Raw genomic sequence first — 89,022 nt, forward strand, 5'->3', positions numbered from 1 at the left:
GGGCAGCTTTCGTATCGTGCAGGCGTTCCTCGAACCCCTGGTGAACTTTATCCGTTACCTGCCGGTAACCTCGTTCGTGCCGCTGTTCATTCTGTGGATCGGCATCGGCCTGGAGCAGCGGGTGGCGGTGATTATTTTCGGCACCTTCTTCCAGCAGCTGGTGATGATTGCCGACGTCTCCAAAGGCGTGTCCAAGGACCTGGTGAACGCCAGCTACACCCTCGGCGCCACGCGCCGTGATGTGGTGTTCCATGTACTCGGCCCGGCATCCCTGCCCGGCGTGCTCGACACCCTGCGCGTGACCATGGGCTGGGCCTGGACGTACCTCGTAGTTGCCGAACTGGTGGCTGCTTCCAGCGGCTTGGGTTACATCAGCCTGAAGGCCATGCGCGGTTTTCAGGTGGACGTGATTTTTCTCGCGATTGCCATCATCGGCCTGCTGGGCCTGATCACCGACCAACTCTTCCGTCTGCTCCGCCTGAGGATTGCCGCATGGGCACAATAGCCTCCACCAAGCCCTACATCATGCCGGCCCTCACCGAGTACGCGGCCGTGGAAAGCCGCCTGAAAGTCGAGGGTGTGAGCCTGCGCTATCAGTCGCCAAGTGGTGAGACGTTTACCGCGCTGGATAACGTGTCGTTCGAAGTACCGGATCAGCAATTTGCAGTCATCGTCGGCCCGTCGGGCTGCGGTAAATCCAGTTTGCTGTACCTCACGGCGGGTCTGTCCGAGCCGAGTGATGGCGCCATTTATGTCGGCGGAAAAAAGGTCGAAGGGCCCGGCGCCGATCGCGGCATGGTGTTCCAGAGCTACACGCTGTTTCCCTGGCTGACGGTGCGTCAGAACATCGAGTTCGGCCTCAAACGTCGCGGCCTGCCAGGCGATGAGATCAACACCATCGTCGAGTTTTATCTCAACGAAGTGGGCCTTGCCAAGTTCGCCCAGCATTACCCCAAGCAGCTCTCCGGCGGCATGATGCAGCGCGTGGCCATTGCCCGGGCGCTGGCCAACGACCCGCAGATTTTGCTGATGGACGAACCCTTCGGCGCCCTCGACAGCCAGACCCGGCTGCAGATGCAGCAGCTGTTGTTGCAGGTGTGGGGCAATGCGAAGAAGACCGTAGTGTTCGTCACCACGATATCGACGAAGCCATTTTGCTGGCCGACCGCATCTACGTGATGGGCGCGCGGCCGGGGCGGATCAAGGAAGTGTTGGACGTGCCGATTGATCGGCCGCGCTCCATGGACGTGGTGATGGAGCCGGAGTTTATCCGGATGAAGCGGCGGATTCTGGAGCTGCTGCACGATGACCTCGCTGAGGTTCACTAACACCACTCTTCCCACCCCGACACCGTCATTCCAGCGCAGGCTGGAATCCAGAATTTTGCAGGAATACGTCGGTGGTTCTGTAATCACCGCACCTGGATCCCGGCCTACGCCGGGATGACGGTGGTTTTGGTATAGACCGAGGCCATCCATGTCCGACTCAAGTTACGACTACATCATCGTCGGCGCCGGCTCGGCCGGTTGCGTATTGGCCAACCGCCTGAGCGCCGACCCCGCCGTGCGTGTCTGCCTGCTTGAAGCCGGTGGCAGCGATGCCAGCCCACGGGTGCAAACCCCGGCCGGCACCATCACCTTGTACAAGAGCAAAATCTTCAGTTGGAATTTCTTCTCCACGCCGCAGAAAGAACTCAACAATCGCCGCTTGCACACGCCACGGGGCAAGGCCTTGGGCGGCTCCAGTTCCATGAACTCGATGATCTATATCCGTGGCGACGCCTCGGACTATGACCGTTGGGCCGAGCAGGGTTGCGCCGGCTGGAGCTGGGCCGACGTGCTGCCGCTGTTCAAGAAATCCGAAGGCAACCTGCTCGGGCAAAACCCGGCACTGCACGGCACGCTGGGCGAGTTGCTGGTGGACCGTGCCCGTGATCCCAACCCGCTATCGGCGCTGTTTGTAAAAGCGGCCGCGCGGGTCGGCATCAAGACCAACGAAGACTTCAACGGCGGCGATCTGGAAGGCGCCGGCATCTACAACCTCACCCAGAAAAACGCCAAGCGTCTGTCGGCTTACCGCGCCTTCGTCGCGCCGATCAGTGATCGACCGAACCTGACGGTGCTGACTGGCTGCAACGTGCAATCGCTGCAGTTCGAAGGTACTCAAGTGCGTGGCTTGAACCTGCTCAAGGACGGCCAGCCGGTCACCTTGAAGTGCAGTCGCGAAGTGATTTTGTGTGCGGGCTCACTCGGCTCGCCGCAGATTCTGCTGAACTCCGGCATCGGCCCGCGCGCCGAGCTGGAAGCCGCTGGTGTGCCGGTGGTGTGCGATTCGCCGGGCGTCGGCAAGAACCTGCAAGACCACCTCGACGGCCTGATCACCGTGCGCTCGGCCAGCCCGCTGACCCTCGGGTTTTCCTGGGGCTCACTGGGCAGCATTCTGGCTTCGCCGTTCAAATACCTGCTGCAGAAAAAAGGCTGGCTCACCACCAACTACGTGGAGGCCGGCGGCTTCGCCCGCACGCCGTTAGCGGATGCATTGCCGGATGTGCAGTTTCACTTTGTGCCGGGCTATCGCAGCCACCGTGGGCGGTTGTTCGAGTGGGGCCATGGCTACGCCGTGCACACCTGCGTGCTGCGGCCGAAATCGATTGGCGAACTGCGCTTGAGCCCGCAGCGGGAACTGGAGATCGACTACAACTTCTCGCCGATATGGACGACGCCAAGGTGCTGATCGAAGGCCTCAAGCTGGCGCGCAAGGTGCTGGCCGACAGCAGCTTCGACGGCTTGCGCGGCAAGGAAATGTTGCCCGGCGCCGAGGTGCAGAGCGATGAGCAGTTGATGGCCTATATCCGCGAATACGCCGCCACCGTGTTCCACCCGGTGGGCACCTGCAAGATGGGTGTGGATGCCATGAGCGTGGTGACGCCGCAGCTGGAGGTGATTGGTGTGCAGGGGCTGCGGTGGCCGATGCGTCGATCATGCCGACGCTGATCAGCGGCAACACCAATGCGCCGTGCATCATGATTGGCGAGAAGGCGGCGCAGATGATTGTGGCGGGGAAGGTGACGAAGCTCGCCACCCAAGACACCGTCATTCCCGCGTAGGCGGGAATCCAGTGGTCCGGCAATCCGGGGCGGTGATTGCCGAATCACCGACGTTCTCCTGCAAAATTCTGGATCCCGGCCTGCGCCGGGATGACGGAGGTTTTGACTGAAAGCTGGGTTTAATCCAGCTTCACAACCTTCGCCAGAATCACCTTCGGTCCTTTCATCTTCTTGATGATGATGCGCAGGCCTTCTACGTCGAGCACTTCTTCCTCTTCCGGCATGCGGTTGAGGGTTTCGTAGATCAGCCCGGCCAGAGTTTCCGCTTCGATATGGTCCAGGTCCACGCCCAGCAGGCGCTCGACTTTGAACAAAGGCGTGTCGCCTCGCACCAGCAGTTTGCCGGGCTGGTAGGCGAGGATGCCGCGCTCGGCTTTGCGGTGTTCGTCCTGAATATCGCCGACCAGCGCTTCCAGTACGTCTTCCATAGTCAGGTAGCCGATCACCTTGCCATCAGCTTCTTCCACCAGGGCGAAGTGCGAGCCGCCTTTGCGGAATTCTTCCAGCAGGGTGGATAGCGGCATATGCCGGGTTACGCGCTCCACGGGCATCATCAGGTCACTGATTTTCAGCGACGAGGGCAGCATTTCCAGCAACGACAGGTGCAGCAGCAAATCCTTGATATGCAGCACGCCGACGAATTCTTCGGTCTCTTCGTTGTACACCGGGTAGCGGCTGTACTTGTGGCGGCGGAATACGGCGAACACTTCGTGCAGCGCGGCATTCAGGTTCAGGTACACCAGGTCTTCACGGGAGTTGGCCCAGTCGACCACTTCCAGCTCGCCCATTTCCACGGCCGAGGCCAGTACGCGCATGTCCTGGTCGCTCGGGTCGCTGGCGCGGCTGGAGTGCAGGATCAGTTTCAGTTCGTCGCGGCTGTAGTGGTGTTCGTGGTGCGGGCCGGGCTCACCTTGGCCGGCGATACGCAGAATGGCGTTGGCGCTGGCGTTGAGGATAAAGATGGCCGGGTACATGGCCCAGTAGAAGAGGTACAGCGGCGCGGCGGTCCACAGCGACAGCAGTTCCGGCTGGCGAATCGCCCAGGATTTGGGGGCCAGCTCACCCACCACGATATGCAGGTAGGAAATGATAAAGAACGCGGTGAAGAACGCGATGCCGTGCACCAGTTGCGGCGAGTCGACGCCCAGGCTGTGCAGCAGCGGGGTCAGCAGTTCGGCGAACGCCGGCTCACCGACCCAGCCCAGGCCCAGCGATGCCAGGGTAATACCCAGCTGGCAGGCAGACAGGTAAGCGTCGAGTTGGTTATGCACGGTGCGCAGAATATGGCCGCGCCAGCCGTTTTTGGCGGCGATGGCGTCAACGCGGGTGGCGCGCAGTTTGACGATGGCGAATTCGGCGGCAACGAAGAAACCGTTGAGCAGAACCAGCAGAAGTGCGAAGAGGATAAGGCCGAAGTCGGCGAAATACGTGGCGGCGTCGTAACTAGGGGAAGGGTCCATAGGGGTGGTTCAGAGTGTCCAATGTGTCAGTTAGTGGTCGTGCGTCAGGCACGGCCGAATCAGCAGACTAGCCGCTCGCGAGGCGCTTGCCCAGCGTTGAGCGGTGGCCGGGTTAGCGTCTGACCACCTGGGCCGGCGCAAAGTGGCAAGTAAATGTGCTGCCTTTGCCCGGCACGCTGCTGATATCCAGGCGTGCGCGGTGGCGCAGCAGTACGTGCTTGACGATGGCCAGGCCCAGCCCGGTGCCGCCGGTATTTGAGGCGCGGCTGGAGTCCACCCGGTAGAAACGTTCGGTCAGGCGCGGCAGGTGCTTGGCGTCGATGCCGATGCCGCTGTCCTGCACCGACAGGTGCGCGCCGTGTTCGTCAGCCCACCAGCGCACACGAATTTCGCCGTTGTCGGGCGTGTACTTCACCGCGTTGAACACCAGGTTGGAAAACGCACTGCGCAGCTCCGCTTCGCTGCCTTTCAGACGAATGCTGTTGTCGGTTTCCAGGGTGATGCGGTGGCGGTCGTTGGACAGCGCCTGGGCATCGCCCTTGATCGAGAGCAGCAGCAGGTCGACGGCGATCGGCTGGTTGTCGGAGGGGTAGTCCGTGGCTTCGAGTTTGGCCAGCAGCAACAGGTCGTTAAGCAGGTTCTGCATCCGCCCGCCTTGCTGCTGCATTTGTTGCAGCGCACGCAGCCAGCGGGGGTTCACGTTTTCGACGTTATCCAGCAGGGTTTCCAGGTAGCCGGAAATAACCGTCAGCGGCGTGCGCAGCTCGTGGGACACGTTGGCGATAAAGTCCTTACGCATCTGCTCCAGCTGGTGCATGCGGGTGATGTCGCGCACCAGCATCAGGTGCTCGCCGTTGCCGTACTGGGTGATATGGAACTGCAGGTGCATGCGGTCGTTGACCGGCGAAATCAGCTCCAGCGGCTCGGTGTGGGTGGGCAGTTCGAAATAGTCTTTGAAGCGCGGGTGGCGCACCAGGTTGGTCACCGGCTGGCCGCTGTCTTGCGGGGTTTTCAGACCCAGCAGGGTTTCCGCAGCGCGGTTCCACCATTCCAGGTTGCCGTCGCTGTCGAGCATGACCACGGCATCGTTCAGCGCGGCGGTGGACTCCTGCACACGGTCGATCACCGCTTGCAGACGGCCGCGCACGCGTTGGTCGCGGCGTTGCAGGTGGTAGATGCTGTCGAACACCTCGCCCCACAGGCCGTAGCCATCAGGCGGCGGCTGGTCGGTCTGGTGGTGCTTGAGCCAGTTGTGCAGGCGCAGCAATTGGGCGAGGGTCCAGCCCAGGTAGGCGCCAAGGCCCACCACCAGGCTCCAGGCATATTCACCACTGATCAGGCCCACCAGCAGGCAGCCGGCGATCAGCAGTAACAAGCGGCGGATAACTACGCCACGCCAGTCTTGATTCACTCTGGGTTTTTTCCCGAACTAGCTTTTGGTGGAGAAACGATACCCGGTGCCGCGCACGGTTTGTACCAGGTTCTCGTACACCTCGCCCAAGGCCTTGCGCAGGCGGCGGATATGCACGTCGACGGTACGCTCTTCCACATACACGTTGCCGCCCCACACCTGGTCCAGCAACTGGCCACGGGTGTAGGCGCGTTCCTGGTGGGTCATGAAGAATTGCAGCAGGCGGTATTCGGTGGGGCCCATGTCGGCGGGTTTGCCGTCGATGGTGACGCGGTGGCTGATCGGGTCGAGCAGTAGGCCGCCGACTTCGATTGGGGTATCGGTGTCGCCGGTGCCGGCGCGGCGCAGCACAGCTTTGAGGCGCGCCACCAGCTCACGGGGGGAGAACGGCTTGGTGATGTAATCGTCGGCGCCCACTTCCAGGCCCTGGATCTTGTTGTCCTCTTCACCTTTGGCAGTGAGCATGATGATCGGGATATTCCCGGTCAGCTCATCACGCTTGAGGCGACGGGCCAGCTCGATGCCGGAGGTGCCAGGCAGCATCCAGTCGAGCAGGATCAGGTCGGGCTTGCGATCGACGATGATGGCGTGGGCTTGCTGGGTGTTTTCTGCTTCCAGGCACTCGTACCCAGCCATTTCCAGCGCGACGGCGATCATTTCGCGAATCGGCGCTTCGTCATCAACGATCAGGATGTTCTTGCCAACCATGGAGCAAACCTCGGGTCGTTTAATCTGTCTTGCGCCGCATTAGATAACGGAATTATTGCAGCTGTGTGACAGAACGTTGCGCCACCGTCAGCGCGCGGCGAAGTCCACGGCGATACCGACCAGAATCGCCAACCCCGCCCAATGGTTATGCAGGAACGCCGCAAGACACACCTGCGGCTCGCGCTGGCGGGTACTCCAGAACTCCCAGGCAAAGCAGCCGGCGGCCACGAACAGGCCCAGCAGAAACCAGATGCCCATCGTAAAACGGGCGCCGGCCAGGGCCAGGCAGAGCAGGGCGATGCCTTGCAGGGTGAGGATGATCACCCGGTCGGCGTCGCCAAACAGGATGGCGGTGGATTTAACGCCGATCTTCAGATCGTCTTCGCGGTCGGCCATGGCGTAGTAGGTGTCGTAGCCCACGGTCCAGACGATATTGGCGATAAACAGCAGCCACGCGGCGGTCGGCACTTCACCGGTTTGCGCGGTAAAAGCCATCGGCATGCCCCAGGAAAACGCCGCGCCCAACACCACCTGCGGGTAGAAGGTAAAACGCTTCATAAACGGGTAGGTGGCGGCAATCGCCAGGGCGCCGAACGACATCAAAATGGTGGTGAGGTTGGTGAACAGCACCAGGATAAAACTCAACGCCACCAGCACCGCGAACAGAATCAGCGCTTCTTTGGGCGTGACCTTGCCAGTAGCCAGCGGCCGGCCTTTGGTGCGCGCCACATGGCCGTCGAAGTTACGGTCGGCGTAATCGTTGATCACGCAGCCGGCAGAGCGCATCAGAATTACCCCGAGCACGAAGATCAGCAGATTGCCCAGCGAGGGCACGCCCTTGGCGGCAATCCACAATGCCCACAGCGTCGGCCACAGCAGCAGGTAAATGCCGATGGGGCGTTCCAGGCGCATCAACTGGATAAAGTCGAAGGCGCGCGGGTGAAGGTAGTTGAGCGATTGCAGCAGGCGGGTGTACATCGAGCGCAGCTCCTGGTCAGCGGTGAGAAGGCAACGGCACGCCAGCGGCGGTCCACAGCGGCGGCAGAAACACTTCGGCCACCAGCACGCTCAAGCCGTCGCGGCTAAAGCACGAACGCCGTGCCCACAACTCTGCAGCGCTGACATCGGCCGGCAGCCAGTGCTGAGGATAACGGCACACCTGCATGGGGCCACGGCTGAAGGCCTGGTCGCTGAACAACAACTCGCCAAGCGAGCGGCTGCCCAGTTCGTCCATATGCAGGTCCGAGTCGATCAACTGGCTGCGCGTGGCCACGCTGCGGGCAAACACCCAGGGCTGGCCATGACCGCGCAAAAACACTTCGCGCACCCAGCCGACGCTGCCTTCACGAGCATTCAGCGCCTCGCACTCGTCGCTGCGTAGGGTTTGCCAGCTTTCGTTCAGGGGCGTGACGCTAAAGGCATCGTTGGACAGGGCAATCAGGCGGCGGGTCAGCGAGCCGTCATCGAACAACCAGTCGAGCACCGTTTCAGACGGCGCGGGTTGCAGTTGAGCGGCGGTGAGCCAGGCGGCGGTATCGGCGAAAGAGGCGTGCGGCACGGCAGAGACATCGGCGGCAAACGGGGCGGCGAGCTTAGCATGTTTGCCGTTTCAGGCCCCCCGGCTGGCCTTTACTTTGCCTCGTAGGTGGCGGTCCAGCGCGCCGGCTCCAACTGCTGGTCGCTCAGCGCCTGTTGCACTTCACGGGCCTTGAACATGCGCCGCAGCGCGCGGTTGAACGGGCCGGTCAATTGCACATCGGCCTGTTTGCTGAAGGCCAGGTGGTAATTGCGCCCGTTGTCGCCCATTACGTATCGCACCTGGTCTTGCAGCCCGTTGCGTTGCAGCAGGCTCATCGCCACGTCGCGGTTCATGTACACGGCATCCAGTTCACCGGCGAGCATTCGGCGTACGTTGGCGAGGTCGTCCTGGCTAAGTTGGATGGTCAGCCCCAGCATTGACTTGACCCGCTCCAGCGCCTCGGAGCTGCTCGACGGGCCGAACACGCCGATGCGATAGCCGTTCAAACTCTTCAGCCCTACGTAGCTGCGCGTATCGCTACTGCGAACCAGATAGCCCCACTCGGTGTGCAGCAGCGGCAGGCTGAAGCTCAGCCATTGCGCACGGTCGCGCTCCCAGCTGACCACAAACAGGCCGTCCAGCTTGCCCGCTTCCACCTCGGCCTTGGAATCTTTCCAGGCTTGCACCTTGAAACTGCATTCGATCTGCGCCTCGCGGCACGCCTGCCGAACGATATCGGTAACCGCCCCGCTGGGCTGGCCGTCTTTCACGGCAACGAAGGGCACGAACTCGGCCGCGGCGAACGACAACGTCGCCGCGCTCAAGCCTTTGTCTACCCAGCCCAGGAGCAATGCCAGCACAACTAACTTCTGCCACATACCACGCCCTCCTTGTGAAATGACGAAAAGGGCGGGAGAGCAATAAGCATTCCAAATGCTGTCGAGCTAGACAGGAATATGATTATTTGCGGTGATAAAAGGGATGCTGAATTTGTCAGGAATGCGCTGGAGACGACTGATATAGAGGCCTTCCGTTGGCGGGAAGGAAAAGCACCGCGCGCGATTTGAAGCTGCCGTGGCTGGCAGCTTTTTTCGTCGCTTGGCTGTTTTAGGGTGAAGGTGCACCGAAACGGATGCGCGCGGCGTTGTCATGCGCCTATCCGGGCGCCGGCCTGGCGCCGCGCGCGGTTTGTGGCTAACGTCGGCACGGTGCGCTCGACTAACAACAGCCTCCCGGGGAGCGATCCATGATCACCGTCCACCACCTGAACAACTCGCGCTCGCAGCGCATTCTCTGGCTGCTTGAAGAACTCGGCGTCGAGTACGAGATCAAGCGCTACCAGCGCGATCCCAAAACCATGCTGGCGCCGCCCGAGTTGCGTGCCGTGCATCCGTTGGGCAAGTCGCCGGTGATTACCGATGGTGACCTGACCCTGGCCGAGTCCGGGGCGATTATTCAGTACCTGGCAGAGCAGTACGGTCAGGCGCTGCTACCCGCCGCCGGTACGCCCGAGCGCCTGCGGTGCAATTACTGGCTGCATTTCGCCGAAGGCTCGGCCATGCCGCCGCTGTTGCTCAAGCTGGTGTTCGACACGCTGGAGCGCGCGCCCATGCCGTTCTTTATCAAGCCGATTGCCCGTGGCATCTCCAGCAAGATGAAAGGCACCTATATCAACCCGCAGCTGCGCCAGACCCTGGATTACCTCGAAGGTGAGCTGAGCAAGAGTGAGTGGTTTGCCGGTGACAGTTTCAGCGTCGCCGATATCCAGATGAGCTTTCCGCTGGAGGCGGCCGCCTCGCGCGCCGGGCTTGACGCCAGTCGGCCCAGGCTCAAAGCCTTTCTCGACCGTATCCATGCGCGCCCCGCGTATCAACGTGCACTGGAACGTGGCGGCGAGTACGCGTATGCCTGAAAGCGTCATTCAGGCACCCAGCCAAAGGTTTGAGGTGCCCGATGGCGCTTGATTACTGGCGCTTCGATCAGTACAAAGCCGGGGGAGCCTAGCGGCATTTTCAACCATCGACCGCTGTGCCCAGTAGCCTGAAGAGCAGCCTGAAGAATTGAGGTAGTAGCAAAATGAAGAAGTGGCAATGTGTGGTCTGTGGCCTGATTTACGACGAGAGCATGGGTTGGCCGGATGAAGGCATCGCCGCCGGCACCCTGTGGCAAGACGTCCCGGAAGACTGGCTGTGCCCGGACTGCGGCGTCGGCAAGCTGGATTTCGAGATGATCGAAATCGCTTGATTCGCGCTTGAGTGTTTTGGAAGCGGCGACCCTCGGGTCGCCGTTGTCGTTTCTGCAGCCTGCTCTACACGCCAAACCATGGGCTGGCTGACGCCTTGGGTTATTGGCCTTGCCAGGCAATTGCGGTAGGGTCGCTGGCACATTTGGCCCCAGGGGTGAACCGTGATGCGCAAATGGCAATGTGTGGTGTGTGGCTTTATCTACGACGAAGCGCTGGGCTGGCCGGACGACGGCATCGCCCCCGGCACGCGCTGGGAAGATGTGCCAGAAGACTGGCTGTGCCCGGACTGCGGCGTCGGCAAACTGGATTTCGAGATGATCGAAATCAACTGAGCCCATTCGCGAATTTCCCTTTCTTCGGCAGCGCTGTGTGGCGCCTGTCTTTGTACGTTTTCAGGAGTGAGTCATGTCTGCACCCGTGGTGATCATCGGCACCGGCCTCGCCGGCTATAACGTGGCCAAGGAATTTCGCAAACTCGATGCCCAGACCCCGCTGCTGCTGATAACCGCCGATGACGGGCGCTCCTATTCCAAGCCGATGCTGTCCACCGGTTTTGGCAAAAACAAAGACGCCGACGGCCTGAGCATGGCCGAGCCCGGCGCCATGGCCGACCAGCTCAAGGCCGAGATTCGCACCCATACCCGCATCACCGGTATCGACCCGGGCCACAAGCGCCTGTGGATCGGCGAAGAAGCTGTGGAATACCGCGATCTGGTGCTGGCCTGGGGCGCTGAAACTATTCGCGTACCGGTGGAAGGCGACGGCGCCGATGCGGTGTTCCCGATCAACGACTTGGAGGACTACGCGCGCTTTCGTACGGCCGCCAATGGCAAGAAACGCGTGCTGGTGCTGGGTGCCGGGCTGATCGGTTGTGAGTTCGCCAATGACCTCAGCGCCGGTGGCTACAGCGTCGAGCTGGTTGCCCCGTGCGAGCAGGTGATGCCGGGGCTGCTGCATCCCGCCGCCGCCGCCGCCGTACAGGCCGGTCTGGAAGGTTTGGGCGCGCGTTTCCACCTGGGCCCGGTGTTGGCCAGCTTGCAGCGCAGCGCTGATGGGCTGGAGGCGCATTTGTCAGACGGCGTTGTGGTGCCGTGCGATGTGGTGGTGTCTGCCGTGGGGTTGCGTCCGCGCACCGATCTGGCCTCCGCTGCCGGCCTGACCATCAACCGTGGTGTGGTGGTGGACCGCCAGCTGCGTACGTCCCACGCCAATATCTTCGCCCTCGGCGACTGCGCGGAAGTGGATGGCCTCAATCTGCTTTACGTAATGCCGTTGATGACCTGCGCCCGTGCCCTGGCGCAAACCCTGGCCGGCAACCCGACTGCCGTTACCTACGGCGCGATGCCGGTGCAGGTCAAAACCCCGGCGTGCCCGGTGGTGGTCTCGCCGCCGCCGCGTGGCACCAGCGGTGAGTGGCAGGTGGAAGGCAGCGGCGCTGACATCAAGGCGCTGTGCCGTGACGCCGAAGGCCGCCTGCTGGGCTACGCCCTGACCGGTACGGCCGTGCAGGATAAGTTGGCGCTGAATAAGGAGCTTCCCGCGCTTTTGGCGTGAATGGCGTCCGTTCTGTCGGATAAATCACGAAGTTGCCCGGTAAAACTGCCGGACACGACTGGCGCGCCTCTCGGGAGCGTGCCATTCTCCCCCGGGTCTGCCGCAGCGCAGAGCTGTTGCGGCGTCTTATAGCGCTGCTGGTTGGCAGCACGGACACAAAAACAAAAAACCGTCTAAGGGGCTTTTTTATGCGTAAACCGGAACTTGCCGCGGCTATCGCGGAGCATGCTGATCTGACCAAAGATCAAGCCAATCGTGTACTCAATGCTGTATTGGAAGAAATCACTTCCGCCCTGAACCGCAAGGACAGCGTAACGCTGGTGGGCTTCGGCACTTTCGTACAGCGTCACCGTGGTGCCCGTACCGGGAAAAACCCACAAACCGGCGAGCCGGTAAAAATCAAAGCCAGCAACACCGTCGCGTTCAAACCAGGCAAATCCCTGAAAGACGCTGTGAACTGAGCCGCGTACGCCCGGGGCTGAAATTGGCTCCGGGCGAACTTCCCCGCAAAGTGTCAGACAATCCCGCCGTTAGCTGCACAATCGCTGCAAATCCCCGCCAAAACCCAGCAAAAGGCTAGCTGTAGTCAGCCATGCAAACGGCTACAATGCGCCGCTATTCCAACCAGCCGTTCCCATTATTAGGTGAGGCCAGCGCGCATGAAATTTCGTTTTCTCCTCTGGATGCTGGGCCGCATGATGGCCAAGGCCAGCCAGACCAATCCCGCGTTTCAGCAGCAACTCGAAGGCCGTGATTTGGTGTTCCAACTGCACACTCTGGATGGCAAGGTGGCCCGCCACTTCATCGTCAAAAACCAGCGCCTGACCAGCAAACGTGGCACCGCCACCCAGCCGGACTTCGCCTTGGGCTTCAAAGATGCCGACTACGGTTTCGCCACCATGAGTGCCAAGAACAAGCAGTTGGCGTTTATGCAGGGCATTCAGAACAAAGACATTCAGATCCAGGGCAACCCCGCGCTGGTGATCTGGTTCCAGGGCCTGACCAAACACATCATGCCGAAGAAGAAAAAAGCGGCTGATAAAAAGGCTGCCTGAGTCTCGCTATGCCGCACGGCTGCTGGTTTGCCTGCGGCGCTTCCGCTAGGCTGGGATGAGTCTTTATGGAATCCCAGCCATGCGCGCCCCTCTCGTTCTTTCCCTGGTTCTGCTGACCTCACAGGCGTTCGCCGAACCAAGCAAACCCGCCGCTTTCACCCAGGTTTTCGAACTCGCCGGCATTCGCTTGCTTTGTGAGCAGAGCGGCCCGCTGGTGCAGCAAGGGTTGTCCGAGGCCCAGCAGAAGAAAGTGGAAACGGCCTTTAGCGCCGATACCCTGTGTTCCGACCTGGCCAAACGTCTGGCACCCAAACTCACGGCCGAGCAGGTCGAGCAGGCCGCCACGCTGCTGGACAGCCCGTTGGCCCAGCGCTTTACCGTGGCCGAGCGCGGCGTGGGTGAGGGCGATGGCGGCAATGGCCTGGCCAAGTACCGCGAACAACTGGCCAGCAAGCCGCCGCGTGGTGAGCGGGTCGCGTTGGTGCGCCGTCTGGACAAGGCCGCGCACACCACGGAACTGGCCACGCTGCTGCGTTACGAAGTGGGCAAAACCCAAGCCCTGCTGGCGCTGCGTGCCAAAGGGCAGAACCTCAGCGAAGAGAAACTGAGCAGCGCCACGGCCAACCAAGTGGAGCCGCTGCGTGCGTCCAGTGCCCAGGCGGTGGAGTCGTTCATGCTGTATGCCTACCGGCAGATGCCCAGCGGCGAGTTGACCGACTATGCGGCGCTGTACGAACAGCAGCCGGTAAGCCAGCTGCTGACGGCGGCGTTGAAGGAGTTGCCTGCGGTATTTGCCGATCGGCGCGCGGCTTTGAAATAACCTTCAGAAGATCAAAGGCATCGAGGCTGAAGCCTCTCCCACAGTGGATCGCGAAATCCTGTGGGAGAGGCTTCAGCCTCGATGCTTTTTGATGGGTGCAGCAGAGCTTACGCGTGGAACTGCGACGCCAGTTCACGCAGCGCCGTTTCCGCTTCCAGCACCTTGTTGATCGCATCGTTGGCTTTCTCGCGAGAGAGGCCGAGGCGGTCGAACAGGGCTTGCGGAATCTCGGTCTGCGGGCCGGAGCCGATGCCGCGGTTACGCAGCAGACGCACCGCCAGGCACACCAGGTTCGGGTAGGCCGAGTGCGCGCCTTCGTAGTCCGGGTCGTGCTGGAAGCGCAGTGCGGTGGCCAGCTCGTCCGGCATGTCCCAGAAGCGCATCAGCCACGAGCCGATCTGTTCGCGGGTGATCCCCAACAGATGCTGCTCGATGTAGCTGTGGTCCAGATGCGGGTTCACTTCCAGATGACGGCAAATCAACGAGAAGTGCGGCGGGAACACATGCGCCAGCACCAAGTAGCCGAAGTTGTGCAGCAGGCCGGCCAGGTACGTCAGGCCAGCTTCCGGACGTTGGGCGCGTGGCATGGCGCGGGTCAGGCCTTCGATGACGGCGGCGGTGTAAATCGCTTGGTGCCAGTACGGCGTGGCCTGTTGCGGTTGGTCTTTAGGCAGGGCCAGGGTTTTACCCAGCGCCAGGCCCAGGGCCAGGTTGATGACCAGATCGAAGCCCAGCACGCGCACGATGGCGTCTTCGACTGAGCGAATCTTGCCCGGTGCGGCGTAGTACGGCGATGCCGCCCAGCTCACCACTTGCGCGGCCAGGGCCGGGTCGGTTTCCACTACGCCAGTGATGTCATCCACGGTGGCATCGGGGTCGACGCGCAGCTTGATGATCTTCTGCGCGGTTTCTGGCAGCGGCGGAATTTCGATGGTTTCTTCGAGGCGTTGCTGAATGCGGCGCGCGGTGAACGCTTGCACGGCCTGGGTGATTTCCGCGCGGTCGTCGTCCGGGCGGTCGAGGTTCGGTCGGATGCTGCTCAGTGGCTCGCCGAAGCGCGCGGCGCTGGCTTTGCCGAGCAGGGTTTTGTAGGCATCACGCGGGATTTCCAGCAGCACACCGGCCTGGCCGGATTCGATCACCAGGGTCGGCGCCAACAGCAGTTGTTCGTCATACAAGCACGGCGAGCTGGTCAGCGGCGGCAGGGCCGGCAACAGGGTCAGGCTGTGCTTGGAGAGCATGCGTTCCTGGCGCTCGGGTTTGACGGCGGCGAGTTTGCGGCCAGTCAGTTCGGCGAGGCGGTTGAGGTCGAGCAGTTGGCTGTGCGGGTAGAGCACCAGCAGGGCGCCGATGGCGTCATCCAGCAGTACCGCCTGAACGCGCTGGGCGAGGGCCAATTTGGGTTGTTCGTAGCACACCTGGTAGGGAACGCTGAGCTTGTCGAGTAACTGAAGAATCACCATCGGCGGTTGTGGCGAGGTGTCGGTGGCGAGGGCTACTTCCGTCATGAGCGTGCGTCCGGTGCGAAGGTTTGGCCCGAGTATAACCAGCCAAGATTATGACTGACCGGTCACCCGACAGGCGTTTGTGAGATACGTCACACTTGTCCGTATTGTTGGCCATGGCGCAACCAGCGCTCTAGCAACGGGCTTACGTGCTGAGGCCAGCGCGCCAGCAGCGCCTGGGCCGCGTCACGCACGGCGGGCAGCAGGTCGGCGTCGCGCATCAGGTCGGCGACCTTGAATTGCAGCAGACCGGTTTGCCGGGTGCCGAGCATCTCGCCGGGCCCACGCAGCTCCAGGTCTTTTTCCGCGATCACAAAGCCATCGCTGGTCTCGCGCATGATGCCCAGGCGCTCACGGCCCAGTTGCGACAGCGGCGGGTGATAGAGCAGCACGCAATGGCTGGCGGCGCTGCCCCGGCCTACCCGGCCGCGCAACTGGTGCAGTTGCGCGAGGCCCAGGCGCTCGGGGTTTTCGATAATCATCAGGCTGGAATTGGGCACGTCGACGCCCACTTCGATGACCGTGGTCGCGACCAACAACTGCAGCGCACCCTCTTTGAATTGTTGCATGACGGCAGCTTTTTCCGCCGGTTTCATACGGCCGTGAATCAGGCCGACATTCAGCCCACCAAGCGCCGCCGACAAATCTTCATAGGTGGTTTCGGCAGCCTGGCAGGTGAGCTCTTCGGACTCTTCAATCAGCGTACACACCCAATACGCCTGCCGCCCTTCATGGCAAGCCGAACGCACCCGCTCGATCACTTCAAAGCGGCGGCTGTCGGCAACCAGCACGGTATTCACCGGGGTGCGGCCGGGAGGCAGTTCGTCGAGGATCGAGGTGTCGAGATCGGCGTAGGCGCTCATGGCCAGGGTTCGCGGAATGGGCGTGGCGGTCATGATCAACTGGTGCGGGCACATGCGCCCGTCCACGCCCTTCTTGCGCAGCGCCAGACGCTGTTGCACGCCAAACCGATGTTGTTCGTCGATCACCACCAGGGCCAGGCGCTTGAACTGCACTTCGTCCTGAAACAACGCGTGGGTGCCGACCACCATCGGGGCGCCGGCGGCAATCTGCTCCAGAGCGGAAGCGCGTGCCTTGCCCTTGAGTTTGCCGGCGAGCCAGGCGACGTCGAAACCGAGCGGCTTGAGCCAGCGCGTGAAGTTGATGAAGTGCTGCTCGGCGAGAATCTCGGTCGGCGCCATCAACGCCACCTGGTAGCCCGCTTCCAATGCCTGCAACGCGGCGAGGGCGGCAACCACGGTTTTACCGGCGCCCACGTCGCCCTGTACCAGGCGCAACATCGGTTCCGGCTGGGTCAGGTCATAGGCGATTTCGGCGCCCACTCGTTGCTGTGCACCGGTCGGGGCAAAGCCCAGGTTTTTCAGAAACTTGGCCGGCAGCTTTTTCGCCTTCGGCAGTTGCGGTGCCTCCTGCGCGCGCAGGCTTTCGCGCAGGCGTTGCAACGAAAGCTGATGGGTCAGTAACTCTTCGAAGGCCAGTCGGTGCTGGGCCCAGTGGCGGCCTTCGGCGAGCTCCTCCAGGTCCGCATCGGGCGGTGGTCGGTGCAGGTAGCGGATGGCTTCGTCGAGCGGGCTCAGGTGGTAGTCGCGGGCCAGTTCTTCCGGCAGCCAATCGGGCAGGCTGTGCGGGCCGAGACGGGCCAGGGCCTGCTCGCTGAGCTGGCGCAGGCGCTGCTGGGTGAGGCCTTCAGTGGTCGGGTAGATCGGCGTCAGGGTTTGTTCGACGCCGCTGTCGCTATCGGCCGTCAGGGCGCGGTATTCCGGGTGATAGATTTCCAGGCCAGAAGCGCCGGGGCGGGCTTCGCCGTAGCAACGCAATTGGGTGCCACGCTTGAGGCCGTCTTTCTGCGCCTGGCTGAAGTGGTAGAACCGCAGGCTCAGCGTGCCGCTGCCGTCTTGCAAGCGCACCAACAGGCTGCGGCGTTTGCCCATCAGCACGTCGGCACCGGCCACCACGCCTTCAACCACCGCATCCTGGCCCGGGCGCAACGCGCCAATCGGCACCACACGGGTGCGATCCTGGTAGCGCAGCGGCAGGTGGAACAGCACGTCCTGGAGGTTTTCCAGGCCCACGCGGGCGAGCTTTTCTTCCAGCGCCGCGCCCACGCCTTTCAGCGCGGTTACCGGCACCGCCGCCAATTCAGTCATGAGCGCTACGCCTTAAGCGATTTGCGGCAGTGGGTTGGCCACCGAGCACAGGCGGATGGAGTCGGACAGCACGTCGATCGCCTTCGGGCGCGGGAAGCTCGCACGCCAGGCGATGGCCACGGTGCGAAATGGCACCGGCGGCGTCAGCGGACGCACGTCGAACACGCCGGGGGCGTAGTGATGGCTGTCCACGGCCGAGAACGGCAGGATCGAAATGCCCATACCGGAGGCGACCATATGGCGAATGGTTTCCAGCGAACTCGATTCCACCGTGGTGTGCTTGGCGTGGTCGTCGCCGCCCTTGCGCAGGGTGGGGCAGGCTTCCAGCACCTGATCGCGGAAGCAGTGACCTTCGCCGAGCAGTAGCAAGCTCTTGTCGTTGAGCAGTTCGGCGTCGATGGTTTTCTTGGCGGTCCAGGCGTGGCCGGCTGGCAGCAGCACGTAGAACGGCTCGTCGTACAGCACTTTGGTGAGCACGTCGGCCTCCTGGAACGGCAGGGCGATGATGATCGCGTCGAGCTCGCCGTTGCGCAGCTTGTCGCGCAGCACGTGGGTGAAGTTTTCTTCGATATACAGCGGCATCTGCGGCGCGACGCGGTGCAGTTGCGGAATCAGATGGGGGAACAGGTACGGGCCAACGGTGTAGATGGCGCCGACCTTCAGCGGTGCAGCCAGCTGGTTTTTACCGGCCTGGGCCAGCTCGCGAATGCCTTGAGCCTGTTCCAGCACTTTCTGCGCCTGGGTGACGATGCCTTCACCGACTGGCGTGAGGCGTACCGCGCTTTTGCTGCGTTCAAAAATCAGGATGCCCAGCTCGTCTTCGAGCTTTTTGACGCCGACCGAGAGGGTGGGTTGGCTGACATGGCAACGCTCGGCCGCTCGCCCGAAATGCTGCTCTTGTGCCAGGGTGACGATGTAGCGCAGTTCGGTGAGGGTCATAGTGTTATTCCATTGATTTGCGCCAAAGCATAGCGGTTGTATTCAATGGAACCAACCCGCAGTGCACGACCGCGGGCTGGCTGACACACCGACAGGTCTTGCCTGCCGGTCTGACATTACTTGTTGAGCGTGAAGTTCAGCGGGTAAAGGACGGGAATCTGTCCACCGGTCAACAAGCTCGCCGGTGGCGCCGGCACCGGGCTGGTGCGGCGGATCTGGCGCAACACATCGCTGTTGAACGCGGCACGGGCGCCGGATTCAGTGATGGTGGCATCCAGAATCTTGCCTTTGCCATCGACCACAAACGTCACGACCACGCTGACGATACCGGTACGGCTGCGGCGCTCGTTCGCGGGGTAGTGCAGTTTAGGGTCCATATGGGCTTTCACCTTGCCCAGCCAGTTGGCCTTCTCGTCAGCCTGCGCACCCGGATTACCCGGCGGCAGCGGCGCCGCTTTGGCATCTGTGGGTGCCGGGCTTGGCGGCGCAGGTGGCGCGGGCTGAGTCGCTTCTTCAACCGGTTTTTCAATCGGTTTGGGCGGCTCGATTGGCTTGGGTTTCGGTTTGGGCTTTGGCTTGGGTTTGGGCTTTTCCAGCACCAGCTCAGGCTTGGGCGCGATCACCACTTCCGGTTCGGGCTCGGGCTGAGGCTCGACGATTTGCGCCGGAGCCGGTGGCGGTTGCACCACTTCCGGCATCGGCGGCAGCTCAATCATCATCGCCGGCGGCGGCATTTCCACCGGGATCGCTTCGGCATGCCAGTACAAAGCCCACAGGCCAATACCGATATGCAGGGCGAGCACCAGCAGCCAACTTACCGTCCACCGCGACGCTTTACGCAGCGTTAGGGTCATTTCTGCCCGACCGCCTCAAGGCCCACGAGGCCCACTTTGAGGTAACCGGCCGAACGCAGGCTGTTCATGGCTTCCATCAGATCGGCGTAGTCCACACCCTTGTCGGCGCGGAAGAAGATCGTGGTGTCCTTCTTGCCTTTGGTCTGTTGGTCCAGAGCCTGGCCCAGTTGCTCTTTGGTGACTTGTTGATCGCCCAGGTAGAGGTTCTTGTCCTCTTTGACGGTCAGGTACACCGGCTTGTCGGGTCGGCGTTGCGGCTCGGCACTGGAGGCCGGCAGGTCGACTTTAATGTCTACCGTTGCCAGGGGCGCTGCCACCATAAAGATGATCAGCAGCACCAGCATCACGTCGATAAAGGGCGTTACGTTGATCTCGTGGGATTCAACCAGATCATCGCCGCCGTCGTTGAGGTGCAGGCCCATGTCAGCTCACTTTGACCGCGTGTGGCTGGCTGCGATGTTCAGCCGGCAGGTGGTCCAGATCACGGCTGACCAGCAGCAGTACCTGGGCCGAGGCGTCCGCCACCTGGGCTTTGTAGCCGGTGATGGAACGGGCGAAGACGTTGTAGATGACTACGGCAGGAATGGCCGCAACCAGACCCATAGCGGTCGCCAGCAGGGCTTCGGCAATACCGGGCGCCACAACGGCGAGGTTGGTGGTTTGCGATTTAGCGATGCCGATAAAGCTGTTCATGATGCCCCACACGGTACCGAACAGGCCGACGAAGGGCGCGGTGGAACCGATGGTGGCGAGCACGCCGGTGCCTTGGCTCATCTCGCGACCGCAGGCGGCCACCAGGCGCTCGAGGCGAAAGCTCACGCGTTCCTTGATGCCTTCTTTCTCGCGGGCGTTGGCCGACAGGCGCATTTCTTCCAGCGCGTCGTGCACCAACACATGGGACAGGCTGCCTTCTTTGTTGGCCTTGTCAGAAGCTTCCTTCAGCGAGCGGCTCTGTTTCAGCAGGGCCAGTTCAGTGCGCAGGCGACGCTTGGCACCGAGCAGCTCCAGGCCTTTGGCGATCCAGATGGTCCAGGTAATGACCGAGGCCAGGGCCAGACCGATCATCACCGCTTTTACGATATGGTCGGCGTTCTGATACATGCCCCACGGGGACAGGTCGCTGGCAAAGTTTTCCTGGTCTTCGGCAATCAGCTCGTCGGCTTTTTGCAGGGTGTCCAGGGCCTGGGCTACTTCTTCTGGCGTGGCGCCGTTGGCTTCCAGGGTTTCCTTGGTGGCGGTGCTGATCTGCTCGGGGGTGGCGTCCGGGCCGAGGCTGGCGATCTTCTCGCGCAGGGCCGCGGCGGCAGGCGTTTCGCCCTGCGGGGCTGGCACGGCGGCGGTGGATGCGGCTGGAGCAGTGGCTGCCGGAGCGGCGGCTGGCGCGGTGGTTTCTTCAGCGAAGCTGCTGACGGGCAACAGCAAGCTGAGCAGCAGCGCGGCAGAGGCGAGCAGCGCGCGGGGCTGCATTACGGAGGACTGAGCGCGGTAGGCGTTGAAATTCATGCTGGCCGGACCTGAGATGGGAAGAGCGGTGACCGGGACCAAAAGCGATCCCTGGCGCAAAAGGGCGGGTAGTATTGCAAACTATTCTTGTTTGTGAAAGTGATACTGTAACGTCCGCGCTGCCGCACAACCCTTTCCCCTTTATCTGGCGGCCTGCCTAGAATGCCGCTTTTGCCCTGAGGTACATACATGTCCACAGCTCCCACCCTGATGATCGCCGGTTGCGGCGATGTAGGAAGCCGCCTCGGCGAACAGCTGCATGCGGTGGGTTGGCAGGTGTATGGCTTGCGGCGTTCAGTCGCGGCGCTGCCGGCTGGCATTGCTCCGGTAGCCGGCGATTTGACCGACACGGCCTGCCCGGCGCAGTGGCCACAAGGCCCGTTGGACTACCTGGTTTATGCCGCCGCCGCCACCGAGCACGACGAAGCCGGCTACCGCCGCGCCTATTACGACGGCCTGGCCAATACCCTCAGCTGGCTCAAGCAACGCGGACAGTCGCCCAAGCGGGTGATCTTCGTTTCCAGCAGCGGCGTTTATGCCCAGGACGGCGGCGTGTGGGTGGACGAGCAGTCGCCCGCCGAAGCGACCAGCTATTCCGGTCGCATCATGCTCGAGGCCGAGCGCCTGGCGCTGGACAGCGGCTTTCCCGCCACCATCGTGCGCCTAACCGGCATTTACGGCCCGGGCCGTGAGTGGCTGCTCAAGCAGGTGCGCATGGGCTACCGCGTGGTCAGCGAGCCGCCGTTGTATGCCAACCGTCTGCATGCCGATGACTGTGCCGGCCTGATCGCATTCCTGTTGCAAGCCGACGCCGCCGGCACCGCGCTGGATGACCTGTATATCGGCGTGGACGATGCGCCAGAGCCGCTGCATGAGGTGGTTGGCTGGTTGCGCGACTATATGGGTGTTACCGACTGGGCCGAGGAGTCCACGGTGCGCCGCTCCGGCAGCAAGCGCTGCAGCAACGCCCGCGCCCGCGCTTTGGGCTGGACGCCCCGCTACCCCAGCTTCCGCGAAGGCTACGCTGCGGTATTGGCAGGCGACTGAGCATGGACGCCAACCGGCTATTGGTGCAGTCGTGGCTGTCGGGGGTCGAGCTGTTTCAGGCCGACTTCTCCGGGCAGCCGTTTGGTCGCCATAGCCACGATGCCTTTGCCATTGGCGCGATTCTGCAGGGCGTGGGTGGCTACCAATGCCGTGGCGAGCGGCATGCGTTGGCGGCCGGCACCTTGTCGTTGATGAACCCGGAAGAGCCGCACACCGGCCATGCGATTTCGTCGCGACTCGTCTACCACATGCTGTACGTGGAAGAGGCGCGCTTGCCGGCACTACTCGGCCGCAAGCAGTTGCCCCGCGGATTCAATCAGCTCAATCCCGCCGATGACGGCGCCGTGGCGCAGCTGATGGCCGGCTTGGCGCAGGAGTTCGAGCGGCACGATGCGCTGGCGCTGGAAAGCCAACTGCTGGCGCTGTTGGAGCTGGTGTTTATCCGGCACGGCGGCATGCGCCCGTTGCCTACTGCGGCCCGTGACGGCGGTAGCACGGCGCGGCTGCGGGAATATCTGGAAGCGCATTACCAGGAAGCGGTGAGCCTTGAGCAATTGGCAGCCGTCGGCGAGCGTCATCCGCGTCACCTGATCGAGGCCTTTCGCCGTGCCTATGGCGTGCCGCCGCACACCTACCTGCTGCAACGGCGGGTGCGGGAAGCCAAACGCTTGTTGCTTAGCGACGAGCCCTTGAGCGAGGTTGCCCTGCAGTTGGGTTTTTACGACCAGGCGCATTTCAACGGCACCTTCAAGCGCTTCACCGGCGTAACGCCCGGGCGCTTCCGCCACGCCGCGCGCACCTGAGTTTTTTCCAATACCTGGCCCATAACCGCCCTACAGACTGGCCGCCGAATTCACTCGGAGGTCGTTATGGTTGCGCTGTTTTTGCTGGTGGCCAGCACCCACTTCGCGGCGTTGTTATCGCCAGGCCCGGACTTCTTTTTGCTGCTGCGCACCGCCTTGCTGCAAGGGCGCCGGCAAGCGGACGGCTGCGCCTTTGGTATTGCGGCAGCCAATGTGCTGGTGATGCTGCTGGTGCTGTTGGCGCAAAGCCTGTTGCCGGCGGAAGGCGGTTGGGTGTGGCGTGCGCTGCAGGGCGTGGGCGGTGCGTATTTTGTGTGGTTGGGGGTGCAGGCGTTTGTGGGTCGCCGGCAGCTGGCACTTCCCGAGGCAAGCGAGGCAATGGCTGGCCGTTGGTGGCTGGGTGTTGGCCAAGGTTTGGCGGCCAGCGTGATCAATCCCAAGTGCCCGATTTTCTACGCCGGCCTGTTCGGCGTGCTGCGCAGCGCGGCGATGCCGGGCTGGGGGTTGGCGCTGTGTATGGCGTGGATGGGCACAGTGGTGTTGGTGTGGGATCTGACGTTGGTGCGGTTGCTGAGCATCGAGCGCTGGCGGTTGTGGTTGCAGCGGCGGGTGGTGGTGTTGGATCGGGTGTGTGGCGGGTTGTTGCTGGTGTTGGGTATCTATCTGCTGGCAGCGGCGATGTAGAGCATTCAAAAACATCGAGGCTAAAGCCTCTCCCACAGGGTTAGGTGAGCCCTTGTGGGAGAGGCTTCAGCCTCGAGTTTTTGATCTTTGTTTGTTTAGTCTTTTTCCAACACCCAGGTGGTGACACCCGGTAGGTACTCAGGCATTTCATCCGCCTGGGCCTGGTTCACCGCCTGGAAAATCTCCAGCCGTTCGCCTTCGCGCTTGAATAGCCAGACATTGCCCTTGTTGCCCAACTGCAGCCACAGACTGTCGTTCTCGCCGCTCATGGCGGCGCAGTCGCCGGCCAGGCACAGGGCGTAACGGTCGGCGCCGGGCAGGCCCTCCACTTGACCATCGGGGTGGAATAGCACCAGGCCTTTTACGCCGGGGCCCTTGGTGATTTTCCAAGTGCCGCCGAGGTAGGCCGAGTACAGAGCTTGTTCGAAGCTGCTGCCCGGCGGCGCGCCGAGTGGCAGTTTGAGGGTGGAGCGTTGAAAACGCTGCTCGGGGCCGCTTTTGCTTTCGGCCTGGCGCATCAGGTTGTTTTCGACGTTCAGTTGTTCGTGGTAGTCGCCGTAAAAGTCGACGCGCCATTGGCCGTCGGGTTCGCCGACCAACTGGCCTTCGTCCAGCTCAAAGCCATTGCTGACTTTGGCCGTCTTGCGCGAGCCATCAATGGTCCACTCAAGGTTCGGCCCGTAGGCCAGCAACGCCTCCCGCAGATTGCCGCCCTGGGAAGCGGCATCGATGGCGGCCTGGTTGATCCAGGTGCCGTTCGGGTCTTTGCTTGCGGGGCTGCTGCAGCCGCCGAGGAGGGCAGTGATCAACAGCAGGGCAAGGGCGTTGCGCATGGCCGGCTCCTTCCTTGGAACGTCAGTTATTCAATAACCAGGATGGCGTCCATTTCAACTTGGGCACCACGTGGTAGAGCGGCGACGCCGATGGCGGCGCGGGCAGGGTAAGGCTGTTCGAAGTAACGGCCCATCACTTCGTTGACCTTGGCGAAGTGCGAGAGGTCGGTGAGGAAGATGTTCAGTTTGACGATGTCTTTGAACGAGCCACCGGCCGCTTGGGCAACGGCTTTTAGGTTTTCGAACACTTGCACGGTCTGGGCTTCGAAGCCTTCAACCAGTTCCATGGTTTTCGGGTCCAGGGGGATCTGGCCGGACATGTACACGGTGTTGCCCGCTTTGATCGCCTGGGAGTAAGTGCCGATGGCGGCTGGGGCGTGCTCGGAAGTGATGACGCTCTTGCTCATGAAAAAGCTCCTTGAGGTGTAGTCCTGCCCTGTAAAAGCAGGCCGTCGTTACGAAAGGGGGTCAGGCGCGGACGCGGGAGATATGCACCACGCCTTTGAGGGCTCGCAGCTTTTTGATTACGCGGGCCAGGTGCACGCGGTCATGCACGCTGACCACCAGCTGAACCACGCTGATGCGGCCGTCGCGCTCGTCCATGCTGATTTTTTCGATGTTGCCGTCGGCGGCGTTCACGCTGCTAGCCAGCAAAGCGATCAGGCCGCGCTGGTGTTCCAGCTCGATACGCAGTTCGACGTTGAACTCGCCGACCACGTCCTTGGCCCAGGACAGCTGAATGCATTTTTCCGGGTTCTGGCGGATGTCGCTGATGTTCTTGCAGCTTTCCAGGTGCACCACCATGCCTTTGCCGGCCGAGAGGTGGCCGACGATGGGGTCGCCGGGAATCGGCGTGCAGCACTTGGCGTAGCTGAGCACCAGGCCCTCGGTACCGCGAATCGCCAGCGGCCCTTCGGCGCTTGGCAGTTGCTCGCTTTCGCTGGCCAGCAGGCGCCGCGCGACCACGTAGGCCATGCGGTTGCCAAGGCCGATGTCTTCGAGCAGGTCTTCGATGACTTCCAGGCGGTACTCGCCGAGAACGCCTTGTACCTGCTCGGCAGGAATTTTTTCCAGGTGGCTGTTGAGGCCGGCCAGCACTTTGTTCAGCAGGCGCTCGCCCAGGCTGATGGATTCCGAACGGCGCTGCAGTTTCAGCGCGTGGCGGATATGGGTGCGGGCCTTGCCGGTGACCACGAAGTTGAGCCAGGCCGGGTTCGGCCGCGCGCCTGGCGCAGTGACGATTTCGACCGTCGCGCCGCTTTGCAGCGGTTCGGACAGCGGCGCCAGGCGCCGGTTGATGCGACACGCGATGCAGGAATTGCCCACATCGGTGTGCACGGCATACGCGAAGTCGACGGCCGTAGAGCCCTTGGGCATCTCCATGATCCGGCCTTTGGGGGTGAAGACGTAGACCTCGTCAGGGAACAGGTCGATCTTCACGCTCTCGATGAATTCCAGCGAGTTGCCGGCGCGCTGCTGCATTTCCAACACGCCTTTGACCCACTGCCGCGCGCGGGCGTGGGTGCCCTTGGGTTGGGTGTCGTCGTTGGACTTGTACAGCCAGTGAGCGGCGATGCCGTTGTTGGCCATCTCTTCCATTTCGCGGGTGCGGATCTGGATTTCGATGGGCACGCCGTGCATGCCGAACAGAGTGGTGTGCAGCGACTGGTAGCCGTTGGCCTTGGGAATCGCGATGTAGTCTTTGAAGCGGCCGGGCAGTGGTTTGTACAGGTTATGGACGGCGCCGAGCACGCGGTAGCAGGTGTCGACCTTGTCGACGATGATGCGGAAAGCGTAGACGTCCATGATTTCGTTGAACGCCCGGCGCTTGCCGCGCATCTTCTGGTAGATGCCGTACAGGTGCTTTTCGCGGCCGACCACTTCGCCTTCCATGCCTTCGCGTTCGAGGCAGTGGGTGAGCGATTCTTCGATCTTGTTGACGATTTCCTTGCGGTTGCCGCGGGCGCGTTTCACCGCCTGGCGAATGCGCTCGGAGCGCATCGGGTGCATCGCTTTAAAGCCAAGTTCTTCGAATTCCACGCGCATGCTGTGCATGCCCAGCCGGTTGGCGATGGGGGCGTAGATTTCCAGGGTTTCCTTGGCGATGCGCCGGCGTTTTTCGCCGGCCAGCACTTCGAGGGTGCGCATGTTGTGCAGGCGGTCGGCGAGCTTGACCAGAATCACGCGGATATCACGCGCCATGGCCATGGCCATTTTCTGGAAGTTTTCCGCTTGGGCTTCGGCTTTGGTTTCGAAGTTCATCTGGGTCAGCTTGCTGACCCCGTCCACCAGTTCGGCGACGGTTTCGCCAAATTGCGCAGTGAGCGCCTCTTTAGCAATGCCGGTGTCTTCGATGACGTCATGCAGCATCGCGGCCATCAGGCTCTGATGGTCCATGTGCATGTCGGCGAGAATATTGGCCACCGCGAGCGGGTGGGTTACGTAGGCTTCACCGCTGCGCCGGCGTTGGCCGTCGTGGGCTTGCTCTGCGTAGAAGTAGGCGCGGCGAACCAGGTTGACCTGTTCGCCGCCCAGGTAGGTCGAAAGCCTGTCGGCGAGGGCGTCTATGCTCGGCATGGATGGGCTCCTTGCCAAGCGTAAATTCGCGCCTTAGGACTTCGACCGGGCATAGATTTAAAGGGCCTCGTTGGCCTCTTCCTCGAATGTGGCGAAGAGAGGTTCGTCGTCGACGATTTCTTCTTCAGCGATAACGGCGTAGTCGATCAGGCCGGCAGCGATTTCGCGCAGGGCAACTACGGTAGGTTTGTCGTTTTCCCAGGCCACCTTCGGCTCTTTGCCGCCGGTGGCGAGTTGGCGGGAACGCTTGGTAGCGAGCATGACCAGCTCGAAGCGGTTATCAACGTTGTCCAGGCAGTCTTCAACGGTAACGCGGGCCATGGTATTCCTCGTAGCGACGTACGCTTGTAAATAAAGAGAAGTGCAGAAAATCTTTAGCCCGGATGGGCGAACGAACTGTGCAGTCTAAAAAATAACCAGCCTTTATGGAAGCTTAGATTTCAGCGCTCCGCTTGACGGCTGGTTTTCTCATTACGCCAGCAGCTCGGTCAGCAAGGTGCTGTGGCGCTGTTGTTGTACCGACTGGCGCAGGTTATTGGCACGGAAGATCGCTTTAAGGTCTTCCAGCGCCGCCGCGAAGTCGTCATTGATCACCAGGTGATCGTATTCAACATAGTGGCTCATTTCGCTGACCGCCTCGCGCATGCGCGTTTCGATGATCTCGTCGCTGTCTTGGCCGCGATGTTCAGGCGCTGGCGCAGGGCTTCCTGGCTCGGCGGCAGAATGAAGATCGAGCGCGCCTCCGGCAGCAGGCGGCGTACTTGCTGGGCGCCTTGCCAGTCGATTTCCAGAATCAGGTCGAAGCCTTCGGCCAGGGTTTTTTCCAGCCAGCGCTGCGACGTGCCGTAGAGGTTGCCGAAGACCTCGGCGTGCTCGAGGAAGTCGTTGTGCTCAAGCATTTGCAGAAAGCTTTCACGGCTGACGAAGTGGTAATTCAGCCCGTCGCTTTCGCCGGGCGCATGGCGCGAGTGGTGTGCGAAACCGAGACGCGAATCTGCGGCTGAGCTTCAACCAGCGCGTTGACCAAGCTGGTTTTGCCAGCGCCCGAAGGCGCGGAAATGATGTAGAGGGTGCCGGTGGTGGCGTGCATGAGGGGGTCCGCCTACTCGATGTTCTGTACTTGTTCGCGCATTTGTTCGATCAGCACTTTGAGGTTAACCGCCGCTTGCGTGCTGCGGGTATCAAAGGCTTTGGAGCCGAGGGTGTTGGCTTCGCGGTTGAGTTCCTGCATCAGAAAATCCAGGCGCCGGCCGGCAGCGCCGCCGGCTTTCAATACGCGGCGCACTTCGCTGACGGGGTGACCAGGCGGTCGAGCTCTTCAGCCACATCGCTTTTCTGGGCCAGCAGTACCAGCTCCTGTTCCAGGCGATGGGGGTCGAGCTCGGCCTGCATTTCAGCGGTGCGGTCGAGAATGCGCTGGCGTTGGCCGGCAAGCATTTGCGGCACCAGCTCGCGCAGGGCGGCGACTTCTTCGCCGATATTGTCCAGACGGTCGTTGAGCAGTTTGGCCAGTTCGGTGCCTTCGCGGCCGCGACCGGCTTTCAACTCATTCAAGGCATCGTTAAAGAGAGCCAGGGCGGCGCTGTTCAAGGCTTGCGGGTCGGCGGCATCGGCCACCAGTACGCCGGGCCAGGCCAACACTTCCAGCGGGTTCAGCGGTGCCGGGGAGCTGATCAGGCTCGCCACGCTTTCGGCGGCGGCAACCAGTTGCGCGGCACGGTCGCGGTCCACTTGCAGCGGCTTGCCAGCGGTTTCTTCGGTGTAACGCAGGGTGCATTCCACTTTGCCGCGCGACAGGCCCTGCGCAGTGCATCGCGCACGCCGCCTTCCAGGTCGCGGAAGGACTCCGGCAGACGCAGGTGCGGTCCAGGTAGCGGTGGTTGACCGAGCGCAGTTCCAGCTCAGCGTGCCGTTGGCAGTGGCCCGCTCGACTCGGCGAAGGCGGTCATGCTGTGCACCATGGAAAGACCTCGCAAAATGGGACGATGTAACCGAGTCGGGCAAAAGCGGCTTGGGTAAGCGGCATTTTCACACACCTATAAAGGCGCAGGATTGTAGCGCAGTGCGGGGTTAGCTCCCAATTTGGCGTGTGAGTGGCGCGCGGCCCCCCTATAATGCCGAGCAGATTTCCCGTCCCGAATAGGTATTCCTGATGAAACGTCCGAGTGGCCGTGCCGCTGACCAGCTGCGCTCGATCCGCATCACCCGCAACTACACCAAACACGCCGAGGGCTCGGTGCTGGTGGAGTTTGGTGACACCAAGTGATCTGCACCGTAAGTGTGGAAAATGGCGTGCCGCGTTTCCTCAAAGGCCAGGCCAAGGTTGGCTGACCGCCGAATACGGCATGCTGCCGCGCGCCACCGGCGACCGTAACCAGCGTGAAGCCAGCCGTGGCAAGCAAGGCGGCCGCACTCTGGAAATTCAGCGCCTGATCGGCCGTTCGCTGCGCGCCGCCCTGGATATGTCCAAGCTTGGCGAGTAACCCTGTACGTCGACTGCGATGTGATCCAGGCCGACGGCGGCACCCGCACCGCGTCCATCACTGGTCCATGGTCGCCGTAATTGATGCGCTGAAAGTGATCAGAAGCGCGGCGGCCTGAAAGGTGGCGACCCGCTCAAGCAAATGATTGCTGCCGTTTCGTGGGCATGTACCAGGGCGAGCCAGTACTGGACCTCGATTACCTGAAGACTCGGCGGCCGAAACCGACCTCAACGTGGTGATGACCAGCCAAGGCGGCTTTATCGAGTGCAGGGCACCGCTGAAGGCGCGCCTTTCCACCAGAAAGACCTGACCGCCATGCTGGCCTGGCGCAGAAAGGCATGACCGAACTCTTCGAAATTCAGCGCGTCGCGCTGGCTGACTAACTACTGCCGTCTGGGAGAGCCGCATGACTGACGACCTGGAACCTGTACCGACCGCCGACAAAGAAGCGCGTCAGTGGGCAATGTTTTGTCACTTTGCGGCATTTCTGGGCATGGTGTTCCCGTTTGGGAATCTGTTTGGGGCCTCTGATTGTCTGGCAGTTGAAGAAGGACACCGATCCTTTTGTCGACGATCAGGGCAAAGAGGCGCTGAACTTTCAAATCACCGTGGCTATCGCACTGTTGGTCAGCTTTTTGCTGGTTTTTCGGGTGGTGGGTATTGTGCTGATCTGGCTGGTGGGCATTGCCGCGTTGGTGCTGACCATCATCGCCGGCATCAAGGCTAACGAGGGTAAGGCCTATCGTTATCCGTTCTGCTGGCGGCTGATCAAGTAGGAAATGCAGACGTAAAAAAACCGGCGCCAGGCCGTTTTTTTTATACGCGATTACAAGGCTTAAACGCTTAGCGTCCAGTCGTAATCCACGATGAGTGGCGCATGCTGGGAAAAGCGCGGTTGCCGTGGCAGACGCGCCCCGCGCACAAAACGGCGCAGGCCGGTGGTGAGCAGTTGGTAGTCGTACCGATAGCCCAGGTTGAGCATCTCGGCCTGTTCACTGTTGGGCCACCAGCTGAACTGGTCGCCTTCACGGTTCACTTCGCGCAGGGCATCGACATAGCCCATGGTGCCGACGATTTCGTCCATCCAGGCACGTTCCGGCGCCAGGAAACCCGGCTCCTGCTGGCAGTCGCGCCAGTTCTTCACATCCAGCTTCTGGTGTGCCACGTACAGCGAGCCGCAGTAGATGTACTCGCGGCGTTTGCGCCGTTGCTTGTCCAGATACTGGGCGAAGTCGTCCATAAACTGAATTTCTGATTCAAGTTTTCGTCGCCGCTCTGCCCTGTAGGAAGCAGAAGCGTGGCGATACTTACTTTGTCGAAATCGGCCTGCAGATAGCGCCCGTAGCGATCAGCTGTCTCGAAACCGAGCCCGCTGATCACCGCCTTGGGTTGCAACCGCGAATACAGTGCCACACCACCTTGGTCTGGCACTTCTGCGTCGCTGGCATAGAGGAAATAGCCATCCAGTTGGAGGGCCGGGTCGTCCAGTTCAAAGGCGGAGGCACGGGTGTCTTGCAGGCAGATGACGTCGGCATTCTGCGCTTGCAGCCAACTGAGCAAACCTCGCTCGACTGCAGCCTGAATACCATTCACGTTCACACTGATGATCCGCATAAATGGCCCCCAAAAACACGTGCGTGTATGATACCCGAGCTCATCCTTATTAGCTAAACCCACAGCTAAATCCGTGTGTTCCGGGGCTTTTTATGCAGGCGTACCAGCGCGACTTCATTCGTTTTGCCATCGAGCGCGGGGTCCTGCGCTTTGGTGAGTTCACCCTCAAGTCGGGGCGCACCAGCCCTTATTTCTTTAACGCAGGTCTGTTCAATAGCGGCTCGGCCCTGGCTCAGCTTGGGCGTTTCTACGCCGAAGCGGTGGTGGCCAGCGGTATCGATTTCGATGTGTTGTTCGGCCCGGCCTACAAAGGCATTCCGCTCGCGGCCACTACTGCCGTGGCGCTTGCCGAGCATCATCAACGTGACTTGCCTTGGTGTTTCAACCGCAAAGAAGCCAAAGATCACGGCGAAGGCGGCACCTTGGTCGGCGCGCCGTTGGCCGGCAATGTGCTGATTATTGACGACGTTATTACCGCTGGCACGGCCATCCGTGAGGTCATGCAAATCATTAAAGGGCAAAGTGCCACTGCAGCTGGCGTGCTGATTGCATTGAATCGCCAGGAGCGCGGTAAGGGTGAGTTGTCAGCCATTCAGGAAGTCGAGCGGGATTTCGGTATTCCGGTCGTCAGCATCGTTTCGTTGGAACAAGTACTGGAATACTTGGCCGAAGATGCTGAACTGAAGAAATATCTGCCAGCCGTTCAGGCATACCGCGCGCAATACGGGATTTAAGCCTCAACCACGACAGGGTGTTGTTTGCATGCTCAAACTGGACGTTATCCGTTTCATGTTGGTACTCGGTTTGACGGTACCGGTGGTGGGTCATGCCGCCGATAAAAGCGGCGGGGGAATGCTGCTGTACCGTTACGAAGATGCCAAAGGTGTTACGGTTCTGGACCGTCAGGGCGTGCCGCCTGATCTGATCTACAAGGGTTACGAAGTGCTGAACGATCAGGGCCGGGTGGTCCAGATCGTAGCGCCGGCACCCAGCCTGCAAGACCGCCAGCGTCTGATTGAGGAAAAGGCCCGCGCCAGTTCCGATGCGCAATTGCTGCGTTTGTACTCCACGCCTGAAGACGTCGATCGCGCCAAGGCGCGCAAGATGGGCGAACTGGACGGAGTAATTTCGGTGGCGCGCGGCAACCTGGCGTCGCTGAAAACGCAGCAGGCCAACCTGCAAAGCCAGGCCGCCGATATGGAACGTGCCGGCAAGGAAGTGCCCGACCACCTGCTGGCCCAAATCGAAAACATCAAGGCCGAGCAGGTGGGCCTGGAAGCTGATATCCAGCGCTATGTGGCGGGCCGCAAGCAGTCCGAGGCGAGTTTTGATGCCGACCGTGCCCGGCTTAAAACCTTGCTGGAACCTCAGTAAATACCTGAATAAAAAAAGCCCCGGTGAGCTTCCTCACCGGGGCTTTTTTGTACCTGCTGTGTATCAGTGGTGCTTGCGGTTGCAGATCAGGGTGCCGACGCCGCTGTCGGTGAAAATCTCCAACAGCACGGCATTGGGTACCCGGCCGTCAATGATGTGCGCGCTGATGACGCCGCACTGCACGGCTTCCAACGCACAACGGATCTTCGGCAGCATGCCGCCATAGATCGTACCGTCGGCAATCAATGCATCCACCTGCGCGGTGGACAACCCGGTCAGCACATTGCCTTCCTTGTCCATCAGGCCGGCAATGTTGGTCAGCAGCATCAGCTTTTCAGCTTTCAATGCTTCGGCCACCTTGCCCGCCACCAGGTCGGCGTTGATGTTGTAGGACTCGCCGTTGGCGCCCACGCCGATTGGCGCGATCACGGGAATGAAATCGCCTTTGACCAGCATGTTCAGTAGATCGGTGTTAACTCCGACCACTTCGCCTACGTGGCCGATGTCGATGATTTCCGGCTGAGTCATTTCCGGCGTTTGACGGGTAACGGTGAGCTTTTTCGCACGAATCAACTCGGCATCTTTACCGGTCAGGCCGATGGCGCTGCCGCCATGGCGGTTGATCAGGTTGACGATGTCTTTGTTCACCTGGCCGCCGAGCACCATTTCCACCACGTCCATGGTGGCCGCATCGGTAACCCGCATGCCATCAATGAAGTGGCTTTCAATCGACAGGCGCTTGAGCAAATCACCGATCTGCGGACCGCCACCGTGAACCACCACCGGGTTGATCCCCACGGCTTTCATCAACACGATGTCGCGTGCAAAGCCGGTTTTCAGCTCGTCGCTTTCCATGGCGTTGCCGCCGTACTTGATAACCAGGGTTTTGCCGACAAAACGACGAATGTAAGGCAGGGCCTCAGAGAGAACCTTGGCAACATTGGTGGCGGCATCGCGTTCGAGGGTCATGCGGGGCTCCAGCAAAACGGCGTAGCCGGCCACAAGGGCCGGCTATATAGGCGGTCAGAAAGGCAGGTTGAGGTCAGGTGCGGCGGTGTACAGCTGGGCGCGGAACAGCTCTTTGATGCGTTCCAACTCTTCATTGGTGTCGGCTTCGAAGCGCAGCACCAGCACCGGCGTGGTGTTGGAGGCGCGAACCAGGCCCCAGCCCTTTGGATAGTCGACGCGCACGCCGTCCAGGGTGGTGACGCTGCCATCGCCCCAATGACCATCGCGCTGCAGGGCAGTGATGATGCCGAACTTGTTTTCGTCGGTCACGGTGATGTTGATTTCCGGGGTCGATACGTCGCTTGGGAAAGCGGAGAACACCAGCTCAGCGTCGCGTTTGTCCTGGCTGAGAATTTCCAGCAGGCGGGCGGCGCTGTAGATGCCGTCGTCGAACCCGAACCAGCGTTCTTTGAAGAAGATATGGCCGCTCATTTCGCCGGCCAGCAGAGCGCCGGTCTGCTTCATTTTCTTCTTGATCAGCGAGTGACCGGTTTTCCACATGACCGGACGGCCACCGTAGCCGCTGATAAGTGCGCCCAAACGACGGGTGCATTTCACATCAAAGATCACGTCGGCGCCCGGGTTGCGGGACACCACGTCTTTGGCGAACAGCATCATCAGGCGGTCGGGGTAAACGATGGTGCCTTTGTTGGTCACTACGCCCACGCGGTCGCCGTCACCGTCGAAGGCCAGGCCCAGGTCGGCGCCGGTTTCTTTTACCTTGGCGATCAGGTCTACCAGGTTTTCTGGTTTGCCCGGATCCGGGTGGTGGTTGGGGAAGTTGCCGTCGACGTCACAGAACAACGGAATAACGGTGCAGCCCAAGGCCTCGATCAATTGCGGGGCGATTACGCCGGCGGCGCCGTTACCGCAGTCCACCACCACTTTCAGCGGCTTGGCCAGGGCGATGTCGTCGCGAATCTGCTTGAAGTAGCGGTCCAGCAGCTCAACCTGCTCAACGCTGCCTTGGCCGCTGCTGAGGTTGTTGGTTTCGATGCGCTCGCGCAGGGCCTGGATTTGCTCGTTGGCCAGCGTGTCGCCGGCAACCACGATCTTGAAGCCGTTGTAGTCCGGCGGGTTGTGGCTACCGGTGAGCATCACGCCGGTTTTGCCGGCCAGCACGTTGGCGGCGTAATACAGAACAGGCGTTGGAACCAGGCCAATATCGCTAACGGCACAGCCGGCTTCTACCAGGCCTTGAATAAGCGATTGCACCAGTTCGGGGCCGGACAGACGACCGTCGCGACCTACCGATACATTGGGCTCGCCAGCGGCGAGACTTTCGGCGCCCACTGCGCGGCCGACCCAATACGCGGTTTCAGATGTCAGGGTGTCGCCAACTACGCCGCGAATGTCATAGGCGCGGAAGATGCTGGCGGGCAAGTTGGGTGCGGTGTGCGGCACATTGCTCATAGCGGGGGCTTGCTCCAATCCCAGGAGGTCCTGGTCTTCGTCGAGGATGTCGATATCGAGAATATCGGTTTCTTGAAAGAGAGGGTTCACCAGCTCGGCAGGCTCTACGGCGGCAGGTGCTGCCACTTTCGTGCCACTCGGACTACTACCGGGTGCCTTGGTCTCTTCTACGGGTGGTGGTGCGCTTTGCCGGCGGGGCATTCGCGCGAGCTTCTGCGCCAGCGCGTTTAGCACGGGCGATCGCAAGCTGAAGGCTTTGACGCTTTTGCCGGCAGAGAGTTCTTGTACTAATGGCTGAGCTGGTCGGCGTCTTTGCGCAGGCGCTTTGCTGGCGATTGTTCAGCAGCATCAGGCCCAGCAGCGAGCCAAACAGGGCAAGCAAGGCGGCCAGCAGCATCGGCAGCAGCGACACGGGCGGCATCGACAGATCCGGCCCCGGCAGGAATTCCAGCTTCCAGTTGGAGTTGCCGCTGACAAAGGCCAGCGGTGTGCTGTTCACGTCCTGACCGAGCTTAGCCAGAATTTGCGCCGGGCTCTGACCGAACTGCTGCGCCAGGCGCAACTGGCCGATGCCGTCGGGCAGCGGCGGCAAGGCGGAGAGCAGGCGCTGTAGGTCGATTACCAACAGCAGCGTACCTTGCAGCGGCTGGCCGTCACCCAGGCGCAGCGGTGCCGCGCTATACACCAGCCAGCGTGGGCCGACTTTGTAGGCTTCTGGCGCGGGTGTCTGGCCTGCTTCGACGCGGCGCAACAGATCGAGCGCGGCGAAGTTCATCGGCGCTGCGCGGGTGGTGTTCTGCGCCGCTTGCCCAGGCAGGTTGATATACGCATCGACCACGCCGTCCCAGTAGCCAAGGTCGCGCTCGGCAGCGGTGACGGCTTCCGGGTTCTGGCTTTGCAAAGCCAGCAGCAATTGCGGATTGCGGGCTGCGGCTTGGGTGTCCTTGCTGAGCTGGCGTAACGATTGCTGCAGCGCAGCCGCCTGGCTACCGCCCCAGGCATGGGCAAGTTCGCCCTGGGTTTGCGTCTGGGCGCTGGTCAGCAGCGCGAACCAGAGCACGGCGGCGCCGGCCACCAAGCCGACAAAGGCCACGGCAAAACCAGGCGCCAGCTTTTTCAGCAGCGGCTCTTCGTCGGCCTTGGCGGCGGTGGGGTCACTCACTTGCGGTAGAAGATCAGCGTCCTTGGCGGTGCGCTTGAAGAGTTTCAATCGGTGTCTCCTCGGCGGTTCGTCCTGGCTTTGTTTTTTTAGGTAGAGGCGTATCGGTCATTGGCTGCCCGAGTGGCCAAAACCGCCCGCGCCGCGTTGGCTCTCATCGAAGTGTTCAACCAGTTCAAAGCGCGCTTGCACGACCGGTACCAGCACCAGTTGCGCGATACGCTCGCCAATCGTGATGGTGAAAGGGGTCTGCCCGCGGTTCCAGCACGACACCATCAGCTCGCCTTGGTAATCCGAGTCGATGAGACCAACCAGGTTCCCCAGCACAATGCCGTGCTTATGGCCCAGCCGGAGCGCGGCAGAATCAGCGCGGCCAGGCCTGGGTCGCCGATATAAATCGATAGCCCGGTAGGAATCAGCACGGTCTGCCCCGGTTCCAGCACACGGTCTTCAGTGAGCATGGCGCGCAGATCAAGGCCGGCCGAGCCTGGTGTGGCGTATTCAGGCAGGGGGAAATCACGGCCAATCCGCGGGTCGAGAATCTTGGCTTGCAGTGCGTGCATGTGGGGCTCTTTACAGGTGGTGAATAAGCGTCAGGCCTGGTTGTTCAGGCGTTCGGCGATAAATGCGATCAGTTGGCGGGCAATTTTGCCTTTGCTCGTTTGCGCCAGGCTGTTCTGCTGCAAGTCGCGGTCGATGATGGTGATCGCGTTCTCTTCACTATTGAAGCCGATGGTGGGGTTGGCCACGTCGTTGGCAACAATCAGGTCGAGGTTTTTGTCTTTGAGCTTGCGAGCAGCATAGTCGAGCAATTTTTCAGTTTCAGCGGCGAAGCCAACGCTGAAGGGCGATCTTCGCGTTGCGCCAAGGTCGCGAGAATATCCGGGTTACGCACCATCTGCAGGAGCATGCCTTCGCCGGTTGCGGGGTCTTTCTTCAATTTGTGCTGCGCGACCACTTCCGGCCGGTAGTCGGCCACGGCGGCAGCGGCAATCAGCAGGTCACAGGGCATGGCGGCTTCGCAGGCGGCGAGCATGTCGCGAGCGCTCACCACATCGATGCGGTTGACGCGGTCCGGCGTCGGCAGGTGCACCGGGCCTGTCACCAGGGTGACCTTGGCGCCGGCTTCGACGGCGGCTTCAGCCAGGGCAAAGCCCATTTTCCCGGAGCTGTGGTTGGTGATGTAGCGCACCGGGTCGATGTTTTCCTGGGTCGGCCCGGCGGTAATCAGTACATGGCGGCCAGTCAGGCTTTCGCGTTTGAAGCAGTCAGCGGCCAATTGGGCGAGGTCGTCGGCCTCGAGCATACGGCCCAGTCCTACGTCACCGCACGCTTGGCTGCCCGATGCCGGGCCAAACATATGCAGGCCGCGGGCGATCAGCAGTTGGCTGTTGGCCTGGGTGGCTTCATCGCGCCACATGGCCTGGTTCATGGCCGGCGCCAGGGCTACCGGCGCGTCGGTGGCCAGTACCACGGTGGTGAGCAGGTCGTTGGCGATGCCTTGAGCCAGGCGCGCCATCAGGTCGGCGGTGGCCGGGGCGATCAGGATCAGGTCGGCCCATTTGGCCAGTTCGATATGGCCCATGGCGGCTTCGGCGGCAGGGTCGAGTAAGTCCATGTGCACGGGGTGGCCGGAAAGGGCCTGCAAGGTAAGGGGGGTGATGAACTCGCGTCCGCCCTGAGTCATTACCACGCGGACTTCCGCACCTTGGTCGCGCAGACGACGAACCAGTTCGGCACTTTTGTAAGCGGCGATGCCGCCACCTACGCCAAGGACGATGCGTTTCCGGTACAGCCGCTGCATAGGCCTGCCTTATATGTTGTGGAATCCGACATGCCGCCGCCTCCCCAGGCCGGCCAGCACGCAAAAAAGTGGGGCTAAGATAGCACAGCGTCCACCCCGGAACAGGGGGCCGCGCTCGACATGGAGGGTTCTATGAGCATTCGTAATTGGCCCGCGGAAGATCGTCCGCGGGAGCGTTTATTGAAGCAGGGGGCGAGCAGTCTGACTGATGCTCAATGCTGGCTATTTTTCTGCGTACCGGGGTGTCCGGCATGAGTGCCGTGGACCTTGCCCGGCGCCTGCTCGATGAGTTCGGCGGCCTACGTGCCTTGCTGGAGGCGGACCAGCTTTCCTTTAGCGCCCACCTCGGTTTGGGGCCGGCCAAGTACGCGCAGTTGCAGGCGGTGCTGGAGATGTCGCGCCGCCACCTGGCCGAGAGCCTGGAGCGTGATTCAGTGCTGGAGAGCCCGGCCGCCGTGCGCGAGTACCTGACGGCGCAGTTGCGGCACGAGAAGCACGAGGTATTTGGCTGCCTGTTTCTGGACACCAAACACCGGGTGCTGGCCTTTGAAGCGTTGGCCCAGGGCACCATCGACGGTGCCAACGTGTACCCGCGGCACGTGGTGAAACGGGCGCTGGCACACAACGCCTCGGCCCTGATTCTCTGCCACAACCATCCTTCCGGCGTCGTGCAGCCCAGTCAGGACGATCGGCTGCTGACGAAGCATTTGAAGGAGGCGCTAGCCCTGGTCGATGTGCAGGTGCTCGATCACTTCATTATCGGTGAGGGTGCACCGCTATCGATGGCTGAATGCGGTTTGATGTAGGTCGGGACAGTGAGGCGCAAAAGACTATTTCTGCGCCTTTTTCCTGCCTCAGGGCTTGAGCGTGACTTTCGAAAAGTCCTGGCGACCGAATGCGCTCACCTGATAACCCTGTACGTCTTTTCGCGTTAATGCTGTCGCGGTTGGATGAGCCAGTGGCAGCCACAGGGCCTGCTGCTGGATCTGTTTCTGCGCCTGAAGGTATAGCTCGGTGCGTTTGCCGACCTCGCTGGTGCCTTTGCCGTCGCTGATCAACTGATCCAGGCCTTTGTCGCAGTAGCGGGCAAAGTTGGTGCCCGATTGCACGGCGGCGCAGGAAAACTGCGGGGTAAGGAAGTTATCCGGGTCGCCGTTGTCGCCGGCCCAGCCCATAAACAGGATGTCATGTTCGCCGGCCTTGGCGCGACGCACCAGTTCGCCCCATTCAATCACGCGGATTTCGGCGCGTACGCCGATCTTGGCCAGGTCAGCCTGCAGCAGTTGCGCGCCCAGGCTCGGGTTGGGGTTGAGCAGGCTGCCGGTAGGGCGCGTCCAGATGGTCGTGGCAAAACCATCCTTGAGGCCGGCCTTGGCGAGCAGCGCTTTGGCTTGCTCAACATCGTGCGGGTAGCCGGGCAGGTCCTTGGCATAGCTCCAGGTGTTGGGCGGGTAAGGGCCGTTGGCGGCGATGGCGCTCCCTTCAAAAACCGCCTTGAGGTAATTGGCTTTGTCGAAGGCCAGGTTGATGGCCTGTCGTACCTCGGGTTTATCCAGCGGCGGGTGCTGACTATTAAAGGCAACGAAGGCGGTCATAAAGGCTGGCGTCGACACCACTTTCAATGCGGCGTCTTGTTCAGCAGCGCCCACATCCATCGGTTTGGGTGACAGCGCAATCTGGCACTCGCCGCGCCGCAACTTTTGCAGGCGCACGTTGGCATCGGGGGTGATGGCGTAGATCAGCGCGTCCACGGCGGGTTTGCCGGCGAAATAGTCCGGGTTGGCGGCGTAGCGCACCACGGCATCTTTCTGAAAGCGTTTGAACACAAACGGGCCGGTACCGATCGGCTGGGCGTTGAGCTTTTCCGGGGTGCCGGCTTTCAACAGCTGGGCGGTATATTCGGCGGAATAGATAGAGGCGAAGCCCATGCTCAACGTGGCGAGGAAGGTGGCTTCCGGGTGAGTGAGGGTAAAGCGCAGATGCTGTGGGTCTGGCGCTTCGACACTCTTGATCAGGCTCGGCAACTGCATGGACTGGGCGTGGGGGAAGCCGCTCTGGGCTACTTTGTTCCAGGGGTTGTTGGCGTCGAGCATGCGCTGGAAGCTGAACAGGGCGTCTTCGGCGGTCAGCTCGCGGGTGGGGCTGAAGTAGTCGGTTTTGTGAAACTTCACCCCTTTGCGCAGTTGGAAGTCATAGACCAGGCCGTCCGGCGAGACCTTCCAACTCTCTGCCAGGCTCGGTACCAGCTTGCCGCTGGCGCCGTCGAACTCCACCAGGCGGTTCATCAGCACGTCAGCCGAGGCATTGGTCGTGGTCAGGGTGTTGTACTGCACCACGTCGAACCCTTCCGGGCTGGCTTCGGTACACACGCTCAGGGCGGCGGCTTGCACGGCCGGGCTCAGAAGCGGGACGAGCAATAGAGGTAGGGCGGCGAGGCGCATGGTTAAACTCCTTGAATGCTCGCCGGAGCGAGTGACGGCCTGTCCGCAGGCCGGAAAAGAACGCAAGGCGTTTACCCTAGACCAAGGAACGTGGCAGAACAATCGGCATGGCCTGACGAGTGGTTGCGTAAGCGATGGCGCGTGTTCAAGCGGTTGCGGGTAGAATGCTCGCCCCCATTTGGCCAGCAGACTGTAGTTATTCTTGTTGCTCAGGGGGCTTTCTGGTATAAAGCAGCGCTCTTTTCTAGGGGCCCGGTTCCTTCGCTTGTAGGTGTGGCCGGTAAGACCCTGAAGAAACGCGGCGCAGAGCGCCAAATGACTTTGAGTTTAAGCGGCCAACCCATGCCGGGTTGGGCATGTGGTTTTAGAGGGCTGATGTATGTCGAGAGTCTGTCAAGTTACCGGTAAGGGTCCGGTAACCGGGAATAACATTTCCCACGCTAACAACAAAACCCGTCGCCGTTTCCTGCCGAACCTGCAGCATCACCGCTTCTGGGTTGAGTCGGAAAAACGTTTCGTGCGTCTGCGCGTAACCGCCAAAGGCATGCGTATCATCGACAAGCGCGGCATTGATGTCGTGCTGGCCGAAATCCGCAGCCGCGGCGAAAAGGTTTAAGGAGCTAAATCATGCGTGAATTGATCCGTTTGGTGTCGAGCGCCGGTACTGGCCACTTCTACACCACCGACAAGAACAAACGTACTACCCCGGACAAAATCGAAATCAAAAAATTCGATCCAGTTGTTCGCCAGCACGTGATCTACAAAGAAGCCAAAATCAAGTAATTGGTTTTAGCTTCAAAAAGAACCCCGCCTTTGTGCGGGGTTTTTTTTCGCCTAGCGATCGGCTGCGCGTCGGCATTGCTGCGTTGAAATGGCTTTTTAAATGCTCATGGGCACCAGCCCACTGCGCTTTAAAAAGCCATTTCGCCTTGCGCTGCTCTAGCTCGCTCGATCTCGATTTGCGGCGCGGTTGAAATCGCAAAATTAAAGGCTTCGCGGTTGATCGCAGTGCCGGACCGGCCCGCTCCTACGGATTGCGTTAACTGTAGGAGCTTTAGCCGCGATGTTTTTGGCCCACAAAAAAGCCCGCTCATTGAGCGGGCTTTTGTTTCCAGCAGTCTGCAAATCAGAACGCGGGGACGATGGCGCCTTTGTATTTGTCTTCGATGAATTTCTTCACTTCAGGCGTAGTCAGCGCCTTAGCCAGCTTCTGAATGGCGTCGGAGTCTTTGTTGTCGGCGCGAGCCACCAGGTTGTTCACATACGGCGAGTCGCTGCCTTCGATGACCAGCGCGTCATTCTTCGGGTCCAGCTTGGCTTCCAGCGCGTAGTTGGTGTTGATCAGCGCCAGGTCGACTTGGCTCAGCACGCGCGGCAGGGTGGCAGCTTCCAGTTCGCGGAATTTCAGGCCCTTGGGGTTCTCGCTGATGTCTTTCGGGGTGGCCAGAATGTTGTGCTTGTCTTTCAACTTGATCAGGCCGGCTTTATCCAGCAGCAGCAGCGCACGGCCGCCGTTGGTGGCGTCGTTCGGAATAACCACGGTAGCGCCTTGTGGCAGCTCGTCGAGCTTCTTGTATTTGCTCGAATAGGCGCCGAAGGGTTCTACGTGCACGCCCACTACGCTAACCAGCTGGGTACCACGGCTTTTGTTGAATTCGTCGAGGTAGGGTTGGTGCTGGAAGAAGTTGGCGTCCAGACGTTTCTCGGCCACTTGTACGTTCGGTTGTACGTAGTCGGTGAACACTTTTACCTGCAGATCCACGCCTTCTTTAGCCAGGGCTGGCTTCACGAATTCGAGAATTTCCGCGTGGGGTACGGCGGTGGCAGCAACGGTCAGGGTTTGCGCGTGGGCGGAAAACGCCGCAACGGTGGCCAGGGCAGCGAGCAGTTTTTTCATCTCTGGGTTCCTTGTGGGATGCAGTGTTGGCGGCTGATGGCCGCACTCGTTTAGTTACTTACTTAAAACCGATTACTTTCTAGAAAAGTGCACCACCAGCTTGTCGCCGACGGTTTGCAGCACTTGCACCAGCACCAGCAGCAGGATGACGGTCACAACCATCACATCCGGCTGATAACGCTGGTAGCCGTAACGTACGGCCAGGTCGCCCAAGCCGCCGCCGCCAATCAGGCCGGACATCGCGGTATAGGAAACCAGGGTAATGGCGGTCACGGTAATCGCCGCGATAATGCCCGGCAGCGCTTCTGGCAGCAGGGCATTGACCACGATTTGCCGGGTCGTCGCGCCCATGGCCTGGGTGGCTTCGATAATGCCGCGGTCTACTTCACGCAACGCGGTTTCCACCAGTCGCGCGAAGAATGGGGTAGCGCCAACCACCAGCGGCGGAATGGCACCGGCGACGCCCAGCGAGGTGCCGGTAATTAGCACGGTCGCTGGAATCATCACGATCAGCAGAATCACGAACGGCACCGAGCGCAGCACGTTTACCACCAGCGACAGCAAGGCATAGAAGCCTTTCTGTTCGAACATCTGCCGCGGGCTGGTGAGAAACAGCAGCACGCCGAGAGGCAGGCCGAGCAGGGTGGTAAACAGCAGGGAGCCGCCGAGCATGCTCAGGGTGTCCAGGCTGGCTTGCCAGATTTCGGTCCAATCTACGTTGGGCAATAGAGCTTCCATTAGCGCAGGACCTCCAGATGCACGTCACTGGAACCAAAGCGCGCCAGGGCAGCCTCGATGTCGCCACCGGTCAGCGCCAGAGTGAGCTGGCCGTAGGGCGTGTCTTTGATGTGGTCGATGCGGCCGGCGAGAATGCTGTAGTCCACACCGGTTTCCCGCGCGACCACCCCGAGCAGCGGTGCGTAGGTCGCTTTGCCCTGGAAGGTCAGGCGCACGATGCGGCCGCTTACATGGGCGAAATCATCGCGTTGCTCGTCTTCGTCGATCTGTTCGGCTTCCATCACAAAGCGCTTGGTGGTCGGGTGCTTGGGGTGCAGAAACACCTCGGTGACCGGGCCGTGTTCGACGATCACGCCGGCATCCATCACCGCCACGCGGTCGCATACCCGACGGATCACATCCATTTCATGGGTAATCAGCACGATGGTCAGGTTCAGTTCGCGGTTGATCTGCGCCAGCAGGTCCAGCACCGAAGCGGTGGTCTGTGGGTCGAGGGCGCTAGTGGCCTCGTCGCAGAGCAGAATTTTGGCTGGGTCGCCAGGGCGCGGGCAATACCAACGCGCTGCTTCTGGCCGCCGGACAGCTGCGCCGGAAATTTCTTGGCGTGATCGCTAAGGCCGACCCGCTCCAGCAGTTCGGCAACGCGCTGGTTGATCGCCGCAGCGGACAGCTCGCCGGCCAGCTTCAAGGGCAGGGCGATATTGTCGGCGACGGTTTTCGACGACAGCAGGTTGAAGTGCTGAAAAATCATCCCGACTTGCTGGCGGAAGCGGCGCAGGCCGTTGGCGTCGAGGCCGGTGACGTCTTCGCCGTCAACATCGATGCGCCCGCCCGAAGGTTCTTCCAAGCGATTGATCAAACGCAGCAGGGTGCTTTTGCCGGCGCCGGAATGGCCGATGATGCCAAACACTTCGCCGCTGGCGATGGACAGGTCGGTGGGTTGCAAGGCGGCGATGTCGCGGCCATTGACGCGGTACGCCTTGTGGACGTGATGAAAGTCGATCACTCGTTAAACCTTTTGGGTTTGGCGGTCTGCCGGATAGGCATAAAGGAGCGCTAGTCTAACCGGCGCCCTATAGACCGCAAAAATCTTTGTATTCCTATGGTTATAGCTTTCAGCTCTAAGAGTTGAAAGCCGTTGCCACAGTCTAGAAGGTGCTGTGCGGGTTGCCTGGCCTGCCGGTGCACGCCAGTGTGCTAGCCCGAAATCAGCAGGACTTAACCCTTGGCTTGCGGGGTCAGCAGCAGGCGCGGCACTTGTTCCAGCTTGAGGGCTTGGGACAGGCGCGGGCTGTAGCTGGGGTCCAGGCGTTTGATGCGAGCCAGGAGCAAGGAAGCGACCCATGGGTAGTCCTTGTTCTGGCGTACTTCGATGCGCACGTCGCAGTCGAAAGTCACCACATCTGCCGCCACGGCGTCGAGCAGGCTGCGCAGGCGCTCGTTGTCCTGGTTGTCCAGCATCGGCATGGCAATCACGCTGCTGGCGGCGGCGGGGTTGATCAGGCGGGCGGTGGGCTTGACCGGCTCGGCTGCGGGAGCGCTTGGTGCCGGGGTCGCTGCGGCTTCCTGGGTCGCTTTGGTCTGGCGCTCGGCAGCTAGGCGCTGTTGACGTGCCTGTTCGGCTTTTTCCGCGGCTTCTTTGGCTGCCATCTGAGCGGCGGCGCGGGCGCGGGCCTGGTCGGCGGCGTTCAATTCGGCAGCGCGGGCCTGGGCGATGGAGTTATCCAGGCCGTTGGTCAGGGCCGGGGCTTGCGGCATCAGGCTGCGGGCATGGCTCAGCGCTTTGGTGGCGGTGTCGAGGTCGCCTTGCTGCAGAGCGCTTTGGCCTTGTTGCAGGTAGGCGTCGGCCAGTTGGCGCTGGTATTGCTCCACGCGGGTGTCGCCCTGGGCGCGCGGTGCAATGGCGGCCAGTTGGCTTTCGGCCGCACTGAGCTGGCCAACGTTCAGGCTGTGTTCCACTTGGCTAAAGGCGGTAATCAGGTCGTCAGTCGGCAGATTGGCGACCTTCGGCGCGGCGCTTTGGCAGGCGGCTAACAGCAGAGAAATCGCCAGAACGGGTAGGTAACGGGAGGCGAACTGCATCATCTTTGCAAGTCTCGGATAGCGCAAAACCGGCGAGTTTACACTGCCGCTTGAGCCGCACCAAACCTCGCCGACATAGCGCTTTTCAGGCGTAGCGGCGGGGCAGGGCAAAGCTGAGAAGAAACAAGGCGGCGGCAGCCACCACGATGGAGGGGCCAGCCGGGGTGTCCTTGAACCAGGACATGGCTAACCCCGCGCAAACCGCTACCAGGCCCAGCACGCTGGCGCCGCCAGCCATCTGCTCCGGGGTGCGCGAATGGCGTTGAGCGGCGGCGGCGGGAATGATGAGCAGGGAGGTGATGAGCAGCACGCCGACGATCTTCATCGCCACCGCGATCACCACGGCAATCAACAGCATCAGCGCCAGGCGCAAGCTGGCCACCGGCAGGCCTTCAACCTTCGCCAGCTCTTCATGCACAGTCACGGCCAGCAGCGGCCGCCACAGCAGCGTGAGCGTCACCAATACCAAGGCGCTGCCGCCGAGAATCCAGGCCAGATCGGCCGTGCTGACAGCTAGCAGGTCGCCAAACAGATAGCCCATCAGGTCGATACGCACATCGTGCATAAAGCTCAACACCACCAGGCCGAGGGACAGCGTGGTCGGCGCCAGAATGCCGAGCAGGGTGTCTGAAGCCAGGAGTTGGCGTTGTTGCAAGGTGAGGAGCAGCACGGCCAGCAACACGCAGCCGACGGTAACCGCCACGGTCGGGCTGACATCCAGCAAAAAGCCCAAGGCCACGCCCAGCAGTGCGGCGTGAGACAAAGTGTCGCCAAAATAAGCCATGCGCCGCCATACCACGAACGAGCCGAGCGGGCCGGCCACCACGGCCAGCGCGAGGCCGGCGAGCAAAGCGTTTACGAGAAAATCAGGCATGCTTGCAGCCGTCTCCATGAACATGCGGCTGCACCTGACCGAGGATGCGCAAGCCGTCGGCGCTCGGCGCCTCGGCCACTACGCCACCGTGCAGGTCGTGAGCGTGGTCGTGATGGTGGTGATAAATCGCCAGATCCTGTGCGTCCTGGCCGAATAGCTCGACGAATGCCGGATCGCCGCTTACTTGTTCCGGGTGACCGGAGCAGCACACGTGGCGGTTCAGGCACACCACCTGATCGGTGGTGCTCATCACTAAGTGCAGGTCGTGGGACACCATCAGCACACCGCAACCATGGCGGTCGCGCAGGCGGGTGATCAGGCGATACAGGTCGGCCTGGCCGGCGACGTCGACGCCTTGCACTGGTTCATCCAGTACTAGTAATTCCGGCTCGCGCAGCAGCGCACGGGCCAGCAGCACGCGCTGCAACTCGCCACCGGAAATGCTTTGCAAAGGGCTGTCGATCACTTGACTGGCGCCCACCTCTTCAAGCGCCGCCAATGCCGATTGGCGGTCAACGCCCGGCACCAGGCGCAGAAAGCGCAGGACGGAGAGCGGCAGCGTGGGGTCGACGTGCAGTTTTTGCGGCATATAGCCGATACGCAATTTGGGCTTGCGCCAGACGCTGCCCACCTCGGTTTTCAACAGGCCGAGTACGGCGCGCACCAACGTGGTTTTGCCGGCGCCGTTAGGGCCGATCAGGGTGACGATTTCGCCGGGTTGCACGCTCAGTTCCACATCGCTGAGCACTTGCTGCCCGGCAAAGCTGACGCCAACGCCTTCAAGGCGGATCAGGGCCGTACTCATGCGCTTTTCTGGCAGCCGGAGCAGACGCCGACCACTTCCACGGTCTGGCTTTCCACGGTGAAACCCACACCAGCGGCGCCGGCAACAATGGCCTGGCTGATGGCGTCGTTGGACAGTTCGATGGCCGCATTGCAGCTGCGGCAAATCAGAAACTGGCCCTGATGCGCGTGCGCTGGGTGGTTACAGCCGACGAAGGCGTTGAGCGATGCGATGCGGTGCACCAGGCCGTTTTCCAGGAGGAAATCCAGCGCGCGGTAAACGGTCGGCGGTGCGGCTCGGCGGCCGTCCTGCTCGGTCAGAACGCCCAGAATGTCGTACGCGCCTAGCGGCTTGTGGCTCTGCCACACCAGCTCCAGCACGCGGCGGCGCAGTGCTGTCAGGCGCAGGCCGGCGCGTTCGCAAATGGCGTCGGCTTCGGAGAGCGCGTTATGCACGCAGTGGGAATGGTCGTGGGGGCGGGAAGCCAGAGGTGTAAAGATCATTGGGCGGCGACGGCTGGTGAAAGAGACGTTATTCTATAACCCTTTTGCCGGCGAGTGTGTTCCCGTGTCGCGTTTCCTTGTGATCTTTCTGCTTATTTTTTGCGCATCTGCACAAGCCGATGTGCGCGTTCTCACCAGTATCAAACCCCTTCAGCTGATTGCCGCCGCCGTGCAAGACGGCGTAGGCACGCCAGAAGTGCTGCTGCCGCCGGGTGCCTCGCCGCATAACTATGCGCTGCGCCCGTCCGATGTGCGTCGGGTGACCGAGGTCGACTTGCTGTACTGGATTGGCCCGGACATGGAGAGCTTTCTGCCGCGCGTATTGAAAAGCCGCAGCCTCCCCACGGTTGCCGTGCAAACCCTGCCCGGCTTGAACCTGCGTCACTTCGGCGAAGGCGAAGCGCATGCCGACGGCGATGAACATGACCACGATCACCAGCCCGGTAGCCTGGATGCTCATTTGTGGTTGTTGCCTGCCAATGCGCGGGTAATTGCTGAGCGTATGGCCGCTGATCTGGCTGCCGCCGACCCCACCAATGCCGCGCGTTATGAGGCCAATCTCAAGGCCTTCAGCGAGCGGCTGACGGCGCTGGACCAGCGCCTCAAGCAGCGCGTTGCCGGTATCGCCGGCAAACCTTATTTCGTCTTCCACGAGGCGTTTGATTACTTCGAGTCTGCCTACGGTTTGCAGCATGCCGGCGTGTTCAGCATTGCCAGCGAAGTGCAGCCCGGTGCCCAGCATGTGGCGGCGATGCGCGAACGTTTGCAGCAGGCGGGGCCGACCTGCGTATTCAGCGAGCCGCCGTTGCGCCCACGGCTAATCAGCACGCTGAGCGAAGGGCTGCCGGTGCGTTTGGCGGAGTTGGATGCCTTGGGTGGCAAGGAGATACCGGTGAATGCCCAGGGCTACGAGCAGTTGCTGGAAGCCCTGGCTAACGAGTTGGCCGGTTGCCTCGAAGCGCTCTGAACGTCAGAGCGCGAACGGCAGCGGCAGGTGCACCTGCTGGCGCTGCGCCAGGCGGCGCTGGAACTCGTCGGGGTTGTGGATAAGTACATCTTGGCCGGCGAAGGACTCAGCGGCAATCAGCCGTGAAATCCAGAAGCGCACACAGGCTACCCGCAGCATCACCGGCCATAGCTCCGCTTCACTTGGCGTGAACGGGCGCAAGGTGGCGTAGGCGCCGAGCAAGGCGCGGGCACGTGGCGCATCGAGCGCGCCGTCTTCGGTAGAACACCAGTCGTTTACCGCAATGGCCACGTCATACAGCATCGGTCCGGAGCAGGCGTTATAGAAGTCGATCAGGCCGGCCAGGTGTGGGCCGTCGAAGAGTGCGTTGTCACGGAACAGGTCGGCATGCAGGTTGGCCCGCGGCAGCGCCATGATTGCAGCGTGGTGGGCGGTGATTTCCCCTAGCGAGTCTTTCAGCAGAGCCTGATTGGCGGTCGCCAGTGTGCTCAGCAATTGCTCGCCTTCGCTCAGCATCCAGTCCAGCCCACGATCGGTTTTACGCTCCAGCACATGGCCGCGCGTGGCCCCGTGCAATTGCCCGAGCAACTTACCCACTTCCTGGCAGTGGTGAGCGTTGGCCTGGCTCACATGTTTGCCGGCCAGCCGCGGTTGCAGCAGGGCTGGTTTGCCCGCCAGGCTGCGCAACGCTTGGCCTTCGGTGGTGCGCAAGGCGTAGGGCACTGGCAGGCCAGCATCGTGCAGCACATCCAGCAGTTCGATAAAAAACGGCAGATCCTGAACCGGCCCACGTTCTACCAGGGTCAGCACAAACTCGCCCTGCTCGAGGCTGACGAAGAAGTTGCTGTTTTCGCTGCCGGCACTGATGCCCTGAAAATCCCGCAGACGGCCAAGCCCGTAGGGTGCAAGAAACACTTCCAGCTCGGGGCGGGTGAGGGGGGTGAATACCGACATCGATAACCTGCCAACTGCCTGTAGAGGCCGCAATAACGCGGCGTTTAATTAAGCGCCGCTTACCATTTGAAGATTTCCCAGGCGGGAATCAGCATGTCTGGATTGTCGGAACGAATGAAGTTGCCATCGCTGCCATCGGCACGCACCAGAAAGTACGGTTTGCCATTTTTCGGGGTGATTTTGATGGCGTACAAAAAGCCGTTTTGGCGGTATTCCTGGATCATCTTGTCGCCGTCCTGGCGAATGGTTACGTCCGGGTCGCCAGTAACCGGTTCATCTTCGGCATAGGCGTTTACTGCGCCAGCGGCGAGCAAGCCTGAGAGCAGTAAGCTAGAAAATGTGCGCATGGTAACCTTGTCCCTTTGTCGTCAACGGTGCGGTCATTCTAACAGGCTGCAATGAAACTACTGACGCGGCATTCAGGCGCCCCCGGCATACCGGCTCCTGACTATTAAAAGCCAGTCGTTGCGCCGAACCCCCGTTGCTCGCTACATTTTTCCGCTGTCCGTACACCACGGCCCGTCTTAAAGGTTGATTCCGCGCATGTCTCAGACTCCTCTCGTCCTGGTGGACGGCTCGTCCTACCTGTACCGCGCTTTCCACGCCCTGCCGCCGTTGATGACCTCCAAAGGCCTGCCAACCGGCGCGGTGAAGGGCGTGCTGAACATGCTCAAAAGCTTGCGCAAGCAATACCCGCAAAGCCCGTTTGCGGTGGTATTCGACGCCAAGGGCGGCACCTTCCGTGACGAGCTTTTTGCCGACTACAAGGCTAATCGCCCCTCGATGCCAGACGAACTGCGGGTGCAGATCGAGCCGCTGCACGCCAGTGTTCGAGCGCTGGGCTATCCGTTGCTGTGCGTGGAAGGCGTCGAGGCCGATGACGTGATCGGCACCCTGGCCCGCCAATGCGCAGCGGCCGGCCGCGACGTGGTGATTTCCACCGGCGACAAAGACATGGCCCAGCTGGTTTGCCCGCACGTTACGCTGGTGAACACCATGTCCGGAAGCGTTTACGACATTGATGGCGTTAAGGAGAAATTTGGTGTCGGTCCTGAGCTGATCATCGACTACCTGGCGCTGATGGGCGACAAGGTCGACAACATTCCGGGCGTGCCCGGCGTCGGCGAAAAGACCGCCGTAGGGCTCTTGGTGGGCGTCGGTGGCGGCCTTGATGTGCTGTACGCCAACCTGGACAAAGTGCCCGAGTTGCCAATTCGCGGCGCCAAGGCGCTGCCCGCCAAGTTGCTGGAACACAAGGACATGGCCTTCCTCTCCTATCAATTGGCGACCATCAAACTGGATGTGCCGCTGAATATCGAGATCGAAAGCCTGCACCCCGGCGAGCAGGATCGTGCGGCGCTCGCCGAGTTGTACGCACTGCTGGAATTCAAGACCGGCCTGGATGAGCTTGCCCGTGATGTGAAAGCCGCCGGCATTGCCGCCATTCGTTCCGGCGGCCTGTTCGATGCGCCCGTTGCCGCCGAGCCGCTGTCGAGCGAAGAAGTCGCTGCCGCCGTCGAGCCGGCTGCCAATCAGTACGAAACCATTCTGGATGCCGAGCGTTTTGCCGTCTGGCTGGAGAAGCTGAACAAGGCCGAGCTGTTTGCCTTCGACACCGAAACCACCGGCCTTGACGCGCAACAGGCGCAGCTGGTCGGTATCTCTATCGCCGTGCAGGCCAATGAAGCGGCCTACATTCCGCTGACACACTCTTATATGGGCGTGCCGGCACAGCTGGACCGCGACACCGTGCTCCTGGCGCTCAAGCCGATACTGGAAGACCCGAACAAAGCCAAGGTCGGCCAGCACGCCAAGTACGACATCAATATCCTCGCCAACTGCGCCATCGGAGGTGACCTGAACAACGGCATCACCCTGCGCGGCGTGAAGTTCGACAGCATGCTGGAGTCCTATGTGCTCGACTCCGTCGCCACCCGCCACAACATGGACGCGCTGGCGCTCAAGTACCTCGATCACACCACCATTGCCTTCGAAGACATTGCCGGCAAAGGCGCCAAACAGCTGACCTTCGACCAGATTGCCCTGGAGCAAGCCGGCCCTTACGCTGCCGAAGACGCCGATATCACCCTGCGTCTGCACCAGGTGCTGTGGCAGAAGCTGCAAGCGACGCCGAGCTTGGCCAAGGTGCTGAGTGAAATCGAGATCCCGCTGGTGCCGGTGCTGGCTCGAATCGAACGGCAGGGCGCGCTGGTGGATGCCAACCTGTTGGGCCTGCAAAGCAACGAGCTGGGCGAAAAAATGGTCCAGCTTGAGCGCGAGGCGTTTGCCATTGCCGGCGAGGAATTCAACCTCAGCTCGCCCAAGCAACTGGGCGTGATCCTGTATGAAAAGCTCGGCATGCCGGTGCTCAGCAAAACGGCCAAGGGGCAGGCGTCTACCGCTGAAGCGGTGCTGGCCGAACTGGCTGAGCAGGACTTCCCGCTGCCCAAGGTGCTGATGCAGTACCGCTCCATGAGCAAACTGAAAAGCACCTACACCGACCGCCTGCCCGAGCAGATCAACCCGCGTACCGGGCGTATTCATACTTCGTATCACCAGGCGGTGACGGCTACCGGGCGTTTATCTTCCACCGATCCAAACCTGCAGAACATCCCGATTCGTACCGCAGAAGGTCGGCGTATTCGCCAGGCCTTTATCGCGCCGCCGGGTTACAAACTGCTGGCGGCGGACTACTCGCAAATCGAGCTGCGCATCATGGCGCACCTGGCTCAGGACGAAGGGCTGTTGCACGCCTTCCGTAACGACCTGGACGTGCACCGGGCGACCGCTGCCGAGGTGTTTAGCGTTGAGCTGGAGCAGGTCACCACCGATATGCGCCGCAAAGCCAAGGCCATCAATTTCGGCCTGATCTACGGCATGAGCGCGTTTGGTCTGGCCAAGCAGATCGGAGTGGATCGTAAAGAATCGCAGGCCTATATCGACCGCTACTTCGCCCGGTACCCAGGCGTGCTCGCGTATATGGAGCGCACCCGCGAGCAGGCGAGTGAGCAGGGGTACGTCGAAACCTTGTTCGGCCGTCGCCTTTACTTGCCGGAAATTCATTCAAAAAACGCCGGCCTGCGCAAAGGCGCCGAGCGCACGGCGATCAACGCGCCGATGCAGGGCACGGCGGCAGACATCATCAAACGGGCGATGGTGAAGGTGGACGCCTGGCTTAGTGCGTCAGGGCTGGATGCCAAAGTCATCCTGCAGGTGCACGACGAATTGGTGCTGGAAGTGCGTGAAGATTTACTGGAAACCGTCAGCGCCGAAATTCGTCAGCAGATGAGTGCGGCGGCCGAACTGGATGTGCCACTGCTGGTTGAAGTCGGCATCGGCGCCAACTGGGATGAAGCCCACTGACAGCAGCGTTTTTACTGCGGCATAACGCCGCAGAGAAATCGTTCGTTAGGAAGCTACTGGAATTAAGAGAAGGGTTTTTATTGCTAACCGGTTTTAACCCGCCGGTGAACTTTCCGTAAATCAGGGCGGTCAGAGTTACTGAATGGCTGATGAAGCCCTTCGGTGCTCCTATGTTGTGTTAAGTGTTGGCAGATATCTGAGCCCCGCCCTAGCGGTTCAGACCCTTAAACCCCGAGCCTCTCCCTCCCCATACGAAGCTCGGGGTTTTTTTTGTCCGCGATTTACTCCGCGGGCACGGTGTCTTCCAGTTCCATCCAGCGCGCCAGCACGGCTTGCGCCTCTTCGATGCCCATGCGCTTGGGCGCTGAGAACAGCTGAATCGTTACCCCGTCCCCCCAGCCTTTACGCAGGTCGGTCTGCACTTTGAGCAGGGCGTTTTTGGCTGCGCCGTAGGCCAGTTTGTCGGCCTTGGTCAGCAGAATATGCATAGGCATTTCGCTGGCTGCAGACCAGTCGAGCATCAGCCGGTCGAACTCCGTCAGCGGGTGGCGGATGTCCATCATCAGCATCAAACCCTTCAGACTTTCGCGGCTGCCCAGATAGGCTTCCAGGTGGCGCTGCCAGTGCAGTTTCAGCGGAATAGGCACCTTGGCGTAGCCGTAACCCGGCAAGTCGACCAGGCGGCGCTCTTCGTCCAGGCGGAAGAAGTTCAGCAGCTGCGTGCGGCCTGGGGTCTTCGAGGTGCGCGCCAGGCTGGCGTGGGTCAGCGTGTTCAGCGCGCTGGATTTACCGGCGTTGGACCGCCCGGCAAAGGCGACTTCAAAGCCCTGATCGTCGGGGCATTGGTCCACTTTCGCGGCGCTGATCATAAAGGCAGCCTGTTGGCACAGACCGATGATGGGGTTCTTGAATTGCATCGAATTTTCCGGTGAGGGGGTGCCAGCGAGTGGCCCGGCGTGCGGTGTCGCTTCCGTTTCAGTGACGCCAGTATATAATGCCGCAGATTTTGTGTGCGCTTTGTCCGGTAGAAGGGCAAGGATTGCTATAAGGATTTTCTGATTTCGCGCATTAGAACGCGGAACATTCCTCACTGATGAGGTTGATCTGATGAAGTTGTTGCTGCTTGCAGCCACTACCCTGTTGTTGTCCTCGATGGCTCATGCAGCCCAGGACCCGGAAGCGGTATTCAACCGTTCCTGTGGAGCCTGCCATAATGGACAACTGCCGATGGCGCCTAAAAAAGGTGACACGGCTGCTTGGAGCCCGCGGTTGGCCCAAGGCATGGACAAGTTGGTGCAGCATGTGACCGATGGATATAACGCCATGCCGCCTCGCGGCTTGTGCACCGACTGTAGCGCTGAAGACTTCCAAGCCATCATCCAATGGATGAGCAAGTAAGCCACGCGTTGATTCTCTCCCTTTAGCCGTAATTGGATTAGCTGATGAACAAAGTACTCGTGAGTCTGCTGTTGACCCTGGGCATCTCCGGTATGGCTCATGCCGCAGGCGACGCCGCTGCAGGTCAAGGCAAAGCAGCTGTATGTGGCGCTTGCCACGGTGCCGACGGCAACAGCCCTGCGCCTAACTTCCCGAAACTGGCTGGCCAAGGCGAGCGCTACCTGCTCAAGCAAATGCATGACATCAAGGCCGGCAACCGTACCGTGCTGGAAATGACTGGCCTGCTGACCAACCTGAGCGATCAGGATCTGGCAGACATCGCCGCTTACTTCTCCAGCCAGAAAATGGGCGTAGGCGCAGCCGATCCGAAACTGGTTGCTCGCGGCCAGGACATCTTCCGCGGCGGCAACCTGGAAACCGGCATGCCAGCATGCACCGGTTGCCACTCGCCAGACGGCTCGGGTAACCCAACCGCCGGCTTCCCACACCTGGGTGGCCAACACGCCACTTACGTGGCCAAGCAGCTGACCAATTTCCGCGAAGGTGATCGCACCAACGATGGTGACAACATGATCATGCGCGGCATTGCAGCTAAGCTGAGCAACAAGGATATCGCTGCGGTATCCAGCTACATCCAGGGTCTGCACTAATCGCGATAGCGGTAATATTCCGTACGCATTAGCGTGAAGAAAAGGGTGGCGAGAGCCACCCTTTTTCGTTGGGGCCGCCGTTACAATGTTGGCCGCTCAGCCGGGAACCCGCCGTCAGGCAATCGGTCGAAATCCAGCTCGCTATCGGGCGAGTTTTATCCGCCAAGGAGTCAAGCATGCGTAACCTGATTTTCAGTGCTGTCCTCGCTACCGCGAGTTTGATCGGCATGACTGCTACCGCCACCGCCGCGGAGCCTATCGAAGCCGGCAAACAATACGTGGAGCTGAGCAGCCCTGTTCCGGTTTCCAAGCCCGGCAAGATCGAAGTCGTTGAGCTGTTCTGGTACGGCTGCCCGCACTGCTACCACTTTGAACCCACCATTAACCCATGGATCAAGAAGCTGCCGGCCGACGTGCACTTCATCCGTATTCCGGCCATGTTCGGCGGCGTGTGGGATGCCCACGGCCAGCTGTTCGTAACCCTGGAATCCATGGGCGTAGAAGAAAAGTGCACGCCTCGATTTTCGACGCTATCCAGAAGCAAGGTAAGAAACTGGCCAAGCCTGACGAAATGGCCGAGTTCCTCGCCACCCAAGGCGTCGACAAAGACGAATTCCTCAAGGCCTACAACTCCTTCGGCGTGAAGAGCCAGGTCGAGAAAGACAAGAAGCTGGCCCTGGCCTACCAGATCAGCGGTGTACCGACCATGATCGTCAACGGCAAATACCGCTTCGACATCGGCTCGGCCGGTGGCCCGGATCAAGCGCTGGAAGTGGCTGATCAACTGATCGCCAAAGAACGCGCAGCGAAGTAAGCCGCCATGCTCCGTCGCTGGGGTGCGCCACGAATTGCCGGTCCGCGCGATGCGCGGGTCAACGCAGCGTGTGGCGACACCAGCGGCCTGCCGGCAGACGGGCGTTTACGTCTGCTCAGTTTCAATATCCAGGTCGGCAATAGCACCGAGAGTTATCGCCACTACCTAACCCGCGGCTGGCAGCATCTGCTGCCGCACGTGGGACGCTCCGGCAATTTGCAGCGTATCGGCGCGTTGCTTGGTGACTACGACCTGGTAGCCCTGCAGGAAGCCGACGGCGGCAGCCTGCGTTCGGGCTATATCAATCAGGTGGAACACCTGGCCCAGTTGGGCGCGTTCCCTTACTGGTATCAACAGCTCAACCGCAACCTCGGGCGCCTCGCCCAACACAGCAACGGCGTCCTCAGCCGTCTGCAACCTACCGTTATCGAAGATCACCCGTTGCCCGGTCCGCCCGGTCGTGGCGCCATTCTCGTGCGCTTTGGCGAAGGCGACGATGCGCTGGTGGTGGTGATGATGCATTTGTCGCTGGGGGCCAAAACGCGCGTCCGGCAACTGGCCTATATTCGTGATCTGATCGGCGATTATCGCCATCAGGTGCTGATGGGCGACATGAACACCCACGCTTCTGATTTACTGCTTAACTCGCCCTTGCGCGACCTGGGTCTGCTGGCCCCTCAGGTGGAAGCGACCTTCCCCAGCTGGCGCCCGCAGCGCTGCCTGGACCATATTCTGTTGACCCCAAGTTTGACTCTGGAAGCTGTGCGCGTGTTGGCCCAACCGATTTCCGATCACCTGCCCGTGGCGGTGGAGATTCGTTTACCCGATAGCCTGTGCAGTAATCCGGATAGACCCAATACTTCCCTCGCGGAAATACCGACATGAGTGACGACGCGCAGCGTTGGAAAGAGAAGTACCTGAGCAGTCTCGAGGACCAGGAAAAACTCGAGCGTCGTTGGGATAACCGTCTCGATCTGCTGCGTCGCGGCCTGGTGCGCAGCTCCCTGGCGGCCGAGGGCACCGACAAGGCCGTTGACCAGTGCATGCACGAGCTGCGCGAAATCGTCCGGCGTGACGATATGGACGCCGGCCTCTCTGCCCTGATTCCGCGTCTGGAAAAGGCCGTACTCGATTCCGAGCAACGCCGCGTCGAACGCGCCACCCAGGTCACCGGCGCCCTCGGCGGGCTGGTCAGTCAGTTGCTCAAGCTGGATCTGCCCAGTGAAGTGCGCAAGCCCCTGAAGAAATTCACCAAACAAGTGGAAAACCGCGCCAGCCAGGTGCGTGAGTTGCCGGCGCTGTTAGCCGAACTCAGTCACCTGCAACGCCAGGCGCTGGACGTATTGGAGGCCCCGGAATCGGCGCGCCCCGGTTTGCTGCAGCGTCTGTTTGGTGGCCGCGATAGCGGCGCCGAGGAGGCGGACGATACGCCTGCATCTGCCGCGCCCGCTGCTCCCGTTGCCGCAGCACCGGCCCCGCAAGCCGCGCCTGCGCTGACAGCCGCTGCGCCCGCACCCATTGCTACACCGACGCCTGTTTCCGAACCTGCCGCAGCGGCCGTGACACTCGCCCCGGCCCCGGCCCCGGCGGCTCCTGCGCCAGCCCCTGTGCCCGCAGCCGTTGCCGAGCCCGTAACCGTACACACCTCGGCGCCGGCCACTGGCAGCGAAGCCGCCACCGTCGCCATCAACGAAGCCCTGGCTGCTTCCCGCGCCACGTCGCGCACCTCTTCGCTTTCAACACTGGATAGCCTGCCGCTGTCCGCTTCGTTGTTGACCGATGGCGCGACCGTCTCGGCGGCGATTCACGCCACCGTCGAGCAGGAATTGGCCGACCCCGAGTTCGCCATTCCGCCTGCACCGGAAGCCGGCTACAGCGCGATTGCCGCCCACGTAGAAGCCACCTTGTTGGGTCTGCTCGACGATCTGCCGGTGCCCGAACACCACAAACCCCAGGCCGAGTCGCTGCGTGGGCGTATCCAGAATGGCCTGAATCTGTACGAGCTGGTGCCGGTGCTCGACGATTTCGCCGTGCTGATGTTGGCCGTTGCCGACCTTGGCCAGCGCGAGTTCGAAGGTTATCTGGCGCAACTCAACCAACGCCTGGCAACTTTCCAGGGTGGGTTGCAGGACGCCCACCAGGGCTACAGCGAATCCATGGCCGCGGCCCGCGAACTGGATACCGAACTGCGCCAACAAGTGGACGGCCTGCACAGCAGCGTGCAGCAAGCCACCGACCTTGGCAGCCTGAAAAACCTGGTGGAAAACCGCCTGGATGGTTTGCTGAGCACCATGTCCCAATACCAGTCGCAGCGCGATGAGCGCGACCAGGAAGTGGCGGGGCGCCTGCAAACCCTGGTGGAGCGCGTGGCGAGCATGGAGCAGGAAGCCAAGGGCTTTCGCGACCACCTCGAAGAGCAACGGCAAAAAGCCCTTACCGACCCGCTTACCGGCTTGCCCAATCGCGCCGCCTGGGCCGAGCGCCTGGAGCTGGAGGTGGCGCGCTGGCAGCGTTATGGCGGTGATTTGTTGATGGCGGTGGTGGATATCGACCACTTCAAACGCATCAACGACAACTACGGCCACCTGGCCGGCGACAAGGTGTTGAAGATCATCGCTGGCGAGCTGAACAACCGGCTGCGCAAAACCGACTTTATGGCGCGGTTTGGCGGTGAAGAGTTTGTGCTGCTGATTCCCGCCACACCGATTGCCGGCGGCCAGCAGTTGCTGGAAACCCTGCGAGCCGCCATCGAAGCGTGCCCATTTCACTTCAAGGGTGAGCGGGTGACCATCACCATCTCCGGCGGGCTCACGGCCTTTGCCGACGGCGAGAAGGGCGACGAGGTGTTCGAGCGTGCTGACCAGGCGTTGTACCGCGCCAAGCGTGGTGGTCGAAACAACGTGGAAGTCGCTTCTCTTGAATCGTCGGCGGGTTAACTGCTGTGCACCTGGATTCCCGCCTGCGCGGGAATGACGGTGATTGAGATAGAAAACTCCGTCGTCCCCGCGTAGGCGGGGACCCAGAATGGCGCGGTGAACTCCTATCCAAGGCTGGATTACAACTCGGCGACCAGCTTATCCACAGCCTCTTGCCGCTCCGCCTGCTGAACCCGTGCCTGCGGGTTGAGGGACGACCAGCGCGGATGCGCCCGCGCCTGGCGCAGCACCGCCGGCAACTTGCCCTGCCGCCAGCCGCTGTCCTGCTCGCCCTTCACTTCCACCGCGGCTGTCGCCGCATGCCCCCGCATGCTCAGCGCATCCAGCAGTTGGCGCTGGCGCACGGCCAGCAAGCGCAGCACGTTGTCATCCACTGTCAGCTCGCGTTGGCCCTTGAGCTTGCCCAGCAAGCGCTCGCCATAATTACGCGCCGTCTGCACCCCGCCGCCGGCCAACGCGCCTAACAGCGTGGCGGCGCCGAGGGTCAAACCGCCGACCATCAAGTCAATGCCCACGCCCGCTGCCGCCCCCGCTGCAATGCCGCTGCCAACCTGCACGCCTAATTGCTTGAGCGTTTCGGGATTGAACAAATCGTCACCCCAACGCCCGTCCAGCAGCGGCAAATCCCCGGCACGGGCATCCTCCTGCCGGAACGCATACAAACGCAGCAGCGCCTGCACGCAGGCCTGTTCACGCTGGCGAATGCTCTGATGCAGCGCCTGTACTTGCGCCTGTTCGTCTGCGCCGACACTGCGTCGGCACGCTGCGCAATCAATGAGCAACTCGGCGATCAAGCGCAGCCCCGCGCTATGACGGGCGCGGGCTTGTGCTTCGTGGTCGGCAATCAGGCGTTCAAGTTGCGGGCGGGATTTTTCCAGCAGCAGCGCCAGGCTTTCATACAGCCGCCGCTCGCCATCCAGCGGCGGCGCTACGGTGTCGAAGCGCACCAGCGCGTGCAGGCCCAGACGCGCCAGGGCGTCGCGCCATTCTTCTTCGCGTTGCTGGGCGCTGGTGACGAAGTTGAGTACCGGCAGCAACGGCTTGCCGCAGCTGCTTAGCACCGCCAGCTCGTCGCGGTACTTGGCCAACACCGGCTCGCGGGCGTCGATCACATACAGGCCAGCGTCGGAGGCGAGCAGTTGGCGCAGCACTTTGGCTTCCTGCTCGAAGCGCTGCCGGGCTTCGCTGCTGTCGAGAAAGCGAGCCAGGCGCGCCGGGCCGTCCAGGCGTTCGCCGGGGCGGTCGAGGCGTTCCAGGTAATCGAGCAGGGCGATGGCGTCTTCCAGGCCGGGTGTGTCGTACAGCTCCAGCAAGGCCTGGCCGTCGACCGACAGCCGTGCGCCTTCGACATGGCGGGTGGTGCTGGGGCGATGGGAGACTTCGCCAAAACCCACGTCACGGGTGAGGGTGCGCAGCAGGGACGTTTTGCCGACGTTGGTGTGGCCGACCACCGCCAGTTTCAGTGGCTTACTCATGAGCGCCCTCCAACCAACTCAATGGCGCCCCCTGACGCCAATCCAGCTGCAACCCATCCAGCGCTGTATGCCAATCCTCCAGCCGCTGACTATCCAGCGCTTCCCCCGGCTCCGCCGACAGCAACCACACCCGCGTCTGCCCGGCATTGCGCGCCAGCTCGGCCAGCAGCGCCAAGGTGCCTCGATCCGGTGAACGACGCGGGTCACAGGCAATGGCCAACCGCGCTGGCGGAAAACGACTGAGCTGATCCAGCAAATGCTGGCGCTGCTCGCGGCTATCAATCACCCCGGCATCTGCAACGCCCTTGGGCAGTGCCGGCGGCCAAGGGCGGCGTGGGTCCAGTTCAACGGCCACCAGCAAGGCGCCCTCACTGGCCAGGGCCGGTCCGCCCGAGGTTACGGCGGCGAGCTGTTCGGGCGCCGCATCCGTCACGCCCAGACGCTCGCTACTCGGTTGCAGGCGTTCGCGCAGCAGGCTGTAGCCGGGCAGGTCGAGGTCCAGACGCAGGCCAGCGCGGCCCCGATGCCAGCGCCAAAAACAAAACAGAGCAAGCAGCACCCGCGGCAGCAGGCCGTAACACACCAAAACCCCGAGCACCCAAACCGCCCAGGCCTGGCGCGCGCTTTCCTCGGCCACGGCATCGGCGCCGCTGGCGCGAATCAGCTCAACCGCCGGTGTGCTGAAGCCGAGCAAATGAGGCAGGGCGCCGAGGGTTTGAATCAGGGGGACGAAGGTGTCGCTACCCAGCAGCGTGGTTTCCCACACGAAGCCGTAGCGTCGGGTCGCCAGCAACGCCAAGAGGCTGCCCAGCGCGCTAAGCAACAGCAGCGCCCACAGCCCATGCACGAGAAGGCCCAAGGCCCAGCGATTCAAACGCTGGCGCTGCAACAGCACGACTAACGCCGGCGCCAGTTGCACGGCCTGCGCATCGCGGGCGAATTTTTCGCTGAGCCATAACCACAGTTGGCCAAGGGTCGCGCTGCCGTTACCGGCGAGCAGAAGGCCCACGATCCAGCCTACGAGCGTGAGCAGATGCAAACCCAGCAGACTGCCCAGCGCCCACATCAGGTTGACCGGCCGCAGGCCGTCACCCAGCGCCGCCAACCCAAGCCCGGCGCCGCTAAGCACCGCCACCGCCAGCAGCACCCACAACGCCAAGACCGCGCCCCGGTGCCAATGCAGCAGCGCCGCGTGCATTCCGTCGCGCTGCGCCAGCCACAGGGCGCGGGCTTCGATACGGCTGGCCAGGTCGCCACCGGCCGCTACGGCCTGGCGATTAGCTTCGCGGTCTTCTAGCGGGCCGGCCTGCTCTTCGCGCAGGCGCACGGCTTCGGTCAGCCACAGGCGCTGCAGGGGCGAGAGGGGAGAAGCAGGAGCTTTCGATACGGTCATGCACAAACTCATGGCTGAAAAAGACGGCCCCGCTTGAACAGGGCCGGGTCTGAGGATAACCGCTCAGGCGCGCCCCATCATCCGTTTGCTTTTTTTCCGCCGTGCATGCCGTTATCCTCGCCGCCATGAATACGACCTTGCCCCTCTGCCTGATCGCCGCCCTCGCCGAAAACCGCGTGATTGGCCGCGACAACCAATTGCCCTGGCATCTGCCAGCGGACCTCAAGCACTTCAAAGCCATGACCCTCGGCAAGCCGATCATCATGGGCCGCAAAACCTGGGACTCCCTGGGCCGCCCGCTGCCGGGCCGTCTCAATCTGGTGGTCAGCCGCCAGGCCGGCCTGCAACTGCAAGGCGCGGAAGTATTTGCCTCGCTGGAAGCGGCGATGCAACGTGCCGAAGAATGGGCCAAGGCCGAAGACGCCGACGAGCTGATGCTGATCGGCGGCGCCCAGCTTTACGAACAAGGTTGGCACTGGCCCAGCGCCTGTACCTGACTCGCGTGGCCCTGAGCCCCGAGGGTGATGCCTGGTTCCCCGCGTTCGATATAGCTGCCTGGCACCAGGCTTCAAGCATCGAGCACGACGCTAGCGCCGAAACGCCGGCGTACAGCTTCGAAGTCTGGGACAAGCGTTAAGCCCGCAACCCCCCGCCCCACTGACTACGCTAAACACGCAGCCCCGCGCGGGGCTGCGCATTGCTATTCCCGAGGTTTGACCATGCAAGACACTCCGCCGACTGCATCTGAAGATGCAGTTGCCAAGGTATTTGTTCGCCACCCGCTCTGGGAGGATGGCCTGGCCATGGTTTCTGGCACCGCCATGGTGGCGTTGGGCATCGCCTTCTACGCCCATGCCGGGCTGCTGACCGGCGGCATGGTGGGCTTGGCATTTCTGCTCAAGTACCAGCTGGGTGTGCCCTTTGGCCTGATGTTCTTTCTGCTTAATCTGCCGTTCTACGCGCTGGGCATCTGGCGTATGGGTTGGAGCTTTACCCTGCGCACCGGCTGCGCCGTGGCGCTGGTGTCGGTACTGGCCGAGCTGACGCCGACCTGGGTGTCGTTCAACCAGCTAAGCCCGCTGTATGCGGCGGTGTTCGGTGGCCTGGCGATGGGCTTGGGGTTGCTGATGCTGTTCCGCCATCGCGCCAGTTTGGGCGGGGTGAATATCCTCGCGCTGTTTGTGCAGGAGCGTTTCGGCGTTCGGGCCGGGCTGGTGCAGATGGGCGTGGACGGGGTGATCGTCGCGGCATCGCTGTTTGTGATTGCGCCGGAGAAGGTGGCGTTGTCGGTGTTGGGGGCGTTGGCGCTGAATATGGTGCTGGCGATCAACCACCGTTCGGACCGCTATATGGGCGTGAGCTGATGCCCGTCATCCCCGCGTAGGCGGGGATCCAGAGTCTGTCCGGAGTGCGCAGGGTTTCTAACATTCTGGGTCCCCGCCTTCGCGAGGACGACGGTGTTTAAAGGAGTAGTTCCTCCAGCTCACCGGTTACCAACCCTTCCTCAACCCGCAAAAACCCCACACTGATCGGCAGCTTGAACCGCCGCGGCCCGGCGCTTCCGGGGTTGATATACAGCACGCCATGCACCTGTTTTTGCAGCGGCTTGTGCGAGTGGCCGGTCACCACCACGTCGATGCCCGCCGGTAATTGCTCCGGCACGTCGGCCATTTCATGCACCACGTAAATGCCGATGCCGTCGATGCGCAGCACCGCATGGGTGGGCACGCTGCTCGCCCAGCTGTCGTCCTCGTCGTTATTGCCGCGCACGACAGTCAACGGCGCCAGGTCGCGCAGTGCTTCGAGGATCTCCGGTTTGCCAATGTCGCCGGCATGCACGATGCGGTCGCAGCCTTCCAACGCGGCCAGAGCTTCGGGGCGCAGCAGGCCGTGGGTATCGGAGATCAGGCCGATCTTCATGGGCATTTCCTCCCGTGTTTTAACTGACTGAATTCTATGAATTTAACGCCTAATCGGTCGTTTTATCGCGGTTTTCATGCCGTTTTCACGACAGTGCGTGGCGCTTGGAGCGAACGATAGGTCGCTGTCGGACCCGAGCTGTCACGTTCATTTGTTAGCGTCGGCCTTTCACTTTTTCAGGGACCGACCATGCCACTCGCCAGAACCCTATTCGCCGCCGCCTTTTCCCTCGCGCTGGCCGGCCACGCCGCTGCTGCCACCGAACTCAAGCATTGGCCCGCTGAGGCGGCCCAGCAACTGGACGCCATGATTGCGGCGAATGCCAACAAGGGCAACTTCGCGGTCTTCGACATGGACAACACCAGCTACCGCTACGACCTGGAAGAGTCCCTGCTGCCCTTTATGGAAAACAAGGGCGTGCTCACCCGGAAAAACTCGACCCGTCGCTCAAACTGATTCCGTTCAAAGACACCGCCGACCACAAGGAAAGCCTGTTCAGCTACTACTACCGCCTGTGCGAGATCGACGACATGGTCTGCTACCCGTGGGTGGCGCAGGTGTTTGCCGGCTTCACCCTGACCGAGCTCAAAGGCTATGTCGATGAGCTGATGGCCTCCGGCAGGCCGGTGCCAAGCACCTATTACGAAGGCGATGTGGTCAAGACTATCGACGTGCAACCGCCGAAAGTGTTCGCAGGGCAAGCCGAGCTGTACAACAAACTGATGGAAAACGGCATCGACGTGTACGTAATGACCGCCGCCTCGGAAGAGCTGGTGCGCATGGTCGCCTCGGACCCCAAGTACGGCTACAACGTCAAACCGCAGAACGTGATTGGCGTGAGCTTGCTGCTCAAAGACCCGAAAACCGGCGCGCTGACCACCGCGCGTAAACAGATCACCGCCGGCAGCTACGACGCCAAGGCCAATATGGGCCTGGAAGTGACGCCGTACCTGTGGACCCCGGCCACCTGGATGGCCGGCAAGCAGGCGGCGATCCTCACCTATATCGATGAATGGAAAAAACCGGTGCTGGTGGGCGGCGACACGCCGAGCAGCGATGGCTACATGCTGTTTCACAGCGTGGATGTGGCCAAGGGCGGTATTCACCTGTGGGTGAACCGCAAGGACAAGTACATGGCGCAGATCACGGCGATGCAGGCCAAACATGCGGCGGCGCAGGCCAAGGAAGGGTTGCCGGTGACGGCGGACAAGAATTGGGTGGTGGTGAAGCCGGAGGAGATTCAGTGATCGGGTAGAAGAGCCCCTCACCCCTAGCCCCTCTCCCGCAAGCGGGAGAGGGGAATTGAAGTGGCCTAATGATTCTGGACACCTCGATAGGGCGTTAAGATTCGCCCACAGCAGAGGTGGATATGAACAGAAGAGTGTTTAGTTCGGAATTCAAACTGGAAGCAGCGGGTCTGGTTGTGGACCAGGGCTACTCAGTACCGGCAGCCTGCAAGGCGATGGGTGTGGGAGAAACGGCCATGCGCCGTTGGGTCGAACAATTAACGCTTGAGCGCAACGGCCGAACACCTGAGCGCAGCAAGGCTCTGACGCCTGAGCAGCGGCGCATTCAGGATCTGGAAAAGCAGGTTCGCCGCTTGGAGCAGGAGAAAGAGATTCTAAAAAAGGCTACCGCTCTCTTGATGTCGGGCGCGCTCGACTAGTTCACCTGGTCGAGGCATTGGGCGAGCAATACCCTTGTGCACTGCTTTGTCGCTTGTTCGAAGTGAACCGCAGCAGCCTCTATGCTGAGCGTCAGAGCCGCAAAAAGGAGTCGTTGCAGCGTGATCTTTTGCGCCAGCGTGCAATGACATTGCATGCTCAAAGCCGGCGATCTGCGGGCGCGAGGAGTCTTTCGGCGGCCTTGCGCAAAGAGGGATTTAAGGTTGGGCGTTTTCTCGCTGGGCGTTTGATGCAGGAAGCCGGTTTGTTCAGTACTCAACATCGCCGCCATAAGTACCGTCAAGCAGACGGTGAAAGCGTTATTGCCACCAATGAACTGAATCGCCAGTTCACCACCAGCAAGCCAAACCAAGTGTGGTGCGGCGACGTGACTTACCTCTGGGCTGGCGCGCGCTGGATCTATCTGGCGGTTGTAATGGATCTACATGCACGACGAATTGTCGGCTGGGCCATCTCTGATCGGGCGGACTCGCAGCTTACGAAACGCGCTTTGCGCGTCGCCTTTGAGGCTCGCGGATGCCCTCAAGGACTGCTTTTTCACTCTGACCAGGGCAGCCATTACAGCAGCCTGGCGTTTCGCCAATTGCTTTGGAGTTATCAGATTCGCCAGAGCATGAGTCGGCGGGGTAACTGCTGGGATAACGCACCTATGGAGCGTTTCTTCAGGAGCCTCAAGTCAGAATGGATCCCTTCGTTGGGGTATACAACGCAGGAGTTGGCCGAGCGCGATGTTCTGCGTTACATCACCGAGTACTACAACCATCAACGCCCATACAGCTACAACGAATACCAAACACCAGCAGCGCGCGAAGCGCTGGCTGGTTAAACCTAAACCGGTGTCTAGTTTTAGTTGACCACTTCAAATCCAATTGCGTTACCACGGCGAACTCGGGAAAGCCCCCTCTCCCGCTTGCGGGAGAGGGTTGGGGAGAGGGGCCGTTGATCTTCCCCCATAAAAAAGCCCCGCACTAGGCGGGGCTTTTTCGTTTCAATCGACAGCCATCACAGCCCGTCGAGCATCGCCTTGTTACGCACAGCGCCCTTATCGGCACTGGTAGCCAGCAATGCATAAGCCTTCAGCGCGGTCGTCACTTTACGGGGACGTTTTTCCACCGGCTTCCAACCCTTCTTGTCCTGCTCATGGCGGCGATGGGCGATTTCTTCATCGGTCACCAGCAGGTTGATGCTGCGGTTCGGGATGTCGATCAGCACTTTGTCGCCGTCGCGAACCAGGCCAATGGCGCCGCCCGCTGCTGCTTCCGGCGAGGCGTGGCCGATGGACAGACCCGAGGTGCCGCCAGAGAAACGGCCGTCGGTGAGCAAGGCGCAGGCTTTGCCCAGGCCTTTGGATTTCAGGTACGAAGTCGGGTAGAGCATTTCCTGCATGCCCGGGCCGCCTTTCGGGCCTTCGTAGCGAATGATGACGATGTCGCCTTCTTTCACTTCGTCGGCGAGGATGCCGCGTACCGCGCTGTCCTGGCTTTCGAAAATCTTCGCGTTGCCTTCGAACACATGGATGGACTCATCCACGCCGGCGGTTTTCACCACGCAGCCGTCCAGGGCGATGTTGCCGTACAGCACGGCGAGGCCGCCTTCTTGCGAGTAGGCGTGCTCGAAGCTACGGATGCAGCCGTTTTCACGGTCGTCGTCCAGGGTTTCCCAACGGGTCGACTGGCTGAATGCCGTCTGCGTCGGGATACCGGCCGGGCCGGCTTTGAAGAAGTGGTGCACGGCTTCGTCGTTAGTCTGGGTGATGTCCCATTTAGCGATGGCCTCGCCCATGGATTTGCTGTGCACGGTCGGCAGGTCGGTGTGCAGCAGGCCGCCACGGGCGAGCGAGCCGAGGATGCCAAATACGCCGCCAGCGCGGTGCACGTCTTCCATGTGGTACTTCTGGATGTTCGGCGCCACTTTGCACAGCTGCGGTACCAGGCGGGAAAGGCGGTCGATATCGCGCAGGTCGAAATCGATCTCGGCTTCCTGGGCGGCGGCCAGCAGGTGCAGGATGGTGTTGGTGGAACCGCCCATGGCGATGTCCAGCATCATGGCGTTTTCGAAGGCTTTGAAGTTGGCGATATTGCGCGGCAGTACCGACTCGTCGTTTTCGCCGTAGTAGCGTTTGCACAGCTCCACGATGGTGCGGCCAGCTTGCAGGAACAGCTCTTCGCGGTCGCTGTGGGTGGCCAGGGTGGAGCCGTTACCCGGCAGGGCCAGGCCCAGGGCTTCGGTCAGGCAGTTCATCGAGTTGGCGGTGAACATGCCGGAGCACGAGCCGCACGTTGGGCAGGCGCTGCGCTCGTACTCGGCGACTTTCTCGTCCGAGGCGCTTTCGTCAGCGGCGATGACCATGGCGTCGACCAGATCCAGACCGTGGCTGGCCAGTTTGGTCTTGCCGGCTTCCATCGGGCCGCCGGAAACGAAGATCACCGGAACGTTCAGGCGCAGGGCGGCCATCAGCATGCCGGGGGTGATCTTGTCGCAGTTGGAGATGCACACGATGGCGTCGGCGCAGTGGGCGTTGACCATGTATTCCACGGAGTCGGCGATGATCTCGCGGCTCGGCAGCGAATACAGCATGCCGTCGTGGCCCATGGCGATGCCGTCGTCGACTGCGATGGTGTTGAACTCTTTCGCCACGCCGCCGGCGCGTTCGATCTCGCGGGCGACCAGTTGGCCGAGGTCCTTCAGGTGCACGTGACCGGGCACGAACTGGGTGAAGGAGTTGGCGATGGCAATGATCGGTTTCTTGAAGTCTTCGTCCTTCATCCCGGTGGCGCGCCACAGAGCGCGGGCGCCGGCCATGTTGCGGCCGTGGGTGGACGTTTTTGAGCGGTAATCAGGCATGACGGTTTCCTGCGGCTAATCAGGTGTCTGTTTAGTTTCGTGTCGGAGCGCTAGTTGGCCGGGGGCAACGGCAGATGGCCGTGCGTTCGGGGCAGGTCGCAATTCGAAACGGGGTCACCGCTCGTGCGGCCGGGGCTCACAAGCCCGCCGGGGATGGTTGGCGAGGAATGGGCCGATTCTACGCCGCTCTGCGCCGGGGAGGGAAGGTTGGCGGTCAGGATCGACGTTTGCCGGAATCGAGGCTGAAGCCTCTCCTGCAAGGACGCGCGGATCCCTGTAAGAGAGGCTTCAGCCTCGATAGGTCTAACAGGCAATCACGCGTTCGGCAGAAGGCGACAGGTCAGGCTCTTGATATAGCGGGTTTCGGCAATCGCCATATGCACCGGATGGTCCGGGCCCTGGCCGCCGCGCTCGAGCATGATGATGTTGCGGTCCAGGTGACGGGCGCTCTGCAGCAGGATGTTCTGCAGGTTGTCTTCTTCCAGGTGCATGGAGCACGAGGCGCTGACCAGAATGCCGTCCTTGCTCAGCAAGCGCATGGCCATCTCGTTCAGGCGACGGTAGCCGGCTTCGCCGTTCTTGATGTCTTTCTTGCGCTTGATAAAGGCCGGCGGGTCGCACACCACCACGTCGAAACGCTCTTCCGACGACTTCAGTTCTTTCAGCGCGGCGAACACGTCGCCTTCGATGCAGGTCACTTTCTCGGCCACGCCGTTGAGGGTGGCGTTGCGCTCCACACCATCGAGGGCAAACGCCGAGGCGTCGACACAGAACACTTCGCTGGCGCCGAATGCCGCGGCTTGCACGCCCCAGCCGCCGATGTAGCTGAACAGGTCCAGCACGCGCTTGCCGTTGACGTACGGCGCCAGGCGCGCGCGGTTCATGCGGTGGTCGTAGAACCAGCCGGTCTTCTGCCCTTCGATGACCGGGGCTTCGAACTTCACGCCGTTCTCTTCCAGGGCGACCCACTCCGGCACTACGCCGAACGGGGTTTCCACGTAGCGCGGCAGGCCTTCGGCGTCGCGGGCGGCGGAGTCGTTCTTGAAGAGCACGCCGCGCGGTTGCAGCACTTGCACGAGGGCGGCGAGCACGTCGTCCTTGTGGCGTTCCATGGTCGGCGAGGTGATTTGCACCACGAGGATGTCGAAGAAGCGGTCGACGACCAGACCCGGCAACAGGTCGGAGTCGCCGTATACCAGGCGGTAGCACGGCTGATCGAACAGGCGCTCACGCAGCGACAGGGCCACGTTGATGCGGTGCACCAGCAGCGATTTATCCAGCTCGTGTTTGGTGTCGCGCGACAGCAGGCGGGCGCAGATCAGGTTGTTGGGGCTGATGCCCACAACGCCCAGCGGCTTGCCGCCGGCGGCTTCGAGAATGGCCTGGTCGCCGGCCTGAAAGCCAGACAGTGGCGTGGCGGCCACATCAATTTCGTTGCTGTAAACCCACAAATGCCCGGCGCGCAGACGGCGATCGGCATTGGCTTTTAGGCGCAGGCTGGGCAGGGACATGGGGGGCGCTCTCCGAAAAAAGAGCGGGAGTATAGCGTAGGTTGGGTTGAGCCGGAGGCGAAGCCCAACAGCCCAAACACGGTGCGCACTGCTCTTTGTTGTTGGGCTTCGCTGCGCTCAACCCAACCTACGTCCTGATGCTTGGCGAGAGAATGCCGTTTCCAGGAATCGAGGCTGAAGCCTCTCCCACAGATGACTGCATTCCCTGTGGGAGAGGCTTTAGCCTCGATGCTCTTGATCGTCTATCAGGCGGCCAACGTCTCGATCAGCTTCTTGTTAAACGCCGGAATATCGTCCGGATTACGGCTGCTGATAAAGGCGCCATCGGTCACCACTTCCTGGTCGATCCACTTTCCGCCGGCATTGGTGATGTCGTCTTTCAGCGAGCTCCAGCTGGTGATGGTGCGGCCTTTTACCAGGCCCGCCGACACCAGCAGCCAGGCGCCGTGGCAAATTACAGCAATCGGTGTTTCCTTCTGCGCCGCCTGCACCACCAGGCTCTGCGCCTCAGGAATGCTGCGGATGGTGTCGGAGTTCATCACGCCGCCCGGCAGTACCAAGGCGTCGTAGTCATTGATGTTGGCGGCAGCGAAAGTCTTGCTCACGTTGAAGCTGTCGCCCAGCTTGTCGTGATGCCAGCCGTTCACTTGACCGGTTTTGGTCGAGAGGATATCGACGGCCGCGCCAAGTTTTTCCAGGGCGTCTTTCGGGCCGGTCAGTTCCACTTGTTCGAAACCATCGGTTACCAGCAGGGCAACGCGTTTGCCTTTCAGGGAGGTGGTCATGGAGGCTCCTGTTTTTTCTCGGGGATGTTTTTCTAAGGCTTGTAAGGTTCCGAGAGCGCCCGGGCGCGGAAAGTTCAGGTCTTTGCATGTGCTGACGAGCGGCGCCGGCCGCTTACCCGCGCCGTTATTGAAGTCTTTCCGTCTGTCGGGGTTTTCCTGCGTTACCGAGGGTTACGTCTGGTAACCAGGCGGTTAGACTGTGGCATCCGTCACATCAACTTTGCCTGTGCAGTCATGGCCCAAGAACTCTCCGCCGAACAAATTCAGAAAGTCCTGCAAGGCATCAGCGTGCCGCCGCAGCCTCAGATCATGGTCGACCTGCAGATGGAGCAGGTGATGCCCCATCCCGATCTGAAGACCATCGCGAAGCTGATCAGCCAGGACCCCGGCCTGTCCGGCGCACTGTTGAAAATCGTCAATTCGCCGTTCTTTGGCCTGTCCAATCGCATCGCGTCGATTCAGCAGGCAGTGAATCTGTTGGGCTGTAACACGGTGATCAACCTGATCAACGCACAGTCCATCAAGGGCGAGATGACCGATGAGGCCATCGTTACCCTCAACCGCTTCTGGGACACCGCGCAGGACGTGGCGATGACCTGCCTGACCCTGGCCAAGCGCATCGGCTACCAGTCGGCGGACGAGGCCTACACCCTGGGCCTGTTCCACAACTGCGGCATTCCGCTGATGATCAAGCGCTTCCCCGACTACATGACCGTGCTCGAAGAGGCCTACGCCAGCGCCACTGCCGAGCGCCGTGTGGTCGACACCGAGAACCGCGTGCTCAATACCAACCACGCGGTGGTCGGTTACTTCACCGCCAAGTCGTGGAACCTGCCGTTGCACCTGTGCGACGCGATTGCCAACCATCACAACGTGCTGTCTATCTTCACCGAAGATTCGGCCCGTGATGCCCAGCTGAAAACGCTGTTGGCGATTCTGAAGATGTCCGAGCACATCTGCGAAAGCCACCGGGTGCTGGGCAACCAGACCGATGACTTCGAATGGCAGAGCATCGAACAGCTGGTGCTGGAATACGTCGGGCTCTCGGAGTACGACTTCCAGACGTTGAAAGAAAGCATCCGCGACCTGAGCATGCATTGATTCCCGCAGATTGCTAAGGTGCTCCACCCTCTTCTGTCGCGGGCCTTGTCATGCCTGAATTACCCGAAGTCGAAACCACTCGCCGCGGCATTGCGCCGTATCTGGAAGGTCAGCGCGTCAGCCGTGTGATTGTGCGTGAGCGCCGTCTGCGCTGGCCGATTCCCGAAGATCTCGATGTGCGCCTGTCCGGGCAACGCATCGAAAGCGTCACCCGGCGCGCCAAGTACCTGCTGCTGACGGCTGAAGCCGGCACCTTGATCAGCCACCTGGGCATGTCGGGCAACCTGCGGCTGGTGCCTATCGATACGCCGGTGGCCAAGCATGAGCATGTGGATATCGAGTTGGAATCGGGCCTGGCCCTGCGCTACACCGACCCGCGCCGGTTCGGCGCCATGCTCTGGAGCACCGAGCCGCTACTGCATGAGCTGTTGGTAAAGCTGGGGCCGGAGCCGTTGACCGAGCTGTTCGATGGCGACCGCTTGTTCAAGCTTTCGCGCGGCAAGAGCATCGCGGTAAAGCCCTTCATCATGGATAACGCGGTGGTGGTGGGGGTCGGCAATATCTATGCGACCGAAGCGCTGTTCGCCGCCGGTATCGATCCGCGCCGCGAGGCCGGCTCCATTTCGCGGGCGCGTTATCTGGAGTTGTCGCTGCAGATCAAACGCATCCTCGCCCATGCCATCGAACGCGGCGGCACCACGCTGCGCGACTTTGTTGGCGGTGACGGTCAGCCCGGTTATTTCCAGCAGGAGCTGTTCGTTTACGGGCGCGGTGGCGAGTTCTGCAAAACCTGTGGAAACACATTGCGCGAAGTGAAACTGGGGCAGCGGGCAAGCGTGTATTGCCCGAAGTGTCAGCGCTGATACAGGGGCAAAAAGCGCTGCGAAAAACGGCCGACTTGGCAGGGCGTGTGTAAGCGCACAGTTACAGTCAGATTTTTCCTCGCCAATTAGGCTGTAAAACCCGCAGAATGCGATCTCCAGCGCTTGACGGCCGTCACGCTGACAATTTCCGGAGCGCTGTTATAGTTACAGCCACCGCACTTTGAATCGATGAAGGACCGCACTCATGAACCTGTTTCGCTCAACCGCTGTCGTCCTGGCGCTGACCACTGGCCTCCTGGCACTGCCGGCTATGGCGGATCAGAAGAACCAGAGTGGCGACCCTACCTATGTTGTAGAAGCTCCTCCCGCCTGGGCCATGATGGGCGACTTGATCGTTGCTCGTCCGCTGTTGATCGCCGCGACCATCATTGGCGCTGGCGCCTTCGTCATCAGCCTGCCGTTCACCGCTGCTGGCGGTAATGTCGGCGATGCTGGTCGGGCACTGGTTGTCGATCCGGGCCGTGAAGCGTTCGTACGCTGCCTGGGCTGCACTGAAAGCGGCTACAAGCGCCCAGAGCAGCAGTGATCTGCAGATAAGAAAAAGCCGGTCCATGTGACCGGCTTTTTTGTGCCTGCGTTTTTTGCCTTACGGCTTCGCATCCACCGTCTGGCTCGACAGCTTCGCCTGGCCAATCCCGCGCGGGTCGCTCGCGGCCTCGACGTTGCGGCTGCTCTTATTCCACAACAACACCTGCTGATTGCCATACGGCCGATCAACCGGCTTTAGCGAATAACCGCGTTGCTGCAGGGCGTCGCGTTCGGCCGCCGTAAAGGTGTTCGGCTCGTACTCCACCACATCCGGCAGATACTGGTGGTGGTAGCGCGGCGCCGCCGCCCAGCTTGGCACCGGCTGGCCATCGAGATACTGCAGCATCGCCAGCAGCACCATGCTCGGAATACGGCTGCCGCCCGGTGTACCGAAGGCGCTGAACTCGTTGGCGCTTTCGATAAAGCTTGGGCTCATGCTCGACAGCGGCCGCTTGCCGGCGGCGATGGCATTGGCCTGGCTGCCGCTCAACCCATAGGCATTGGCGCCTTGGACGTTGGCGGCGAAGTCGTCCATTTCATCGTTGAGCAACACGCCCGTACCTGGCGGGGTAAAGGCCGCGCCAAACGGCAGGTTCACCGACAGGGTCGCCGACACCGCATTGCCCGCTTCATCCATCACCACGAAATGGGTGGTGTGGTTGCCCTCTTTCCAGGGCGGCGACGGCGGCAGGCTGCTGCTCGGTGTGGCTTTTTGCGGGTCGATGCCGCTGGCCAGTTGCTTCAGATAATCGGCGTTCAGCAGCTGGCTGACGGGGTTGGCGATAAAGTCCGGGTCGCCGAGCAGACCGCGATCGCGGTAGGCGCGGCGCAGCACTTCAATCACGTAGTGGGCGCGTTGCACCTTATCGGCTTCGCGCCAGGTCAACTGCTGCAGCATGGCCAGGCTCTGCGCCAGGGCGATGCCGCCAGCCGACGGCGGCGGGGCGCTGATCAACTCGCGGCCATCGTTGAGGGCGTAACGCAGCGGTTCCCGTTCCACTACCTGGTACTGCTCAAGGTCGGCCAGGGTCCAGATGCCGCCGGCGGCGCGTACGCCGTCGACCAGTCGCTGTGCGGTGTCGCCGCTGTAGAACCCCGGCTTGCCGTAGCGGCCCAGGCGCTCGAGGGTGTTGGCCAGGTCGGGTTGGCGCAGCAGTGTGAGTTCTTCGGGAATCGCGCCTTTGTCGCCTAGGAAGATACGCGCGGTTTCCGGGTTGTCGCGCATCGAGGCCACACGCCATTGCGCGCGCTCGCGGTACACACGGTCGACCGACACGCCATCGCGAGCCAGGCGAATGGCCGGGCCGAGGGAATCTATCAGGGGCAAACGTCCGTACTTGCGCGCCAAATCCACCAGCGCGGCCGGCAGGCCGGGAATGGCGGCGGCCAGCGCGCCGTCCAGCGATAACTCGGGCTGCACCTTGCCATCGCGCTTGTACAAATCGGCATGGGCGGCCAACGGCGCGCGCTCGCGGGCATCGAGAAAACGGTATTGCGGTTGGTCGCCAGCCTGGCGCAGCAGGAAGAAACCACCGCCGCCAAGCCCCGAGCTATACGGCTCAACCACCGCCAACGCGGCGCTGACGGCAATGGCCGCATCAAAGGCATTGCCACCGGCGGCCAGGGTTTCCAGGCCGGCGATGGTGGCGGCGGGGTGAGCGCTGGCAATGGCGGCCTGTTTGGGCTGCGGTGCGGCGCCGGCGCTGAGTGCAACAAGGAGCAGCAAGGCACCGAAAAGTGTCTTGCCCGGGTGGCTGCCACGCATCAGGCAGCCCACAGCGTTACGCTTTCCCAGTGATGATCAGGTACTTGTTCATCAGCTCATCCTTGCTTTCGACGTTGTTGTCGTCGAGGGGGATGCAATCGACCGGGCATACCTGTTGGCACTGCGGCTCGTTGTAGTGGCCGACGCATTCGGTGCACAGGTTAGGGTCGATAACGTAGATTTCTTCACCCTGCGAAATAGCGGCGTTTGGGCACTCAGGCTCGCAGACGTCGCAGTTGATGCAGTCGTCGGTGATGATTAAAGACATGAAACACAACTCCTGCCGTAGCAATCGGCCACGGCATGTTCAGACAGCGGAGCGCAAATTGTGCCGGATTGTGGGGGGAGGCGCCAATCGGCAGCGATTGGCCATCGTGTAGGAGCGGCTTTAGCCGCGATTCCTGGAAACGAGGAATCAAGAGCATCGCGACTGAAGTCGCTCCTACAAAGGGTTGAGCAGGCTTACTTCTTGAACCGCTCCAACAACGCTTCAGCGACCGCCGGGTGCACAAACTTGCTGATATCGCCGCCCAGGTTGGCAATTTCGCGCACCAGGGTGGAGGAGATAAACGAGTACTTCTCGGAAGGCGTGAGAAACAGGCTTTCTACGTCCGGCACCAATACGCGGTTCATATTGGCCAGCTGGAATTCGTACTCGAAGTCGGACACGGCACGCAGGCCGCGCAGAAATACATTGGCGCCCTGCTCTTTGGCGAAGTGCGCCAGCAGGGTGGAGAAACCGACCACTTCCACATTGGGCAGGTGCTTGGTTACTTCACGGGCCAGTTCAACGCGCTGCTCCAGCGGAAACAACGGATTCTTCTTCGGGCTGGCCGCGACGGCAATCACCACTTGATCGAACAGGCGCGAAGCGCGTTCAACGAGGTCACCGTGCCCCTTGGTAATGGGGTCAAAGGTACCGGGGTACAACACTCGATTCATCGTGACGTCCTGGCGCAGGCCATAGGGGAGTCGGATGGTAGCGCAGCAACCCCCCTGGGCCAAGTCATCGCCGCTTTTGAGCGTAGGATTATTCCTGCGGTCCTAGTGTCACGCGGTCTTCAGACGTTCTGCCAATGCACTCGCCAACTGCGCCGTCAGGCCATACACCGACAATTGCGGGTTGGCGCCGATGCTGGTGGGGAACAGCGAACCGTCGTGAATCGACAGGTTTCGCAGCTGGTGGTGGCGTCCCAGGCTGTCAGTTACCGCCTGCGTTGGGTCCTCACCCATGGCGCAACCGCCCATCACGTGGGCACTGCCCAGGCGGGTGCGGTAGATCTCCAGGCTCAACCCGTCGATCAGGCTTTTGGCCTCACCCAGGGTCTTCACATAGTCAGCGTCGGCGTGCAGCGGCAGCACGCTTTTTGCGCCGGCGGCGAACTGGATTTCAGCCATGGTGTGGAAGGAGCGACGAATGCCGTCCCAGGTGTAATCGGTCATTTTGTAATCGAGCACCGGGCTGCCATCGCCGCGCAATTCCACCGTGCCTTCGGCGCTGTCCGGGTGGAACCCGTCGCGCAGCAGGGCGAGCATGGCGTTGGTGTGGGGCAGTTGTTCCATGCGCATGGCGTTGTCGATGCCGAAGCGGCCGAGCAGCGTGGCGGTCAGTGCCGGCTGCATGGGCGGTACTTCGAGCTTGAACGACATACGCCCGGTGGTGCCGTCGTCCCACTGAAAGTGGTCGGAATAGATCGACTGCGGCGCGCCGTAGAACGGGTTGACCACCTGCTCGAATTGCGCGGCGGAGAAGTTCACCACGTGAATAAAGGTGCGCTTGCCGGCGCGCTGGTGCGGGTCCGGCGCTTTCGAGCGAAGCAGAATCGCCGGCGTGTTGATGCCGCCGCCCGACAGAATGTAGTGCTTGGCTTTTACCGTGATGGTGCGGCCGGTGGGTGCCACGCAGCGGTCATCCAGGGCCTGGCATTGAATGCCGGTTACCTTGTCGCCCTCGATCAGCAGCTTGTCGGCGCGCGCCAGGTACAGCAGCTCGCCGCCCTTTTCCAGGGTGGCCGGAATGGTGGTCACCAGCATCGACTGCTTGGCGTTGGTCGGGCAGCCCATGCCGCAGTAGCCCAGGTTCCAGCAGCCGCGCACATTGCGTGGGATGACTTTCCAGTGATAGCCGAGCTTGTCGCAACCGACCCGAATCACATCGTTGTTGAAGTTCGGCGGCATGATCCAGGGTGCCACGCCCAGGCGCTGTTCCATCTTCTCGAACCACGGAGCCATCTCGGCCACGCTATGGCCTTTGACGTTGTGCTCTTTGGCCCAATGCTCCAGCGTCGGCTCCGGCGTGCGGAAGCTCGAGGTCCAGTTCACCAGCGTGGTGCCGCCCACGGCTCGGCCCTGCATGATGGTGATGGCGCCGTCCTTGCTCATACGGCCGATGCCTTCCTGGTACAAGCTGGCGTAGGCCTCAGGCTCCTGCATCTTGAAGTCGCTGCTGGTTTTCAGCGGGCCTTCTTCGATCAGCAGCACCTTGTAGCCGGCGGCGCTGAGGATTTCCGCTGTGGTGCCGCCGCCGGCGCCGGTGCCGACAATGGCCACGTCGGCTTCCAGGGTCAGGTCCTGCTCCAGGCGCGAGCCGTTGTAGGTTTTCCAGCCGCGGCCAAGGCCTTCGGCAAACAGATCGGGTACGGGCATCTCAGGCGTCTCAGTAAATTCTTATTAGAAGAGGCGTTGCGTGGAGCAGGCGCTTACACCTTGGGCGGACCGGGGTAACCGCAATGGGCCCAGGATTCCGGCCGGCCATACCAGGACATCATCACCAACTGCAGCACCGAGGCATGGCCCATGCGCAACAGGCTGAGCGAGCTGTTTTGCCAACGGGTGAGGAAATGGCGGATGTCTTCGCTGGACGCATTTTCCCAACTGCCCCACACGCCGGTCAGCGGCCCGCGGGTGACGGCCATGGCCAGCACGTCGAACAGCTGCACGGTGAGTTTGAGCAGTTCCGGCGACAGGTGGTTGAGGCTGTAGTCGAGGTTTTGCAGGGTACCGGCGATGGCTTGCTGCATGGCTTCGGGCTTTACCGCGCCAGCCAGCATGACCGGGATTACCGCCTTGAGAAACGGCAAGTCGCTGTCGCGCACGACGGCAAAACCATTGGCGGGGGTGCTGGCCGAGCAGCCACTCAAGCTGGCGGTGAGGCCGGCGGTGGCGAGAAAGGCGGAGCCCATCAGGCCGACTTTGAGCAAGCCGCGTCGTGACAGGCCGGGTGCAGCTACTACGGAGTCATTCATTATTGTTTTTTGACCTCGCTCTATGGCGATTAAGTAAGCGGTGGCCGGCAGGCTAAAACCGGCCACCGCCAGTTCAGCGGATAAACAGCTTCAGCACCAGTTTCTGCAACGCTTTGCCATACGGTGGGTAGATCACTTTCGAGGCGTTGAAGCGCTGTTTGATAAACACGCCCTTGGCCTTGGAGAAGGTCAGGAAGCCTTCGTGGCCATGGTAGTGGCCCATGCCCGACGGGCCGACGCCGCCGAACGGCATATCGTCCTGGGCCACGTGCAGCAGGGTGTCGTTCAGGCACACGCCGCCGGCATGGGTCTCGTGCAGCACGCGTTTCTGCTCGGCCTTGTTGTAGCCGAAGTAGTAAAGCGCCAGCGGACGAGGGCGGTCGTTGATGTAGTTAAAGGCGTCTTCCAGGCGGTCGTACGGCACGATCGGCAGCAGCGGGCCAAAGATTTCGTCCTGCATCAGCTTCATGTCGTCGTTCACATTCAGCACCACGGTCTGCGCCATACGGCGGCCCTGGCCTTCGGGGAACAGCGGAATCAACGTAGCGCCTTTGCTTTCGGCGTCGGTCAGCAGGCCTTTGAGGCGGGTCAGCTGACGGTCGTTGATGATGGCGGTGTAGTCGGGGTTGTCTTTGAGGTTCGGGTAGAAGGTCTGCACCGTCTTGCGGTACGCCTCGACGAAGCCTTCCACGCGGTCTTTCGGCACCAGCACGTAGTCCGGCGCCACGCAGGTCTGGCCGGCGTTCATGGTTTTGCCGAAAGCGATGCGCTCGGCCGCGTCGCTCAACGGCACGTCGTCGGAGACGATGGCCGGCGATTTGCCGCCCAGTTCCAGAGTGACCGGCACCAGGTTTTCTGCCGCTGCGCGCATCACGTGTTTGCCGATGCTGGTGGCGCCAGTGAAGAGCAAGTGGTCGAACGGCAGCTTGGAGAAGGCCATGCCCACTTCCGCTTCGCCGAGCACCACGGCCACTTGGTCTTCGGGGAAAATGCGCGCCAGCAGGTCTTTGACCAATTGCGAGGTCACCGGGGTGGACTCGCTCATCTTGATCATCACCCGGTTACCGGCGGCCAGCGCGCCCACCAGCGGGCCGATGGCGAGAAACAGCGGGTAGTTCCACGGGACGATAACGCCGACCACGCCCAGCGGCTGGTAAACCACTTTGGCGCTGGCCGGCTGGAATGCCGAGCCCACGGAACGGCGCGACGGTTTCATCCATTTCTTGATGCGTTTGGTGGCGTAGTGAATGCCATGCACGCTGGGCATGATTTCGGCCAGCAGGGTTTCTTCTGCGGCGCGGTTGCTGAAGTCCTGGGAAATGGCTTTTACCAGCGTGTCTTTTTCGCTGAGCAGCAGGTCGCACAGGCTCTTGAGCCACTGGATGCGCTGCGCCGCTTCGGGCATGGGATTGGCGCGGAAGGCTTCGCGCTGACGGCGTAGTAGTTCGTCCAACTGCTCGATTTGTTGTTGGTTGTGTTGCAGGTAAGCAATGTCGGCGACCATGTGAAAGCTCCTGGGCAGTCCAGTTAAGAGAACCCGGAACCGCCAATACTTTTTATTAGGTACGGGGGTCGGTCAAGGGTTGCGCAAAACAGCGTGCTGGATTTTTAGAGCAATTACTCTAATGTGTCAAATAGGATGCCGACAACGGCTCTGCGATGCACCCCAACGAAAAGTTAGGGTGCTTGGTTTCTGTGTTGTTGGGTAACAATGAGCGCGCTTGTGCGTGTACCTTTGGCGCAAGAAGGGCAGCTGCCCGCCACGGCAGGGCACAGTTGCCGGGGGCTTTTTTGCTAAAGAAACAGTGTGTGAGGGACGCGCCATGGCCGCGCCAATGAAAACCCGTGAGCGCATCATCCAGGCCAGCCTGGAGCTGTTCAATTTGCAGGGCGAGCGTAATGTGACGACCAATCACATTGCCGCGCACCTGGCGATTTCACCGGGCAATTTGTATTACTACTTCCGCAATAAGCAGGCGATCATCGCCGAACTGTTCAATCAGTATGAACAGCAGGTGGACACCTTTTTGCGCCCGCCGGAAGGCCGCGCGATGACCGTGGAAGACAAAACCTTCTACCTCGAAGCCCTGCTCGCGGCGATGTGGCATTACCGTTTTCTGCACCGCGATCTGGAGCATTTGCTGGAAACCGACGCGGGTTTGGCCACGCAGTACCAGCAGTTTTCCCAGCGCTCGATGGGCCGCGCAACGGCGATTTATCAGGGCTTTGTGGATGCCGGCATTCTGGTGATGGGTGAGCGGCAGATTGAGGCGCTGACCCTTAACAGCTGGATCATCATGACCTCCTGGGTGCGTTTTCTCTGCACCTCCCGCGGCGACCCGGGCGACCTCAGCGAAGAGATGCTGCGCCGCGGCATCTATCAAGTGCTGGCGCTGGAGGGCGGCTATATCGCCCCGCAAGCGCGCGAGGCGGTGGACGCTTTGCAGCAGCGCCTGTTCGTGCCGCTGGATACCGTGATCTAAGCGTTACTTCAGCGCCGCCAACCACTCTGGAATACGCCGCTCGAGGTAATACTCCGGACGGCGCCACGAGCCCTGGATAAACCCCACGTGCCCGCCATGGGCATGCAACTCGAACTGCACGCAGCTCGCCAGTTCGGCCGGCTCCGGCAGGCTGTGGGGGAACACGAACGGATCGTCTGCCGACTGAATCAGCAAAGTCGGCGTCTGAATGCGACCGAGAAAATAGCGGCTGGACGAGCGCTTGTAGTAGTCATCGGCATCGGCAAAGCCATGCAGCGGGGCGGTCACCCGGCCGTCGAAATCCCAGAACGTACGCATATTGGTCAGCGGCCCGAGCTTTTCCAGAATCGACAGCCGATCGGCCTGGCCCTTGTGGGCGAACAGGCGCTGCTTGTCTTTCACGTAGGCGAGCATCTCGCGCATAAAGTGCGCCTGATAGACCTTGGAAAAACCCATGCCGATGCGGTCAGCGCACTGGTCCAGGCGAAACGGCACCGACACTGCCACGGCGCCCTGCAACTGGCTGTCGGCGCCCGTTTCGCCCAAGTACTTGAGCAGCACATTGCCGCCCAGCGAGTAGCCGGCGGCATACAGCGGCGCCATCGGCCGCTTGGCGCGCAGGTGGCGGATGGTTTCGGCGAGGTCTTCGCTGGCGCCGGAGTGGTAACCGCGCGGCAGCAGGTTGGGTTCGCCCGAGCACCCGCGCCAGTTCAGCGCCACGCTGGCCCAGCCTTGGGCGGCGAGGGTTTGTTGCACGCCCAGCACGTACAGCGAACTGGACGAGCCGGTCAGGCCATGCAGCACCAGCACCAAGGGCGCTTCGGCTTCATGCGGGCCGTGCCAGTCCAGATCGAGAAAATCGCCGTCTTCCAGCCACAGGCGTTCACGCTCGCGCTCAAGCGTCGGCGGCTTGCGGCACAGCGCGTTCCACAGGGTTTGCAGGTGCGGGTTGGGTAGCCACCAGGCGGGGGAAAAGGTGCTCATCGGTTCGGTCACGTGGCGAAATCAGCAGGGGAGATAGTGGCAGGGTCTGCCGTAGGAAGGCAGTTAGGAAATTTAAGCCGCTTCCTATGCGGGAAGGCAGTAGGGGTTGTTAGCGTTTGCCTCTACCTTCACTGCCATGAGCCAAAGGAGCCGGCGATGATATTTTTTCTGAGCGGAATCGGCATTTTTCTCGCGGTGCTTTACGCAATTTTAATGTGCTGCACCGGGTTGAACCTGCGGATTTTTATCGGGCGCCATCACTGCTTTATGGTGCAGCTATTGCCGTAAACGCCCGACGCACCGAATCAGACGCTGCGTTGCCACAGCGCGTAATACACCTGCCCGGCCTTCTGTTCCCGATGCAGCCGCCAGTTGCCCGGCATGCTCAAGCTCGACGGCGGGTTTTCACTTTCGGTGTACACCCAGGCTTCATCTGCCAACCAGCCTTTTTCTTCCAGCAGCGTGCACGTCGGTTGCAGCAGGTTCTGGTTAAAGGGCGGGTCGAGAAATACCAGATCGAACGGCGTCGCGCTCTGGGTTTCCAGGTAGCGCAACGTGTCGGTTTGCAGCAGTTGGCCGGCGGCGCATTTCAACGTGTCGAGGGTCTGACGCAGGTTGGCAATGGCGTCGCCATTGAGGTCCAAAGCCAGCGCAACGCTGGCGCCACGCGACAGGGCTTCCAGATACAGCGCACCGCTCCCGGTAAACAAATCCAGCACCCGCGCGCCCTGCACATAGGGCGCCAGCCAGTTGAACAACGTTTCGCGCACGCGGTTTGGCGTTGGGCGCAACCCGTGGGCCATGGGGAAGCTGAACTGGCGGCTGCGCCATTCGCCACCAATGATGCGTAACTGGCCTTGGCCAGCCTGGGCGGCGGCGATGCCGGGTTTTACGGGACGGGCCATCAGTGCTCCGGAACGCCAAGCGCAGGCTCAGCGGGGTGATCGGTTGGAGGCGGCAGGGGCTTTTGCGGCACGGTAGGGCCGGCGGTGACGATAACCAGGTTATCGGCATTCAGGTGCTTGGCCATGGCCGCTTTCACGGTGGCCACGTCGAGCGCCTGAACCTGCTGCATAAAGTCTTCAAGATAGCTCAGCGACAAGTCGTAGAAACCGATGGCGCCAAGTTGCGCAACTATATCGCCATTGCTGGCGGTCGACAGCGGAAAGCTCCCGGCCAGTTCCCGTTTGGCATCATCCACTTCTTTCTGCGTGGGGCCATTGGCGAGGTAGTCGCGCAGGATGTCTTGCACCAGTTTCAGCGCGCCTTCGCTCTGCTCGGCACGGGTTTGCAGGCTGATCATAAAGGGCCCGCGCGCCTGCATGGCGGTGAAGCCCGAGGAGATACCGTAGGTCAGGCCGCGTTTCTCGCGCACCTGATCCATCAGCCGAGTACCAAAGCCGCCGCCACCGAGAATCTGGTTGCCGAGAAACAGCGCGGCATAGTCCGGTTCGGCGCGGTCGATACCCAACTGCGCGAGCATCAGCGTGGTTTGCTTGGATGGGAATTCGATATGGGTCAGGCCCGCCTTCGGTTCCTGCGGCTCGGCCGTTTTCGCTAGCGCCGGGCCTCTGGGCAAGGCGGCGGACACCTGTGCGGTCATGGCTTCAGCCTCGGCGCGCGACAGGTCGCCCACCAGTGCAATCACCGTATTGCCAGCAGCGTAGGCCTTCTGGTGAAACGCCTTCATTTGGGCAATGGTGATGCCGGGAATGGATTTTTCCGTGCCATCGCTGGAGTGCGCGTAGGGGTGGTCGCCGTACAGGCGCTTGAACAGTTCCAGGCCCGCGAGGCGGCCGGGGTTCTGTTTCTGGTATTCGAAACCGGCCAGCACCTGGTTCTTGATGCGCACCAGCGAATCAGCGGGGAACGTCGGCTGGCCAATCACCTCGGCAAACAGCTTGAGCGCCGGCTCCCGTTTGTCGGCGGCGGTCAGGCTGCGCAGGCTGGCGACGCCCATGTCGCGGTAAGCGCCGTTGCCGAAATCCGCGCCGAGGTCTTCGAAGCCGGCGGCAATCGCGCTGACGTCTTTGCCCGCCACGCCTTCGTTGAGCATGGCGTTGGTCATCATCGCCAGGCCCGGGGTGTCGCCGTCCTGGCTGCTGCCGGCGGCGAAGGTCAGGCGCAGGTCGAACATCGGCAACTCATGGGCTTCAACGAACAGCACCTTGGCGCCTTCGGCGGTTTTCCAGGTTTGGATATTGATGGTGCGATGGCTCGGCGCCTGGCCTTCCAGTGCCGCCAGCGACTCCAGATGATCAGGCGCCTTGCTCACCGCTACAGGTGCAGGAGCCGGTTCGGTGGGTGCCTGGGCGGGGCGGCTGACAAAAAACACCAGCACTGCCAGCAGCACCAAGAGGCTAAGGCCAAGCAGGCCGTAGCGCAGACCGTTGCGTTCACTCATGGGTTTTTTCCTTCGGCAGAACTTCGGCAACGCTCAGGCGCTCGCGGGTGAAATAGGTACGCGCGGCTTGCTGGATATCGTCAGGCGTTACCGCTTCGATGGCGGCGAGGTCTTCGTCCATCAGCTTCCACGACAGTCCCACGCTTTCCAGTTGGCCGATGGTGCTGGCCTGGCTGCTGATGGAGTCACGCTCGTACACCAGCCCGGCGATGACCTGAGCCCTTACGCGCTGTAGTTCGGCGGCGGTAGGTGGCGTGGTTTTCAGTGCTTCGAGTTGGCGCCACAGGCCGGCCTCGGCTTGCGCCAGGGTTTTGCCGGTTTGCACGTTGGGGGTGGCGGAAAGCATGAACAGGCTGTCGCCGCGGTTGAAGGCGTCGTAACTGGCCGAGGCGCCGGACACCAGCTCCTCGCCGCGTTCCAGTTGCGTCGGCAGGCGGGCGCTGTAGCCGCCGTCCAGCAGGGCCGAGATCAGGCGCAAGGCATAGGCGTCGCGGCGGTTCGCGGCGGTGGCCAGGCTCGGCACGTTGAAGCCCATCATCAGGCTTGGCAGCTGGGTTTGCAGGTACAGGCGAATACGCCGTTCGCCCGGCTCGGCCAGTTCCAGCGGTGCTTTGGCGGTGGGAATGGCGCGGTTGGGGACGGGGCCGAAGTAGCGTTCGGCCAAGGTTTTCACCTCGGCGACGGTGACATCGCCGACCACTACCAACGTAGCGTTATTGGGCGTGTACCAGGTTTCGTACCAGTGGCGCAGCTCTTCCACGCTCATGCGCTGCAGGTCGGCCATCCAGCCGATGGTCGGGGTGCCGTAGCCGCTGCCGGGGTAGGCCATGGCTTTGAAGCGTTCGTAGGCCAGGGAGCTGGGTTTGTCATCGGTGCGCATGCGGCGCTCTTCCTTGATGACTTCAATCTCGCTGCGAAATTCTTCCGGCGGCAGGCGCAGGCTGGCCATGCGGTCGGCTTCCAGTTCGAAGGCCACCGGCAGGCGGTCGCGGGCCAGCACCTGGTAATAGGCGGTGTAGTCGTCGCTGGTGAAGGCATTTTCTTCGGCGCCCAGCTCGCGCAATACCAGCGAGGCTTCGCCGGGTTTCATCTTGGCGCTGCCCTTGAACATCATGTGTTCCAAGGCGTGGGACAGGCCGGTCTGGCCGGGCGTTTCATAGCTGGAGCCGACCTTGTACCAGACCTGGGACACCACCACCGGCGCGCGGTGGTCTTCGCGTACAACGACCTTGAGGCCGTTGGCGAGGGTGAACTCCTGGGTGGCTTGAGTTTCGGCGGAGAAAGCAGACAGCGGCAGGTAAAGGGCCGCGAGCAGCAGCCCGGTGGCGCTGCGGGCAAGCATTTTCATGAAGTGAATGACCTGTCGAGGAGGCCCGCTTGGTCTTAGCGTCGGCGGGCGCGGAGGTGCTAGGATACTCATCCATTTTATTGGCGGCCACGGCTGTTGGGTTTTTACCCGGTTGGCGCGTCGCACCCTTGAGATAGCCGCTCTCCATGTTTGGTTCCAACGACGACAAGAAGACCCCAGCCGCTGCTGGGAACACCGCACCGGGCTCCTCGGAAGAGAAAACCGGCGAGAAAAAAAGCCTGTTTGGCTGGCTGCGCAAAAAGCCCCAGGAGCCCGTAGCGGCCCCGGAGCCTGCGGCTGAAACCGTTGCGCCTGCTGAGCCTGCCGCCGCTGAACCGGCGCCGGTTCTTGAGACCCCCGTGGTCGAATTGCCGGCCCAGGATCAGCAGCCGGTGGTGACGCCAGAGCCCATCGCCGTGGCGCCTGTCCCCGCACCTATTGCGCCGCCCGAACCCGTCGTGGCCGAGTCGGTTGTGGTCGAGACGACGGTTGTTGCTGCGCCGCCGGTTTCGCCCGCTGAAAGCAAAGCCGGCTTTTTCGCCCGTCTGAAACAAGGCCTGTCGAAAACCAGCGCCAGCCTGGGCGAAGGCATGGCCAGTCTGTTCCTTGGCAAAAAGGCCATCGACGACGACCTGCTGGATGAAATCGAAACCCGCCTCCTGACCGCCGACGTTGGTGTTGAAGCCACCACGGCGATCATCCAGAGCCTCACGCAGAAAGTCGCGCGCAAGCAGTTGGTCGATAGCGGGGCGTTGTACAAGGCCCTGCAAGAAGAACTGGCCTCGTTGCTCAAACCGGTGGAACAGCCGCTGGTGATTCCGGCGGAGAAGAAGCCCTTCGTGATTCTGGTGGTCGGCGTGAACGGCGCTGGCAAAACCACCACCATCGGCAAGCTGGCCAAAAAGCTGCAGCTAGAAGGCAAGAAAGTGATGCTGGCTGCCGGCGACACGTTCCGCGCTGCCGCGGTCGAGCAATTGCAGGTGTGGGGCGAGCGCAATCAGATTGCGGTAATCGCTCAACACACGGGCGCCGACTCTGCCTCGGTGATTTTCGACGCGGTCCAGGCTGCGACCGCTCGCGGCATCGATGTGCTGATCGCCGACACTGCTGGCCGTCTACACACCAAAGACAATTTGATGGAAGAGCTGAAAAAAGTCCGTCGCGTGATCGGCAAGCTGGACGAAACCGCGCCGCACGAAGTGCTGCTGGTGCTGGACGCCGGCACCGGGCAGAACGCCATCAGCCAGGCCAAGCAATTCAACCAGACCGTGAACCTGACCGGCCTGGCCCTTACCAAGCTGGACGGTACCGCCAAGGGCGGGGTGATTTTCGCCCTGGCCAAGCAGTTTGGTTTGCCAATTCGCTACATCGGTGTCGGTGAAGGCATCGATGATTTGCGTACTTTTGAAGCTGAAGCCTTTGTTCAGGCCTTGTTCGCCGAGCGGGAGCACGCATGATTCGCTTTGAGCAGGTGGGTAAACGCTACGCCAATGGCCACGTCGGCCTGCATGAGCTGAGTTTTCGCGTGCGCCGTGGCGAGTTTCTGTTCGTCACCGGCCACTCGGGCGCCGGCAAGAGCACCTTGCTGCGCCTGATACTGGCGATGGAACGGCCCACCTCGGGCAAATTGCTGCTGGCCGGGCAAGACCTGGCGCAGATCACCACCGCGCAAATTCCTTTCCTGCGCCGCCAGATCGGCGTGGTGTTTCAGAATCATCAGCTGTTGTTTGACCGCACAGTGTTCAACAACATCGCACTGCCGCTGCAGATTCTCGGGCTGTCCAAGCCGGACATCGCCAAGCGCGTTGACGCGGCGCTGGAGCGCGTGGCGTTGAGCGACAAGCGCGATCTGTTTCCCGGCGACCTGTCCACCGGTCAGCAACAGCGCGTCGGCATCGCCCGCGCCGTGGTGCACCGCCCGGCCTTGCTGCTGGCGGATGAACCCACCGGTAACCTCGACCCGCGTCTGGCCGCTGAAATCATGGGTGTGTTCGAAGACATCAACCGCATGGGCACCAGCGTGCTGATCGCCAGCCACGACCTGGCGCTGATCGCGCGCATGCGCCACCGCATGTTGACCCTGCAACGCGGCCGTTTGATCGGCGATGGAGAGGCCGGTTAATGAGCGCCACACGCAATCCACAGGAATCATCCTCGGCCGCTGAACGCGTTGGCGCGGCGCCGAAGAAAAATGATCAGAAGAAGGACGACGGCAGTCCGGACTTCACCACGCTGCTGCACGCCTGGATAGAAGCCCATCGCTCCAGCCTGATCGACAGCCTGCGTCGCCTGGCCAAACAGCCGATCGGCAGCTTTTTCACCTGCCTGGTCATGGCCGTGGCGCTGAGCTTGCCGATGGGCTTGTCGCTGCTGCTCAACAACGTCGAGCGCCTCGGCGGCTCGTGGCAGCGCGCGGCGCAGATTTCGTTGTTTCTCAAACTGGATGCCAGCGAGGCCGACGGCGAGAAATTACGCGCGCAGATTGCCGAGATGGGCGATGTGGCCGAATCCGAATGGATCAGCCGCGAACAGGCCCTGGCGGAATTCCAGCAGCAGTCTGGCTTGGGCGAGGCGCTCAAGGAGCTGCCGGAAAACCCGCTGCCGGCGGTGATTCTGGTGACCCCGAAAGAAGTCGACAAACCGGCGCTGGAAGCCTTGCGCTTGCGCTTGGCGGATTTGCCCAAGGTGCAGCAGGCGCAACTCGACTTGCTGTGGGTGGAGCGGCTGAGCGCGATTTTGAAGTTGGGTGAGCGATTTGTCTTCGGTCTGACGTTGCTGCTGGTGATGGCGCTGCTGCTGGTGATCGGCAACACCATCCGCCTGCATATCGAAAACCGCCGCACTGAAATCGAAGTGATCAAGCTGGTGGGCGGAACGGACAGCTACGTGCGCCGGCCCTTCCTTTATATGGGTGCGTTGTACGGCTTGGGTGCGGGATTGCTGTCCTGGGCGGTGCTGGCTTCGGCTTGGATTGGCTCAATGGCGCCGTGGTGCGCCTGGCCGGCCTGTACGGCAGTGACTTTGCACTGGGCGGCGTACCGTTGTCCGATGGTCTATCCCTGCTGCTTGGCGCCGTACTGTTGGGGTATATTGGCGCCTGGCTTGCGGTGGCCCGTCACTTGAACGAATTGGCCCCGAAGTAGTAAGTTCTTGTTTCGTTGTATGTTTTCGTGCTTTCTGAACTTTAGAGTCAACTGTTAGTCTTATTCGCAGTGCTCAAGAGGCACGAGTTTCGTGAGTCGGAGGATTCGCATGAGCAATTCTTTGCAACCTGTCCATGCCTTAGTCCCAGGTGCAAACCTGGAGGCCTACGTGCATGCAGTCAACAGCATTCCGCTGCTGACCGTTGAGCAGGAGCGCGAACTGGGCGAAAGTCTTTTCTACCATCAAGATCTTGAAGCCGCCCGGCAAATGGTGCTCGCGCACCTGCGTTTTGTTGTCCATATCGCAAGAAGTTATTCCGGTTATGGCCTGGCCCAGGCCGACCTGATCCAGGAAGGCAACGTCGGTCTGATGAAGGCCGTAAAACGCTTCAACCCGGAAATGGGTGTGCGTTTGGTGTCGTTCGCCGTGCACTGGATCAAAGCTGAAATTCACGAGTTCATCCTGCGTAACTGGCGCATCGTCAAAGTGGCCACCACCAAGGCGCAGCGCAAATTGTTCTTCAACCTGCGCAGCCAGAAAAACGTCTGGCCTGGCTGAACAACGACGAAGTCCATGCTGTGGCTGAAAGCCTGGGCGTGGAACCGCGTGAAGTGCGTGAGATGGAAAGCCGTTTGACCGGTCACGATATGGCGTTCGACCCGGCCTGCTGAAGCAGACGACGAAAGCGCTTCCAGTCACCGGCCAACTATCTGGAGGACCACCGTTACGACCCGGCGCGTCAGTTGGAAGATTCCGACTGGAGCGACAGCGCTACCGCGAACCTGCATGTAGCGTTGGAAGGTCTGGACGATCGCAGCCGTGACATCCTCTACCAGCGTTGGCTGGCCGAGGAAAAAGCGACCCTGCATGAGCTGGCCGCCAAGTACAACGTCTCGGCTGAGCGTATTCGCCAGTTGGAGAAAAATGCGATGAGCAGCAACTTAAAGGCTCCATAGCCGCTTAAGCCCTCTCGCATTTCGATAGAGCCGCACTCAGGTGCGGCTTTTTTCTGCCCGCCTTATTTCAGTTTGCCGGAGCGTTTCTATGTCCTTGCCGCCGCTACGTATGCAGCACTGGCTGCTGTTTGTGGTGATTGCCATCGCCTTCTTCGCCTGGGGTGGCTGGCTGATGCGCGGCCCCGGCCAACCCGAGGTTTTGCCGGGAATGGCGCAGTGGCAACAGCAGATTCTGCTGCCGATGGCTGATGGCAAGCTGACGTTGGGGCAGCTGAATGCGCTGAATGCGGGCGAGCTGTGGCTAAAGCCGCGCCTCGATGGCCCGCAGCTGGTGTTTCGCAGCGAATTAGAAGCGTCGGGTCAGCACTGGAAGCTCGAAGCGGTGTTGGTGCTGAACGAACGTGAACATACCAGTTTGATGGCAGCCACAGCCTCAAGCCGACCGACCCTGAGCAGCCGCTGAGTGCGGCGATGCTGAGTGAGATGGGCAGTCACGCACTGTCGACGTTGGCACTGCGCC

The 89,022-nt window shown here is 61.6% G+C and carries 74 protein-coding genes and 17 pseudogenes (1 of these 91 cut by a window edge); 40 read left to right on the forward strand and 51 right to left on the reverse strand.

Annotated elements, in window-relative coordinates:
• The 3 genes and pseudogenes from AC0V2S_RS07875 to AC0V2S_RS07885 form a co-directional block, all read left to right on the forward strand.
• Nucleotides 1-505, forward strand: the 3' portion of a protein-coding gene (locus tag AC0V2S_RS07875) for an ABC transporter permease (RefSeq protein WP_475509266.1). 299 nt of this gene lie to the left of the window's left edge; only the last 505 of its 804 coding nucleotides appear in the window; its start codon lies off the left edge, out of view; its stop codon occupies nucleotides 503-505.
• 20 nt (nucleotides 506-525) lie between these two features.
• Nucleotides 526-1,328, forward strand: a pseudogene (locus AC0V2S_RS07880) (ABC transporter ATP-binding protein).
• 148 nt (nucleotides 1,329-1,476) lie between these two features.
• A pseudogene (locus tag AC0V2S_RS07885) lies at nucleotides 1,477-3,106 on the forward strand (GMC family oxidoreductase).
• 119 nt (nucleotides 3,107-3,225) lie between these two features.
• On the opposite strand, the gene AC0V2S_RS07890 reads toward AC0V2S_RS07885, so the two are convergent.
• From AC0V2S_RS07890 to AC0V2S_RS07915, 6 genes are all read right to left on the reverse strand, one after another.
• Nucleotides 3,226-4,566 carry a hemolysin family protein gene (locus AC0V2S_RS07890; protein WP_475509267.1) on the reverse strand — a complete coding sequence of 447 codons (1,341 nt, stop codon included), beginning with the start codon at nucleotides 4,564-4,566 and terminating at the stop codon, nucleotides 3,226-3,228.
• A gap of 112 nt (nucleotides 4,567-4,678) precedes the next feature.
• Nucleotides 4,679-5,977 (reverse strand): phosphate regulon sensor histidine kinase PhoR, encoded by a 1,299-nt coding sequence (gene phoR, locus AC0V2S_RS07895; protein ID WP_475509268.1) that lies wholly within the window; start codon nucleotides 5,975-5,977, stop codon nucleotides 4,679-4,681.
• Nucleotides 5,978-5,995: 18 nt separating this feature from the next.
• Entirely contained in the window at nucleotides 5,996-6,685 is a 690-nt protein-coding gene (phoB, locus tag AC0V2S_RS07900; protein ID WP_475509269.1) for a phosphate regulon transcriptional regulator PhoB, read from the reverse strand.
• An 87-nt stretch (nucleotides 6,686-6,772) separates the two neighbouring features.
• Nucleotides 6,773-7,663, reverse strand: a complete 891-nt coding sequence (gene ubiA, locus AC0V2S_RS07905) for a 4-hydroxybenzoate octaprenyltransferase (protein WP_475509270.1) — start codon at nucleotides 7,661-7,663, stop codon at nucleotides 6,773-6,775.
• 16 nt (nucleotides 7,664-7,679) lie between these two features.
• Nucleotides 7,680-8,243 (reverse strand): chorismate--pyruvate lyase family protein, encoded by a 564-nt coding sequence (locus AC0V2S_RS07910; protein ID WP_475509271.1) that lies wholly within the window; start codon nucleotides 8,241-8,243, stop codon nucleotides 7,680-7,682.
• Nucleotides 8,244-8,314: 71 nt separating this feature from the next.
• The gene (locus AC0V2S_RS07915; RefSeq protein WP_475509272.1) at nucleotides 8,315-9,082 is read right to left on the reverse strand and encodes a substrate-binding periplasmic protein; all 768 of its coding nucleotides are present in this window, start codon (nucleotides 9,080-9,082) and stop codon (nucleotides 8,315-8,317) included.
• 368 nt (nucleotides 9,083-9,450) lie between these two features.
• Here AC0V2S_RS07915 and AC0V2S_RS07920 point away from each other — a divergent pair, with 368 nt between their 5' ends.
• The 7 genes from AC0V2S_RS07920 to AC0V2S_RS07950 all read left to right on the forward strand — a co-directional run bounded on the left by AC0V2S_RS07920 (nucleotide 9,451) and on the right by AC0V2S_RS07950 (nucleotide 13,878).
• Entirely contained in the window at nucleotides 9,451-10,116 is a 666-nt protein-coding gene (locus tag AC0V2S_RS07920) for a glutathione S-transferase family protein (protein WP_475509273.1), read from the forward strand.
• A 164-nt stretch (nucleotides 10,117-10,280) separates the two neighbouring features.
• Entirely contained in the window at nucleotides 10,281-10,448 is a 168-nt protein-coding gene (locus AC0V2S_RS07925) for a rubredoxin (protein WP_475509274.1), read from the forward strand.
• 165 nt (nucleotides 10,449-10,613) lie between these two features.
• Nucleotides 10,614-10,781, forward strand: coding sequence for a rubredoxin (locus tag AC0V2S_RS07930; RefSeq protein WP_457436795.1), 168 nt, complete (start codon nucleotides 10,614-10,616; stop codon nucleotides 10,779-10,781).
• A 73-nt stretch (nucleotides 10,782-10,854) separates the two neighbouring features.
• Nucleotides 10,855-12,003, forward strand: coding sequence for an NAD(P)/FAD-dependent oxidoreductase (locus AC0V2S_RS07935; protein WP_475509275.1), 1,149 nt, complete (start codon nucleotides 10,855-10,857; stop codon nucleotides 12,001-12,003).
• A 188-nt stretch (nucleotides 12,004-12,191) separates the two neighbouring features.
• The gene (locus AC0V2S_RS07940) at nucleotides 12,192-12,464 is read left to right on the forward strand and encodes an HU family DNA-binding protein (protein ID WP_108095210.1); all 273 of its coding nucleotides are present in this window, start codon (nucleotides 12,192-12,194) and stop codon (nucleotides 12,462-12,464) included.
• A 198-nt stretch (nucleotides 12,465-12,662) separates the two neighbouring features.
• On the forward strand, nucleotides 12,663-13,058 hold the full coding sequence (locus AC0V2S_RS07945; protein WP_475509276.1) for an SCP2 sterol-binding domain-containing protein: 396 nt from the start codon (nucleotides 12,663-12,665) through the stop codon (nucleotides 13,056-13,058).
• A 79-nt stretch (nucleotides 13,059-13,137) separates the two neighbouring features.
• The gene (locus tag AC0V2S_RS07950) at nucleotides 13,138-13,878 is read left to right on the forward strand and encodes a hypothetical protein (RefSeq protein ID WP_475509277.1); all 741 of its coding nucleotides are present in this window, start codon (nucleotides 13,138-13,140) and stop codon (nucleotides 13,876-13,878) included.
• A gap of 107 nt (nucleotides 13,879-13,985) precedes the next feature.
• Here the strand turns inward: AC0V2S_RS07950 and AC0V2S_RS07955 are convergent, their stop codons facing one another.
• The 6 genes from AC0V2S_RS07955 to exbB all read right to left on the reverse strand — a co-directional run bounded on the left by AC0V2S_RS07955 (nucleotide 13,986) and on the right by exbB (nucleotide 20,847).
• On the reverse strand, nucleotides 13,986-15,386 hold the full coding sequence (locus tag AC0V2S_RS07955; RefSeq protein ID WP_475509278.1) for an HDOD domain-containing protein: 1,401 nt from the start codon (nucleotides 15,384-15,386) through the stop codon (nucleotides 13,986-13,988).
• Between the two features lie 89 nt (nucleotides 15,387-15,475).
• On the reverse strand, nucleotides 15,476-17,551 hold the full coding sequence (gene recG / locus AC0V2S_RS07960) for an ATP-dependent DNA helicase RecG (protein WP_475509279.1): 2,076 nt from the start codon (nucleotides 17,549-17,551) through the stop codon (nucleotides 15,476-15,478).
• 12 nt (nucleotides 17,552-17,563) lie between these two features.
• The gene (locus tag AC0V2S_RS07965; protein WP_475509280.1) at nucleotides 17,564-18,490 is read right to left on the reverse strand and encodes a hydrogen peroxide-inducible genes activator; all 927 of its coding nucleotides are present in this window, start codon (nucleotides 18,488-18,490) and stop codon (nucleotides 17,564-17,566) included.
• Between the two features lie 116 nt (nucleotides 18,491-18,606).
• Entirely contained in the window at nucleotides 18,607-19,344 is a 738-nt protein-coding gene (locus AC0V2S_RS07970) for an energy transducer TonB family protein (protein ID WP_475509281.1), read from the reverse strand.
• Entirely contained in the window at nucleotides 19,341-19,766 is a 426-nt protein-coding gene (gene exbD, locus AC0V2S_RS07975) for a TonB system transport protein ExbD (RefSeq protein ID WP_475509282.1), read from the reverse strand. The genes AC0V2S_RS07970 and exbD overlap by 4 nt, the downstream gene beginning before the upstream one ends.
• 1 nt (nucleotide 19,767) lies before the next feature.
• The gene (exbB, locus tag AC0V2S_RS07980) at nucleotides 19,768-20,847 is read right to left on the reverse strand and encodes a tonB-system energizer ExbB (protein ID WP_475509283.1); all 1,080 of its coding nucleotides are present in this window, start codon (nucleotides 20,845-20,847) and stop codon (nucleotides 19,768-19,770) included.
• Nucleotides 20,848-21,036: 189 nt separating this feature from the next.
• Between exbB and AC0V2S_RS07985 the strand changes: the two genes are divergently transcribed.
• The 3 genes from AC0V2S_RS07985 (at nucleotide 21,037) to AC0V2S_RS07995 (ending at nucleotide 23,381) form a co-directional block, all read left to right on the forward strand.
• Nucleotides 21,037-21,894, forward strand: coding sequence for an SDR family oxidoreductase (locus AC0V2S_RS07985; RefSeq protein WP_475509284.1), 858 nt, complete (start codon nucleotides 21,037-21,039; stop codon nucleotides 21,892-21,894).
• A gap of 2 nt (nucleotides 21,895-21,896) precedes the next feature.
• Nucleotides 21,897-22,697: a helix-turn-helix transcriptional regulator gene (locus AC0V2S_RS07990; protein ID WP_475509285.1), complete on the forward strand. Its 801-nt coding sequence runs from the start codon at nucleotides 21,897-21,899 to the stop codon at nucleotides 22,695-22,697.
• A gap of 66 nt (nucleotides 22,698-22,763) precedes the next feature.
• Nucleotides 22,764-23,381 (forward strand): LysE family translocator, encoded by a 618-nt coding sequence (locus AC0V2S_RS07995; protein ID WP_475509286.1) that lies wholly within the window; start codon nucleotides 22,764-22,766, stop codon nucleotides 23,379-23,381.
• A 95-nt stretch (nucleotides 23,382-23,476) separates the two neighbouring features.
• Here the strand turns inward: AC0V2S_RS07995 and AC0V2S_RS08000 are convergent, their stop codons facing one another.
• From AC0V2S_RS08000 to AC0V2S_RS08025, 6 genes and pseudogenes are all read right to left on the reverse strand, one after another.
• The gene (locus tag AC0V2S_RS08000; protein ID WP_475509287.1) at nucleotides 23,477-24,214 is read right to left on the reverse strand and encodes a hypothetical protein; all 738 of its coding nucleotides are present in this window, start codon (nucleotides 24,212-24,214) and stop codon (nucleotides 23,477-23,479) included.
• Between the two features lie 26 nt (nucleotides 24,215-24,240).
• Nucleotides 24,241-24,621 (reverse strand): RidA family protein, encoded by a 381-nt coding sequence (locus AC0V2S_RS08005; protein WP_475509288.1) that lies wholly within the window; start codon nucleotides 24,619-24,621, stop codon nucleotides 24,241-24,243.
• Nucleotides 24,622-24,682: 61 nt separating this feature from the next.
• Entirely contained in the window at nucleotides 24,683-26,791 is a 2,109-nt protein-coding gene (gene spoT, locus AC0V2S_RS08010) for a bifunctional GTP diphosphokinase/guanosine-3',5'-bis pyrophosphate 3'-pyrophosphohydrolase (RefSeq protein WP_475509289.1), read from the reverse strand.
• A 57-nt stretch (nucleotides 26,792-26,848) separates the two neighbouring features.
• Nucleotides 26,849-27,112 carry a DNA-directed RNA polymerase subunit omega gene (gene rpoZ, locus AC0V2S_RS08015; RefSeq protein ID WP_271193354.1) on the reverse strand — a complete coding sequence of 88 codons (264 nt, stop codon included), beginning with the start codon at nucleotides 27,110-27,112 and terminating at the stop codon, nucleotides 26,849-26,851.
• A gap of 150 nt (nucleotides 27,113-27,262) precedes the next feature.
• A pseudogene (gene gmk / locus AC0V2S_RS08020) lies at nucleotides 27,263-27,881 on the reverse strand (guanylate kinase).
• 12 nt (nucleotides 27,882-27,893) lie between these two features.
• Nucleotides 27,894-28,752 (reverse strand): annotated as a pseudogene (locus tag AC0V2S_RS08025) (YicC/YloC family endoribonuclease).
• Between the two features lie 191 nt (nucleotides 28,753-28,943).
• Between AC0V2S_RS08025 and rph the strand changes: the two are divergent.
• Nucleotides 28,944-29,657 (forward strand): annotated as a pseudogene (gene rph / locus AC0V2S_RS08030) (ribonuclease PH).
• 23 nt (nucleotides 29,658-29,680) lie between these two features.
• Nucleotides 29,681-30,050 (forward strand): annotated as a pseudogene (locus tag AC0V2S_RS08035) (DUF4870 domain-containing protein).
• A gap of 59 nt (nucleotides 30,051-30,109) precedes the next feature.
• Here AC0V2S_RS08035 and AC0V2S_RS08040 read toward each other — a convergent pair.
• Nucleotides 30,110-30,888: pseudogene (locus AC0V2S_RS08040) on the reverse strand (exodeoxyribonuclease III).
• A gap of 92 nt (nucleotides 30,889-30,980) precedes the next feature.
• Here AC0V2S_RS08040 and pyrE point away from each other — a divergent pair.
• Nucleotides 30,981-31,622: an orotate phosphoribosyltransferase gene (gene pyrE / locus AC0V2S_RS08045; protein ID WP_271193348.1), complete on the forward strand. Its 642-nt coding sequence runs from the start codon at nucleotides 30,981-30,983 to the stop codon at nucleotides 31,620-31,622.
• 28 nt (nucleotides 31,623-31,650) lie between these two features.
• A complete protein-coding gene (locus AC0V2S_RS08050; protein ID WP_475509290.1) occupies nucleotides 31,651-32,262 on the forward strand; it encodes a DUF4124 domain-containing protein in 612 nt (203 codons plus the stop codon).
• A gap of 63 nt (nucleotides 32,263-32,325) precedes the next feature.
• Here the strand turns inward: AC0V2S_RS08050 and argB are convergent, their stop codons facing one another.
• From argB to coaBC, 5 genes and pseudogenes are all read right to left on the reverse strand, one after another.
• Nucleotides 32,326-33,231 (reverse strand): acetylglutamate kinase, encoded by a 906-nt coding sequence (argB, locus tag AC0V2S_RS08055; RefSeq protein WP_108095068.1) that lies wholly within the window; start codon nucleotides 33,229-33,231, stop codon nucleotides 32,326-32,328.
• A 54-nt stretch (nucleotides 33,232-33,285) separates the two neighbouring features.
• Nucleotides 33,286-34,683 (reverse strand): phosphomannomutase/phosphoglucomutase, encoded by a 1,398-nt coding sequence (algC, locus tag AC0V2S_RS08060; protein WP_475509338.1) that lies wholly within the window; start codon nucleotides 34,681-34,683, stop codon nucleotides 33,286-33,288.
• Between the two features lie 145 nt (nucleotides 34,684-34,828).
• A complete protein-coding gene (locus AC0V2S_RS08065) occupies nucleotides 34,829-35,893 on the reverse strand; it encodes a hypothetical protein (RefSeq protein ID WP_475509291.1) in 1,065 nt (354 codons plus the stop codon).
• A 57-nt stretch (nucleotides 35,894-35,950) separates the two neighbouring features.
• Nucleotides 35,951-36,405: pseudogene (gene dut, locus AC0V2S_RS08070) on the reverse strand (dUTP diphosphatase).
• 30 nt (nucleotides 36,406-36,435) lie between these two features.
• Nucleotides 36,436-37,646, reverse strand: a pseudogene (coaBC, locus tag AC0V2S_RS08075) (bifunctional phosphopantothenoylcysteine decarboxylase/phosphopantothenate--cysteine ligase CoaBC).
• A gap of 132 nt (nucleotides 37,647-37,778) precedes the next feature.
• Here coaBC and radC point away from each other — a divergent pair.
• Nucleotides 37,779-38,452, forward strand: a pseudogene (gene radC / locus AC0V2S_RS08080) (RadC family protein).
• Between the two features lie 48 nt (nucleotides 38,453-38,500).
• Here radC and AC0V2S_RS08085 read toward each other — a convergent pair.
• Nucleotides 38,501-40,087, reverse strand: a complete 1,587-nt coding sequence (locus tag AC0V2S_RS08085; RefSeq protein WP_475509292.1) for an ABC transporter substrate-binding protein — start codon at nucleotides 40,085-40,087, stop codon at nucleotides 38,501-38,503.
• 379 nt (nucleotides 40,088-40,466) lie between these two features.
• On the opposite strand from AC0V2S_RS08085, the gene rpmB reads away from it, so the two are divergent.
• Together rpmB and rpmG are read left to right on the forward strand one after the other, a co-directional pair.
• Entirely contained in the window at nucleotides 40,467-40,703 is a 237-nt protein-coding gene (gene rpmB, locus AC0V2S_RS08090; protein ID WP_084303647.1) for a 50S ribosomal protein L28, read from the forward strand.
• 11 nt (nucleotides 40,704-40,714) lie between these two features.
• Nucleotides 40,715-40,870: a 50S ribosomal protein L33 gene (gene rpmG, locus AC0V2S_RS08095; protein WP_108095062.1), complete on the forward strand. Its 156-nt coding sequence runs from the start codon at nucleotides 40,715-40,717 to the stop codon at nucleotides 40,868-40,870.
• A gap of 343 nt (nucleotides 40,871-41,213) precedes the next feature.
• Here the strand turns inward: rpmG and AC0V2S_RS08100 are convergent, their stop codons facing one another.
• From AC0V2S_RS08100 to AC0V2S_RS08130, 7 genes and pseudogenes are all read right to left on the reverse strand, one after another.
• Entirely contained in the window at nucleotides 41,214-41,984 is a 771-nt protein-coding gene (locus AC0V2S_RS08100; RefSeq protein WP_475509293.1) for a MetQ/NlpA family ABC transporter substrate-binding protein, read from the reverse strand.
• A gap of 72 nt (nucleotides 41,985-42,056) precedes the next feature.
• Nucleotides 42,057-42,722, reverse strand: a complete 666-nt coding sequence (locus tag AC0V2S_RS08105) for a methionine ABC transporter permease (protein WP_475509294.1) — start codon at nucleotides 42,720-42,722, stop codon at nucleotides 42,057-42,059.
• Nucleotides 42,722-43,728 (reverse strand): annotated as a pseudogene (locus AC0V2S_RS08110) (methionine ABC transporter ATP-binding protein). Before AC0V2S_RS08110 ends, AC0V2S_RS08105 begins: the two are co-directional and overlap by 1 nt.
• 212 nt (nucleotides 43,729-43,940) lie before the next feature.
• A complete protein-coding gene (locus tag AC0V2S_RS08115) occupies nucleotides 43,941-44,807 on the reverse strand; it encodes a PA5502 family lipoprotein (RefSeq protein ID WP_475509295.1) in 867 nt (288 codons plus the stop codon).
• Nucleotides 44,808-44,889: 82 nt separating this feature from the next.
• A complete protein-coding gene (gene znuB, locus AC0V2S_RS08120; RefSeq protein WP_475509296.1) occupies nucleotides 44,890-45,678 on the reverse strand; it encodes a zinc ABC transporter permease subunit ZnuB in 789 nt (262 codons plus the stop codon).
• A complete protein-coding gene (gene znuC, locus AC0V2S_RS08125; RefSeq protein ID WP_475509297.1) occupies nucleotides 45,671-46,483 on the reverse strand; it encodes a zinc ABC transporter ATP-binding protein ZnuC in 813 nt (270 codons plus the stop codon). The genes znuB and znuC overlap by 8 nt, the downstream gene beginning before the upstream one ends.
• Nucleotides 46,480-46,965: a Fur family transcriptional regulator gene (locus tag AC0V2S_RS08130; RefSeq protein WP_475509298.1), complete on the reverse strand. Its 486-nt coding sequence runs from the start codon at nucleotides 46,963-46,965 to the stop codon at nucleotides 46,480-46,482. Before AC0V2S_RS08130 ends, znuC begins: the two co-directional genes overlap by 4 nt.
• A 64-nt stretch (nucleotides 46,966-47,029) precedes the next feature.
• Between AC0V2S_RS08130 and AC0V2S_RS08135 the strand changes: the two genes are divergently transcribed.
• A complete protein-coding gene (locus AC0V2S_RS08135) occupies nucleotides 47,030-47,932 on the forward strand; it encodes a zinc ABC transporter substrate-binding protein (RefSeq protein WP_475509299.1) in 903 nt (300 codons plus the stop codon).
• A 3-nt stretch (nucleotides 47,933-47,935) separates the two neighbouring features.
• On the opposite strand, the gene AC0V2S_RS08140 is transcribed toward AC0V2S_RS08135, so the two are convergent.
• Entirely contained in the window at nucleotides 47,936-48,886 is a 951-nt protein-coding gene (locus AC0V2S_RS08140) for a homoserine kinase (protein ID WP_475509300.1), read from the reverse strand.
• Nucleotides 48,887-48,945: 59 nt separating this feature from the next.
• Nucleotides 48,946-49,233, reverse strand: coding sequence for a DUF2782 domain-containing protein (locus tag AC0V2S_RS08145; RefSeq protein WP_475509301.1), 288 nt, complete (start codon nucleotides 49,231-49,233; stop codon nucleotides 48,946-48,948).
• Between the two features lie 196 nt (nucleotides 49,234-49,429).
• On the opposite strand from AC0V2S_RS08145, the gene polA reads away from it, so the two are divergent.
• The gene (gene polA, locus AC0V2S_RS08150) at nucleotides 49,430-52,249 is read left to right on the forward strand and encodes a DNA polymerase I (RefSeq protein ID WP_475509302.1); all 2,820 of its coding nucleotides are present in this window, start codon (nucleotides 49,430-49,432) and stop codon (nucleotides 52,247-52,249) included.
• Between the two features lie 281 nt (nucleotides 52,250-52,530).
• Here the strand turns inward: polA and yihA are convergent, their stop codons facing one another.
• Nucleotides 52,531-53,166, reverse strand: coding sequence for a ribosome biogenesis GTP-binding protein YihA/YsxC (gene yihA, locus AC0V2S_RS08155; RefSeq protein ID WP_475509303.1), 636 nt, complete (start codon nucleotides 53,164-53,166; stop codon nucleotides 52,531-52,533).
• A gap of 190 nt (nucleotides 53,167-53,356) precedes the next feature.
• Between yihA and AC0V2S_RS08160 the strand changes: the two genes are divergently transcribed.
• From AC0V2S_RS08160 to AC0V2S_RS08180, 5 genes and pseudogenes are all read left to right on the forward strand, one after another.
• The gene (locus tag AC0V2S_RS08160; RefSeq protein ID WP_475509304.1) at nucleotides 53,357-53,647 is read left to right on the forward strand and encodes a c-type cytochrome; all 291 of its coding nucleotides are present in this window, start codon (nucleotides 53,357-53,359) and stop codon (nucleotides 53,645-53,647) included.
• A 44-nt stretch (nucleotides 53,648-53,691) separates the two neighbouring features.
• Complete coding sequence (locus AC0V2S_RS08165) at nucleotides 53,692-54,297, forward strand: c-type cytochrome (RefSeq protein WP_475509305.1); 606 nt, start codon at nucleotides 53,692-53,694, stop codon at nucleotides 54,295-54,297.
• A gap of 176 nt (nucleotides 54,298-54,473) precedes the next feature.
• Nucleotides 54,474-55,111 (forward strand): annotated as a pseudogene (locus AC0V2S_RS08170) (thiol:disulfide interchange protein DsbA/DsbL).
• Between the two features lie 6 nt (nucleotides 55,112-55,117).
• Entirely contained in the window at nucleotides 55,118-55,996 is an 879-nt protein-coding gene (locus AC0V2S_RS08175) for an endonuclease/exonuclease/phosphatase family protein (RefSeq protein ID WP_475509306.1), read from the forward strand.
• The gene (locus tag AC0V2S_RS08180) at nucleotides 55,993-58,047 is read left to right on the forward strand and encodes a GGDEF domain-containing protein (protein ID WP_475509307.1); all 2,055 of its coding nucleotides are present in this window, start codon (nucleotides 55,993-55,995) and stop codon (nucleotides 58,045-58,047) included. Before AC0V2S_RS08175 ends, AC0V2S_RS08180 begins: the two co-directional genes overlap by 4 nt.
• A 119-nt stretch (nucleotides 58,048-58,166) precedes the next feature.
• On the opposite strand, the gene AC0V2S_RS08185 is transcribed toward AC0V2S_RS08180, so the two are convergent.
• Both AC0V2S_RS08185 and AC0V2S_RS08190 read right to left on the reverse strand, forming a co-directional pair.
• Nucleotides 58,167-59,522: a DUF3482 domain-containing protein gene (locus tag AC0V2S_RS08185; RefSeq protein WP_475509308.1), complete on the reverse strand. Its 1,356-nt coding sequence runs from the start codon at nucleotides 59,520-59,522 to the stop codon at nucleotides 58,167-58,169.
• Nucleotides 59,515-60,915 carry a DUF2868 domain-containing protein gene (locus AC0V2S_RS08190; protein ID WP_475509309.1) on the reverse strand — a complete coding sequence of 467 codons (1,401 nt, stop codon included), beginning with the start codon at nucleotides 60,913-60,915 and terminating at the stop codon, nucleotides 59,515-59,517. Before AC0V2S_RS08190 ends, AC0V2S_RS08185 begins: the two co-directional genes overlap by 8 nt.
• 125 nt (nucleotides 60,916-61,040) lie before the next feature.
• Here AC0V2S_RS08190 and AC0V2S_RS08195 point away from each other — a divergent pair.
• Nucleotides 61,041-61,552, forward strand: a pseudogene (locus tag AC0V2S_RS08195) (dihydrofolate reductase).
• 82 nt (nucleotides 61,553-61,634) lie between these two features.
• Nucleotides 61,635-62,279 carry a YitT family protein gene (locus AC0V2S_RS08200; RefSeq protein WP_475509310.1) on the forward strand — a complete coding sequence of 215 codons (645 nt, stop codon included), beginning with the start codon at nucleotides 61,635-61,637 and terminating at the stop codon, nucleotides 62,277-62,279.
• Nucleotides 62,280-62,376: 97 nt separating this feature from the next.
• Here the strand turns inward: AC0V2S_RS08200 and AC0V2S_RS08205 are convergent, their stop codons facing one another.
• Nucleotides 62,377-62,835, reverse strand: a complete 459-nt coding sequence (locus AC0V2S_RS08205; RefSeq protein ID WP_475509311.1) for a metallophosphoesterase family protein — start codon at nucleotides 62,833-62,835, stop codon at nucleotides 62,377-62,379.
• A gap of 189 nt (nucleotides 62,836-63,024) precedes the next feature.
• On the opposite strand from AC0V2S_RS08205, the pseudogene AC0V2S_RS08210 reads away from it, so the two are divergent.
• A pseudogene (locus AC0V2S_RS08210) lies at nucleotides 63,025-64,082 on the forward strand (HAD family hydrolase).
• A 122-nt stretch (nucleotides 64,083-64,204) separates the two neighbouring features.
• A pseudogene (locus AC0V2S_RS08215) lies at nucleotides 64,205-65,371 on the forward strand (IS3 family transposase); the annotation flags it as partial.
• A gap of 151 nt (nucleotides 65,372-65,522) precedes the next feature.
• Here AC0V2S_RS08215 and ilvD read toward each other — a convergent pair.
• The 3 genes from ilvD to AC0V2S_RS08230 form a co-directional block, all read right to left on the reverse strand.
• The gene (ilvD, locus tag AC0V2S_RS08220) at nucleotides 65,523-67,364 is read right to left on the reverse strand and encodes a dihydroxy-acid dehydratase (protein ID WP_475509312.1); all 1,842 of its coding nucleotides are present in this window, start codon (nucleotides 67,362-67,364) and stop codon (nucleotides 65,523-65,525) included.
• A gap of 314 nt (nucleotides 67,365-67,678) precedes the next feature.
• Nucleotides 67,679-68,875 carry a class I SAM-dependent rRNA methyltransferase gene (locus tag AC0V2S_RS08225; protein ID WP_475509313.1) on the reverse strand — a complete coding sequence of 399 codons (1,197 nt, stop codon included), beginning with the start codon at nucleotides 68,873-68,875 and terminating at the stop codon, nucleotides 67,679-67,681.
• A gap of 245 nt (nucleotides 68,876-69,120) precedes the next feature.
• A complete protein-coding gene (locus AC0V2S_RS08230; RefSeq protein WP_475509314.1) occupies nucleotides 69,121-69,660 on the reverse strand; it encodes a type 1 glutamine amidotransferase domain-containing protein in 540 nt (179 codons plus the stop codon).
• A 288-nt stretch (nucleotides 69,661-69,948) separates the two neighbouring features.
• On the opposite strand from AC0V2S_RS08230, the gene AC0V2S_RS08235 reads away from it, so the two are divergent.
• The 3 genes from AC0V2S_RS08235 (at nucleotide 69,949) to AC0V2S_RS08245 (ending at nucleotide 72,171) form a co-directional block, all read left to right on the forward strand.
• Nucleotides 69,949-70,761, forward strand: coding sequence for an HDOD domain-containing protein (locus AC0V2S_RS08235; protein ID WP_475509339.1), 813 nt, complete (start codon nucleotides 69,949-69,951; stop codon nucleotides 70,759-70,761).
• Nucleotides 70,762-70,811: 50 nt separating this feature from the next.
• Nucleotides 70,812-71,624, forward strand: coding sequence for a bifunctional DNA-formamidopyrimidine glycosylase/DNA-(apurinic or apyrimidinic site) lyase (gene mutM / locus AC0V2S_RS08240; protein ID WP_475509315.1), 813 nt, complete (start codon nucleotides 70,812-70,814; stop codon nucleotides 71,622-71,624).
• Between the two features lie 205 nt (nucleotides 71,625-71,829).
• A complete protein-coding gene (locus AC0V2S_RS08245; RefSeq protein WP_475509316.1) occupies nucleotides 71,830-72,171 on the forward strand; it encodes a multidrug transporter in 342 nt (113 codons plus the stop codon).
• A gap of 60 nt (nucleotides 72,172-72,231) precedes the next feature.
• On the opposite strand, the gene ggt is transcribed toward AC0V2S_RS08245, so the two are convergent.
• The 6 genes from ggt to AC0V2S_RS08275 form a co-directional block, all read right to left on the reverse strand.
• Nucleotides 72,232-73,938: a gamma-glutamyltransferase gene (ggt, locus tag AC0V2S_RS08250; protein WP_475509317.1), complete on the reverse strand. Its 1,707-nt coding sequence runs from the start codon at nucleotides 73,936-73,938 to the stop codon at nucleotides 72,232-72,234.
• 16 nt (nucleotides 73,939-73,954) lie between these two features.
• Nucleotides 73,955-74,206 (reverse strand): YfhL family 4Fe-4S dicluster ferredoxin, encoded by a 252-nt coding sequence (locus AC0V2S_RS08255; protein WP_475509318.1) that lies wholly within the window; start codon nucleotides 74,204-74,206, stop codon nucleotides 73,955-73,957.
• A 194-nt stretch (nucleotides 74,207-74,400) separates the two neighbouring features.
• The gene (gene coaD, locus AC0V2S_RS08260; RefSeq protein WP_475509319.1) at nucleotides 74,401-74,880 is read right to left on the reverse strand and encodes a pantetheine-phosphate adenylyltransferase; all 480 of its coding nucleotides are present in this window, start codon (nucleotides 74,878-74,880) and stop codon (nucleotides 74,401-74,403) included.
• Nucleotides 74,881-74,988: 108 nt separating this feature from the next.
• On the reverse strand, nucleotides 74,989-76,584 hold the full coding sequence (locus tag AC0V2S_RS08265) for a GMC family oxidoreductase (protein ID WP_475509320.1): 1,596 nt from the start codon (nucleotides 76,582-76,584) through the stop codon (nucleotides 74,989-74,991).
• A gap of 53 nt (nucleotides 76,585-76,637) precedes the next feature.
• Nucleotides 76,638-77,183 (reverse strand): twin-arginine translocation pathway signal protein, encoded by a 546-nt coding sequence (locus tag AC0V2S_RS08270; RefSeq protein ID WP_475509321.1) that lies wholly within the window; start codon nucleotides 77,181-77,183, stop codon nucleotides 76,638-76,640.
• 73 nt (nucleotides 77,184-77,256) lie between these two features.
• Nucleotides 77,257-78,687: a coniferyl aldehyde dehydrogenase gene (locus tag AC0V2S_RS08275; protein ID WP_475509322.1), complete on the reverse strand. Its 1,431-nt coding sequence runs from the start codon at nucleotides 78,685-78,687 to the stop codon at nucleotides 77,257-77,259.
• Nucleotides 78,688-79,006: 319 nt separating this feature from the next.
• Here AC0V2S_RS08275 and AC0V2S_RS08280 point away from each other — a divergent pair, with 319 nt between their 5' ends.
• On the forward strand, nucleotides 79,007-79,666 hold the full coding sequence (locus tag AC0V2S_RS08280; protein ID WP_475509323.1) for a TetR/AcrR family transcriptional regulator: 660 nt from the start codon (nucleotides 79,007-79,009) through the stop codon (nucleotides 79,664-79,666).
• Between the two features lie 3 nt (nucleotides 79,667-79,669).
• Here the strand turns inward: AC0V2S_RS08280 and AC0V2S_RS08285 are convergent, their stop codons facing one another.
• The 4 genes from AC0V2S_RS08285 to AC0V2S_RS08300 form a co-directional block, all read right to left on the reverse strand.
• Nucleotides 79,670-80,650, reverse strand: a complete 981-nt coding sequence (locus AC0V2S_RS08285; protein WP_475509324.1) for a hydrolase — start codon at nucleotides 80,648-80,650, stop codon at nucleotides 79,670-79,672.
• A gap of 305 nt (nucleotides 80,651-80,955) precedes the next feature.
• Nucleotides 80,956-81,555 carry a 16S rRNA (guanine(966)-N(2))-methyltransferase RsmD gene (gene rsmD, locus AC0V2S_RS08290; protein WP_475509325.1) on the reverse strand — a complete coding sequence of 200 codons (600 nt, stop codon included), beginning with the start codon at nucleotides 81,553-81,555 and terminating at the stop codon, nucleotides 80,956-80,958.
• The gene (locus AC0V2S_RS08295) at nucleotides 81,555-83,054 is read right to left on the reverse strand and encodes a M16 family metallopeptidase (RefSeq protein ID WP_475509326.1); all 1,500 of its coding nucleotides are present in this window, start codon (nucleotides 83,052-83,054) and stop codon (nucleotides 81,555-81,557) included. The genes rsmD and AC0V2S_RS08295 overlap by 1 nt, the downstream gene beginning before the upstream one ends.
• Nucleotides 83,047-84,402 (reverse strand): M16 family metallopeptidase, encoded by a 1,356-nt coding sequence (locus AC0V2S_RS08300; RefSeq protein WP_475509327.1) that lies wholly within the window; start codon nucleotides 84,400-84,402, stop codon nucleotides 83,047-83,049. Before AC0V2S_RS08300 ends, AC0V2S_RS08295 begins: the two co-directional genes overlap by 8 nt.
• A 146-nt stretch (nucleotides 84,403-84,548) precedes the next feature.
• On the opposite strand from AC0V2S_RS08300, the gene ftsY reads away from it, so the two are divergent.
• From ftsY to AC0V2S_RS08325, 5 genes and pseudogenes are all read left to right on the forward strand, one after another.
• On the forward strand, nucleotides 84,549-85,859 hold the full coding sequence (gene ftsY / locus AC0V2S_RS08305) for a signal recognition particle-docking protein FtsY (RefSeq protein ID WP_475509328.1): 1,311 nt from the start codon (nucleotides 84,549-84,551) through the stop codon (nucleotides 85,857-85,859).
• Nucleotides 85,856-86,524: a cell division ATP-binding protein FtsE gene (gene ftsE, locus AC0V2S_RS08310; RefSeq protein ID WP_108095018.1), complete on the forward strand. Its 669-nt coding sequence runs from the start codon at nucleotides 85,856-85,858 to the stop codon at nucleotides 86,522-86,524. The genes ftsY and ftsE overlap by 4 nt, the downstream gene beginning before the upstream one ends.
• Nucleotides 86,524-87,545: pseudogene (gene ftsX, locus AC0V2S_RS08315) on the forward strand (permease-like cell division protein FtsX). Before ftsE ends, ftsX begins: the two are co-directional and overlap by 1 nt.
• A 109-nt stretch (nucleotides 87,546-87,654) precedes the next feature.
• Nucleotides 87,655-88,510, forward strand: a pseudogene (rpoH, locus tag AC0V2S_RS08320) (RNA polymerase sigma factor RpoH).
• Between the two features lie 80 nt (nucleotides 88,511-88,590).
• Nucleotides 88,591-88,965 (forward strand): hypothetical protein, encoded by a 375-nt coding sequence (locus AC0V2S_RS08325; RefSeq protein WP_475509329.1) that lies wholly within the window; start codon nucleotides 88,591-88,593, stop codon nucleotides 88,963-88,965.
• Nucleotides 88,966-89,022 lie beyond the last annotated feature (57 nt).

Source organism: Pseudomonas sp. CC11G (assembly GCF_056174845.1).

Excerpts from the sequence above, each read along its gene's own strand:
- phoB (WP_475509269.1), bottom strand. The coding sequence starts at position 6,685 with ATGGTTGGCAAGAACATCCTGATCGTTGATGACGAAGCGCCGATTCGC.
- AC0V2S_RS08085 (WP_475509292.1), bottom strand. The coding sequence starts at position 40,087 with ATGCGCCTCGCCGCCCTACCTCTATTGCTCGTCCCGCTTCTGAGCCCG.
- ubiA (WP_475509270.1), bottom strand. The coding sequence starts at position 7,663 with ATGTACACCCGCCTGCTGCAATCGCTCAACTACCTTCACCCGCGCGCC.
- ggt (WP_475509317.1), bottom strand. The coding sequence starts at position 73,938 with ATGCGTGGCAGCCACCCGGGCAAGACACTTTTCGGTGCCTTGCTGCTC.
- coaD (WP_475509319.1), bottom strand. The coding sequence starts at position 74,880 with ATGAATCGAGTGTTGTACCCCGGTACCTTTGACCCCATTACCAAGGGG.
- AC0V2S_RS07995 (WP_475509286.1), top strand. The coding sequence starts at position 22,764 with ATGGTTGCGCTGTTTTTGCTGGTGGCCAGCACCCACTTCGCGGCGTTG.
- AC0V2S_RS08115 (WP_475509295.1), bottom strand. The coding sequence starts at position 44,807 with ATGATGCAGTTCGCCTCCCGTTACCTACCCGTTCTGGCGATTTCTCTG.
- AC0V2S_RS08255 (WP_475509318.1), bottom strand. The coding sequence starts at position 74,206 with ATGTCTTTAATCATCACCGACGACTGCATCAACTGCGACGTCTGCGAG.
- argB (WP_108095068.1), bottom strand. The coding sequence starts at position 33,231 with ATGACCCTCGAACGCGATGCCGCCACCAATGTTGCCAAGGTTCTCTCT.
- AC0V2S_RS08230 (WP_475509314.1), bottom strand. The coding sequence starts at position 69,660 with ATGACCACCTCCCTGAAAGGCAAACGCGTTGCCCTGCTGGTAACCGAT.
- algC (WP_475509338.1), bottom strand. The coding sequence starts at position 34,683 with ATGAGCAATGTGCCGCACACCGCACCCAACTTGCCCGCCAGCATCTTC.
- AC0V2S_RS07935 (WP_475509275.1), top strand. The coding sequence starts at position 10,855 with ATGTCTGCACCCGTGGTGATCATCGGCACCGGCCTCGCCGGCTATAAC.
- spoT (WP_475509289.1), bottom strand. The coding sequence starts at position 26,791 with ATGCCGAGCATAGACGCCCTCGCCGACAGGCTTTCGACCTACCTGGGC.
- AC0V2S_RS08275 (WP_475509322.1), bottom strand. The coding sequence starts at position 78,687 with ATGGTCGCCGACATTGCTTACCTGCAACACAACCAACAACAAATCGAG.
- AC0V2S_RS07985 (WP_475509284.1), top strand. The coding sequence starts at position 21,037 with ATGTCCACAGCTCCCACCCTGATGATCGCCGGTTGCGGCGATGTAGGA.
- AC0V2S_RS07955 (WP_475509278.1), bottom strand. The coding sequence starts at position 15,386 with ATGACGGAAGTAGCCCTCGCCACCGACACCTCGCCACAACCGCCGATG.
- AC0V2S_RS08130 (WP_475509298.1), bottom strand. The coding sequence starts at position 46,965 with ATGATCTTTACACCTCTGGCTTCCCGCCCCCACGACCATTCCCACTGC.
- AC0V2S_RS08325 (WP_475509329.1), top strand. The coding sequence starts at position 88,591 with ATGTCCTTGCCGCCGCTACGTATGCAGCACTGGCTGCTGTTTGTGGTG.
- AC0V2S_RS08000 (WP_475509287.1), bottom strand. The coding sequence starts at position 24,214 with ATGCGCAACGCCCTTGCCCTGCTGTTGATCACTGCCCTCCTCGGCGGC.
- AC0V2S_RS07950 (WP_475509277.1), top strand. The coding sequence starts at position 13,138 with ATGCGCGCCCCTCTCGTTCTTTCCCTGGTTCTGCTGACCTCACAGGCG.
- AC0V2S_RS07970 (WP_475509281.1), bottom strand. The coding sequence starts at position 19,344 with ATGACCCTAACGCTGCGTAAAGCGTCGCGGTGGACGGTAAGTTGGCTG.
- AC0V2S_RS07925 (WP_475509274.1), top strand. The coding sequence starts at position 10,281 with ATGAAGAAGTGGCAATGTGTGGTCTGTGGCCTGATTTACGACGAGAGC.
- AC0V2S_RS08180 (WP_475509307.1), top strand. The coding sequence starts at position 55,993 with ATGAGTGACGACGCGCAGCGTTGGAAAGAGAAGTACCTGAGCAGTCTC.
- znuC (WP_475509297.1), bottom strand. The coding sequence starts at position 46,483 with ATGAGTACGGCCCTGATCCGCCTTGAAGGCGTTGGCGTCAGCTTTGCC.
- AC0V2S_RS07915 (WP_475509272.1), bottom strand. The coding sequence starts at position 9,082 with ATGTGGCAGAAGTTAGTTGTGCTGGCATTGCTCCTGGGCTGGGTAGAC.
- rpmB (WP_084303647.1), top strand. The coding sequence starts at position 40,467 with ATGTCGAGAGTCTGTCAAGTTACCGGTAAGGGTCCGGTAACCGGGAAT.
- exbB (WP_475509283.1), bottom strand. The coding sequence starts at position 20,847 with ATGAATTTCAACGCCTACCGCGCTCAGTCCTCCGTAATGCAGCCCCGC.
- pyrE (WP_271193348.1), top strand. The coding sequence starts at position 30,981 with ATGCAGGCGTACCAGCGCGACTTCATTCGTTTTGCCATCGAGCGCGGG.
- AC0V2S_RS08200 (WP_475509310.1), top strand. The coding sequence starts at position 61,635 with ATGCAAGACACTCCGCCGACTGCATCTGAAGATGCAGTTGCCAAGGTA.
- AC0V2S_RS08140 (WP_475509300.1), bottom strand. The coding sequence starts at position 48,886 with ATGTCGGTATTCACCCCCCTCACCCGCCCCGAGCTGGAAGTGTTTCTT.
- AC0V2S_RS08245 (WP_475509316.1), top strand. The coding sequence starts at position 71,830 with ATGAACCTGTTTCGCTCAACCGCTGTCGTCCTGGCGCTGACCACTGGC.
- mutM (WP_475509315.1), top strand. The coding sequence starts at position 70,812 with ATGCCTGAATTACCCGAAGTCGAAACCACTCGCCGCGGCATTGCGCCG.
- ftsE (WP_108095018.1), top strand. The coding sequence starts at position 85,856 with ATGATTCGCTTTGAGCAGGTGGGTAAACGCTACGCCAATGGCCACGTC.
- AC0V2S_RS08280 (WP_475509323.1), top strand. The coding sequence starts at position 79,007 with ATGGCCGCGCCAATGAAAACCCGTGAGCGCATCATCCAGGCCAGCCTG.
- ftsY (WP_475509328.1), top strand. The coding sequence starts at position 84,549 with ATGTTTGGTTCCAACGACGACAAGAAGACCCCAGCCGCTGCTGGGAAC.
- polA (WP_475509302.1), top strand. The coding sequence starts at position 49,430 with ATGTCTCAGACTCCTCTCGTCCTGGTGGACGGCTCGTCCTACCTGTAC.
- AC0V2S_RS08185 (WP_475509308.1), bottom strand. The coding sequence starts at position 59,522 with ATGAGTAAGCCACTGAAACTGGCGGTGGTCGGCCACACCAACGTCGGC.
- AC0V2S_RS08160 (WP_475509304.1), top strand. The coding sequence starts at position 53,357 with ATGAAGTTGTTGCTGCTTGCAGCCACTACCCTGTTGTTGTCCTCGATG.
- exbD (WP_475509282.1), bottom strand. The coding sequence starts at position 19,766 with ATGGGCCTGCACCTCAACGACGGCGGCGATGATCTGGTTGAATCCCAC.
- recG (WP_475509279.1), bottom strand. The coding sequence starts at position 17,551 with ATGACTGAATTGGCGGCGGTGCCGGTAACCGCGCTGAAAGGCGTGGGC.
- znuB (WP_475509296.1), bottom strand. The coding sequence starts at position 45,678 with ATGCCTGATTTTCTCGTAAACGCTTTGCTCGCCGGCCTCGCGCTGGCC.
- AC0V2S_RS08165 (WP_475509305.1), top strand. The coding sequence starts at position 53,692 with ATGAACAAAGTACTCGTGAGTCTGCTGTTGACCCTGGGCATCTCCGGT.
- ilvD (WP_475509312.1), bottom strand. The coding sequence starts at position 67,364 with ATGCCTGATTACCGCTCAAAAACGTCCACCCACGGCCGCAACATGGCC.
- AC0V2S_RS08050 (WP_475509290.1), top strand. The coding sequence starts at position 31,651 with ATGCTCAAACTGGACGTTATCCGTTTCATGTTGGTACTCGGTTTGACG.
- AC0V2S_RS07890 (WP_475509267.1), bottom strand. The coding sequence starts at position 4,566 with ATGGACCCTTCCCCTAGTTACGACGCCGCCACGTATTTCGCCGACTTC.
- yihA (WP_475509303.1), bottom strand. The coding sequence starts at position 53,166 with ATGCAATTCAAGAACCCCATCATCGGTCTGTGCCAACAGGCTGCCTTT.
- AC0V2S_RS07990 (WP_475509285.1), top strand. The coding sequence starts at position 21,897 with ATGGACGCCAACCGGCTATTGGTGCAGTCGTGGCTGTCGGGGGTCGAG.
- AC0V2S_RS08190 (WP_475509309.1), bottom strand. The coding sequence starts at position 60,915 with ATGACCGTATCGAAAGCTCCTGCTTCTCCCCTCTCGCCCCTGCAGCGC.
- AC0V2S_RS07930 (WP_457436795.1), top strand. The coding sequence starts at position 10,614 with ATGCGCAAATGGCAATGTGTGGTGTGTGGCTTTATCTACGACGAAGCG.
- AC0V2S_RS08270 (WP_475509321.1), bottom strand. The coding sequence starts at position 77,183 with ATGAATGACTCCGTAGTAGCTGCACCCGGCCTGTCACGACGCGGCTTG.
- AC0V2S_RS07940 (WP_108095210.1), top strand. The coding sequence starts at position 12,192 with ATGCGTAAACCGGAACTTGCCGCGGCTATCGCGGAGCATGCTGATCTG.
- AC0V2S_RS08105 (WP_475509294.1), bottom strand. The coding sequence starts at position 42,722 with ATGGAAGCTCTATTGCCCAACGTAGATTGGACCGAAATCTGGCAAGCC.
- AC0V2S_RS08225 (WP_475509313.1), bottom strand. The coding sequence starts at position 68,875 with ATGTCCCTGCCCAGCCTGCGCCTAAAAGCCAATGCCGATCGCCGTCTG.
- AC0V2S_RS08005 (WP_475509288.1), bottom strand. The coding sequence starts at position 24,621 with ATGAGCAAGAGCGTCATCACTTCCGAGCACGCCCCAGCCGCCATCGGC.
- AC0V2S_RS08100 (WP_475509293.1), bottom strand. The coding sequence starts at position 41,984 with ATGAAAAAACTGCTCGCTGCCCTGGCCACCGTTGCGGCGTTTTCCGCC.
- AC0V2S_RS08175 (WP_475509306.1), top strand. The coding sequence starts at position 55,118 with ATGCTCCGTCGCTGGGGTGCGCCACGAATTGCCGGTCCGCGCGATGCG.
- rsmD (WP_475509325.1), bottom strand. The coding sequence starts at position 81,555 with ATGGCCCGTCCCGTAAAACCCGGCATCGCCGCCGCCCAGGCTGGCCAA.
- AC0V2S_RS07965 (WP_475509280.1), bottom strand. The coding sequence starts at position 18,490 with ATGACCCTCACCGAACTGCGCTACATCGTCACCCTGGCACAAGAGCAG.
- AC0V2S_RS08285 (WP_475509324.1), bottom strand. The coding sequence starts at position 80,650 with ATGAGCACCTTTTCCCCCGCCTGGTGGCTACCCAACCCGCACCTGCAA.
- AC0V2S_RS08265 (WP_475509320.1), bottom strand. The coding sequence starts at position 76,584 with ATGCCCGTACCCGATCTGTTTGCCGAAGGCCTTGGCCGCGGCTGGAAA.
- AC0V2S_RS08295 (WP_475509326.1), bottom strand. The coding sequence starts at position 83,054 with ATGAGTGAACGCAACGGTCTGCGCTACGGCCTGCTTGGCCTTAGCCTC.
- rpoZ (WP_271193354.1), bottom strand. The coding sequence starts at position 27,112 with ATGGCCCGCGTTACCGTTGAAGACTGCCTGGACAACGTTGATAACCGC.
- AC0V2S_RS08300 (WP_475509327.1), bottom strand. The coding sequence starts at position 84,402 with ATGAAAATGCTTGCCCGCAGCGCCACCGGGCTGCTGCTCGCGGCCCTT.
- AC0V2S_RS07920 (WP_475509273.1), top strand. The coding sequence starts at position 9,451 with ATGATCACCGTCCACCACCTGAACAACTCGCGCTCGCAGCGCATTCTC.
- AC0V2S_RS08205 (WP_475509311.1), bottom strand. The coding sequence starts at position 62,835 with ATGAAGATCGGCCTGATCTCCGATACCCACGGCCTGCTGCGCCCCGAA.
- rpmG (WP_108095062.1), top strand. The coding sequence starts at position 40,715 with ATGCGTGAATTGATCCGTTTGGTGTCGAGCGCCGGTACTGGCCACTTC.
- AC0V2S_RS07945 (WP_475509276.1), top strand. The coding sequence starts at position 12,663 with ATGAAATTTCGTTTTCTCCTCTGGATGCTGGGCCGCATGATGGCCAAG.
- AC0V2S_RS08145 (WP_475509301.1), bottom strand. The coding sequence starts at position 49,233 with ATGCGCACATTTTCTAGCTTACTGCTCTCAGGCTTGCTCGCCGCTGGC.